The following is a 114155-nucleotide window of genomic DNA, read 5'->3' as shown; positions in this document are numbered from 1 at the left end:
TCGACGCGGAAGCCGTGCCCCTCGAACGCGGCGCGCAGCGCGGCGCGGCGGCGCGCGTAACGCTCCCGCTGCTCGTCCACGTGCGCGTCGTCGTCGAACGCCACCGCCATCGCCGCCTGCACCGGACCGGGGACGATCATCCCCGCGTGCTTGCGGACCTCCAGCAGCCGCTTGACGAGCGCGATGTCGCCCGTGACGAACCCGGCGCGGTAGCCGGCCATGTTGGACCGCTTGGACAGGGAGTTGACGGCGAGCAGTCCCTCGTGGGACCCCTCGCACACGTCCGGATGCAGGATCGAGACCGGCGGCCTGTCCTCGTCCCAGCCGAACTCCAGGTAGCACTCGTCGCTGACGACGACCGCGCCGCGGCCGCGCGCCCACGCGACGACCTTGCGCAGGTGCTCGGCGGGCAGCACCTTGCCGGTCGGGTTGGACGGCGAGTTCACCCACACGATCTTGGGCGTGACGGGGCCGAGGGCGAGCAGCCCGTCCGTCGCGACGGGCGTCGCCCCGGCCAGCCGGGCGCCCACGTCATAGGTCGGGTAGGCCAGCTCCGGGAAGACGACCCGGTCGCCGGGACCGGCACCGAGCAGCGTCGGCAGCCAGGCCACCAGTTCCTTGGTGCCGATGACCGGGAGCACCGCGTCCGGGTCGGCGCCCGACACGCCGGCGCGGCGCCGCAGCCACCCCGCGACCGACTCGCGCAGCCGCGGCGTCCCGTAGGTCTGCGGATATCCGGGCGCGTCCGCCGCGCCGGCCAGCGCCGCCCGGATCGGCTCGGGGGTGGGGTCCACCGGCGTCCCGACCGACAGGTCGGCGATGCCGCCCGGGTGCGCCAGCGCCCGTTCCTTGTACGGCGCCAGCCGGTCCCACGGAAAGTCCGGCAGCGTGAACACGTCCCACCCCTCAACTAGAGACCCACGGGTCACTCGGAAACCCGCGAGGCCGCGGCCCTCCACAGAATGTGGCAGGCCACGGCCCCGAAATCGGCGCAGGCCGCCCCTGGGTCCGCGCCCCCACCGGGGGGCGTCCGAGGCTCCGCGCGCCGTCCGTCAGTCGTCGTGGCTCTGCGGAGGCAGCGCGGCGACGATCGGGTGATCCTTGTCGATCTTCCCGACCTTGGACGCCCCGCCCGGCGATCCGAGGTCGTCGAAGAACTCCACGTTGGCCTTGTAGAAGTCCTTCCACTGCTCAGGCGTGTCGTCCTCGTAGTAGATCGCCTCAACCGGGCAAACCGGCTCGCACGCACCGCAGTCGACGCACTCATCCGGGTGGATGTAGAGCATGCGCTTGCCCTCGTAGATGCAGTCGACCGGGCACTCCTCGATGCATGCCTTGTCGAGCAGATCCACGCAGGGCTGCGCGATGACGTAGGTCACGTCAGTGACTCCTCTCGGGTTTCCGGTCCCGCCGCACGTCACGGCTCACCGCAAGCTCGCTGTGAATAGTATGGCCACCACGGCGCCGTCGATTCGACACGGGGGTCCCTACATGTCAGGCCGCTTCGCCGCGCGCCTGGTGGTCTCCATCAGTCGCGCGGACGTGGGGCAGCGGATCTCGCTGCGCCGCCGTCTGCCAACGGGAGAGTACAGCGACGTGGTCGGCGTACTCGAATCCTGGTCCGGCAACACGCTCTCGGTGCGCCGCCGCGACGGTGAACTCGTCGAAGTCCCCGAGGAGATCATGGTCGCGGCCAAGGTCGTCCCGCCGCAGCCTCCCCCGCGCCGCAGGCCCCGCACCTGACCGCCACTCCACCCGACCGGCCCCGCACCTGACCGGTACGCGCCGCGTGACCCGTCCCGCGTCTCCGGCGGCGGGCGGGAACCGGCTACCGTGGCGGGCCGGCGGGTGTCCCGGGCGGCGGCGGGCTCGCCGCGACCAGCTCGGCCTCCGGGGTGCCCTCGGTGTAGACCTCACCGGGTTCGAGTCGCTCGCCCCGGAACAGCTCCGACACGGTGACGAACGTGAACCCGCGCTTCCTCAGCCCGTCCACGACCTTCGGAATGCAGTCGACGCTCGGCTTGTGGGTGTCGTGATACAGGATGATGTCGCCGCGATCAGGCTGGTTGATACCGACCCTGGCGCCGCGGCTGACGCTCCGGTAGAGCCAGTCCTTGGTGTCCACGCTCCACAGGATCTGCGGCATGCCGGCGGCGCGTCCCACCCGCTCGTCCGTCGCCCCGTACGGCGGCCGCACCAGCGTGGGCTCGACCCCCGACGCGTCCTCGATGGCCTTCTGCGTCCGCCGGATCTGCGACCGCACACTCGCGGCCGGCAGCTCGGTGAGGTCCGGGTGCGACCAGGTGTGGTTGGCGACCTCGTGCCCGTCCAGCGCCATCCGCCGCACCACGTCCCGATGACCGTGGACGTTCTCGCCCAGCAGGAAGAACGTGGCGCGCACACCGCCCGCCTTCAGCGTGTCCAGCAGCCGCTCGGTGTAGGGCCCCGGGCCGTCGTCGAACGTCAGCGAGACGCACTTCTCCCGGCCACAGTCGATCTTCCTGGGCGGAGGCGGCTCGGCGGGCCGCCGGGGCTCCTCCGCCGTCCCGCCGGGCACGGCGGCCGCGGGCTCTCTCACGGTCCGCGCCGGTTTCTTCGCGCCCTGCCCGCATCCGGCGACGAGCAGCAATAAGCCACCAACAATGATGAGATTCCAGATCCGCACCACGTACCCCCGAACGTGTTGCCTCAGGCGGCTTCATACCCTCCGCCACACTGGCAACACACGTCACAAAGGTCCGTAACGTCAAGATCGTCCTTGACCGCGGGAACACCTCACCATCATGCAGAACCTCTCGTCCCCGACGACGACCGGGGTGCCGTCCCAAGGGAGCGTGAACCCTCCGCGGGGGTTCGGGTGAAGACGGGGTGCCGTGCGGCGCCTCGCACGGGGAACCGCAGCCGGACGGAGCCGTATGACCGCCAGTCCACGGGACGCGCCGACGGTGGCCGCGCCGGAGGACGATGCCTCCCTGATCGAACGGTCGCGGGACGAACCCGAGGTCTTCGCGGTTCTCTACGACCGGCATGCGCCGTCCATCCACCGGTACGTCGCCAGGCGGCTCGGCGACCAGGCGGCGGACGACCTGGTCGCGGAGACGTTCCTGGCGGCCTTCCGGCAGCGGCGGCGCTACGACCCCGGCCGGTCGGACGCCCGTCCCTGGCTGTACGGGATCGCGGCGAACCTGATCGGCAAGCAGCGGAGGTCGGAGACGCGGATGCTGCGGGCGCTGGCCCGGACGGGCGTCGATCCGGTGGCCGACTCCATGGACCGGGTGGACGCGCGGTTGAGCGCGGCGGCCTCCGCACGGGACCTCGCGGGCGCCCTGGCGCGCCTGTCCCCGGGCGACCGGGACGTCCTGCTGCTCATCGCCTGGGCGGACCTGTCGTACGAGCAGGTCGCCGAGGCGCTGTCCATTCCGGTCGGGACGGTGCGGTCCCGGCTGAACCGGGCCCGCCGGAAGGTACGCGAGGCGCTGGGCGGAATCGACCCGACCCAAGTCCAGGAGGGGACCGAATGAACGACCTGGAAGAGCTCCGCGCGTTCCGCGACGAGGTCCGGGCGCCCGGCCGTGATCGTCTGGCACCGGGCCGCGAGCGGCTCCTGCGGTCCGCCGCGGGACGGCGGCGGACGCCGGTGCGGCGGATGCCGGTCCGGAGGCTCGCGGTGGCGGGCACCGCCGTCGCGGCACTGGGCGCCGGGGTGGTGATCGTCGTCCCGGACGGCGGCGGACCGCCGCCGGTCGCCGCGCGCCCGGTGAGCGCCACCGTGTTCCTGGAACGCGCCGCCCAGATCGTCGAGACGCGGCCCGATCACCGTCCCGGGGACCACCAGTGGGTCTACACCAAGGTCTTTCACGGCCGGGCCGACCCGAGGGCCCCCGAACACGAGGTGCACCAGGAGAGCTGGACGCGGTTCGACGGCCTGAAGACCGCCCGCTACTCGAACGGCAAGGAACTCAAGGTCGAGGACGAGGACTGGGTCAAGACGAACGAGGACAGCGAGGAGCGGACGCCCGCGCAGTGGTACGACCATCTGCGCGCACTGCCCGGCGATCCGTCCGCCCTGGTCACGCGAATGCGGGCCCGGGCGCGCGAGTACGACGCGGAGATGCGCGGCGAGGGCTACGGCCAGGGCCTGGACCAATGGGTGTTCAGGAGGCTCGCGGGCTTCCTGGCCAACGAGCCGTCCATCCCCCGGTCCGGGCGCGCCGCCGTGTACCGCGCCATCGGCCGGCTCCCCGGCGTCCAGGTTCGGCAGGGCGCGAAGGACGCGCTGGGACGGCGCGGGGTGGCCGTGACCCGGACGGCCGACGACGGTATACGCGACGAGGTCGTGCTCACGGCCGGGTCCTACCGCTACCTGGGCATGCGTGTCATCGCCGCCAGGGAGCTGACGTCCCCCGCCGTACGGCGTCCGGTCATCGATCAGACCCGGGAGGCGTCGGGTGTCATCACCGCCGGGGAGCTGCCGTTCCCCCGGCGTCCGGTCCCCGCCGGAACCGTGATGATCGATCAGGCACTGGAGGCGTCGGGTGTCGTCGGCCGCCCCGGTCAGCGGCCATGAACGGCCGGGCCCGCCGGGGGCGGGCCCGGCGTGTTTCAGCGCGTGGGCCAGTCGGGGACGCCGGCCGGGAGGTCCTTGCTGACGCGCATCGGGAAGGCGGCGTCGCGCTTCTCCAGGAATGAGGAGACGCCCTCAATGGCGTCGGCGGCGCCGCCGAGGGAGGCCATGAGGCGGGAGTCGGCGACGTGGGCGTCCCACGGGGACGGGGCGGACAGGCCCGACCACATGAGCCGGCGGATGGTCGCGACGGAGACCGCGGAGGTGTTGTCGGCGATCTCCCGGGCGAGGGCGTAGGCGGCGGGGAGGAGCTCGTCCGGGGCGTGGACGCGGGAGACGAGACGGCCGTCGAGGGCCTCCTGGGCGCCGAAGACGCGGCCGGTCGCGGCCCACTCCATGGCCTGGGAGATGCCGACGAGGCGGGGCAGGAACCAGCTGGACGCGGCTTCGGTGACGATGCCGCGGCGGGCGAACACGAATCCGAACCTGGCCTTCTCGCTGGCGAGCCGGACGTCCATCGGGAGGGTCATGGTGACGCCGACGCCGACGGCGGCGCCGTTGAACGCGCCGATGACGGGCTTGAGGCAGCGGGCGATGCGGAGCGCGACCGTGCCGCCGCCGTCGCGCGGGGTGCCGTCCTCCAAGACGTCGTCCTCGCCGGCGAACATGTCCTTGGTCTTGTCCTTGTCGAAGGTGTCGCCGCCGCCGCTCAGGTCGGCGCCCGCGCAGAACGCGCGTCCCGCGCCGGTCACCACCACCGCGCGCACGTCGTCGGCGGCGTCGATCCTGTCGAAGACGTCCAGCATCTCGTTTCGCATGGTGAACGTGTAGGCGTTCATCTTCTGCGGACGGTTCAGCGTGACGGTGGCGATCCCGTCCCGAACCTCGTACTCGATCTCTGTGTACGGCACCTGCGAACCCTTCTCCGACCCGGCTGGACAGAATCAGATTCTAGGAACATGCGGCCGGCGGGCCTCGGGTCAGGTGCGGGCCTCGGGGAACAGCCGGAGCAGGACGTCCCGGCGCCAGTCACCGGGATCGTGGCCGGGCGGCGGAACGGCGACCAGCGCACCGTCGTCGGCGGGTGTGAGACTGATCTCTACCCCGGGGCCGAGGGCGATGCTCGCGGGGATCTCCGCGGACGCCGCGAGACGCTGCGCCAGAGCGGCGAGGACGCGCGCCCAGCCCTGCCCGAGATAGGGCGGAAGACCCTCCACCCGGAGCTCCGGCAGGCCCCCGGCGGACAGGCCCGACGTGCGCAGGGTCAGGCCGTCGGGCCCCTCGGAACCCGCGATCCGCACCTCGAACGTGACGTCCACCATCACGAACGCCGCCTCCCCGCTCGCCTTTGTCCGATAAATTATGACAGTGAATTGGGCCGTGACGACGTACGACTCCGCCTTCGGGTACGTCTCCGCGCACGGTGCGCCCCTGGTCGACCTGCTCGACCCGCAACCCGGCGAGCGGGTCATCGACCTCGGGTGCGGCACCGGGACGTTCAGCGCGGAGATCGCAGAGCGGGGCGCCGAGGTGCTGGGCATCGACGGCAGCCCCGACATGGTCGCGCAGGCGACCGCCTTGCACCCCGGGTTGTCGTTCATCGTCGGAGACGCCCACGACTTCACCGTCGGCGAGTCGTTCGACGCGGTCGCGTCGAACGCCGCCCTGCACTGGATGAACCGCGACCCCGACGCCGTCATCGGGCGCGTCCACGCCGCGCTGCGTCCCGGCGGGCGGTTCGTCGCCGAGCTGGGCGGCGCCGGGAACTGCGCGGAGCTGGTCGCCGCGATGCAGACCGCCTGGCGCGTGTTCGGCCTCGGCGAACCCGAGCTGCCCTGGTACTTCCCGACCCCCGCCGAGTACGCGGCCAAGCTGGAGGAGGCCGGGTTCACGCTGCGGCTGCTGGAGCACGCCGACCGGCCGACCCGGATGACCGAGGGCCCGAACGGCGCCGCCGACTGGATCCGCGCGTACGCGGCGGGCGCGCTCGCGGACGTCCCGCCGGAGCTGGTCGACCCCCTGCTCGACCGGGTGAACGACCTGGCCGCGCCGGCGCTGCGCCGCGAGTCGGGGTGGGTCGCCGACTATGTGCGGCTGCGGTTCGCGGCCGTCCGCAAGGCCGACAGCGCCACGCCGCTGCCGCTCGGGCCGTTCCCCTCCGACCCGCAGCTCTGACCGCCCCTCCGGCCCTCGGCTCAGACCCGCCGCGCCGCCCCGGAGCTCCACCCCCGCCGCCGTGGCGCGGGCCGGCCCGGCCTAGGGTTGAGGCATGCTCCGGCTGTACGACCATCGCACCGGGCGGGCGGAACCGCTGCCCGCCGGACGCGGACTGCGCGTCCAGGTGCTGGGCGGCGCCGGCCGCCGCGTCCTGGTGGTCACCGACCTGCTGCGCCGCGTCGCGGAACGGGCGGGGCGGCATGTCCAGGTCGTGAGCACCTCGCCCTCCCCGCAGGACGACTGGTCCGACTACAACGTCGCGCCGTTCGAGGTGCTCGACACTCCGATCTCGGACGCCGACGTCCAAGTGTCCGGTGACGGCGGCACCGGCGGGGACGCGCTCACCCTGTCCGTGCCGCGTGAGACCGGGGAGTGGGCGGCGGCGGACGCGCTGTCCGTGCGCCTCGCGATGCTGGAGGTCCCTTACCGGGAGCCTCTGGAGCTGTCCGACCCGAGGGTGACGCAGGCCGCGGAGCGGCTGAGCCGCTGGCGCGGCGCGGTCGCGGAATGGGCGACGGCCCCCGGCCGTCCGATGAACCGCGAGTACGCGACGGAGGCGGAGGCCGCGCTCGCGGACGACCTGGACAGCCCCGCCGCGCTCGCCGTCCTCGACCGCCTCGCCGCCGACCCGGACGTGGCGCCGGGCGCGAAGCTGGAGACGTTCATCCATCTGGACCTCGTCCTGGCGCTCGGACTGGTCTCCGCGATCGGGACCGCCTGATCAGGCGTCCCGCACCTCGGTGAGGGCCCCGTCGTCGAGCAGATCGGCGATCGAAAGCCGGAACACGTGCGCCGTCCCGCCGCCCGGCTGCCCGAACCACGCGACGGCCGTGCCCGTCAGCGTCTCCATCGGCCGCGGCAGCCGGTAGACGTGATACGGGCGGTCCTGCCATTCGGGCGGCAGCGACCGATGCGGGTACGGGGTCCGCGCCGCGTAGGTCACGTTGCCGTCAGAGCCGCCGTACCTGTCCACCTCCGTACCTGCGGCCAGCTCCACCACGCGGCGGTCGCGCAGAAGGGACAGCGGAGGTTCGCCCTTGAGCGGCTCGAACGGCCCGTCAGCAGTCGTGTGGCGCGGGTTGAGCGGTGACCCGGCCCTCGATCTCCGCGATGCGCTCGTCCCGCCCCGTCACGCCGCGCGCCCTCCATGCCTCCGGTCGCCCCCGATGACACCTTTCCGGCAGATTAACCGCACGGATCGACGTATTGCGGAGGGACCCGGGCGTTCGCGACTCTCAAGGGGGGCTAACTTCTTATGTCGTGCCGACTTCCGCACCTGAGTCCGAACCGCCGGCCCCGGCCGTCCCCGAACCGCCGATCCTCCCCCGGCGCCGTCGCCGTGTGCGCGCGCTGATGGCGGCGGCCGTCGCGATCGCCGTGCTGCTGTGCACGGTCGTCGGCGGAATCGGCTGGTACTTCGCGGGCGTCGCCATCGAGGTCGACCACACGGCCGAGTACCCGCTCACCGTCGTGGACGCGGGCAACGGCACGGTCACCCTGCCCCGGGACACGACGACGGAACGTCCGGGCACGTGGGCGCTCGTCTGGAAGGGCGGGCGCGCGCTGCTGGGGCCGGTCGTCAGCCGGGACGGTGAGCGGGTCGTGCGGAAGGTCTCGTCCGTGGTCGAGGGCTCTCTCACGAAGGGCGTCCCCGCGACCATCGACCACTGGGTGTACGACGGCGACCCGAAGAAGGCGCTCGGAATCCCGTTTCAGGACGTCACCTATCCGTCCAAGGTCGGCCCGATGCCCGCGTGGCTGCTGCCGGGGACGTCGCCCAAGAGCACATGGGTCATCGGCGTCCACGGACGGAACGCGGACAAGGCCGAGACGTTCCGCGCAATGCGCGCCGTCCACGCGGCGGGGATGCCGATGATGTCCATCGCGTACCGGAACGACGTGGGGGCGCCTTCGTCCAACGACCGCAAGAACCATCTCGGCGACACCGAATGGCAGGACGTCGTCTCCGCCATGGGCTACGCACGCGCGCACGGCGCAACGGGCGTCGTCCTGTACGGGTGGTCCATGGGCGGCGCGATGGTCATGGCGACCCTGCGCAAGGATCACTCGTTCGTCCGCGGGGTCGTGCTCGACTCCCCCGTGCTGGACTGGAACGCCACCCTCGACAAGCAAGGCGCCGCCCGCAACCTGCCCGGCTTCATCACCAGCGTGGCCAAACACGTCCTGGAATGGCGCATCGGCATCGACCTGACCGACTTCGACCACCGCCGGTACGCGCCGAAACTGCGGACACCCGTCCTGCTCTTCACCGCCGCCGACGACGCCACGGTCGCCAACGGCCCCGCCCACACCTTCGCCGCGACGGCCCCGCCCGGCGTGGTCACCCACATCACCACACCGGGCGACCACACCGAATCCTGGAACGTCGACCCCGCCGCTTACGAACGCGCACTCGGCACGTTCCTCAAGAAGGTGCGCTAGCGGACCTCCAGGAGCGTCTTGCCGACGGTCGACCGTGACTGGATCGCGGCGTGCGCGTCGGCCGCGCCGCCGAGCGGGTACCGCTGCCCGATCACCGGCCGCAGCCTCCCCGCGGCCGCCTCCGCGAGCGCGCTGCGCGTGAACTCCCGCATCTCCTCCTGAGTGGCCTCCGCACGGACGAGCGTCACATCGCGTCCGGCCGCCTCATCCTCCGGGACGCCGGCCCACTCGCCGCTCGCAAGACCGAAGCTGACCATCCTGCCACCGGGCCTGAGCAGCGTGAACGCCTCGCGCGCCACCTCCCCGCCGACCCCGTCGAACACGACGTCGACGTCCCCGACCTTCTCTGCCCATCCGGGCTCGCGGTAGTCGGCGGCCTCGTCCGCGCCCAACCGCATCGGTACCTCGGCCTTGTGAGGACCACCGGCCGCCGCGACGACCGTCGCGCCGCCGGCCTTCGCCAGCTGGACGAGCAGCGTCCCGACCCCGCCGGCCGCCGCCTCCACCAGCACGCGCTCCCCCGGACGGGGCCGCGCCGCCCGCAGCATCATCGTCGCGGTGCGCCCGTCCGCGAGCAGCGCCACCGCGTCGTCAAGCGCCAGGCCGTCCGGCACCTCGAACAGGCCCCCCGCGTCCACGGCGGCCAGCTCCGCGTACCCGCCCGTGCCCCCGGTGCCGCTCACGACCCGGCGTCCGATGAGCCCCTCATCGACGCCCGGACCGACCGCCGTCACGACACCACCGACCCCGTTGCCCGGGATGACCGGCAACTCCCACTTGACCGGAGACGGTCCCGCACCCGCCCGCATCTGCGTCTCGACGAACGTGATGTTGACGAACTCGACCGCGACCAACGCCCGCCCATCGCCCGGCACCGGATCGGGCGCCTCCCCCGGCACCAGCCTCTCCGGGCCCCCGAACTCCTTCAACCACACGGCACGCATACGAAACCCCTCCGCTCACATCGTTCACCCGCAGCCTGCTACCTCAACCTTGGTCAAGGTCAAGCCGTTCGCAACGAATCGCTTTTCTCGCCCCACACACCTCTGTAAGCTTTCGCGCGTATTCCGCCCCGTTGTCGGCTGCCGCTCAGGGATGGCGATGCGCGCCCGGTTGGTACGTACCTCCCCACTGGTGTCCCACCGCGCCGCCACCGTGCCGGCCATCCTGCTGGTCCTGTGCGCCGCCACCGGATGCGGCACGTCCGGCTCGTCCAACGGCGAACTGGCCCCCAACGGCACCATCGACGGCGGCGCCGCCGCCCCCGCGCCCACGGCCGCCGCACCCTCCGCCATCCCGACGGCGCAACTGTCCAAGTCGGTCCTCCAGCGCTACCGCGCCTACCAGGCCGCCTACAAGAAGGCCTACGAGACCAACGACCCGTCCCAACTCCCCACCGTCGCCATGGACCCCCTGCTCACCGAGATCACCGAACAGATAGAGGCCACCAGGGCCAAGGGTGAGATCTGGCGCTACACCAGCACGTTCAACCCCCGCGTGTACGCCCGGTCCAAGGACAGCACGAAGGTCTACATCGTCGACTGCATCCGGACACTCGTCGGCTACCGCTACTCCGCCGAGACCGGTGAACGTCTCGGCGGCGGCCCGGGCGGGACCCACCTCTTCCGGACGACGCTTCAGTACGACTCCGGCGTCTGGAAGGCCGCCGAGAGCGTCCGGGAAAAGAAATGCTGACCGCCGGCAGGGAAGGACACACGATGCGTCCCCATTCCCGTATCCACCACCGTCGTGCCTGCGCCGCGATCTTCGCGGCGGCGCTGATGGCCCCAGCGTTCATCGCCGCCCCCGCCCGAGCCGACGATTGCAAGGGCGGCGACCCGTTCAGCTGCAAGCAATATGAGAGAGGCAACGGATCCGGCGGGCAGGGCGGATCGTCCGGCGGCGGGAACTCAGGCCCCGTGGAACCACCGGACCCCGTGGACCTGACTGAGAACGAGGCCGTGGGATTCGTCCCCATCGAAGGGGATCCGGCGCCAGCCGCAGCGACCACGCTCGACTGGGTAGCGGCGGCCGAGAGTTCCGCCAGACTCCCAGCGCCCGTCGTGCACACTGCGCCGGACGGCAAGACCTACGTCAGGATGCGGACGTCCCTCTGGGTCGACGGCTTCGAGGTGGTGAGGACGGAACCGATCGGCGACGACGGGCAGTCGATCCAGGCCACGGCGAATCCCGTTTCCGTCACCTGGAACATGGGCGAGGCACAGAAGAAGTGCGAGGACGCGGGAAGCAAGGAAGGCAAGAGCTGCAACTACACCTACCAGCGGTCGTCGGCCGGGCAACCCGCGGGTGCTTACCAGATCACCGCGACCATCACGTGGCATCTCACCTGGACTTGCGAAGGACCGGCCTGCGACCCTCAGGGCGGCGACCTGGGACCTGAAAGCGTGACGTCCCAGCCCGCGCCGCTCGTCGTGAGCGAGATCCAGACCAACACGGGCCAGTGACGCCGCGCGAACACCGGCTGCCGGGCTTCGTTGAGCGACAACGGGCAGAGCAAGCTCATCGACTTCGGGGTTGCCGTCCTCACCGGGCAGAGCGGTCACATAGGCGGTACCCCCGCCTACATGGCACCGGAGCAGTGGCCGGTGAGGCCGCCACTCCCGCAACCGACCTTTACGCGGCCACCTGCGTCTTCGTGGAGTGCGTCAGTGGTGAGAAGCCCTTCCACGGGACGACCCTGGAAGCGCTGAAAGCCGAGCACACCAACGCCCCGCCACCGCTTGCACGAGTCCCCGAACCGCTGCGCCGGCTCGTCGAGCGCGGGATGGCCAAAGCCCGGCCGACCGCATCTGGAACGCCCACGAGTTCGTCAACGAACTGGAGACCATCGCCGTCCAGACGTACGGACCCGACTGGGAACGGCGCGGGCTCATCGCACTCGGAGCCGTCGCCGCAGCGGTGGCGACCACGATCCCGCTGACGATACTCGGAGGTGCACTGCTCGCCTGAGGCGCGCCACATGCCCCCGTCCACCGACACGGCCAGGCGGGGTACTGCTCCTGGAGCCTGGCCAGCTCGTCGGCCTCGTTCACGGCGCGCCGTTGGGCAGGAGGGCCCAGACTGCCTTTCCGCCGCCGCCAAGTGGCTGGGCTCCCCACTCCTTGACCAGCGCGCCCATCATCGCCAGGCCGCGTCCGCCCTCGCTCAGCAGGTCCGCCGACGCCGCGACCGGCAGCACGTCGCAGGAGTCGAAGACCTCCACGACCGTCCCCTTGTCGGCCTGAACGACCCGCACGGTCGCCGTCGCGCTCCCGGTGTGCCGCAGGACGTTCGTCAGCAGCTCCGACACCACGACCTTCGCCGGGTAGGCGTCCTGCCCCAGCCGTGCGAGCACCCCTTCCACCCAGTCCCGTGCCACCTTGATCGACTCGGCCTGCACCGGGACGACGATCTCCGCGGGGACCTGCATGAACGATCACCTCCGATTTCTCGTGACTCCCCGCACAGAATCCACTCCAAGGCGTAATGTGACCACGAAAGAACGACAACTCACGCACACCGGTTCCAGGTTGTGTGAGTCGGTTTCAAGGAGGTGTTCCAGTTGGCTGCGCGCAAGCCGACGCCTCAGACCATCGCCTTCGGCCAGGACGTGGCCAGGCTTCGCGACGAGGCCGCTCTGTCGCGCCTCGAACTCGCCGATCGCGCCGCCGTGAGCCGCAGCTACATCGCTCAGGTGGAGAACGGAACGACCCGCTGCAGGAGGGACTTCGCGATAAGGCTGGACGAGGCCCTCGACACCGGCACCGCGCTCACCGACGTCTGGGACGACATCCTCAAGTCCTCGGCCCACCCGAAGTTCTTCACCGACTACTCGATGGCCGAGTCGTCGGCGGAGCTGCTGCGAATGTACGCCGAGACATTCGTCGTCGGACTACTGCAAACGGAGGAGTACGCCCGGGTCCTACTGCCCACGCGGCAGGCGCTCGAAGGCCGTCTCGAGCGGCAGAAGATCCTGGAGCGCGAGGCACCGCCGAGAATCGTGGTGGTCCTGGCGGAAGTCGCCCTGACTCGGCAGGTCGGTACCGCTGAAGTGATGTATCGCCAATGCGAGCACCTACTTGAGGCATCCCAGTGGGACCACGTGACCCTCCAGATCGCTCCGACGGCGTACTACCGGGGCGTCTCAGGAACCTTCAGCATCGCCACCCAGCCGACCGGCGAGGAACTGCTCTATCAGGAGATGTCGACCGGGGGCGTCACATCTCAGGAAACGAGCGATATCTTGCACTGCGTCGGCGCGTTCGCAGAGATGCAGGCGCGATGTCTGAGCGTCAGCGACTCCCGCGACTTCATTCGAAAGGCGATGAACCAGTGGACGATGTGACATGGCGCAAGTCACGGCGGAGCAACGACCAGGGCGGCGAGTGCGTGGAGGTTGCCACCCTGGCTGAGGTTGTGGGCCTGCGGGACTCCAAGGACCCGGACGGGCCGAGACTCCTGCTCGACCCCAGCGCATTCCGCACACTCCTGACCAACCTCAAGCAGCAATAGCCTTCCAGCAACCCCCGCAGAGTTCCGGCCGGTCCGGCGGGACTCTGCCAGGTTGGAGGACGACCTCTTTCGGAACCACCTCCCAGCGGGCCCCGTCCAATGTCCGTGTTCTCGCCAATGGCCGGTCGAGTGTTGATCGCGTTGGCGCTCGTCGCCCTTGTCGGCGTGGTGACACCCGGACGGGCCTGCGCGTGCAGTTGTGCGGCGATGACCGACCAAGAGGCGTATGCCAAGGCCGATGCGGTGTTCACCGGGCGAGTCGTTCAGCGTCAGGTGCGGTCTCGGGGCTGGGGGCCGTGGAAGACACAGAGCAGCGGTGATCCCGCGACGCTGGTCTTCCAGGTGAGCGTGGTCAACAAGGGCGAGGTCACACGTCGGCAGGATCTGGTCACGGCTTCCGAGGGCGCCAGCCCTACCGGCGCGTCCACCCATACCGGGTGATGCCGCAGGCGGCCTGGCGCCATCTCCTGGGGCGGCCTGAGTCAGATCTTGATGAGGTCTGGGGCGTCTGCCACGTCCTGGCTCTTGGTCTCCGCCGAACGGCCCGGGATCAGCACGAGGGCCAGGAGGCCCGCCACGAGAGCGACCCCCGCGGCGGTCAGCATGCCGGCCCGGTAGCCCTCGGTGAGCGCGGCGGCCATGACATGCTCACCGCCGTCGATGACGTGGGTCGTCCGTGCGGTGGCGATCGCGACGACGACCGCCAGGCCGAGCGAGCCGCCGAACTGCTGGGCGGTGTTGAACAGGCCGGACGCGAGGCCGGACTGCTCCGGAAGGGTACCGGAGGTCGCCCCGACGGTGGTGGTGACGAACGCGAGGCCGCTTCCGACACCGATCACGATGGCCGGGCCGAGGACGTCCACCAGGAAGCTCCCGTCGGCCGACATGCGGGAGAACCAGGCCAGCCCGGCGGAGGTCACCACCAGCCCGGCCGCCATCGCGGCCCTGACACCGACGCGGGCGATGAGCGCGGACGCCGCCCCCGCGGTCACCGCGAGCACCAGCGCGAGCGGCAGCGCGGCCAGCCCGGCCTTGACCGGGCCGTAGTCCAGCACCTGCTGCATGTAGAAGGTCATGTAGAAGAACATCGGGACCATCGCCATGGTGCTCAGCAGGGTGACGATGTTGGCGCCGCGCAGCCCCCGCAGGCGGAAGATCTGCAGTGGGACGAGCGGGTGCGCGGCGCGGGCCTCGACGACGAAGAAGAGCGCGATCAGCAGCAGCGACAGCGCTCCCAGGCCGAGGGTCTGGGCGGAGTACCAGCCGGCGTTGCCGGCGTCGACGAGCGTGTAGACGAGCAGCGCCAGCCCGCCGGTCGCCGTCACCGCACCGGCCAGGTCGAAGCCGCGGGCGCCCGGGTCCTTCGCCTCGGGCAGCAGCCAGGGCGACAACGCGATCGCGAGGATGCCGAGCGGCACGTTGACGTACAGGGTGGACTCCCAGCCGAGCCATTCGGTCAGCCCTCCGCCGAGGATCGACCCGGCCGCGCCGCCCGCACCGGCCACCGCGCCGACGACGCCCATGGCCTTGTAGCGCTCGGGCCCCGCCGGGAAGAGGGTCATGATCAGCGACAGTGCCGCCGGGGCGACGAGCGCGGCGCCGATGCCCTGGACGGCGCGGGCCCCGACCAGCATCTCCGCGTTCACCGACAGCGCCCCGACGAGGGACGTCACGGCGAACAGGGCCATGCCGGCCATGAACATGAGGCGCCGGCCGGTCAGGTCGGCGGCCCGCCCGCCGAGGAGCAGCAGACCGCCGAACGTCAGCGTGTAGGCGTTGGCGACCCAGGAGAGGTCCTCGGGGGCGAAGTCCAGGTCCGTCCCGATGGAGGGCATGGCGACGCCGACGATGGACGCGTCGAGCACGAGCACGAACTGGGTGGCGGCGAGGAGCGCGAGGGCGAGCCCTCGACGCCGGGATGCCTGTGTCATCTTCTGCCTAACTGAGGTCCGGGAGTCGCCGCCATGACGAACAGCGGCGAACAGAAGCGACGCTAAGGGACAACTCGAACTCGTCAGCTTCCCGTCAAACGCGCACGTCAGGACCGGAATCCGGCGCAGGCCGGGTGTGCCGGTGCGCTCGGCCTCAACGGCCCGAACCCGTCCGTGTCGAAGATCACCTATGCACGGCGCGGACGTACGCGCCGACCTGCGCGATCGCGGCGGCGGCTTCGGGCAGGAACGACCAGTAGAGCTGGAAGCTCTCCGCGTCCACCGGGTAGATCTCCAGCCGGACGTCGACCTTGCAGGACCGCGCGTGCTCGGTGAGCCGCTCGGCGTCCGGCAGCCCTTCGTGAGCCGCGGCCGCCTGGACGAGCATCGAAGGCAGCCCGCCGAGGTCGGCGTGGAGCGGACTGACGAGGGGGTCGTCCACGGGACGGCCGTCGAGGTAGCGGGCGATGCCCAGCGCCATGCCCCGCCTGGTGCCGCTCGGCGCGGGCGTGGCCGGTAGCGCCTCGGGGGCGGCGGCGCCGAGGTCGATGAAAGGTGTGAACAGGACGCAGCGGGCGGGCAGCGGCCCGCCGCGCTCCTTGAGCCGCAGCAGCAGGGAGAGGAGAAGCCCCGCGCCCGAGCCGTCGCCGACCGGCACGATTCCGTCGGGCGACGCGCCCTGGTCGATCAGCCAGGTGTAGGCGGCGCAGGCGTCGTCCACGGCGGCGGGGAACGGATGCTCCGGCGCGAGCCGGTAGTCGGGAGTCAGCACTCGGCACCCGGTCGCGTCGGCGAGGCTGCTCGCCAGGGACCGGAACCCGAACGCCGACCCGTTGGTGTAGTTGCCACCGTGCAGCAACAACGTCCAGGCGCCACCGGGATCGGGCGGCTCGGCCACCAGCCCCGGCACGCCGCCGGCGACGACCGGGGTGAACGCCACTTCGGGGACGACGGGGAGGAGCGCGTAGTGGCGTTCGGACGCCGCCCGCAGCGCGTCCACGTCGTCGAAGGTCAGCTCGGCGAACGGTTCGCCGAGCCGCCGGATGCGCGCGGCCAACTCCCCGCCGACCGAACGGACGGTCTCCACGACGTCGTCGATGTCGTCGAGCACGGCGGGCAGCCGGTCGAGCAGCGTCCGCCCCGCGAGGGTGAGCGCCACGTGCTGGGTGGAGCGCCGCAGCAGCACGCAGCCGAGCGTCCGTTCCAGGGCGGCGACCTGGCGGCTGAGCGTGGACGGGGACACGTACAGCCGCGCGGCGGCACGGCCGAAGTTGAGTTCCTCGGCCACGGCGAGGAAGGCGCGAAGGTGTCGCAGCTCCAGGCCGTCCGGAGCCTGCGCACGCGGTCGTTCGTCGCTCACCCGACCATGATCGGGCACGTCGGCCGGTGACGGTGCGGAACCCGCACCACGCCGTTGCGGAATCCGGCATTCCGTTCCGCGGGGGCGTCCGCCACCATGGATCGCACCATGTCATCGCACCCTTTACGGAGGATCTCATGCGCACGTTGCTCTCCTTCATGGCGATCAGCGCGGACGGCCACCACGCCGACACCGACCGCGGCCTCGCCTGGCAGACCTTCGGACAGGAGTTCGCCGACTACTCCGTCGAGCAGCTCGACGAGGTCGACACGCTCGTGTTCGGCCGCACCACCTACACCGAACTCGCCGCCTACTGGACGGGCGACCTCGGCGCGGACTTCGACCCGCGCATCGCCGACCGCATGAACGCCCTCGCCAAGCTCGTCGTGTCACGGACGCTCGACACGGTCTCCTGGGGGACGTCCCCGGCCAAGCTGGTCACGATCGACGAACTCGCGGAGTTCAAGCACACCCCGGGCAAGAACATGGCGGTCCTCGGCAGCTCCACCCTCACCGCCGCCCTGCTGCGCGCCGGCCTGGTGGACGAGCTGCGGCTGATGGTCAACCCGATCATCCTCGGGAACGGCCTCAAGCTCTTCGCCGAGTCCGGAACCGTCCCGCTGGAACTGATCCGGGTCCGCCCCTTCGAATCCGGCAACGTCCTCCTCTACTACCGCCCGACCCCCTGACGCTCACGACCGGTGCCAGGCCGAGACGGCCCGGCCCGCCCGTTCGGAAGCGGATGGTGACCCAAGCGGTGGCGGCGTCCTGAGACGTTGGTCGTGGTGCTGGACGGCTGAGGGGTCTGGGCGGGCCGCTGGTAGGATCTCGGGCGGTGCGTGGGCGGTAGGAGTGATGGAACCGGGATCCCCGCCCCCGGCGTGACGCGGCCGACCTCCATGCCGATCGCTCCCGCAGGTCCACAGTTAGGTTCACGTGTTGCTCTCCCCGCTTGCCGACCGCCTTTCGAGGGGCGGCGCCGCCGTGGCGGTGATCAAGGGCAACTGGCTGTTCTCGGTGGTGCTGCTCGCGGGCGTCGTGCTCCGGGTGATCGTGATGCTGGGGTTCCGGGGGACGCTGTGGTTCAACGACAGCTATGACTTCCTGGCGGTCGCGAACGACCCGTTCCCGCATCCGCTGCGCCCGTCCGGTTACGGGGTCTTCCTGTGGACGTTGAAGCCGTTCCACAGCCTGGCGCTGGTCACGGCGTTGCATCATGCGGCGATCGTCGGGGTGGCGGTGGTCGGCTACCGGATGCTCGTCCGTGACTTCGAGGTGCGGCGGACGTGGGCGGCGCTGGCGGTCACGCCGGTCCTGCTGGACTCGTTCCAGATCGAGCTGGAGCATCTGCTGCTGTCGGACACCCTGTTCACCGTCCTGGTGTTCGCGGCGATGCTGGCGCTGGCGAAGCCCGGCGCGACGGGGTGGCGGCGGGCGGCGCTGGTGGGGGCGCTGCTGGGGTTCGCGGCCGTCACGCGGACGGTGGGGGCGCCGCTGTTCCTGATCGTGGTGCTGTATCTGCTGGTGCGGCGGACGAGATGGCCGGCGTACGTGGCGCTCGCCGCGACGTTCGCGCTGCCGGTCGGCGCGTACGCGACGTGGTTCCAGCAGGAGCACGGCCGGTTCGGGATGACCGGCACGGACGGCGTCTTCCTGTGGGGGCGCACGGCGGCGTTCGCGGACTGCGACACGTTCACGCCGCCCCCGGATCTGGCGCGGCTGTGCCCGTACGGGGAGAAGGGCGACCGGCCCGCGTCGTCCCACCAGATCTGGAAGGAGAACTCGCCGGTCGGGTGGTCGAACGGCGAGTCGTTCGACGAGAAGACCAACGAGGATGCGCAGCGGTTCGCCCTGTGGGCGATCCGGAACCAGCCGGGCGACTATGTGAAGGTCGTGTCGTACGACTTCTTCGTCCGGACGTTCTCGTGGAACCGGAGCCGGTATCCGACGGTCGGCACCGAGGCCAGGTATCACTTCCCGACACGTCCCACGGCGCGGAAGCCCGAGCTGCCCGTGCTCGGCGGCGGTGACCGGCGGTCGGTCGTGGACGAGTACTCGCACGGCACGGGACGCCTGCACATCGTTGAGCCGTACGCCGGGGTGATGCGCGGCTACCAGGAGCGTGTGCGCGTGCCCGGTACGGTGCTCGGGGTCGTCCTGCTCGTTGGTGCGGCGGGGATCGTGTGGCGGCGTGCGCGTGCGCGGACCGCGCTGTTCTGGGTGTCCGGGGTGACGTTGCTGGCCGTCCCGCCGGTCACGGTGGACTTCGACTACCGCTACATGCTGCCCGCCATGCCGTTCGCGTGTTTCGCCGCGGCGATGGCGTGGGGGCGCCGCCGCGTCCCGGCCGTCCCGCCCCGCGGCCCTGACGAGGGGGCGCCGGACGAGAAGGAGCCCGAGGCGCAGCCCACCCGGGCATGAGTCCGTGCTCTGACCAAGCTGAGTACGAACGCGGATGTCGCCGTGCGCTGTTCGCCTCGAACATGGCCGTATGCGCCGACTCTTGATCGTTCTGGTCATCGCCCTCCTGGTCGCCGGCTGCGGGCGGGTGCTGAACGACGGGACGGCTGAGGGCCGGGCCGCCGACGAGTTCACCACCGAGGGCGACGTCGTCGGGGTGGTGTTGTCGGTCAAGCCGTACCTGTCCGAGGCGCTCGACTGCGTCCTGGCCCGTGTCGCGCCCGGCCGCACGAGCGTGTGGTCGCCGCCCCTGATCCAGCGGATGCCCGGCGAGGGCGGTTGCGGCGCCGGCGACGCCGTCCATCCGTTGCCGCCGCCGCACTGACCTGCCGCGCGGTGGCCGTGGACGACTGGCGCGCCTGCGCCGGCCATCCGGTGAGCGGCGAGCTTGAGCCGGCTCCGGTCGAGGTCCCGTCCCGTCACGGCGTGCCCAGGCGTGCGGCGGCGACCTTCTTCGGGACGACCATGCGCCAGGCTTCCATCACCAGCTCGCGCATCTCGGGCTCGTCGAGCGCCGCCGTCCAGGCGTGGACCCAGTTGAAGCGCATGTCGGATTCGCGCGGGAGGTGGAACTTCGCGGGCTCCGACTCGATCAGTGCGGCGCGTTCCTCCCTGGGGAACGCGAAGCCCATCACGGTCTCGTCCTGCGAGAAGGCGACGTAGACGATGGAGCCGACGCGGAACTTCACCTGGTCTCTGATGAGGTGCTCGGACGTGCGCGGGAGCGTCCGCGTGAGCGCCCGCACCTGCTCGACCGTGATCATGATGTCCTCCTGTGGCCGCGTGGTCTCCAGCAAAGCACCCCGGATCGCATGATCTTGATAGATTTTCGTGGCGAAGGGGGCGGTCTTGAACGAACTGGTGCGCTGGCAGACCGAGAACGGGACCGTGGTCGTAGAGACCGACGACCGGGAACCGGGATTCCAGTCGGTGTCCCGCGCGGGCGACATGATCCATGACGCGGCGAGCCGGTTCGAGGACGCGTTCCAGAGCGTCCGGGACGCGGCGGAGTCGGCGCTCGCGGGGCTGCGCGGCGGCGACCTCGATCCGGACGCGGTCGAGCTGGAGTTCGGCGTCAAGCTGAACGCGGCGGCCGGGGCGGTCATCGCGAAGACCTCCGTCGAGGGGCATCTCAAGGTCAAGATGACCTGGGGCCGGCCGATGGCCGGGCCGCCGGAGGAACCGGAGGGAGCGTAGCCGCATCGTGGACGACTGGCAGTGGCGCGCCTGGGTCGGCCATCCGGCGGGCGGAAAGCTCGGCGCGGCCTTCCTCGTCTCGGAGTCGCGGCTGCTGACGTGCGCGCACACCGTCCACGGGCTGGACGAGGCGCGGGTCGGGTTCCCCGGGCTGCTGGAGGATCTGCCCGCCACGGTGGTGCGGTGCGGTGACTGGCGGCGGACGGGTGACATCGGCGATGTCGCGGTGCTCGAACTGCGTGAGCCCGTCCCGTTCCGGGCCGCTCCGCTGGCCGGGCCGGAGGGCCTGCACGAGCGCACCCTCGAAGGCAGGACGTTCGGCGTCTGCGGTTTCCCACGGCGTCCCGACCAGAACGAGCGGCACGCGACCGTGACGACGTCCCCGCATCGCGGGATGCGGCGCGAATGGTGGGAGCTGAAGACGGCGCCGGGCGACTGGCTGGAGGAGGGCTACAGCGGGTCGGCCGTGTACGACGCGGCCACGGGCGAGGTCATCGGCATGGTGACGAACGCCGAGCTCCGGCATGGCGACCGCGCGGACCTCGGCTGGATGCTCCCCATCTCCCACATCCGGACGTACTGGGAGGAGCTGGACGACCTGCTGCCGCTGCGGTGGACGACCGCGGCGGCACGGCGCGACCTGCGCGAACTCCTGGACGGGGTGCGTTTCACCGACCCGCTCGCCGCCGACCTCGAACGCGTCGTCGGGCGGCCGGCGCTCGGCGGGTTCCGTTCCGCGTGGGGTTCGGTGCGGTACGTCGCGGAGGGCTGGCAGGAGGAGCGGCTCGCCGGGTACCTCGCGGCGCTCGGACGGCACCTGCCCGAACCACGGCGGCGGCGGCTCGCGGCCTGGTCCGTGCGGCACCTGCCGGGCGCCGCCCCCGACGCGCCGCGTTCCGGGCCCGCGTCGGTGATCGTCCGGCTGGAGCGGGTGACGTTCGACAACGCCTTCGACGTCACCGTGCACACGTGGATCGACGGCGCCGAGGGGCCGTCCCAGAAGACCGAGCGGGTCACCGAGCGGCAGATCAGGCCGGTGGTGGAGGCGGGCGTGGCCGGGCTGGCGCCCGCGCTGTTCGGACGCGACTGGATGATCGAGTTCGCGGTGCCGGAGAGCTGGCTCGGCAAGCCGTTCGAGCAGTGGTACGTCGACCCCCGCAACAGGATCCCGATGCGCCGGTACCCGGTGGTCGTGCGGGACGTGGAGCGGCTCCGCCCCGACTCGATCCGGCGCGACCAGGCCCACCACCGGTGGCGGCTGCTGAACGAGCGCGGGCGCAGCGACCCCCGCCCGATCGCCTGCGACGCGCCGCGCAGGGGCAGCGACTTCCAGGACTGGCTGGAGGCCCACGTCGACTTCTGCGTCCTCGTCTACGGGTCGCGTCCGGTGAAGAGCTGGCTGACGGCCGCGCTCAACAACGGCATCCCCGTCATGCTGTGGACGCGCACCCCCTGCGACGCCCCCGCCCACGGCGACTGCCGCGGGCACCGCGTCCTCGACGAGCTGACCGCCGCCGTCGGCGACAAGCATCCGGGTGAGCTTCCGCAGGTCGCGCTCGCCCTCCGCAAGGAGGCGCTCGTCGCCCCCAAGAACACGTCCCACTGCGGACGTGACCTGACGCTGCTGTGGGACGATCCGTCCCGGCTGCCCGACCCCCCGCTCGCCATGGAGGTATAGGTGCCCGACTGGCTGCTCTACACAGGGAGCCGACTCCCGCACGGCGGCGTCGACCGGCTGCCTCCGCCGCCGCCCTGGCGCGCTTTCGACGGTGAGCCGGTGCTGCCGTCCCCGGCGGGTGGTTCGGGGAACGAGCACCAGGCCACCACGTACCGGCCGTCGGACGATGCCGTGCGACAGGTCAACGCCGCCTTGTATCTGCGTCGTCCGTTGCTGGTGACGGGGCCGCCCGGCACTGGAAAATCGACCTTGGCCTATGCGGTGGCCCATGAACTGGGGCTCGGGCCGGTCCTGCACTGGCCCATCACCAGCCGGACGACCCTGCGCGACGGCCTCTACCAGTACGACCCGCTGACCCGCCTGTACGCGGCTGGACGGGACGACGCGCCAAGCGAAGAGGACATCGGCCGCTACATCCGGCTCGGGCCGCTGGGGACCGCGCTGCTCCCCTATGGCCGTCCCCGCGTCCTCCTCGTCGACGAGATCGACAAGAGCGACATCGATCTGCCCAACGACCTCCTCACCATCTTCGAGAAGGGCGAGTACGAGATCCCGGAACTGACCCGCCGCGCCGACCCGTCCGCCGAGGTCATGACCGCGGACGGGCCGGGCGCCCGCGTCACCGTCGCCGCCGGGACCGTCCGCTGCCGCGCGTTCCCGATGGTGGTGATGACCAGCAACGGCGAACGCGAGTTCCCGCCCGCTTTCCTGCGGCGCTGCGTCACCGTCGAGCTGCGGCAGCCTTCGGGGGACGCCGAGCTGTCGGCGATCGTCCGCGAGCACCTGGGGCCGCTCGCCGACCAGAGCGACGACCTCGTCCGCCGCTTCCTCGAACGCTCCACGGCAGGCACGCTGGCGACCGACCAGCTCCTCAACGCCGTCTACCTGTGCCGCCACGCCGACACCGAGGACCGCCGGGCCCTCGCCGACCGCATCATGCCGTACCTGACCGGGCCCATCGATGACGATTGACCGGTTCCGGGAGGTCCTGGAGGCGGCCGGGCCGCCGCCGGACGCCCGGGAACTGAGCGAGATGCTGTGGCTCGCCTGCCACATCTCTCCTCCCGGTCAGGACGCGCCTCCCGACCCGCCGGTTCCGCCTCCGAAGGTCTCCGAAGACCCCGCGAACAGCCCCGGTCTGGCATCTCCCCCGGCCCGCACGCCGTCGCCTCGGCCCGGTCCGCTCAGGGCGCTCCACCCCCGTCCCGCCATTGAGTCCGAACCCGCCGGCGAAGCCGAACAGGTCCTCGTCCCCACCGCGCCGATGCTGGCCGATCCTCTCGGCGTTCAGCGGGCGCTGCGGCCGCTGAAGCGGCGCGTCCCGTCCAGGCACCGCGTTGAGCTGGACGAAGACGCGACCGCCGCGCGCATCGCGGACACCCGCCTGTGGACGCCCGTCCTCGTGCCGTCACCCGAACGCTGGCTCGGCCTCAGCCTGGTCGTCGACACCGGCCCGACCATGCGGCTCTGGCGTCCCCTCGCCCGCGAACTGACGGAGGCGCTCCTCCGGCAGGGCGCTTTCCAGGACGTCCACCTCAGCTACCTCCACGCCACGGGCCGCATCACCTCGACCCCGGACGCCCCACCCCAGGACCCCGGAACGCTCCTGGACGGTTCCGGCCGCCAAGCCGTGCTCGTCCTCAGCGACTGCTCCGGCCCCCACTGGTGGGACGGGCGCGCCGGCCAGGCCGTCCGCCGCTGGGCGCGGTCCGGGCCGACCGCGATCCTCCAGCCCCTCGCCGAACGCCTCTGGCGGCGCACCGCCGCGCCGGCCTCACCGGGCTCCGCCGTCCTGCCCCGGCCCGGCGCCCCGAACACCGACCTGCGTTTCACCCCGTTCGACGGCGCCCCGGCACCCGGCCTGCCCGTCCCCGTCCTGGAACTGGCGCCCCGCTGGTTCGGCGCCTGGGCCCGGCTGGTCTCCGGCTCGGGCCCGCAGCCCGCCGCCGTCACGACACTGCCGCCCCGCCCGTCCGGGACGGCCCCGCTGCGCCGCGAACGCGAACTGACGATCGCCGAACGCGTCCGCCGTTTCCTCGCCACGGCCTCCCCGGACGCCGCCGAACTCGCCGCCCACGTCGCCGTGTCCGTCCCGTCCCTCCCGGTCATGCGCCTCATCCAGCACCGGATCCTCGGCGGCTCAGGGCCGGGGCAGCTCGCCGAGGTCCTGCTGAGCGGCCTCCTGCGTCCCGCCGGCGGCGCGCGCTACGAGTTCGTTCCCGGCGCCCGCGAGGCCCTCCTCGACACCCTCCCGCGTCCCGAGGCGCTGCACACCCGCCACGTCCTCGAAGCCGTCTCCGCCGAGATCGAACGCCGCGCCGGCACGTCCGCCGAAACCTTCCGCGCCCTCCTCCCCGCCGAGGGCGGCCCGGTCACGCTCACCGCCGACACCGACCACTTCGCCCTCCTCACCCCCGAGACCCGCTCCCACCTCGCCCCGGCGCCGCAGGCGTCCACGGCGGTCCCGGACCTGCTGGACATCCTGGGTGTGCCTGTCGGCGAACTGATCGGCGAGAACTGGGACCGTCCACCTCACCCCACCGCCATCGGCGTGGACGAGAACGCGGACACCGTATGGCTCGACATCCTGCGCGGCGGCCGCTTCGGGCCGCACGGCATGATCACCGGCCCGCGGCGCGATCGTGACGCGCTTCTACGGACGATCGTGTTCAGCCTCGCCCTCAACCACTCCCCGAACGTCGTCACCTTCGCGTTCGCCGACTTCTCCGGAGGCGCCTCCTTCGTCGGCCTGGGGAACCTCCCCCACGTCGCGACCGCCGTCCACACCACGTCGGCGGATTCACCGGTGATCAGCCGGCTTCCGGCCGTGCTCGAAACCGAACGGAGGCGCCGGGAAGCCGTCCTCCGAGATGCCGGGATCCCGAGGTGGGACGACTACCAGGCGGCCATCGCCGAGGGACGGCCGCTCGACCCACTGCCCGCCCTGATCGTGATCGTCGACAACGCGGGCCCGCTGTTGGAGGCCCGCCCCGACCTGATCGAGCCCATGATGGCCCTCTGCGGAGAGCGCCCGGCCCAGGGGATCCGGTTCGTCTTCTGTTCACCGGACGAAGTGGCCCTCCTCACCGACCTCGTGGCATGGCAGATAGAAGTCCCCGGTGGAACGAGTTCCGCGTCCCTCCAGATCTATGGGGAACCCAGTCATCCGAGCTTCCGCCCCGCGCACATGTCTCTCGATGTCAGCGACCCGATCGTCGAGCGGATGCGCGAGAGCACACCACGGACGCGCAGGCTCCCGTGGCCGGACGAGGCGGCATCACCCCCGGCGCCCGCCCCGCCGCCTCCCCCCGACGCCTCGGCACCGCCTCCGGCCGTCCCCCAGTTCGACATTCTCAGGCTGAACGGCGGGGGACGCAGCGGGATGTTCGAGGAGACGTGGGCGCTCCCCCCGCTCACCCCGCGTGACCCGGCGATCGGGTACGACCCGGACGGAAACGTCGTCACCCTCTACCCGCTCGACATATCGGCGGGAATCCCGCACGGCCTGATCGTGGGCGAAACCGAAGCGCGGCAGCACGCCGTCCGCAACATCGTCACCGCCCTCGCGGCGAGCTACTCCCCCAGGGACCTCAACTTCGTCTTCGCAGGCCTGGGCGAGCATCCCCTCGGCCTCAGCGGGCCCGTCGACCTGCCGCACGTCCGCTTCTCCGACGACGAACTTCTCGGACGACCACAGCGGCTCCAGTGGTTCATCGAGTATCTGTCGGACGAGCTTGACACCCGGGCCGCATCGACATCCGCCGACGCTCCGGGCCTGGTCGTCTTCGCGGACGTGTCGCTGACGTTCCCGGCCGGCAGGCCCGAGGTGGCCGAGACGCTGCTCTCGCTGGCACAGCGCGGCAGAGCCCTCGGCGTCCAGCTCCTGGTCACCTCGTCCACCGTCGAGACCACCACGATCTGGGATCGCTTCCTGCCCCTCCTCGGCTGGCGCATCGCGGCGAGCCGCCTGCCGCCCGCCGTGCTTCAGCGCGTCCTCGGGCAGGCGAACCTCCCGTTCCCCGACGAGCGCACCGCCTACCTTCTCGCCGGCGGCGGCACCCCCCGCCGGTTCACCCCGGCACCGGCACCGCCGAGGTCCGCGCTCAGCGACTTCGTCGACCGGATCACCCACCGCCACGCGGACGAGATGCTCCCCGATCTCCTCATGACCGACCATTACGTCGAGGACGAGGCCGTCATGAACGTGCTCCGGAAGCTCTACATTTCGGAGATCAAGGCTCGCCCGCGAGTCGAGACACTGATCCGCCACCTCGTCTTCGAAGGGCCGGACCAGCCGCGGCTGGCCAGGACGGCGGACCTGTACGGGCGGATGCTCAGCGGTATGGGGATCCTGTCGCATGGCAGAGTGCGCGAGGCGGTCATCGGCCGGCCGGGCGGGCAGGTGGCCGAGCCGGACACGACGATCGCCGATCTCTTCAGGATCAGCCGCGGAGGCGTGCTGCTCATCCGGCTGAGCGTCGCCCACCAAGCCACCGGCGATCCCGGATCGGGTTTCGCCGAAGCGCTCCGGTCGGCGATGGACGAGCACGGCGAGGACCCGGTCGTCGTCCTCTGCGCGGACGCCGAGCAGGTGCCGGCACTCCGCCGCGCCGACCCCTTCTTCACGGACCGGTTCCGCAGGATCGGGGATTTCGAACAGACCCGGCCGCCCGCTGATCGAAGCGGTCCGGAGACGGCTTCCGGCAGCCGGGTCCCGCTCGGCGTCGACCCCGGGACACGCGAGCCCGTCCTCCTGGACTTCGCGGCCGATCGGCACCTGCTGATCTCCGGCCCGTCCGGCACCGGGAAGACGACGCTGATGGGCGGGCTCATCGATGAGCTCGTCGCACACCATGAGCCCGGTGTCAGGTCCCTCGTCTATGTCCTCGATGGAGGCGGCCACCTGCGGGCTCCGTCACGCGCGGACCTCTGGGACCGGCCGGGCGTCCGCTACACCTCCTCACCCGAGGACTTCGGGGGGCTGCTGACCGAGGCCCTCTGGGGAACCAGAGCACGTCTGCTCAGTGGCAAAGGGCCCGAGGTCTACGTCTTCATCGCGGGCCGGAGCCGTCTCCTCGGGGACGACCCCCTGACACCGGTCCTCCCCCAGCTGAAGGCGGTCCGCGAGCACGGCCTCCACCTCGTCCTGCTACGGCACCGGCTGACCCTGGGAGAGCCGCTCGACCCGATGGCGGCCACGCTGCGCGAGTTCGGCGCCCCGGTCCTGCTGACCGGTCACGCGGGCGGCCACGAAGCGGATCTCTGGGATGTGCCCGATTCCCTGCGCGGACCACTCCCACAACGGCAGGCCGTCCTGGCGCATCCTGACCGGCAACGGCTCGTCCGGCTGCCGGAGCCGCCCTGACCAGTATTTGATCGGGTACGAGTCCATGGATCGAGCATTAGTGCACACAGTGATACCGGTGCACACTGTGCACAAAGGGACCGATCAGCGGCAGGGGTCGGCGGGGAAGCCCCATAGGGCGCGTTTGCGGGCGTATTCGGCCACCGTCCAGATTCGGTGCTGGCCCCGGTAGCAGGACAGGTCTTCGGGGCCGTGCGAGATGGTGCGGTAGGTGACGCGGTCCCAGTCCCACCAGTCGCGCCGGGTCATGAGGAGCCTGCCGCGCTTCTTGCCGCGGCCTTGGGTGAACCACCAGTTGCCGTTCGTCCTGACCCCGCCCTGGATCCGGTCGCCGGGAAGGGGGGCGGCCCAGTTGGCGTGGACGGTGCGGGTGCCGGAGAGCGCCCTCAGAGGCCAGGTGACCACGCGTCCTTGGGCGCCTTTGGGGCGGCACCACTCACCGGCGATGAGGACGTGGCGCCAGGTGGTGCGGTCAACGGCGAGCCAGGACATGCGCAGCGGGCCGGAGCCGCGGCACCGAGACCCCACCTTTCCGTGCGCGAAATGCCAGCTTCCCGTCTGCGGCATCACGTAGCGGTAACCGTGGCCGTAGTACTTCTTGCCGTGCAGGCCGACCCTGCCCGACCTGCCCATGGAGCCGGCCTTGCTCTTGCCGAGGTCGTAGATCTGGCGCATGTCGAACTCGCGTACGCCGTGGCGGGTGTCGGCCACGTACAGCTTGTTGCCGTACCAGGCGATGCCGCCCGCGTGGATGCCGATGTCGGTGTAGGTCGGCCGCTTGCCCCTCATCGTCGGGTAGACGAGCAGGACGTGCCGGTAGGTGCGCTTGCCGGGTTCGACGAACGTGAGCCTGATGCGGCCGCTGTCGTGCCAGGACACGAGGATGGGCCTGCCGCCGCCCGCCCATCGTTCGCCGTCCACGGCGTCCGAGACGGTCGTGACGCCCTGCGGGACCCACTTCCTGGTGGTGGAGTCCGTCCTGTTGAAGCAGTACACGAGCGAGTGGGCGGGCACACCGGCGGCCTTGCCGCAGCCGCGGCGGAGCCCTTTCTGCCCGGACGAGTTGAGCAGCGCGTCGACGCCGCTTCTGCGGAGCCTCTTGTCGAGCGCCCGGATCGGCGCGGTGCGGTCGGATCCCCGGCGCAGGTCGAAGTCGCGGAGGTCCGGGGCCGCCGCCCGTGCGGGCGCCGCGTGGACGGCGTCCGGCACCGCCGCCACCGGCGCGGCCAGCGGGACGCCCGCCGCGAGAAGCGCGATCTTCCGACGGCGGGCACCGGTGAATGAATGCTCTTCATCAAAAGCATTCACTGTACGCTGCAAGATCATCACGTTCCGCAACGTATCCCAGGCCGGACGGACGAAACGGCGCCGACAGACCTCGGGAGGTGCAACTTAGTTTTCGTCCGCCATTACGCCGCCCGGGTGAACCGCCGGCGATGCCCGGGCGTCATGGGACAGGCGTCATGGACGGTCCCCGGCGGGCCGGGGGCCGTCCATGGACGGCCGGGGTCAGCGCAGGCGGCACGTCCCGGTGTCGGACTTCGACGGGTCGCTCTCCGAGGTGCCCGTCAGCCGCAGGCGCGCGCGGCGGTCCGCGCCGGGCCCGGCCTTCGCCCACACCTCGACTTCCGTGCGGCCCCTGGCCTCGGCGGTGGCCAGCTCGTTCGGCAGCCAGGCCGTCCAGCCGTCGCCGGACACGCCGGCCTTGAGCCGGAACACGTCGGAGCCGTGGTGGCCGGCGCCGCCCGTGCCCCTGTTGTGGAGCGTCATCGTGCACTTCGTCCAGCCCGCGCCGGTCGGCCTGGCGCGGCCGTTGCCGACCCGGACGCCGCGCCGCTGCGGCCCGGCCCCGTCCAGCGACCGGACCGCGACCGTGTACGACAGGACGCCCTTCCGGTCGCGATGCAGGTCGAGCACGTAGAAGTGCAGGCGGTTGGCCTCGTCGACGTACTCGAACTCGCTGCCGGAGCCGGCGCCCGCGTGGTACAGGGCGTCGGAGAGCTGCCGGTAGTCGCCGATCGTCATCTTCCTCGGCGTCCCGTCCGGCATGACGAAGTCGACCTTGTCGATGTCCTGCGGGTTGGCGTCCTTCACCCAGATGAACGGTGCCCGGTCCTGGTCCTTGGTCTTCGCCAGCAGGACGCCGGAGTCGGGGGTGAACGAGTCGGTGCCCATCCGGTCGACGACCTCGATGGTGTAGTTGTCGTAGCCGCCGCCGTCGCAGAGCGGGTCGGTGTCGGTGTCGCAGGCGGGGCTCTTGTCGCCGCCCTCGCCGAGCTTCAGGTTGATTCCCGCGAGGCCGTTCCGGCCCGGTTCGGTGGCGCGGGCCGTCACCCTGGCGACGACCGTGCCGGACGAGGCGAGCGCCTCGCGGTCGAGCTGGAGCACCTTGTCCGGGTCGACGATGCCGAGCTTCATCTTGTTGCGGAGCATGTGCTGCGCGCCCATGGACGCGCCGCCCGTCGCCGGGATCGTCCACCGGCTGTGCGGGCCGCCGGGGCCGTTGAAGGTGCCGCGGCTGAGCATCTCCCACGGGCCGCTGTAGGAGCGGCGCGGCGGGTCGCTGTACGGGTTGTTGTAGTTGTCACCGATGCCCAGGATGTGACTGAACTCGTGGGCGAAGACCGACATGCCGGAACTTTCCGCCTGGGTGGAGCTGCCGGACGTGGCGTTCGGCCAGATGGTCGAGCCGGCCTGCCAGGACGTCCAGTCGATGTAGCGTGTGTCCACCCAGTTCGGCAGGTTCGGGTCACCGGGACCCCACTCCGGCGGCACGTTCTCCTTCGTGCCGAACTTCATCTCCCCGAACTCCTGCCATGTGGACGACTCGTCCTGCCCGGCGCTGAGGAAGAACACGAAGTCGTACTTGCCCGCCTCCTCCTCGCCGACGTCGGCGATCCACGCGGCCCGCGCGTCCTCGCGCAGGTCACGGTCGCAGGTATCGCCCTTGGGGCAGCCCATCCCGCCCTGCATGCGGCTGTCCACGCCGTACTCGTGGTCCTTGGCGGGCATCTGGTAGGCGCCGAACCCGGTGAGGTCGACCCCGTACCGGCCGCCGGAGTCCTCCATCCAGTACTCGTGGAGGGTGTGGCCGTGGTTGAGCTTCTGCGGCTTGTTGAGGAAGTCCTCGTAGAACTTGGCGACCTCGCCGCGCGGGACGTCGCTGACGCCGACGGGGTTGCCGAAGATGCTGGAGTTGTGCGGCTGCGTGACCTCGAACGGCTGGTTGGGGTAGTCGACGAGGACGATCGCGCCGTTGAAGTTCTTCACCGACCCCTTCTGGGACGGGTCGGCCCATGACGCGCCCGGCACCGGGGTGTAGTCGTCCCACGTCATCGTGTCGGGAAGCTCGTAGTTCTGCGGGTCGATGGGACGCGGGGCGCCCGCCGCGAAGGTGCGGGGCGACGGCTGGGCGCGCTGCCACGGCTGCGTCTGCGGCCAGTGCCGCATCTGCCACGGGTTGGCGGTCGGTTTCGGGATCGGAGGTTTCGCCTGCGCGGCGGCCGGGACGGCCGCGAGTCCCACGACCAGCCCCATCGCCGTCGCGGGCACCAGCAGCATGTTCTTGGCGCGCATGTCTCCCCTGCCTCTGGTGGGTTGCGCAGAACGTAAGGCAGGGGATTCCGCCCGGCTACGGCCGACTTAGCCGATCTCGCGATGTATGCCCTGGCATGTCGGACAGCGTGCCCAGGTCATACCGGCGGACGGCGTCACGGCACGGCGGATCACGGCGTCACGCGAGCAGGTCCCGCTCGGCGACGACGATGCCGTCCTCGTCGCTGTAGAGCCAGTCGCCCGGGCGGAACTCCACGCCGCCGAACGTCACCGGGACGTCCACCTCACCGGCGCCGTCCTTGGCGCTCTTGCGCGGGTTCGAGCCGAGGGCCTTCGCGCCGAGGTCCAGTTCGCGCAGCGCCGCCACGTCGCGGACGGCGCCGTTGATGACGGCCCCGGCCCAGCCGTTCGCCACCGCCGCCTCCGCGATCATGTCGCCCATCAGCGCGGACGCCAGCGAACCGCCGCCGTCCACCACCAGCACCCGGCCCTCGCCGGGCGTGTTGAGCAGCTTCTTCACCAGCCCGTTGTCGCGGTGGCAGCGCACGGTCGAGACCGGCCCCGCGAACGACGCGCGCCCGCCGTACCGCCGGAACTGCGTCTCGCAGCTGCGCAGCTCGTCCCCGAAGTCGTCGATGAGGTCAGCGGTCGCGAAGTCCATCCCGGCAGCCTACTGGGCGGTAATCCGTCAGTGGGAGGGCGCGTCGGTGGGGCGGCCGATCAGGCGGGACAGCACGATCGACGTCTTCGTCGCGGTGATGTTGTCCTCCCGGCGCAGCCGTTCGAGGGCCTGCTCCAGATGCTGGATGTCGCGGGCCCGCACATGCACGAGGGCGCTGGCGTCGCCGCTGATCGTGTACGCCGCGACGACCTCCGGGTGGCCGCGCACGCTTGAGTAGATCTCGTCCGGGGATGTCGCACCCGTGCAGAAGATCTCGATGAACGCCTCGGTCGTCCAGCCGAGCGCGGCCGGGTCGACGACGGCCGCGAAGCCGTTGATGACGCCGTCCGAGCGGAGCCGGTCGACGCGCCTCTTCACCGCCGGGGCCGACAGCCCGACCCTGTCACCGATCTGCGCGTACGACGCGCGGCCGTCCTCCAGGAGCCGCGCAACGATTCGACGGTCAAGCTCATCAAGACGCAACAAATAACACCCCCTAAGTCAGTTTTCGTCATTGGTCGACGGTCGATCCCGAACATACGCTGGGAAGCGGACCGGCGGCCACCTGACCCGCCCGGCCCTCCCCCTCGGCACCGGGCACCTGTCCGGTGCCCCAGCTATGCCCGGCCCCACCCCGGCCGGGCCGAGCCGCGAAGGAGCGTCGTGAGGCCGACCGATCAGCTGAGGGCGATGTCCGACGAGCACAGCGCGCACAACTATCACCCCCTCCCGATCGTCGTCGCCGAAGCCGAGGGCGTCTGGCTGACCGACGTCGAGGGACGCCGCTACCTGGACATGCTGGCCGCCTACTCAGCGGTCAACTTCGGGCACCGCAACCCGCGCCTCACCGCGGCCGCCAAGCGGCAGATGGACCGCGTCACGCTGGTGAGCCGGGCCTTCGACCACGACAACTTCGGGCCGTTCGTCACCGAACTCGCCGAGCTGTGCGGCAAGGACATGGTCCTGCCGATGAACAGCGGCGCCGAGGGCGTCGAGACCGCGCTGAAGACCGCCCGCAAGTGGGGCTACGAGGTCAAGGGCGTCCCCGCCGAGCAGGCGAACATCATCACCTTCGAGGGCAACTTCCACGGCCGCACCACCACGATCGTCAGCTTCTCCACCGACCCGGACGCCAAGGACTCCTACGGCCCCTACACGCCGGGCTTCCGCACGGTCCCGTACGGGGACGTCGACGCGCTGAAGTCCGCGATCGACGGCTCCACGGTCGGCGTGCTGATCGAGCCGATCCAGGGCGAGGCGGGCGTCAACGTCCCGCCGAGCGGGTTCCTGCGCGCGGTGCGCGACCTGTGCTCGGCCAACGGCACCCTCATGATCGCGGACGAGATCCAGTCGGGCCTCGGCCGCACCGGCACCACCTTCGCGTGCGACCACGACGACGTCGTCCCCGACGTCTACGTCCTCGGAAAGGCCCTCGGCGGCGGCATCATGCCCGTCTCCGCGGTCGTCGCCGACGCGGACGTCCTCGGCGTGTTCAAGCCCGGCCAGCACGGCTCGACGTTCGGCGGCAACCCGCTGGCCTGCGCGATCGGCCGCGAGGTCGTCGCGATGCTGAAGACCGGCGAGTACCAGGAGCGCTCCAGGACGCTCGGCGCGCACATGCACGAGCGGCTCGGCGGGCTGCCGGGCGACCTCGTCCGCGAGGTCCGCGGGCGCGGCCTGTGGGCGGGCGTCGAACTGCACGGCAAGGCGCGCCCGGTCAGCGAGCGCCTCATGGACCTCGGCGTCCTCGCCAAGGAGACCCACGAGACCACCCTCCGCCTCGCCCCGCCCCTGACCATCGAGCGCGACGACCTCGACTGGGCCCTCGACCAACTGGAAGCCGCCCTGCATTGATTGCAGTGCCCTTGGCGTCGGGCACTGGAGGGCCCTCCTTCGGCGGGCACTGTGTGCGATCGCTGCATCGCTCCGGCTCGCCTTGCGGCTCGCTGCGCGATCAGGTTTCTCGCTCCGCTTGAAACCTGCCTTCGGACGCGATCGCGACTGTTCGGGTCGGCGCGGGGTTAACCCCAAACCCCGGGGTCCTCAAAGACTTGGCCGGGTGACCGCATGGCGCGGCCGGGCGGTGCGCCCTCACGGGCAGGGTCGGGCCCATGCTGCGGAAATGGGGTAGGCGCCGGCTGGCCATCGGCTGCGGCGGGCTGGCGCTCGGCATCGCGATGCTGCTCGGAGGCGGCCTCTACCTGCTGCAACGCGCCTACGACGGCGAGGTCAAGCGGATCTCCGGGGCGCTGCCCACCGCGGCGGGCCGCCCGTCTTCCACCGGACGCGGCGAGAACTGGCTGCTGATCGGCTCGGACCGGCGCGCGGACATGCCGTCGATGGGCGCCCGGGCCGACACGATCATGCTGGTGCACATGTCCGGGAGCGGCGAGCGGGTCTCGGTGATCGCGATCCCCCGGGACGGCTGGGTGCCCGTCCCCGGCCACGGCACGACGAAGATCAACGCCGCGTTCGCGTACGGGGGGCCGGCGCTGCTGATCCGCACGGTGGAGCAGCTCACGCGCGTCCGCGTCGACCACTACGCCGCCCTCGACTTCCGTGGCTTCGTGGAGATGACCGACGCGCTCGGCGGCGTGGACGTCACCATCACCAAGCGCACCCACGACCCGATGCACGACCGCACCTGGGAGGCGGGACGCCAGCATCTGAACGGCACCGAGGCCCTGGACTTCGTCCGGCAGCGCTGGAACCTCCCGGGCGGCGACCTCGACCGGATCAAGCGGCAGCAGGCGTTCCTGCACGCGCTCGCCGACAAGGCGCTGGACACCCGCAACCCCATCAAGATCGACCGGTTCATCAGGGCGGCGACCCGCTCGGTGACCGTGGACGGGTCGGTGACGGCCGGAACGCTGCGCGGGCTGGCCCGGAGGCTGCTGGAGACGTCGCTGCTGGAGTACCTGACCGCCCCGGTCGAGAAGACGGACGAGCGGGGCGACCAGAGTGTCGTGCTGCTGGACGAGAACGGCGTCCGCGCCCTGTTCACCGCCGTCCGGGAGGACCGCGTCGGCGACTACGTGGCGCGCAACGGCGCGGCGAACACGGTCGACGCCGTCCGGTAGGCCAGGCGGCGTCCGTCCGGAGCGGCACCGGTGGACTAATCTGAGCCGCCTGATGAGCAGATGGCGCGGAAACCCCTGGGCGATCCTGCTGACGCTCTCCCTGGGCTTCTTCATGACGCTGCTCGACCTGACGATCGTGAACATCGCGATCCCGAGCATGATCGACCAGCTGGACGCCTCACTCGACCAGGTGCTGTGGGTCGTCAACGCCCACATCCTGGTGCTCGCCGTCCTGCTGATCACCGCCGGCAGGCTCGGCGACCTGTGGGGCAAGAAGAACCTGTTCATCGCCGGCGTCGCGCTGTTCACGCTGTCCAGCCCGCCCAGGTGTACTCGCACGGCTTCGTGGACGCCCTGAAGCCGACGCTGGCGCTGCCGATCGCGGTCGTCCTGCTCAGCGCCGCCGCCTGCCTCACTCTCCGGGGCCACCGCGGCGGAAACCTCACCAAGGTCGAACAGGAGAAGACCCCCATGGCCTCCTGACGGCCGCTACCCGCGGGTGCGGGCCGCCTTCCCGAGCAGCCAGTCGCCCGGCGGGCGGGCCGCGGGCACCAGCATGACCCCGGCCACGGCGGCCACCATGCCACCGATGATGTAGACGTATCCGGCGGTCGTCCCGGGGACGACCAGGTCGCCCTCGGCCCGGCGCATCGACATGACGAACGCCATGAGGGCCCACATGACCGCCGGGATCGTCGCGCCGAGCCGCCCGCCCATGCCCAGCCCGGCCAGCCGCACCATGCAGAAGACCAGCGCCACCAGGATGATCGCCGCGACCGGGACCGGGCCGGTGGTCCAGTTCTGCATGAACGAGCCGAGCAGCCCGAACAGGGCGCCGAGCAGCCCGAGCGCCGTGTACGCGGCACCGGACACGAACGCGTCGAGGGGCGCCTCGCCGTCCGGGCGTTCCAGGCCGGGCGCGGCGGATGCGCCGTCCACCGTGCCCTGGTGGGGGGACGCCGGCCCACTCTCCCCGGTGGGAACGCGTGAGAGGCCGTTCTTCGCCAGGCTCACCCGCGACTCCTCGTCGTCCTTGTCCACGGACGCCAGGCTACCGGCCCGCCTCCCCCCGCGGCGCCGGGCGTCCGGCCGTTCAGGCGCGCGGGTCGGCCAGGCCGGCGAACAGGTCCCGCTCCCGGCGGCCGGGGCCGACCGGGCCCAGCTCACCGGCCTGGAGGATGAAGTACTCGGTGCCGAACACCTGCTGCCCGAGGTTGTTAGACAGCGCGAAGAACGGGCCGACCTGCTCGGGCGCCACGACGATCTGGGTGCGGTGGGCGCGCAGCGCGGAGAGCTTGGCGGGCAGGTGTGCGCGGGCGTCCACGACCGAGGTGACCTGACCGTCGGGGACACCGGAGCCCAGTTCGTCCAGCCCGGCGACGCGGGCGAACGGCAGCTTCGCCTCCCGCATCACCGCGATCGCGCGGGCCAGCACGGTGCGCGGGGTGGCGTAGGCGTAGAACTTGGCGGCCCGCCACGGCTCCGCGCCGTCCTCGTGGGACGGGTCGGCCGCCAGTTCGTAGGCCCGCCACGCGACGCGGTGCGCCTGGATGTGGTCGGGATGCCCGTAGTTGCCGCGCTCGTCATAGGTGACGATCACCTGCGGCCGGACCTCCCGGATGACCGGGACGAGGTCCAGCGCGGCCGTGTCGGCGTCGGCCCGCCAGAAGCAGCGGGGATGGTCGTTCGTGGGCGCGCCCATCATGCCGGAGTCGCGCCAGCGTCCCGGCCCGCCCAGAAAGCGGTGGTCGCGCACGCCGAGCGCCGCGCACGCCTCCGCGAGCTCCCCGATGCGGTACTCGCCGAGGCGGTCCTCCTTGTCGGACGCCAGGTGACGCAGGTCCTCGGGGATGACCTCGCCCTCCTCACCCAGCGTGCAGGTGACGAGACAGACGTGGGCGCCCTCGGCGGCGTATTTGGCCATGGTCGCCCCGGTCCCGATGGACTCGTCGTCCGGATGGGCGTGGACGAACAGGATCCGCGGCTCCTTCATAGTCACCGAGCCTACTCAGGGCGCGACACCCGGGTCATGACCGCCCTGCACCGAGCATCCCGGAAGGGCCGTCACCGTCCCGGCTCAGCCGCCCCCGCCGGTCCCGGGGCCACCGCCGCCACCGGCGTCACCGCCACCGCCGGTCCCGCCGCCGCCACCGTCGTCACCGTCACCGCCGCCGGTTCCCCCGCCGCCACCGCCGCCGCCGGTGGGCGTATCCGTCGGGGTGGAGGTGGTCGGCGGGTCCGTCGGAGTGTCGGTGGTCGGCGGGTCCTGCGTCGGGAAGGACGTCTGCGGCGGCGGCGTGTTCTCGCGCGTCTGGGTGGGGGTCGGGGTCGGCTCCTCGGTCTCGTCATCGGTCGGGGTCTCCTCGACCGTCGCGGAGTCGGTGACGGACGGCGTGACGGGCGCGTTCGGGGAGTTGTCGCCGCGGTTCGCCATGAACAGGCCCACGACCAGCGCCAGCGCGGCGATGGCCGCGGCGGCGGCGAACATCGGCCACTTGGACTTGCGCTCGGGCTCCCAGTCGTCGTGGCGGCCGCGCCCGCCGCCGCCGTAGGGGGGCGGGGCGGGCGGCAGGTTCCCGGTGTAGTCGGCGGGCGACACACGGTGTGCCCCGCCGCCCGGCTGGGTCGAGCCCGCCATCATCCCGCCGGCGGCCAGACCCCCGGCGGCGAGCCCGCCCGCGGCGAGCGTCGAGCCCTCCGCGAGCATCGTCGTGGCCTGCGCGGGGTCGTCCATGCGGGTCTGCCCGGCGCCGCCCGGGCCGCTGCCGATCAGCGCCATCATGATCTGCTGCGCGGTCGGCCGCCGCTCCGGCTCCTTGGCCAGGCACGCCCCGATCAGCCGGTGCAGGTCTTCCGGGACGCCCTCCAGCGACGGCGGCTCGTGCATCACCCGGTTGATCACCGCGACGACGGTGTCGTCACCGAACGGCGGGTGGCCGGTCGCGGCGAACACCATCGTCGTCGCCCACGCCCACACGTCCACGGCCTCGGTGAGCGTCGCGCCCGCCACCTGCTCGGGCGCCATGTAGGACGGGGTGCCGATGGCCTTGGTCGCGGCGGTCTGCCCGGTGTCCAGGGCCCGCGCGATACCGAAGTCGATCACCCGGGGCCCGTCCGGCGCCATGATCACGTTGTGCGGTTTGAAGTCGCGGTGCACGATCCCGGCCTGGTGGATCGCGACGAGCGCGGTCGCGGTGCCGATCGCGAGCCGGTCCAGCGCCGCGCCGGTGATCGGGCCGCCGTCGGTGATCTGCTTGTACAGCGACGACCCCGGCACGTACTCGCTGGCGATGTAGGGCTGGTCGCCCGCGACGTCGGCCTCCAGGACCTGCGCGGTGCAGAACCGCGCCACCTGCTTGGCCGCCTGCGCCTCCCGGACGAACCGGTTGCGCGCCATCGTGTCGCCGGCCAGGTCGGCGCGCAGCAGTTTGACGGCGGCCCTGTTCCCGGAGGCGTCGACACCCGCGTAGACGACCCCCTGGCCGCCTTCGCCGAGTCGTTCGACGATCTCGTACGAGCCAAGCCGCCGGGGATCTCCCGGCTGCAGCTCCGGCATTGACCACTCCTCAAGCCCGCGACGATGAAAGTGTTTGGGGAAGCTTTGAGCTTACGCGAGCGCGGACCCGGGCACGGGTCATTCCCCGTCCATCAAGCGACGACCCGTGATCATACGGCCCGGGAGGTCACCGTGCCCGGTACTTCGGCACCGTCCCCGTACCGGCGGACGCCGGACTGGCAGACTCGGATGCCATGAGCATCAGCTATCCGCGGCAGAGCGCCCGCACGCGAAGGTTCAGCCTCGGCGTCCCGCGCGCCTTCCAGATCGCGCCCGACGACTCGCGCGTCGCGTTCCTGCGCACCAGGGCGGGCGACGACCCGGTCACCTGCCTGTGGACGCTGGACACCGCCACCGGCGAGGAGCGCTGCGTCGCCGACCCGGCGGCGCTCGACGTCCCGGGCGAGGAGAACCTGCCGGCCGAGGAGCGGGCCCGGCGCGAGCGCGCCCGCGAGCAGGCGGGCGGCATCGTCGGGTACGCCACCGACCGGGCGATGCGGCAGGCCGTCTTCACCCTGGGCGGGCGCCTTCATGTCGCCGACCTCGACACCGGGCTCGTCCGCGAGCTGCCCGCGCAGTCGCCGGTCTTCGACCCGCGTCCCGACCCGGCCGGGCGCCGGATCGCGTACGTGTCGGGCCGGACGCTGCGGCTGATCGAGATGGACGGCACGGGCGACCGGGCGCTCGTGCAGCCGGAGTCCGAGCAGATCTCCTACGGTCTCGCCGAGTTCGTCGCGGCGGAGGAGATGGACCGGATGCGCGGCCACTGGTGGTCACCGGACGGGGGGACGCTGCTGGCCGCGCGGGTCGACGAGACGCCGGTGCAGCGCTGGCACATCGCCGACCCCGCCAACCCGGAGTCGCCGCCCGCCGAGATCGCCTACCCGGCCGCGGGCACGCCGAACGCGCTGGTGTCGCTGGTGCTGCTCAAGGTCGACGGCGGCCGGGTCGGCGTCGCCTGGGACCGCGGCGAGTTCCCCTACGTCGTGACGGCCTCCTGGGACCGGCACGGCCTGCTCATCGTCGTGCAGCCGCGCGACCAGCGGTCCCAGCGGGTGCTGCGGGTCGACCCGTCCAACGGGGCCACGACCCTCCTGCACAACGAGCACGACGCGGTCTGGACGGAGATCGTCCCCGGGCTGCCCGTCCGGACGGGCGGCGGCGACCTCGTCTGGGTCACCGAGGACCGCGAGACCGACACGCGCCGGCTCACCGTCGCCGGCGCGCCCGTCACGCCCGCCGGCCTGCAGGTCCGGTCGGTCATCGGGGTGGAGGGCGACTCGATCCTGTTCACCGCCTCGGAGGAGCCCACCGAGATCCACCTCTACTCCTGCGACCGGGGCGAGGTGATGCGGCACACCGAGGGGCGGGGCGTCTTCGGCGGCACCCGCTCCGGCGAGATCACCGTGGTGACGGGGGCGCGGCCGGACCGTCCCGGCGTGGAGATCGAGGTGCGCGGGCCGTCCGGTACCCACCCGATCGTCTCGCTCGCCGAGACCCCGGTGATCACGCCGCGGGTGGAACTGCTGCGGTCGGGCGACCGTGAGATCCGCACGGCCGTGCTGCTGCCGGCCGGGTGGCGGCCCGGTGACGGCCGCCTGCCCGTCCTCATGGACCCCTACGGCGGCCCGCACGCCCAGCGGGTCCTCGCCGTCCAGCGGGCGTACTGCGAGCCGCAGTGGCTCGCCGACCAGGGCTTCGCCGTCGTGATCGCCGACGGCCGCGGCACCCCGGGACGCGGCCCCGCGTGGGAACGCGCCGTCCGCGGCGACTTCGTGGAGCCGATCCTGGAGGACCAGGTCACCGCGCTGATCGAGGCGGCGCGGCGGCATCGGGACGCGTTCGACCTCGACCGCGTCGGCATCCGCGGCTGGTCGTTCGGCGGCTGGCTCGCGGCCCTGGCCGTGCTGCGCCGCCCGGACGTGTTCCACGCCGGCATCGCCGGTGCCCCGGTCACCGACTGGCGCCTGTACGACACCCACTACACCGAGCGTTACCTGGGCCACCCCGATGAGGAGCCGGAGAACTACGCCGCCAACTCCCTCATCGAGATGGCCGGGGAACTGAAACGCCCCCTCATGATCATCCATGGTCTCGCGGACGACAATGTGGTGGCCGCCCACACGCTCCGCCTGTCGTCCGCACTCCTGGCCGCGGGACGTCCCCACGCGGTCCTGCCCCTGTCGGGCGTGACCCACATGACCCCGCAGGAGGTGGTCGCGGAGAACCTCCTCCACCTCCAGGTCGACTACCTCAAGCAGTCCCTGGCCCGCTGACCGGCCCAGTGCCGTGCCAGCTTCTCCACAGGGCCGCGTAGGGGCCGTCCGCGGCGATCAGTTCGTCGTGGGTGCCCAGTTCGGTGATGCGGCCGTCCTCCACCACGGCGACACGGTCGGCGTCGTGGGCGGTGTGGAGGCGGTGCGCGATCGCCACGACGGTCCGGCCGTCCAGCACGGCGGCGAGCGAGCGCTCCAGGCGGCGGGCGGCGCGCGGGTCGAGGAGCGAGGTCGCCTCGTCCAGGACGAGGGTGTGCGGGTCGGCCAGGACGAGCCGGGCCAGCGCGAGCTGCTGCGCCTGCGCGGGCGTCAGCGTCTCGCCGCCGGAGCCGACGACGCTGTCGAGGCCGGGGCCGTCCCAGTCGACCGCCGCGAGGACCTCGGCCATGCCGGCGTCGGACGCGTCCGGGCGGGCCATCGCGAGGTTCTCGCGGAGGGTGCCGCGGAACACGTGGTGCTCCTGGGTGACCAGGGCGACGTGGCCGCGCAGGTCGTCCAGCGCCAGCTCCACGAGCGGGACGCCGCTTTCCGCGCCGATGCCGTCCGAGGGGGGCCGACCTCCCACACCTCCCGGAGCGCCGTCGGCGCCCAGAGTCACCGTGCCCGAGCGAGGCCCGTCCACCCCGGCGAGGAGGCGGCCCAGCGTGGACTTGCCCGCGCCGCTGGGCCCGACCATCGCGAGACGTTCACCGGGTCTCAGGTCGAGGTCGATGCCGTGAAGGACGTCCTGCCCGGGACGGTAGGCGTAGCGGACGTCGCGTGCCGTGAGCCGCTCGCCGTCGGGGCGGCGGCCGTTCGGCGCGCGGTCGGGCGGGACGTTCCCGACGCCGAGCAGGCGGGCCAGGGACGCGCCGCCGAGCTGCAGCTCGTCCAGCCATGACAGCACCGTGTCGACCGGCTCGATGAGCTGCTGCGCGTACAGGGTCGCGGCGGTCACCTGCGCGAGGGACGCCATGTCGTGGATGTAGAGGAGGCCGCCGCACAGGAGTGTCGCCACGACCGGCAGCACGAAGCCCATCTCGGCGACCGGGAACAGCACCGTGCGCAGCCGCAGCGTGTAGCGCTCGGCCTTGTACGAGGCCGCGATGTCGGCGTCGCCGCGCGCGTGCCGGAGGCCGGCGAGGCCGAGCGCCTCGACCGTCCGGGCGCCCTGGACGGTCTCGGTCAGCCCGTCGGCGATCTGTGACCACGCCTCGTTCTCCCGCAGGTAGCCGCGGTGGGCGCGGGGCAGGTACCAGCGCATCACCGCCCACAGCATCGGGACGCCGACCAGCGCGGGCAGCGCGACGAGCGGGCCGTTCAGCATCAGCGCGCCGACCGTGAACCCGCCGACGACGATGGCGACGAGCGTCTCCGGCATGGCGTAGCGGACGGAGGTGCTCAGCGTGTCCACGTCCCGGGACGCGCGGGTGACCAGGTCGCCGGTGCCGGCGCGCTCGACCCGCGACAGGGGCAGCGCCAGGACGCGGTCGACGAACTCCTCCCGCAGCCCGGCCAGCACCCGCTCGCCGAGTCTCGCGGACGCGAGGTAGGCGTACCGGGTCAGGATTCCCTGGACGACGACGAACGCGGCGATGGCCAGGCCGGTCGTGTCGATGTCGGCCCGGCCGTCGCGGACGTCCTCGACCAGGGCGCCGAGCAGGCGCGGGGTCACGAGGCCCGTCACGGCGGCCAGCGCGTGCAGGGAGAGGACCACGGCGAGGTCCCGGGGATGCCGCAGGACGAGGCGCCGCGCATACGCGCGCACCTGCGCGGGTGCGGCGACCGGCAGTGTCTCGGCGCTCACGTTCCCGCCCTTTCCGCGGTCTCCCGTTTGGTCGTGGCCTCGCCCCTGGTCACGGTCGCCGTGTAGCGCGGCTCCGTGTCCAGGAGGTCGCGGTGGGTTCCTTCCGCGACGACCTGGCCGTCCTGGACGAAGGCCACGTGGTCGGCCCGGTCCAGCAGCAGCGGGCTCGTCGTAAACACCACGGTGGTGCGTCCCGCGCGCGCTGGGCCCAACCTGTCGGCGATGCGCGCCTCCGTGTGTGCGTCGACGGCGCTGGTCGGTTCCACCAGGACGAGGACGTCAGGGTCGGCGACGAGTGCCCGTGCGAGGCGGAGTCGCTGCTGCTGGCCGCCGGAGAACTCCCGCCCCGCCTCGACCACGTGCGCGTCCAGCCCGACGGAGTCGACGACGTCCTCGGCGCAGGCGGCGCGGACGGCCGCTCGCAGCGCGGCCTCGTCGCCTTTCCGGTACCCCTCCGGCGCGAGGCTCTCGGCGAGGGGCCCGGCGAAGAGGCGGTCCTCGTTCACCGCGACGAGGATCCGTTTCCGCACGGCGGCGACGTTGTGCAGGGGGACGCCGCCGAAGTCGACCGCACCCGGCGCGTACCGGCCGAGCCGGTCGGCGACGGCCTGCGCGTCGCGCGGGCCCGCCGCCGCGACCCCGGTGACCCGGCCGGGACGCACGACCAGCCCCGAGGCGATGTCGACCAGTTCGGCGGACGCCGCCGGGCGGGCGGTCCCGGCGTACGGCAGCTCCGGGTCGATCTCCAGGAGGGCGGTGACGCGGCCCGCCGCGACCAGCGCCTTGGTGATCTTGCCCGCGGCCTCCCCGAGCGTCTTCAGCGGAATGATGAGGAACACCGCGTAGCCGTAGAACGCGACGAGTTCCCCCACGCCGATCGTCCCCCGCACGGCGAACCGGGCACCGGCCCAGGTCACCAGCGCGATCAGCAGGCCGGGCAGCAGCACCTCGGCGCCGTTCAGCCGGGTCTCGGCCCGCGCGACCGCCACCCCCGCCGCCCGCACCCGCTGCGACTCGGCGCGGTAGCGGCCGGAGAACAGCGGCTCGCCGCCGATGCCGCGCAGCACCCGCAGGCCCGCGACCAGGTCGGTGGCGTGCGAGGACAGCTCGCCGACCAGCTCGCGGTGCGCCAGCTCCCGGTCCCGGAAGGGACGCAGCAGCGGCGCGGCGATCGCCAGGATCAGCGGGACGCCCACCAGCACGATCAGGCCGAGCGGCGGGGAGGTGGACAGCATGATGCCCGCGACGGCGACGATGGCGACCACGGCGCCCGACCCCCGCGAGACGATGTCCAGGGCGCTCCCGATGTGGATGACGTCGGACATGCCGATGCTCACCACCTCGCCCGCGCTCAGCCGCTTCGGCAGCGTCCCGCCGAGCCGGGTGGCCTGCCGGGTGACGAGCTGGACCGTCCGGTACGAGGCCGCCAGCCAGTTGAACACCGCGAACCGGTGCCGGACGGCGCCGGTCGCGGCCTGCACGGCGCCGAGGCCGAGCAGCACGGCGCACCACGTCACGAGGGCGCGCTCGTCCCGCGCCGCGACGCCGTCGCCGAGGGCGCGGCCGATCGCGGCGGGCATGAGCGCCTGGGCGAGCATCCAGACCACGCCGAGGACCGCGCCGGCGGTGCAGCTGCGCCACTGGACGCGCAGCAGCCACAGCAGATAGCGCGCGGGGGATCTGTGATCGGGGCTGCCCGGATCTTTCTCCGGCAACGGCTTCACGGGACGAAGGTTATGCAGCGGAACGTCCGAAGTTCGACTGGTTTTTCGGCAGCGCCGATCGGTTCCGGACTGTCCTTAACCGCCAACTCGGACGCGCCCCGGGGGTGCGTCGGGCGGTTTGGACACGCTAAGGTCTGGGTCTACGGAGCGATGCGTCCTCCGCTCCTTGAGCCGGGACCCCGGCGGCTAGGCAAATGCCGCTTCCCCGGCGCGGCCCCGTCCCGCTCCCTGCAGCCGCAGGAATAAAGCGGAACGCCGTGACCGTTGCCATGTGAATAATTTTCGTCCTCGGGAGGTTCCCGCGGCCAGGTCCCAGGTCCAGGCCGGACGAAGACTATTCAGCCAGTCGCCAGCCCGACTTCTTCCGGAAGCCCAGTGAGCACCATCAGTCATCAGACGTATCCCTTCACGCCGGGGGCCGAGGACAGGACCGACCTGCTCCTCATCGACGACGACCCCTCCGACGTCCTCATGGTCGAGAAGATGCTCGCCGAGAGCGGCATGGACGCAGAGATCACGGTCGCCGGCGACCTGGCCACCGCGAGGCGCGTGCTGACCCGGCGCACCCAGTGCATCATCGTGGACCTGTCCGCCCCCGGGCTCGACCGGCTCGACGGGCTGCGGCAGGTGCTCGCCCTCTCCGGCCCGGCCGCCGTCGTCGTCCTCACCGGCCTGGACGACGCCCACCTCGGTGTGCAGGCCGTCGCCGCCGGCGCCGAGGACTACCTCGTCAAGCAGGAGGTGGACCCGCCGCTGCTGGCCCGCGCCATCCGCTACGCCATCGAGCGCAAGCGCTCGGAGGAGACCGAGCGGCGGCTCGTCGAGGCCCGCATCCTCGGCCGCGAGAACGCCCGGCTGGAGCGCGGCCTGCTGCCCGTCCCGCTGATCGACGACCCGTCGCTGCGGCACCACACCCGCTACCGGCCCGGCCGGCGCCGGGCGCTGCTCGGCGGCGACTTCTACGACACCGTGCAGACCGAGGGCGGCGCGGTCCACCTGGTGATCGGGGACGTCGCCGGGCACGGTCCCGACGAGGCGGCCCTCGGCGTCCAGCTGCGGATGGCGTGGCGGACGCTCGTGCTGGCCGGGCACACCGGCGACCAGCTCCTCGGCACCCTCGACACGGTCCTCGGCCACGAGCGCCGCAGCGAGGAGATCTTCACCACCCTCTGCATGATCACGATCGCGCCGTCGCGGCGGACCGCCCGGATGCACCTGGCCGGCCACCCCGCGCCGCTGCTGTTCCGCGAGTCCCCGGGGGAAGGCGGCTCCGGCGACGCCGCCGGCCGCGAGGTGACGGCGCTCCCCGAGTACGCGCACGGCCCGGCGCTCGGCCTGGTGCCCGGCGCCGAGTGGCCCACCACCGAGATCGATCTCGGCGAGTCCTGGTCGCTGATGCTCTACACCGACGGCCTGATCGAGGGGAAGGTCGGCGCGGGCTCGGACCGGCTCGGCACCGACGGCCTCGTCGACCTGGCTCGCGCCGCCCGCGGCGGCGGCGCCACGGGACGGTCCCTCATCGACGAGCTGGTCACCGAGGTCGAGCGCCTCAACGGCGACGCCCTGACCGACGACCTCGCGGTGCTGCTGCTGTCGCGGCAGGACGATCCGGTCGGCGCGGGCCGCCCGTCGCACTTCTGACGCGCCCGCCCTGACCCGTCAATGTCGTCTGGATCACGCAGGGAGCGGGTTCCGGAACGTCCTGTGAAGTCACTCACCGCACCGTCCATCACGAAACGGGCTCAACGCCCGTTCTGCTTGCGTCCATAGCCTGCGGCTATCGAAACGAGCGCGCTGATGACTTGGAACTCTCGGCCCAGGTCGACATAGCTTTCAGAGGTGGCTATAGCGATACCTGCGATCTACCGATCGACCGTCGGCAAGAAGGCCGTCATGGCGGTGACCGGCGGCATCCTCGTGCTGTACCTGGTCGCGCACATGGTCGGGAACCTGAAGATCTTCTACGGCGCGGAGGACTTCAACCACTACGCGCACTGGCTGCGCACGATGGGCGAGCCCGCCGTGCCGTACCGGACCGTCCTGACCCTCATCGAGGTCGTGCTGGTGGTCGCCATCGTCCTGCACATGTGGTCGGCGGTGTCGCTCGCGCGCCGCGCCTCGGCCGCCCGTCCCGTCAAGTACCGGTCGAAGAGGAAGTCGCACGCGCAGGGCTATGCCACACGCACGATGCGGTACGGCGGCGTCATCATCGCGTTCTACGTCGTCTGGCACCTGCTGGACCTGACGTTCTTCGTCGTGAACCCGCTGGGCGCCGACGACACCCCCTACCAGCGGATGGTCGCCGACTTCGACCCGTCCCGCTGGTACATCACCGTCTGGTACGTCGTCGCGCTCCTGCTCGTCGGCCTGCACCTCCACCACGGCATCTGGAGCGCGTTCCAGACCCTCGGGCTGCGCGGCCCGCGCAGCGACCGCCTCCTGCGCGGCCTCGCCGGAACCGTCGCCGCACTGGTGACGCTCGGCTTCATCGCCGTCCCCGTCTCCATCACGTTCGGATGGGTGAGCTGACCATGACCGACAGCTTCTACAAGTCCGGCGAGCCGATCGCCGACACCAAGGCGCCGGCGGGCGCCATCGAGGACCGCTGGACGACCCGCAGGTTCGAGGCCAAGCAGGTCAACCCCGCCAACAAGCGCAAGAAGAAGATCATCATCATCGGGACGGGCCTGGCGGGCGGCTCGGCCGGCGCCACCCTCGGCGAGGCGGGCTACCACGTCCAGCAGTTCTGTTTCCAGGACTCCCCGCGCCGCGCCCACTCGATCGCCGCGCAGGGCGGCATCAACGCCGCCAAGAACTACCGCAACGACGGCGACAGCGTGTACCGGCTGTTCTACGAGACGGTGAAGGGCGGCGACTTCCGGTCCCGCGAGTCGAACGTGTACCGGCTCGCCGACATCTCCCGCACCATCATCGACCAGTGCGTCGCGCAGGGCGTCCCGTTCGCCCGCGAGTACGGCGGGCTGCTCGACAACCGCTCGTTCGGCGGGACGCAGGTCTCCCGCACCTTCTACGCCCGCGGGCAGACGGGCCAGCAGCTGCTCCTCGGCGCCTACCAGGCGCTGATGAGGCAGGTCGACGCCGGCAACGTCGAGCTGTACCCGCGGCACGAGATGCTCGACCTGATCATGGAGGACGGGCGGGCCCGCGGCGTCGTCGTCCGCGACCTGATCAACGGCGAGATCAAGAACTACACCGCCGACGCGGTCGTGCTCGCGTCCGGCGGCTACGGCAACGTGTACTTCCTGTCCACGAACGCGATGGGCTCGAACGTCACCGCGTCCTGGCGCGCCCACCGGCACGGCGCGCTGTTCGCCAACCCGTGCTACACGCAGATCCACCCGACGTGCATCCCCGTCAGCGGCGACCACCAGTCCAAGCTGACGCTGATGTCGGAGTCCCTGCGCAACGACGGACGCGTGTGGGTGCCGAAGGAGCGCGGCGACACGCGCAGGCCGTCCGACATCCCCGAAGACGAGCGCGACTACTACCTGGAGCGCATCTACCCGTCCTTCGGCAACCTCGTCCCGCGCGACATCGCGTCCCGCGCCGCCAAGAACGTCTGCGACGAGGGACGCGGCGTCGGCCCCGGCGGCCTCGGCGTCTACCTCGACTTCGCGGACGCCATCGAGCGGCTCGGCCGCGACAAGGTCGAGGCCAAGTACGGCAACCTCTTCGACATGTACGAGCGCATCACCGGCGAGAACCCGTACGACACGCCGATGCGCATCTACCCCGCCGTCCACTACACGATGGGCGGGCTGTGGGTGGACTACGACCTGGAGTCCAGCATCCCCGGGCTGTTCGTCATCGGAGAGGCGAACTTCTCCGACCACGGCGCGAACCGTCTCGGCGCGTCCGCGCTGATGCAGGGCCTCGCCGACGGCTACTTCGTCCTGCCGAACACCATCGGCGACTACATCGCCCGCACCGGCCTCGGCCCCGTCGCGGGAACCGCGGTCGTGGAGGCCGAGGAGCGGGTGAAGTCGCAGATCGACAGGCTGCTGTCGGTCGACGGGGACCGTTCCGTCGACTCCTTCCACCGCGAGCTCGGCCACCTCATGTGGGAGTACTGCGGGATGGAGCGCACCGAGGAGGGGCTGCGCAAGGCCCTCGACCTCATCCCGGCGCTGCGCGCGGAGTTCTGGGAGCGCGTCAAGGTCACCGGCAAGGGCGAGGAGCTCAACCAGCAACTGGAGAAGGCGGGCCGCGTCGCCGACTTCTTCGAGCTGGCCGAGCTGATGGTCATCGACGCGCTGCACCGCACCGAGTCCTGCGGCGGCCACTTCCGGGCCGAGAGCCAGGACGAGGACGGCGAGGCCAAGCGCGACGACGTCAACTTCGGCTACGTCGCCGCCTGGGAGTGGGCCGGGGAGGGCGAGCAGCCCGTCCTCCACAAGGAGGCCCTGAACTTCGAATACGTCAAGCCGAGCCAGAGGTCGTACAAGTAATCATGAAGCTCACACTGCGCGTCTGGCGCCAGAGCGGTCCCCGGGACAAGGGGAGGATGGTCGAGTACGAGCTCGACGACATCTCCCCCGACGCCTCGTTCCTGGAGATGCTGGACGTCCTCAACGAGAAGCTCATCGCGTCCGGGGAGGAGCCCGTCGCGTTCGACCACGACTGCCGCGAGGGCATCTGCGGCATGTGCTCCCTCGTCATCAACGGGACCCCGCACGGCCCGGAGCGCGCCACCACGACCTGCCAGCTCCACATGCGCAAGTTCGAGGACGGCGAGGTCATCGACGTCGAGCCGTGGCGGGCCAAGGCGTTCCCGGTCGTGAAAGACCTGGTCGTCGACCGCTCGGCCTTCGACCGGATGATCCAGGCGGGCGGCTACATCACCGCGCCGACCGGCACCGCCCCCGAGGCGCACGCGACGCCCGTCCCGAAGCCGGACGCCGACCGCGCGTTCGAGGCCGCCGAGTGCATCGGCTGCGGCGCGTGCGTCGCGGCCTGCCCGAACGGCTCGGCCGCGCTGTTCCTCGGCGCCAAGATCACCCACCTCGGGCTGATGCCGCAGGGGCAGCCGGAACGCTGGGACCGGGTCGTGTCGATGCTGGAGACCCACGACGAGGAGGGCTTCGGCGGCTGCACCAACACCGGCGAGTGCACCGTCGCCTGTCCGAAGGGCATCCCGCTGGACGTCATCGGACAGCTCAATCACGACTACCTGAAGGCGGCCGCGGGCGGCAAGAAGCGCTGACCCGGCGCCTTCGCAGGCCCCTCGACCAGGCCCCGCCCGGAAAACCGGGCGGGGTCTTTCGCGCCGGCCTTCTACTGTGGACGCATGACGATCACGCTGGTCCCTTACCACCAGGACGAACGGCTGCCCGCCTCGTCCTTTCCTCTGCCCGGTCCGGAGTTCATCCCGGTGACGCGGGAGCTGCCGGAGGGCGACATCTGGGAGCGCCTCGCCGCGCTCTTCGAACTGGTCTCCGCCGAGGTCGCCGACCAGGTCACCGGTGGGACGAGGCCGTCGGTGGTGTCCGGTGACTGCCTGGTCGCCGAGGCCGTCCTCGCCGGCGTCCAGCGGGCGGGCGTGGACGCCTCCATCGTCTGGTTCGACGCGCACGGCGACATCCATTCGCCGGAGAGCTCCACGTCCGGCTATCTCGGCGGGATGCCGCTGCGGCAGATCATCGGCGACCACCCCGAGCTGCTCGCGGACCGGCTGGGGCTGCGCCCGCTGGCCGAGGAGCGCGCCGTCCTGGTGGACGCCCGCGACCTCGACCCGGCCGAGGCGGAGTTCCTGGCCACGTCGAAGGTCCGGCGCTGCCCGGTGGACGACGTCGTCCTGCCCGGCGGGCCGCTCGTCCTGCACGTCGACGTCGACGTGATCGACGAGAGCGAGCTGCCCGGCCTGAAGTACCCGGTCGGGGGCGGGCCGTCGTATGACGCCGTGCTCGCGTCGGTGCGGCGCGTCATCGCGACCGGCCGTGTGGCGGCGCTGGACATCGCGTGCCCCTGGCATCCGCCGGAGGGCGACGACGACACGGTCCGGGCCCGCCTTCTGAGGGACCTCCTGACCGCCTGATCCGGCCACGCGGACGTGCGCGCGATCGCCCGATCAGGATGCGATCTTGCAGTACGGTGTGCACGTGCATAAGCCAGTGCATCAGCATGGGCCGATGCACGGTATCGCTGAGGCGTCGCTCGCGGTGCACCGGTCGATTCTGTGCGTGGACGTCCAGGGCTACGGGGGCCGGACGAACTGGGACCAGCTCGCCGTGCGCAGCGGCCTGTTCAAGGCCCTGCCCGAGGCCCTGGTCGATTCCGGCGTGCCCGAAATGTCCTTTGAGTGGGAGGACCGCGGTGACGGCGCGCTCGTCCTCATCGACCCCGACGTGCCGAAGGAACGGCTGGCCGGGCCGTTCCCGCTGAAACTGGCGGGCCTGATCGAACGGCACAACAGCAGCGCACCGCCGGGGGCGCGCATCAAGATCCGCGTCGCCGTGCACGCCGGGGAGGTCCACTACGACGACCACGGCGTCACCGGCACCGCGATCACCAAGGCATGCCGGATGCTGGACGCCGGGCCGCTCAAGGACGCCCTCGCCGGCTCCCCCGGCGTCATCGCGCTGATCGCGTCCGATTGGTTCTACCAGGAGGTCGTCCGGCAGTGCCCGACATGCGACGCCCCCGCATACCGTCCCGTGGACGTCTCTGTCAAGGAGACCCGCGCCCGCGGATGGGTACGGCTCCCGGACACCCGCGCCGGCGCCACCCGCACCCTGCGCCTCCTGTCCCTGCACCCCGGCACGGAGATCTCCGTCCCGGCCGCCGCCGCCCTCCTCGACGTCCCCGCGGACGAGACCCGCGCCCTGCTCGGCGACCTCTCCCTGGACGAGCGCGCCGAGGGCCGCTACCGCGTTCCCGCGCTCCACCCGGGGCTCACCGAGGACGAACGCGCGGACGCCGTCCGGCGCGTCCTCGCCTGGTACCTCGGCACCGCCGACAACGCCCGCCGCGTTCTCTCCCCCGACCGCATCACCGCGACGCTCACGCTGCCGGACACCCCATGCCGCCCCCTCGAATTCACGTCGGCGGACGAGGCCCGCGAATGGTGCGAGGCCGAGCGGCTCAACCTGATCGCCGCCGCCCGCGTCGCCGCCGACGAGGGCCACCACGACATCGCGTGGCGGCTCCCCCTCGCCCTGTGGACGTTCTTCTTCCTCCGCAGCCCGTGGACCGACTGGATCGAGGCGCTCCGCACCGGCCTCGCGTCCGCCGAGCACGTCGGCGACGACCGCGGCATCGCCTACGCCCTCGCCGGGCTCGGCCACGCCAGCCAGCACCGCTGGCGCTACGAGGAGTCGGTCGGCTTCTTCACCGCGTCCCGCGACGTCTTCCACCGGCTCGGCGACCGGCGTGGCGAGGCCTGGGCGCTGCACGGCCTCGGCTACGCCTGCCGCCGCCTCCAGCGGTTCCGCGAGGCGGTCGACCACCACCGGAGATCCGCCCAGTTGGCCCGCGAAGCCGGGGAACACCACAGCGCCGGCCTGGCCCTGACCGCCCTCGGGTACGCGTACGCGGGCCTCAGCGAGTTCACCACAGCGCTCGGCTGCTTCGAACAGGCCCACGCCATCGCCGCCGAACCCCGCGCCAGAGGCTGGGCCCGGCACGGTCTCGGCTACTGCCGCCACGGACAGCGCGACTTCGACGCCGCCATCGCGCACTACGAAAAGGCCCTCGACGCCTTCCGCGAGGCCGGCGACCGTCCGGGCCAGGGCGAAACCCTCTACAACCTCGGCCGGGCCCACCTGCACATGGGACGCCGTGACGCCGCCCGCGACTGCTGGATCAGGGCCCTCGCCATCTTCGAAGACCTTCAGACACCCCAGACGGCAGGCGTCCTCGCCCGCCTCCGCTCCCTCGCCGACGACGGAGCACGTGACCCTGCGTTCTAGTCGTTGACGAGGGTTTCGACGCCGGCCGGGAGGCTGCCGGCCAGACCGGCTTCCACCAGGAACGTTTCCAGGGTGTTCTGGAAGGCGCGGGCGGCGTGGGTCAGCTCTACGTCCTTGCGGTGGGCGAGCGCGATCGTGCGGAGCAGGCCGGGGCCGTGGCGGCCGCGGCGCGCCTCGTCGTCGGCCAGGACGAGCGGGGTACCGCGCAGGCCGGGCCGTCCCGCGAGGACCATGCTCGGGACGACCGCGATGCCCAGACCCACCTCGACGAAGCGCAGGACGGCGTCCATTTCGCCGCCCTCCACCGCGAACCTGGGCTCGAACCCGGCGGCCCGGCAGGCGCTGATGGTCGCCTCACGCAGGTCGTAGCCGGGACGGAACATCACCAGCGGACGGTTCCGCAGATCCTCGATGCGCAGGTACGAACGGCGCGGCAGCTGCGCCGCCTTCAGGGAACCCGCCGGGATGCCCGTGCCGGCACCCGTCGGGGAGGCCACCACCAGGAACTCGCGCAGTATGGGGGTGGTGTCCAGTGGCGGGTCACCCTGCAGCGGGAGGATGACCAGGGCCATGTCCAGGGAGCCGCGGGTCAGCTCCCGGACCAGATCACGCGAGCCGCCCTCCTCGACGAGGAGCTGAATCCCCGGGTACGCGTCGTGGAAACGGCGCAGGACGTCCGCCAGTAGGCCCGCGCAGAGGGACGGTGTGGCGCCGAGCCGTACCCGGCCGCGTCTGAGGCCGGCGAGCTCCTGCACTTCCAGGCGGGCGGTGTCGACATCGGCCAGGATGCGTTTGGCCAGCGGCAGCAGAGCCTCACCGGCGGGCGTCAGGGTGATGTTGCCCCGGGCACGGCTGAACAGGGAGACGCTCAGCTCGGCTTCCAGCGCGCGGATCTGCTTCGACAGCGAAGGCTGCGCCACCCGCAGGATCTCGGCGGCCTGCGTGAAGTGGCGTACCTCCGCGACCGCGACGAAGTAGGCGAGCTGCTGCAACTGCATCCTGCACAGAGTACGGGTCGCCGGTCCGCGCGCTCGCACGCGGGCGCCGGCTCAGCGGGCATGGCGGCGGAGGGCCTGCAGGTCATGGACGATCAGGCGCCGCCGTCCCGTCTCGATCCACCCGTGCGCGCGTAACGTCCGGAGCGCCTTGCTGACCGCCTCACGGGACGCGCCGACCCAGCCGGCCAGCTCCTCCTGCGACAGGTTCAGCGTGATGCGGACGCTCTCGCCGCCCTCCCCCGGACCCGTCCGGCGGTCGTACGGCACACCGAACCGCTCGGCCAGCTCGACGAGGCGCTGCGCGACACGGCCGGTGGCGTCGAACATGCCGAACTCGGCGCGTTTGCGGTCGGCGTCACGCCACCGCTGGCACAGCATCCGCATGATGATGATGGAGACGCGGCCGTGGGCCTGCAGGAACGCCATGAACTCGTCCGCCGTGACCGCGATCGCCCGCACCGGTTCGAGGGCGGCGACCGACGCCGAACGCGGCAGCCCGTCGATCGCTGCGACCTCGCCCAGGAGCGCCCCCGGGCCGCGCACCGCGAGCAGCGCCTCGCCGCCCTGCTCACGGTAGGAGAACGCCTTGACCCGGCCCTTCAGCAGGACGGCGACCCAGCCGGGCTGCTCCCCCTCGACGAACAGCGTGTCCCCCCGTTCGAAGTCGCGGACGCGGCCGCGGGACTCCAGGTCCGCACGTTCCGCCGAGGTGAGATCGGCAAGGAACGAACCCGGTTCGAGGGCGCTCATGCCCACCACGCTAAAGGGCCCCGGGCTTTCCGTGGCCCCGGAGGACAATCACGAATCCATCACGCGTTGTGTGCACTATTCCCTGTTCGAATTTCCGGAGGTGCACGAGTGTTGGCCGCGGCGTGTGCGGTCGGCAGGCCGTCCAGCGTCCACGGCGTTCAAGGGAACGGCGGAACGGCGGGCGGCGGTCCGGGGGCACGCCGCCCGCCGTGCTCCGGGAGCGCCGCTTGCCAGAGCGCCGTTCCCACGGCGGAACGTGAACGTCCCCCGCCGCGCGGGGCGGTGGGGGACGTTCACGAAAAGGCACCGGGGACGGCCGGGGGCCGTCAGGCGGACGGGGTGTCCTGGCCCTTCCTGACGATGCCGAGCTTGCTGCCGAGCCACACCACCGGGTCGTACTTGCGGCCCACGACCCGCTCCTTCATCGGGATCAGGGCGTTATCGGTGATCTTGATGTGCTCGGGGCAGACCTCGGTGCAGCACTTGGTGATGTTGCAGAAGCCGAGGCCGTGGTCGTCCTGCGCGATGTTGCGCCGGTCGGCCACGTCCGCCGGGTGCATCTCCAGCTCACCGATCCGCATCAGGAAACGCGGGCCGGCGTAGTTCTCCTTGTTGTCGTCGTGGTCGCGGATGACGTGGCAGACGTCCTGGCACAGGAAGCACTCGATGCACTTGCGGAACTCCTGCGAACGCTCCACGTCCTCCTGCTGCATGCGCAGCTCGCCGGGCTTGGCGTCGCCCGGGTCGAACGACGGGATCTCCCGCGCCTTCCGGTAGTTGTACGACACGTCCGTGACCAGGTCGCGGATGACCGGGAACGTCAGGATCGGCGTGACCGTCACCGTCTCTTCCGGGTCGAACGTCGACATCCGGGTCATGCACAGCAGCCGCGGCATGCCGTTGATCTCCGCGGAGCACGAGCCGCACTTGCCCGCCTTGCAGTTCCACCGGACGGCGAGGTCGGGGGCCTGCGTCGCCTGCAGCCGGTGGATGATGTCGAGGACGACCTCGCCCTCGTTCACCTCGACGGTGTAGTCGACGAGCTCACCGTCGCCGTCGTCACCGCGCCAGACCTTGAACTTGGCCTCGTAGCTCATCGGTCGCCCTCCTCGTCCTTCTCCTCGGCGGCGTCCGCGGCGGTCGCGCCGGACCCGGCCGCCGCCTCCGCCTCCTCGGCCTTGGCTTCCTCGGCCAGTTCCGCCGGCAGCTCCTCGGCGGTCAGGTACTTCTTCAGCTCGTCGTTCTCGAACAGTTCGAGCAGGTCGTCGCGCATCGGCGTCATCTCCTGCCGCTTCAGCCCGACGTGCGGGGAGGACGGGTCGCCGGCCAGCGAGCAGACCAGGTTGATCTTCCGCCAGTCCGCCGACATCTCCGGGTAGTCGTCGCGGGTGTGGCCGCCGCGGCTCTCCTGCCGCTCCAGCGCCGCCTTGGCGACCGCCTCCGACACCAGCAGCATGTTGCGCAGGTCCAGCGCGAGGTGCCAGCCCGGGTGGTAGCCGCGGCCGTCGCCCACCGCGACGGGGTCGACGCTGACGTTCGCGATCCGCTCACGGAGCTTCCCGAGCGCCTCCAGGGCCTGCTTCAGCTCCTCTTCCTTGCGGATGATGCCGACCAGCTCGTTCATCGTCTGCTGGAGCTCGGCGTGAACGGCGTAGGGGTTCTCGCCGCCCTCCCGCTCGAACGGCGCGAGCGCCTCCGCCGTGGCCGCCTCGATCTCGGCGGCGGAGGCGGCGGGACGCTCCGGCAGCCCGTCCACGTACTCGGCCGCGCCGAGCCCGGCCCGCCGGCCGAAGACCAGCAGGTCCGACAGCGAGTTGCCGCCGAGCCGGTTCGAGCCGTGCATGCCGCCGGAGACCTCGCCCGCGGCGAACAGCCCCGGCACCAGCGCCGCCCCCGTGTCGGGGTCGACCTCCACGCCGCCCATCACGTAGTGGCAGGTCGGGCCGACCTCCATCGCCTCCTTGGTGATGTCGACGTCCGCCAGCTCCTTGAACTGGTGGTACATCGACGGGAGCCGCCTGACGATCTCGGCGGCGCCGCCGGGCATCCGGTCGACGACGGTGAGGAACACCCCGCCGTGCGGCGATCCCCGCCCGGCCTTCACCTCCGAGTTGATCGCGCGGGCCACCTCGTCACGCGGCAGCAGCTCGGGGGGACGCTTGTTGTTCGCGGGGTCGTCGTACCAGCGGTCGCCCTCCTCCTCGGTGGTGGCGTACTGGTCCTTGAACACCTCGGGGATGTAGTCGAACATGAACCGCTTGCCCTCGGAGTTCCGCAGGACGCCGCGGTCGCCGCGCACCGACTCGGTCACCAGGATGCCCTTGACGGACGGCGGCCAGACCATGCCGGTCGGGTGGAACTGCACGAACTCCATGTTCAGCAGCGTCCCGCCCGCCAGCAGCGCCAGCGCGTGGCCGTCCCCGGTGTACTCCCAGGAGTTGGACGTGACCTTGAACGCCTTGCCGATCCCGCCGGTCGCCAGCACCACGGCGGGCGCCTCGAACACGACGAACTTGCCGGTCTCGCGGACGTAGCCGAACGCGCCGCAGATCTTGCCGTCGTCGTCCTTCAGAAGCCGGGTGACCGTCGTCTCGGACCACACCTTGAGGTTGGCCTCGTAGTCGCCGTGCTCGGCGTGGTCCTCCTGCTGGAGGGCGACGATCTTCTGCTGGGCGGTGCGGATCAGCTCCAGGCCCGTCCGGTCGCCGACGTGCGCCAGCCGCGGGTACTCATGCCCGCCGAAGTTGCGCTGGCTGATCTTGCCGTCCTTGGTGCGGTCGAACAGCGCGCCCCACAGCTCCAGCTCCCAGACCCGGTCCGGGGACTCCTTGGCGTGCAGCTCGGCCATCCGCCAGCTGTTCATGAACTTGCCGCCGCGCATCGTGTCGCGGAAGTGGACCATCCAGTTGTCGCTGTCGTTGACGTTGCCCATCGCGGCCGCGGCCCCGCCCTCGGCCATCACCGTGTGGGCCTTGCCGAACAGCGACTTGGAGATGATCGCGGTCTTCTTGCCCTGGAGGCGCGCCTCGATCGCCGCGCGCAGCCCGGCACCGCCGGCGCCGATCACCACGACGTCGTACGAGTGCCTCTCGATCTCAGTCATGATTCCTTGGCCTCAGTTGAAGATACGCAGGTCGGAGATGGTCTCGCTGGCGACCAGCATCACGTAGAGGTCGGCCACCACCAGCGAGCCCAGCGTGATCAGCGCGTATGTGCCGTGCCGCTCGTTGATCTTGGACACCCAGCCCCACATCCGGTACCGGAACGGGTGCTTGGAGAAGTTCTTCAGCCGCCCGCCGACGATGTGCCGGCACGAGTGGCACGACAGGGTGTACAGCCAGAGCAGGATCACGTTCCCGACCAGGATGAGCGTGCCGAGCCCGATGCCGAACCCGCCGTCCTTGCCATGGAAGGCGAGGATCGCGTCGTAGGTGTTGATCAGGGAGATCAGGACGGCCGCCATGAAGAAGTAGCGGTGCAGGTTCTGCCCGATCAGCGGGAAGCGCCGCTCCCCGGTGTACTTGGCGTGCGGCTCCCGCACGGCGCACGCGGCCGGCGACGCCCAGAACGAGCGGTAGTACGCCTTGCGGTAGTAGTAGCAGGTCAGCCGGAACAGCAGCAGGAAGGGCAGCGAGATCGCCGCGAACGGGATCCAGCCGCGGGTGCCCGCAGGGAGGAACGTCCCGAACTCCGCCGCGCTGCCGGTATGGCCGTTCACCGTCACGTTGTTGCAGATGTCGTTCAGGCACGGCGAGTAGAACGGCGTCAGATAGTGGAACTCCGGCACGTAGAACGCGGCGCCCCAGAAGGCCCGGATGGTCGCGTACACCACCCAGGCCGTGAAGATCACGAAGATCGACACCGGATACAGGCGCCAGTTGTCCTTGCGGAGCGTACGTTCCTTGAACTGGGCGCGCGATTTCGCCGGCGCCTCCACAGTGCTCATCGATCGCTCTCCTGAGCTCGGGTCGTCGTGGCCCCGTACCACGGTCTGAGCGCACTCGTTCGGCCGTCGCGCCCCCGGCCGCCGGCCTCGTGCGCGTGAGCCGCCGGCCCATGCGCCAGAGCCGATGGCCATGCGTCCCGGCCCGGGCCGCCTGACGGCGACCGGAAGCCGTGCCGCATGCGGGCGGTGACGCCTCGTGTGCGCTTCTAGCGAAGCGACCCTACGCCACCTTCCGGGAGCTGTGACATACACAACAGGCAGACCCGCATGTGAGCCTGACCACAGACTTTAGTCCTCTGACGGCCCATCGGCACCGGCCGCCATCCATAACCAGTTGTTATGGCCCAGGGGAATCGAGACGAGCGCACAACGGCATGACCCGTCCGGTCGTCTCCGGGCCCGCCCGCGAACGACCCGGACCCGCTCACGGAGCGTAAGGGTGGGGTGCCCCGGACTACGCCTGGCCGAGGATCGTCCGGACGAAGTGGGCCTCCGCCTCGCTCGCACGGCCGTTGCCGTACACGCGCAGGACCTCCGCGAGATCCGGATAGCGCTCGGCGATCAGCTCGGCGGCGGCCTCGATCTCGGCCGCGGAGGCGACCTCCCGCAGAACGGTCTGGACGAGGCGGGCCGACTCGGCGGGACGCCGGGCGCCCGCGGCCGCGTCGCCCGCCGCCCGCTCGCCGGAGGCGCGGGGATGCTCGCCGGAGGCACGGCCGGACGGGACGCGCTCGGGGGTGGTGAGGCGCAACCCCGTGGTGGTGGCCGCCGACTCGGCCCGGATCTCCTCCAGGCGTTCCTTGATCTCGGCGGCGGTCATCGCGTCGAACGCGGGCCCGGAGACGAGTTCCTCGACCGCCATCAGCCGGTGCAGCACGGCCGGGTTGCTGATCTTCGCCCGCTGGCCGGACATCAGCTGGGAGAGCATCGGCGCGGACAGGCCGAGCACGCCGGCCAGGCCGGACTGCGAGAGCGCGAGCCGGTCGAGGAGCGGGCGGACGCGGTCGCCGAGCGGCTCGCCGTACCACTCGGTCTGCAGCGCGCGGTTCCGGACCACCGTGTCCTCGGCGACGGTCAATCCCATCAACCCCTTGACGATTCGCAAGTGCAAACGTTAGATTCGCGGACGCATACACGGCGCACCGCTCATGACCATGGTGCCATGGAAAATAACGTTTGCATATGCGACGAACCTGGAAGGACCGACCATGCGGCTCACACATCGCCTGGCGACCGCCACGGCCGTGGCACTGCTCCTCACCGGGCTGACCGGCTGCTCCGTGCTGGAGGGCGGCTCCGACTCCGCGTCCGGCGGAGGCCGGGCCGAGGGGGCGGCGGGCGAGACCGTCCAGGGCGGCGAACCCGGCTTCGACGCCGCCGGGGAGCCGGTGACCAAGGGCACCTTCGACTCCCCGATCGCGTCCGGAGCCAAGATCGACATCGCGATCATGGGCATCAAGGTCAGGGGCAAGCTGGCGATCCTCACCACGCAGTTCACCCCGCACATCCCGCCGGGCGGCGAGACCAACCCCAACCCCTACGAACTGAACGGCAAGAACGGCCTCGGCACCTCCCTGATCGACCCCGTGAACCTCAAGCGGTACGTGGTCGTGAAGGACTCCAGCGGCGACGAGATGGAGACCGACGACATCTTCACGCACATCGCCAACAACCAGACCGGCAACTTCTCCTACACCTTCGCCGCCCCGCCAGAGAACGTGAAGGCCGTGGACGTGCAGATCGGTTCATGGCCCACCTTCCGCAACATCCCGGTCGAGCGGTGACCGGCATGCGCCGCACGATCCTCGTCACCAGCGTCCTCGGCCTGGTGATGGCCGTACCGGTGATGGCGGTACCGGCGGTGGCCGGAGCGGCACCGGACGTCCCAGACTCCAACATCGCCAAGTCCGTGCGCACCATCGACGCGGCCAGGTACGTGAACGACATCGAACTGTCCGAGGCGGTCATCCCCCTGGAGACCGAGGAGGACAACGGCGAGCAGGTCACCGTGCGCATCTCGGCGGACGTCCTGTTCGACTTCGGCAAGGCGACCCTCACCGACGCCGCCGAACGGCGCGTCACCGGACTCGCGGAACGGCTGCGCGACGTCAACGGCGCCGTCCAGGTGTCCGGCCACACCGACTCGGTCGGTCCCGACGACTACAACATGACCCTGTCGAAGCAGCGCGCCGAAGCGGTCAAGGCCGAACTGCAGCGCGCTCTGAAGGGGGCGGGCCCGCGCATCGAGGCCGAGGGCCACGGCGAGACCAGACCCGTCGCCCCCAACGAGAACGGCGGCAAGGACGACCCCGCGGGCCGCGCCAAGAACCGCCGCGTCGACATCACCTACGAGAAGGGCTGACCACCGTGAAGCGCGCCTCAAGGATCCTCGTCACGGCGGTCGCCGCCGGCCTGCTCATCTCCGCGTGCGGCCTCGGGGACGGTGGACGCCCGAAGGACGAGGCGGGCGGAGCGTCCACGGGCCCAGCGCCGGTCTCCCCCTCGCCGTCGTCCCCCGGGCCCGAGCCGACGAGCTGCCCGAACGGCGGCCGGCTGATCGAGGCCGTCGACATTCCCGCCGTCCACGCCGACCCGGTGCACATCCCGGCGGCGACGATCGGCGGCCAGAAGATCCCGGCCGTGACGATCCCGGGCGTCGACATCCCGGCCGAGCACATCCCGGCACAGTGCGTCGAGCACAGCCCGGCCCCCGGCGGCTGCCTCGGCGGGGTCTCCATCCCCGGCGTCACGATTCCCGGCGTGGCCATCCCGGCCGTGCGGATCCCCGGAGTCAAGGCCCCTGGGATCGACATCAAGCCGGTGGAGCGCACGGCGGTCTCACGCTCGGCCGTCAGCCGCTCCGCCGTCGCCCGCAACGAGGTCTGCCAGACGGAACCGACCAGGGAGGGCGAGATCGTGGGCGCCGTGGTGCGCGGAGCGCTGGTCCGGGGGGCGCTCGTCCGGGGAGCGCTGGTCCGGGGCGCGGTGGTCCGCGGGTCCGCCTGCAACGACGAGCACGAATGCGTCCCCGCCGTCAGCGTCCCCGCCGTCAGCATCCCCGCCGTCAGCATCCCGGCGGTCAGCGTCGAGGCGGCGGTCCTCAAGTCGTACGTCGCCGGCCCCGGCCAGGTCCTCAAGGGAGACGACAAGATCGCCTACAACATCGAGGCGGACGTCCTGTTCGACTTCGGCAGGGCCGACATCAAGCCCGACGCCGCGGACGGGCTCGCCGAGGTGGCCAGGTCGATCCGGAAGGAGGTCCCGTCCGGCGCCCCCATCCAGGTGGACGGCCACACCGACTCCAAGGGCGACCCCGCGTCCAACAAGACGCTCTCCGAACGCCGCGCGCAGGCCATCGTCGACTGGCTGGCCACCGAGGGCGGCATCGACCGCTCCCGCCTGAAGGCCACCGGCTACGGCGAGACGAAACCGGCCGCGCCCAACACCAAGCCCGACGGCTCCGACGACCCGGGAGGCCGCGCGAAGAACCGCCGCGTCATCATCTCGGCCACCCACTCCTGACGCGTCCCCGTCAACGGGGCGGCGGGCCCAGATGGTCGAAGATCTGCAGGCGCTCCCCGTCCAGCGTGCGGATGGGGAACTGCAACTGGAAACCGCATGCGGCCAGTGCCCGGCGAGCGGCGTCGGCGTCGCCGGGCCGCTGGGCCGGGTCCGCGGCGCACAGGTGCGCGACCACCGCCCACAGCCTGGGCGGGACCCCGGCGGGCGGCGCCCCCACCCGCTGCCGGGGTTCGGGGTCGCCCGCACCGGTCAGCATCCGCCAGCAGACCATGCCGGCCGCGTACAGATCCTGGCGCGGCCCCGGACGGTTCCAGTCGAGCACCTCGGGCGCCAGGTATCCCGGCGTCCCCACGGTGAAGCCCGTCGTGGTGAACCGCATCCCGTCGTCCCCCAGCGCGATCCCGAAATCCGCCAGCCGTACGTGCGGTGCCCCCACCGGACTCGGCTCCAGCAGCAGGTTCGCGGGCTTCACATCCCGGTGCACGACCCCGGCGCCGTGGATGTGACTCAACGCGGCCAGCAGCTGGTCCAGAACCTCCGCCGCGTACGCCGGGGGAAGCCGACCGTAGTCCCCGAGGAGCGTCTCCAGCGAACCACCGCTCACCAGGTCCATCGCCAGGAGCACATCGTCGGCCGCCATGCACGACGCGTACGGGGTCAGAACATGCGGATGCGCCAGCCGCAGCGCCCGCTCGCGCACGACCCGCAGCATCGACGTGGGACCCCGCTGCCGGACGAGCTTGGCCGCGCAGTAACGCCCCTCCCCGTGGTCGTACGCCCGCCACACACGGCTCGTTCCCCCCGTCCCGATCCGGTCGAGCATGGTGAACCGACCGCCGATCACCCACCCCGCGTTCACGGCAACGATCGTACGGAAATGTCCCAGCCGGCACCGCCCCGCGGTGTCCGGTTTCCGGCCCAATGTCAACAAATCGGGGGCGTTGGGTGTCCAACAAGTGAAGGTGCACGCCGCAGTGGATCCCGCCGCCTTCATAGACTGAAAAACCACGCAAACCACGCGCCCTGGACAGGGCCCGCGCCGAGACGGGACCGATGAGCGACAAAGACCCCGGCCGCGACGATCTCGCGGGGGACAAGGCCGCCCACACCACTCCTGCCGGCTCCCCGGCGGACACCGGAGAAACCCCCGCCTCGGATTCCCCGACGGCCGACGCGACCGGCGACGACACGAGCCCCGAGTCCGCCCCGGACAAGGCGAACCCGGAAGAGACCCCCGCCCCGCGCCCCCCGTCCGACCAGGGCACCCCAGCCCCCGACACCGAGAGCACACAGCAGACCGACGACCCGCCGCCCACTCCGCATAATGGCGTCTCGGGGGACTTGGGCGTGAGCAGTGGGGGGTCGGTCAACGCGGCGCGGGCCGGTGGCTCCGACGGCGTCGTGGCCGACGGTGACGGCGGTGACGGCGGTGGTGGGAAAGGGAAGCGGAGGACGCGGCGGCGGAAGGTGGTGCGGCGGACCGCGCTCGGCCTGGTCGTCGTCATGCTTCTCGGAGGGGCGGGGGCCGCGTGGCTCTACCGCGATCTCATGGGGGGCATCGAGCAGAAGGACGTCGGCGACCAGCTCGGCGATGACCGGCCCGAGAAGCTGAACAAGTCGCTCAACATCCTGCTGCTCGGGTCCGACAGCCGGGAGGGCGACAACGCGGAGTACGCGACGGCCGGAATGGCGGGGGCGCGGTCGGACACGGCGATCCTGCTGCATCTGTCGCCGAACCGGGACCAGGCGGTCGGGATCAGCTTCCCGCGCGACTCGATGGTGAAGATCCCCGAGTGCAGGAAGGAGAAGGACGGGACCGTCCCGGGGCGGTTCGGGATGCTGAACACCGCGTTCGCGTTCGCCGGGCCGACCTGCACGTGGAAGACGCTGGAGTCGCTCACCGGCATCCACATCGACCACTTCGTGCAGGTCGACTTCTCCGGGTTCAAGCGGATGGTGGACGCCCTGGGGGGCGTCGAGATCTGCGTCGACAAGCCGGTGAACGACCCGAGGGCGGAGCTGTATCTGAAGGCGGGCAAGCAGACCGTCAAGGGCGACAAGGCACTCGGCTATGTGCGGGCCCGCTACTCGCTGGGGAACGGGTCCGACCTCGAGCGGATCGAGCGCCAGCAGAAGTTCATGGCCGCCGTCGTCGAGAAGGCGACCGATTCCGTTCTCAGTGATCCTGCGAAGACGTACAAGTTCCTCAAGGCCGCGACCAAGTCGATCACGACCGATGACGAACTCGACCTGTCGGCGATGCGGAAACTGGCCGACGGGCTCCGGGGGATGAGCGCGGGCCAGGTGCGGTTCGTGACCGTCCCGGTCGAGCGGTACGCGCCGGATCCGAACCGCGTCCAGTGGAACGAGGAGAAGGCCAAGCCGCTGTTCGAGGCGATCCGGCACGACAACGACCTGCCCGCGGAGCCGGTCAAGCCCGTCCAGGCGGGGCAGGCGCCGCCCTCCCCGGAGAAGGTGAACGTCACCGTCGTCGCCGCCGGAGGTAAGGACGCCTTGGTCGAGCGGGTCGTGAAGCAGCTCGGGCGGCGCGGCTACAAGGTGGCGAAGAAGGTCGAGAAGGGGGCGGCGGTGCCCGAAAGCCGCATCGTGTACGCGTCGTCGGCGGAGGCGCAGGCGTCCGCGCTCGCGCGGGACGTCCCCGACGCGCTGCTCACGGCCGACGCCAAGGCCCCGGCGGGCGGCGTGCGGCTCGTCATCGGCGAGAAGGGGCTGCGTCTCTCCCCACCGCCCATCAACGAGATCGGCGGAGGCGTCAAGGGCGGCGAGAACCTCTGCGACTGAACGCGCGCGGGCGGTCTCAGCCGGCGGAGAACGACAGAACGGCGATGAGCGCGCCGGCGAGCATGTAGGGGCCGAACGGGAACTCGCCCTTGCGGGTACGGCGGACGATCATGATGCCGACGCCGACGAGGCCGCCGAAGAAGTAGGTGGCCAGCAGGCCCACCACCCATGCGTCCTGGCCGAACCAGCCGAGGTAGAGGCCGAGGACGCCGGAGAGCTTCACGTCCCCCATCCCGATGCCGGAGGGGGCTATGAACGCCTGGACGAAGTAGAGGACGAACAGCACCGCCATCCCGATGAGCGCGTGCTGGAAGTGCCGCAGGCCGTCGTCGGTGAAGGGGACGGCCGCGGCCAGCAGCGCCGCGGCGATGCCGTACGAGGGCAGCGTGAAACGGTCGGGCAGCCGCTTGACCTCGACGTCGATGAAGCCGAGGAGGGTGCCGACCGCGGCGAGGTAGAGCAGCGCCACCAGGACGGGCTCCGCCCCGACACGCCACCCGAGGATGCCGTAGACGGCGGCCGTGACCAGGCCCATCAGGATCCGGCGGCGGCGCGGGACGTCGCCGACGAACGGTGCCGCCATCGGCGCCAGGAGCAGGCCGACGGCGAGTCCCACGGGGACCAACACCAACCCGATCATCGCACCTCGCCCCGATCCGGCACTGACCTCGCCCCCGGTACCTTACGGCGGGACGCCCTTCCTCCGTGCGGCCCGCGTCCGTGCGCCCGCCTCCGTCCGACGGCCGTCACCACGGGCGTCGGAGATCGGCCATGCCGCACGACCTCCGTTGCGGACGGTAACGATCATCCTGGGACGCGGCCAGGGTCCCAGGGCCCAATCAGGCGAACCGTCGATGCGGGCGCACACGCGGGCGAGGTTTCCCGTCGTGACGCCGCCGGAGGAACAACGCATGGTTCGGTACCGACCACCGGCCGCGTTGGGTCCAAACCGGGTCTCCAGGCCCACGGAGAAACCTGACTTCCCGAATTCCACGAGGATTTCGAGTCCGAATAACTGGGCCTTTGATATAGGTCTCCGTGCCCTGTCCCTTCCACCGGCCGGCATCGTATCTTCGCACCTTCTCGACTGAATTCTCGGTGAAGGGGTGGCCGCGGTGGAACTCCCGCGCGAGCGACGTTCTGACGCCGGTGCGAGTGCCAAGGAGTACGCCGCACTCATCGCCGTCGGTGCGGTGATGCTGGGCCTGCTGTTCAGTGTCGTCTCACCCGGCACGTTCGGGGCCGATGTCGAGTACGCGCTCTGCAGGCTGTTCGCGACGGACGACAGCCGGTGCGAGTCGCGGCACGACAAGGCGCTCAAGCCGAACTGCCTGGCCGGCCTGTCCAGTGACAGCTACGGCGGCTCCATCGATGTGGCGATCTTCTCGGTCGGCCGGGACTACGCGTTCTTGAAGTACACAACGATCGGCCCCGACGGCAAGAAGAAGATCAAGATCATCGCCGTCAAGGGCGTCAGCGGCGGCGTGGGCACCGGGGTCGGCGTCGGCATCAACGCGGGGAAGGTCTTCAACGTCGGGGCGGACGCCAGCGTGGACGCCACACTCCGGGTCGGCGCGGGCGACGGATGGGTGTTCGAGGGGCCCGACGCCGAGGACGACGCCAACGCGTTCATGAGCGACATCAAGGAGCAGTACTCCATCGACGCCGTGAAGGAGAACGGCGGCCTTCTCGGCACGATCGGCGGCAACATCTACGACACGTTCGCCGGGCCCGACATCCCCGACTCGCACATCGAGCGCTACGAGGGCCAGCTCGACGTCAGCGGCTCGCTCACCGCCGGCCTCGGCATCGGCCCCAAGGACAAGCCGGAGTACGAGGGCAGGCACCGCAGGGAGACCTGGAAGGACAAGATCCCCGACTCCCGCGGCAGCAACGGGGTCACCCCCAACCTGAACGCCTACGTCGGCATCAGCGGCACCGAGAAGGTCATCTACGAGGACAACAAGAAGACCGGCGACACCTCCATGACCTTCATGCTGACGGGCGAGGTCAACTACGGCGAGAACCACCTGGTGCCCGGCGCGCAGGGCAGGGCGAACGCCACGGGCGCGATGACCATCACCAAGGACAAGAACGGCAACATCAAGAGCGCCTCGTTCACCCAGGTCCACATCGTGAACGGCGAGGCCACCTCGGTCACCACCACCCTGCCGATCACCACCGACGCCGAGCGCGCGACCCTGGCCGAGTACCTGCTCAACCCGCTCAACACCGGCGGCCCGGGCGGTCAGCTGCTCAGCCTCACCTGGGACGACATGGCCCCGACGGAGCCGCCCGGGGAAGGCGCCCACCCGCTGCAGCAGCTGCTGTACGACAAGGGCAAGACCTCGAAGGTGACCTACAACTACGACCAGTCCGACGCCTCGTACGGGGCGAGCGTCAAGCTGGGCCTCAAGCTGGGCGCCAACTACGCCGTCTCCAACTCCAACCGGGACGTCACCGACGCCGAGTATCTGGGCGCCGAGGGCCCGGGAGGGACGAGAGAGTGGAAGGATTTCGAGGAGTGCCACTGACGCGCGCGGCCACCCGCCGAACCTCCCGGGAGGGAAAGAGCGATGGGCAATCTGATCGGCGTCCTCCTCGGGGCCGCGATCTTCTGCGGCGGCGTCTACGAAGTGGTGAGGCGGCTGCGCCTCCAGAGCCGGATGCTCCGCGCCACCGGCGTCTTCGTCGGGCGGGACGAGGTGATGGGCCCCGGTGGCCCCGGCACCGCGAGCCGCGTGGGACGGTTCCGGTTCACCACCCTGCAGGGGCGGCCCGTGGAAGCCAGCAGCTCGCTGTACTCCTTCCCCGGCCCCAAGCCGGGGAGGTCCGTGACGGTGATCTACGATCCCGCCCGTCCCGAGGACACCGCCGAGCGCCTCGGCGTGCACTATCTGCAACTGGTCGCGATCGGGCCGCTGCTCATGGCGGTCGGCGTCGCCGTGGCGGCGGCGAACGCGGCCGCCCTGTGACGATCGCGGGCTTCGGAGACGGGGGCTCCGGTCGCCGGGAAACGACCACGAAGAGGCGGAGACAGGTGGTGGACTCGCGTCCGGGAGCGGGCCGGCGACGGTGGCCGGCCACCGTGCTGTCGGTCCTCCTCGCGGCGACCACCGCGGCCGGGTGCTCGGGCGGCGAACCGGAGGACGCCGGGAAGCCCCCGGCCTCCTCCTCGACGGCCGCGCAGGCGCGAGTTCCCCCCGGATTCACCACGGCCGCCTCGGGCGCGGTCAGGCTCGCCCACCCGCCCGCCTGGAAGCCCGCCAAGCCGCCGGAGGGCTGGTCCTTTCTGGCCGAGCTCACCGCCGAGGGCGAGGTCGAGGCCCGGATCGGCGTGATCACCGACGTGCCGCAGATCCCGAACGCCAAGCTGGTCGCCGAGTCCGCGATCACCGTCGTCCAGATCAACGTGAGCGGGGTGCGGCGCGGCCCGAATCAGGCGATCGACGTCCCGGGCGCCGACGAGGCGGTCCGCGTCGACTACTCCTACCCCAACCCCCAGGCCACCGCCGGGACCGCCGCCGACGCGCCGCTCAAGGCCGTCGACATCGGTCTGGTCATCGGCGACCGCCAGGCGGCCGTGGTGCGGCTCACCGGGCTGCAGAGCAGGCTTCCCCCGGCGCTGGTGGACCAGATCGTGCGCAGCGTCGCGGTCAAGGCCTGAACCCGAACGGCGGAGACGGAAATGGATCTTGTAAAAGCGTGGACCGCGGCCATCCTGGTCCTCGGCGTCGGCAGCATCGTCACCGCCGGTCTCGCCGTCAGCGCGGTCGTCTCCGAGGACGATCTGGAGTCGGCCACCGGCACGCTCCTGTGGACGGCGCTCCCGACCTTCGTCGTGTTCGCGCTGACGGCCCTCGTCAGCTCCATCCTGCACCCCGCCCCGCAGCGGGAGAACGCCGGCCGGCATGCCCTCGCCGTGCTGCTCGTCCCGGGCCTGGCGACGCTCCTCGGGATCGTCGTGGGCGTCGTCCAGGGCTCCCCCGCCCAGACCACCGCGGCCAGTTCGGTCGCCGGCCTCCTCGGCGCGATCCCGACCTGGTGGCTTCTCGCCCGCCGGCGCGCACGCCGCCCCTCCGCAGGCGGCTACACCGGCTACTGATCACGCCCCACAGTCCACCCCGGCCGCGGTCACGGTCACGGTCACGGTCACGGTCACGGTCACGGTCACCGAGCATCGTCCGGAAGCTCAGCCGCTCCGGCCGCAGTGGCCGTGTCGCCGTCGCCGCTGACCGGCGCCGCCATCCCGAGGACGGCCGCGAACACCGGAACCACGCACCGGGCGCCTCCGGTCGAGCTGGACGGGCCCCGGCCACGTGACCATGCTGATGCCGCGCACCCTGCCCAGCAGCCGCGCCACCGCCGCCTTAGCGCCGAGGTGGCCGTTCGCATCCCTGGAGACCTTCGGAATCCGGCCGGTCGGGGCCCAGGGCCCGCAGACCCAGGCCGGATGACGGCCCCCTCAGCCTCAACCTCAGCCGAATCGTCGGGCGTCGTCCACCGGACGCAGTGGATTGACCCTCACGACGTCGCCGGTCTGCGGGGCCTCGACCATCTTGTCGTCGCCGTAGTAGATGGCGACGTGGTGGGGTGGCCTACCGAAGAAGAGAAGGTCACCCGGTCGGAGCTGGTTCGTCGGAACCGCTGTGCCGCGCGGGTCGGCGACCTGGTTGCCGGTGTAGTGCCCGAGCGCGATCCGTCCCCTGGACGCCTGGTAGACGGCGTACAGCGTCAGGCCACTGCAGTCGAAGCCGAAGTAGTTGCGTCCGTCGTATCCGCCGGGCGAACAGCAGATTCCCCGGGTCGGCCCGCTGAAGTTGCCCCCGCCCCAGGCGTACTCCGTGCCGAGCCAGCACAGGGCCCAGGCCACCACGGCGGCGCCGAAGCTCAGATCCTCCGCCGGCTTGTCACCGGTCTTCGCGCATTGGTTGACGACCGAGCCACTGCCCCCGGACCCGAGCCCGTTCGGCATCCCGTTGTAGGCGACCGGGTCCTCGTCGTCGACCAGCCGGATCTTGAACAGCCGGGTGACCCGGTCACGGTCGCCGTTCGGGAAGACCTGTACGCCGTCACAGATCACCCGGCGTACGGGGCCGAGGCCCGTCGCCTGCTCATCGGGGTCCCAGTAGTCGAACGTGCACTGCGGCGTGAACATCTTCGCCACCGCGCTCGCCGTCCCCGAACGGCCGATCCCCTCTTCGCCGGTGCTGTCCGTGCACAGGTTCCGCCTGTTGCGAAGGTCGTCCTTCTCCTTCGCGGTCAGCTCGTCCTCGTTCTTGAGCTGGCACCATTTCGTGGCGGCCTTCACCATCGCCGTGTCGCCGGTCATGCCGCTCAGCCGGACTTCGGACACGCGCACGTTGTTCTCGTCCGCGAACTTCTCCGCGGCCGCCTCGGGGGACGCGCCCACCGACCAGTAGCCCGCCGCCGACGGGTCGAGGCCGGTCAGCGCCAGGTTGACGGCCTGGTCGCGCAGCGGCGCGAGGGTGCCGAGCGCCGCCGCGTCCGCGCCGATCTGGGCCTGGTTGCGCATGTCGCCGGCCTGGGCGATCCGGCCGAACGCCAGAAAGCCCGCGGCGAGCACCACGGCCATGCCCATGACCAGGACGGACGTGGCGACTCCCGCGTCGCCCCCGTACCTGCCAGCGGATCTGATCCGTCGCAGCATCTACGCCCCATCGTCACGAGATCGCGAATTATCCCCGGATAAGGATCGTATGGATCACGTGAATCGCGCGACAGGGCCCTGAGACCCAATTGGGAAATGGCGCCATCAACCGTAGGCCCACGCGGAGGTCTGCGCCTGGGACGTAATGCGCTTTCGATGCAGCACCACCGCGAGACCCCCGCCGAGCGCGCCCTGAGCCGCCCAGACGGGGAGCCCGAGAACGTCACCCGCACTGAATCCAGGGTTGCCGCCGAGCGCGGCGAGCATGACCATCAACGTCAGGAACAGCGCGTATCCCACGGCACCGGCGATCGCCCCGGCACCGGCCACCCGGCCTCTGCTGCCCGTCCGGACGCTCATCCGTGCGGCGACATAGCCGCCCGCACGATCGTTCCGAGTGCCCACGAGAACACGGCCGCGGCCGCACCGGGTTCGGTTTCCGGGTCCTGGACGAATCCCAGGACGACGATCACCAGGAACGTTCCCAGAAAGGCGACCGCGACCCCTGCGACAATCGCCTTTCGCGGAATCATGAACCGCCCCCGGAAATCCTTGCGGACGAAATGATCCGCTCCGCACCGGCCTGGTCATAGGCGGACTGCAGACCGCCGTAGCGAATGTCGTACTGGGGCCCGGCGGCCGTCCCGATGACGACGTCGAGCTGCTTGGCGGAGACCCCCGGGTAGATCGTCTCCATCACCGCGGCCTCGGCCGCCCCCTGGATCTCGACCCTGCGCGTGGTCACCTGCGCGTCGGGTGAGCCGGCCTTGATCCGGCCTTCGATGAGCCCGACCCGGACGCTCACGTTGGCGAGATCGCGTCCGCCCTGGAACACCTGGACTCCGGGCGGCGGGACGGTCTGCCCCGGGTTCTCCGTCGCCCCTCCGGCGGACATCTCCAGGACCACGCCGGCCTGCGTCGGCTCGATACGTGCCATACCGTCGGGCGGCACGAACGACAGGGTCTCGACGGTCACCGCCCCCGCATGCCGCGGGCTCTGCGAGCCGGGCGGACTCACCCGACTTCAAGATCAGCCCCGTCGACCAGATACCGGCGGCGTCGCGGATCCGGCGGCCGTCGTGCGTCGTGAATTCAACGACCGGAGAATAGACCGTGTAACGTCGGCCGGCGTCGTAGCGGGCCTTCTCCCTGATCTCCACGGCCGTGCATGTCGTCTCCGTCCAGCCGCGCGTGGGCCACATCCGGACGAGACCGACCAGGCTGCCGACCCAGGCGACCATGAACGCCGCCGCGATGAGGAACGCCAGCGCCTCGAGCACAGCTGCCCCTTCCCCAGAGCATCGTGACGTCCACTGTGTACACCGTCGGGGGTCAGAGCGTGTAGGGGACGGGAAGGTCGGGAACCAGCGTTTTCACGTCGTCTTCGATGGTTCCCTTGGCGGAGACCTTGATGTCGTGCCGCTGGAGGGCCTCGTCCTTCACGACGTAGACGGTCGCGGTGAAGCCCTTCTCGTCCGCGACGGCGGCCGGGGCCTTGATGCGCGGACGGTACTTGGCCAGGATCTCGTCGCGGTGCCGGGCGTCGTCACCGGTGATGCCGGGCCGGAACTTGATGTCCTCCACCCGGCCGATCACGTAGGTGAGGATGCCGCCGGGCCGGGTCGTCTCGATGTAGGCGCGCGCCAGTGCGGCCGCGGCGGCGGCGTCCTCGACGGTGCCCCCGTCGGCCGCGGTCACCTTTCCGAACGCCTTCGGGGTCCCGGTCAGCAGCTCGACCTGGCCGTGACCCGTGGCGACGTGCAGCAGGACCGGGTGCGGACTCTGCCGGTACTCCACGCGGTAGATCTTCCAGGTCCGCAGGAAGGGCGTCTGGACCTGGGTCAGCCTGCTGCCGCCCAGCTTGACGATCCGCGCCTCCTCGCGCTTGCCGCTCTTCAGCAGACCCTCACTGATCGTCTGGCGGATCCCCTCGTCCGGCCGCGTGTTGCGCTCGGACCCGCCCGTTCCGGAGGCCGACGCGCACCCGGTGAGGAGCAGCGCCACCAGCGCCAGCGCCACGCCCACGGCGAGACGGCGGGAACGACACCGGTCAGCAGAAGATCCACAGGAAGCAGTCGTTCGCGTCATCCCATGCCTCCCCATAGTTGTCGCCGTAGGTGTCACCGTCGACGGACGAAACCACCTCACCATTCTCGAACGCCTGCTCGACCCTCTCACGTCCCGCCCGCTCGCCGACCTCGCGCGCGGCGTCGGCGTCGAGCGCCGGAAGTCCGGCGGCGGAACGGGCGCGGTTCGCGTCTGCGATGGCACTGTCATAGGCATCTTCATACTCCTGCTGCAGCAGGGTATCGGGGCTGTTCCCGCCCCTGTTCCGCTGCAGTTGCTGATTGTTCTGAATCGCCTCGACCGTGCCCTCGACCTCTTCATCGATGGACTGCTCGATGAAGTCCTCACGGCTGAGGTCGCCGGGGTCGGGCTCACCGCGGTGTTCGGCGTGGTTGACCTCGTGGACGAAAGTGTTCGCGCGCTCTTCCGGCGATTGGTTCGTGTCAATGTAGAAGACATTGGCGTCGCCGTCGTAGTAGGACCCGCCGCCGGCCCGGTAGACGACCCGGACGCCGTTGTCCTCCACCCATTCCAGCGCATCCCGGCCGAGCTGCGTCTCATTGAGGACGGCCTCGGTCTCGACTTCCTCCTGGGACGGCTGCGGCTGCGGGACGGGCGGCCCCGGGCTGGGGCTCGGCTCCCTCGGCTGCGCCTCCTGGTCGCCGTCGCCGGCCGTGTTCCGGGACTCGTCCCCGCACTCCGAGCCGAACAGGCCGCATATCGCGCTCTGAATGTGCCCCTCGGCGGTCGTGGAGATGAGCGACCCGAGCACGCCCACGGCAAGGGCGGCCACCACGATGAGGGCAGCGTATTCCAGGCTGCCCGCGCCTCGGTCCCGGCGTCCGCGGGCTTTCGGCGCGTGTCGTGAACGGTCGATCAGCATTCCTTGAAATTAAGGTTGCCCCTACCGCCGTGCCCAGAGTCCCAGGTCCCGCACCAGGCCTAATCTGCGGCCAATCCCCGATTGGGCCCCCGCCGGACAGGACGGCGATTATTAGGCCCCCGGACCGGGACAAGAGGGCCCACGGACTCAAAGGAGACCCGGGTCCGCCGCTAATGCGCATTTTCATCGGCGATTCCTCCGCCATTCGCCGCGTTCCCTGGTGTTCGCGCCGCCCGCGTCCCATCGCGGGGAGAGGGCCTTGGAAAGGGCCAGTCCGAGGATGACGCCGAGCACGGCCTCGATCAGGTGGAGGATCAGGCCCACCGCCGTGCCGGACGACGGGACGCCGATGAAGGCCGCTGCGAGGCTGCCGAGTACGGGGGCGGGGAACGTGGCGAGGGCGCGCCCGAATCCCGTGGCCCAGTCCCGGACGTAGCTGCCCGCGGCGAGGGCCATGAGGAAGCAGAACATCAGCCAGGGCAGATGGACGCGCAGGACTTGTGCATACTCGTCGACCGGCCCGCCCTGCCCTTCCGCCGGCGCGAGCGCCTTCAGGGCGAGGAGGGCCATGACGGCGAGGACGCCCGATGTCAGCCAAGCCGAGAACACAGCACGCATGGCCTAGCACGGTAGGTTTCGTGTCCGGAATTACCCAGGGTCCCCGGACCCGGCCGAACTACATTCTCATCTCGCACGATGGGTCCCGTCCTGGGCCTTAAGACCCATATCGGACGGCACTTGCCGCACCCTGTGGGCCTGGCTAACGTCGACTGCATGACTTCGGCGGATACGGACGATGCCGCACTCCCCGGCCGCCAGGTCGGCCCCTACCGGCTGGCGCGCGAGCTGGGCAGAGGCGGAATGGGGACGGTCCATCTCGCCGAGGCGCCGGACGGCCGCCGCGTGGCCATCAAGATCATTAACCGGGAGATGACGGGCACCGCGGATTTCCGGGAGCGTTTTCGCCGGGAAGTGACCGCGGCACGCCGTGTCCGCCCGTTCTGTACGGCACCCGTCCTGGACGCGAACATGGACGGCGAGCCGTTCTACGTGGTCACGGAGTACATCCAGGGCCCCACCCTGGAACGCGTGGTCTCCTCCCACGGCCCGCTCAGCGGATCGGATCTGGACGGGCTCGCCGTCGGCGTGGCGACCGCCCTGGCCGCCATCCATAGCGCGGGCGTCGTCCACCGCGACCTCAAGCCGGAGAACATCCTGCTGTCACCGTTCGGGCCGCGCGTCATCGACTTCGGGATCGCGCGGAGGCTCGGCACCGACCACCGCATCACCCGCGCCGGCCAGAGCATGGGAACGCCCGCGTTCATGGCACCGGAAGGGCTCGTCGACGAACCGATCACGGCCGCGGCGGACGTGTTCTCCTGGGGCAGCGTCATGGCCTATGCGGGAACCGGACGCCTTCCGTTCAACGGCGAGAACGTGGGCGAGGTCCTTTACAAGACCGTCTACGGCGAACCGCGCCTCGACGGGCTGGAGCCGCCCCTGCGCGACCTCGTCGTCCGGGCTCTGGCGAAGGACCCGGCCATGCGTCCCACCTCGGCGCGGTTGTTGCAGGAACTGACCGGCCAGAGCGACACCGAGCGAGCCGCCCAGTCCGTGGGAATGGTCGGGCCGACGCTCCCGGAGTTCCCCAGGAGTGGGCCGACCCCGCCGTCGGACGGCCTCACCCGCCGTCTGAGACGCATGCGGGGGACCACCCGTTACCGGCTGGCCCTTGCGGGCGCCGTGGCGGCGCTGGCCGTCGCCGGAGGCCTGACAGCCGTCCTCTGGCCCGGTTCCAGCGGCGACGGCGGCAACGGAGACGGGCTGTTGAGGGACGACTTCACCGACCCGGAGTCCGGCTGGAAAACAGGCCGCGCGAACAAGGAGTACGAGGAGTACAGAAACGGCGCTTTCGCAATATCCCAATACGGCACTGGTTTTTATCAGTTGCAGCAGGCGCCCATAGCAGATCCGCCCGATGACGTGAGAGTCACGGTTACGGCGCGCATTCAGTCGGCTTACCCTGAGGACGAGGCCGGCGTCTACTGCCGAAGATCCGGTGAAGCGCAGTATGCCGTGCTCGTGCAGCGCAACGGTCTGGCCAGGATCAGGAAGGGCGGACCCATCTCCGGCAGCGAACTGGCCAGGTCCGCGTTGCCGTCCACTGGCAATGCCCTGGCGGGCGTGCAGGTCAGCGCGATCTGCACGGCCACTGAGGGAGGCGTCACGATCAAGGCGCTGGTCGACGGAAGAGAGGTCGCACGAGCCACGGATACGATCAGTCCCTTGCCCGGTGGAACGGCCGGAATCATCGCGGGCCGTGAAGGACGTCTGGCCACGGACCCGGGCACCCTGGCGATATTCGATGATTTCAGCCTTGACCGGGCCTGACCTCTTCGTCTTCGTCGCCGATTCTTCTGCCCGCCCATAGTCTGCGGACCATGATGGCCGCCGCGGCGAGCAGCAGAAGGTTTCGCGCCGCGACGATGCCCGTCGCGAATGGATCACCGTCACGGACCGCGTACCACGCAACCGGGAACTCCAGATGGGTCACCCCGGCCGCGACCAGTATCAGCAGCGCCACGGGGCCCCGCCGGGCACCTTGATGCGAGAGGCAGACCGCGGCCACGCCGATGACCCAGATCATGTACTGGGGGGACAGAACGCGGCTGGTGATCATCACGATCAACGTCGCGGTGAGCGCCACCTCGGCGCCGAAGGCCGGATCCCACGTGTCAGGACGGCGACGCCACGCGATACCGCCGACCAGCGCGAGCCCGGCCAGCGTCAGTCCCATGCTCAGTCTTCCGGCCACCTCGATGCCCGGGCCCAGCAGTTCCCAGGACCCGTACCTGTACTCGATCGATCCCGTCCAGCCGAAGAGCTTCGCGACATGAAACGGCACGGCCGCGACGGCCTCGATCTCGATCCCCCGGCCGCCCTGTCCGCCCACGAAAGCCCACGGGTCGTCCAGGAACAGGGACACCAGGCCCACGACCCCGGCGGCCGTCAGGACGAACGCGGTCACCGCACGGACGCATGCCCTGTTGCGCGGAAGTGACAGGAGCAGGACGGCGGGCCACGCCTTGATCAGCATTCCGACGGCGACCAGGGCGCCGAAGGCCCGTGACCTCGCCATCACGAGCAGGGCGCACACTGCGATCGCCGTCACCAGGAGATCGAGGCGGAAGTAGCAGACCGGCCCCAGCAGGAAGAGCCCGGCGATCCAGCACCACGCGCCCATGGCCTGCCGGGGGACCCGGAGCAGGAGCCGGAGCACCAGCAGGTCGAGCAGCAGCGCAGCGAGCATGAACCAGAGCCCGTAAACGGTCCCCGGCAGATGCGGCGGGACGATCATCAGCGCCGCCAGCGGCGGATACTGCCACCGCTCGTCGGCGACCGGGAAATGCCCCGTGACGATCTGACCTGCCCACTCCCGGTACAACCCGGTGTCACCGGTGACCGGATCGGTGGGGTAACCGGGGAGCAGCAGGATCACGAACATCAACACGCGCGTGATCAGCCAAACGGCCGTGAGCTCGCGCCGGTTCGCCCGGCCGATATGGGTCAGCGCCTGACGAACACGGTCGCTTGACGATCGCGGTAGATCTGACGCCACGCCGGGTCCAGGGACACCAGCTGGGTGAGCGGTGTGCCCGTCTCCCACATCACGACGTTCACCCGGTGCCGGTCGAGCATTCCCCGCCACTCTGGACCTCCGTTGCGGACCTTCATGTACTCCCTGGTGAACGCCACCGGATACATGTCGTAGCGATCGTCCATGAATACCTTCTGGCGTGGCCAGTAGGCGTGGATCACGTAAGCGTTCCACGTGTGCGTCGTGAGAAGTCGCTGTCCCACGAGGCCGCTCTGCTCGATCACCCGCATCGCCCGGACGGGATAGTCGCCGAAGTCGAAGGCCGGTCTGGACAAGATCGTGCCCGAGACCAGCGCCACGGCCGTCAGCACCGCCACAACGACGCCCAGATCAGCCGCCGAACGCCGTTCCTGGCGTTTCTTCGGAGTCGCGAGCAGGCGCGCCGCGATCGGTAGCCCGACGAGAGAGACGATGGCGAGGTTGCGCAGTGCCCAAAAGCCCAGCAGGAGGAAGGAAACGGACACGATCAGGTCACGCCGGGAGGCCCTGCGGGGAGCCAGCGCCAGCACGGCGACGAACACCGCGATCCAGACTGCGAAGCTGACACCGAGCGTGGATCTGAAGTCCGGGGACTGCCATTCCTGGACGTTCCTGAGGACGTCGCCTCTCGACAGCAGGTTCAGCGGGAAAAGCAGCAGGCGGTACCCGTAGGGGTTGATGAGACACGCCGCGAGCCCCAGTGCCGCGGCCCAGATCAACCGGCGTTCCCTCCCCTGCCACAGCGCCGCTCCGTCGAGTCGCCGACCTATCAGATGCAACGCGATGTAGGCGAAACCGAGCGCGAAGGACCCGTGCACGTTCACCCAGAGGCACATCAACACCGGCACGGTCACCAGCGGACGGCGGCCTGCCAGGGAATCCGGAACCTCGATGGTCCACAGCAGGACGAGTAACGCCAGGATGCCGAAGAGCAGCGGACGCTCGACCCAGAAATGCAACGACATCGCGAGCGCCGGCAACACGATGTGAACGGTACGCCCGCCGTTCCGCAGCCGATCGGCCAGTCTGAACGCCAGGAAGGCGATGGCCGCGGTGACGATGCCGTTCATCACCAGGATGCCATTCGGCCCTGTGAGGTCGTCCAGGAACGCATAGAGCGCCTCGACCAGCCACGACTGGACGATCCACGGGGTGCCGGGAGCGGTGTAAGAGTAGATGTCCTCCTTGGGGATCCCTTCATCGAGGATCCAGTGCCCTGTCCGCAAATGGGTGAGAAAAGAGTTGTCGTCGAGCGGGTCCAGCCCGCTGAGGAAACCGAGCGCCGCCCAGATCATCGACGAGCGGGTTCTCGCGGACGGCATCCACCCGCGGCGACCGCGTGAGACCCGATCAGCGTCGCCCAAGCCGGGCTTCTCATCCTCCACGGCAGTCACGTTCACCCCACGCGCCTCTCACCCGGCCCGACAAGGAGCAGCTCGATGATCCCGGCCATGTTCCCAAGCTGGCGGCTATCTGATCGTGAGTCCCTTCACGACGGCGTCGGCACCCCGTTTCCACGGCACCTGCATTTCGAGGTTCGCCGCATTCGCCTGCGGGCTGTAGGCATCCCACAGAACGATGCTCTCTCCCGGCCCGATCGTCTTCTTCGCGTCCGCGGAACCCACCTGGCTGCACACGCACGGGCCGCTTTCAAGACTCATCGGGTTGTACCGGACCTGATTGGCGGAATCGAAGAGCATCACGCCGCCGGTGGTGCCGAGCCTCATCGGCTGCGGGTCGGCTCCGTGAATGTATGCGGACTTCTCGAGTTTCTGTCCGACATCCGGCTTGCCCTGCCCGGTGTTGCGCAGTGTCCAGACCAGGACCGTCAGCCCGGAGGAATCACGATGCAGGCTGTTGATCTCGACCTTGAGCCCCCGCGCCTCGGCCGCCCCGAACGTCGCGGAGCCCAGCACCGTCGAGGAGCCACGCTTGTAGGGTTCGCCGCTCACGGGCGGCGGAGCCGGCGCGGGCGGGCGGGCGAACGTCACGGCGACCCGCCGGTTCTTGCGGCGGCCCTCTTCGGTGTCGTTGGTCGCGACCGGCTCCTTCGAGCCGTGCCCCTCCGCCTTGTACGTCACGCCCTGCCGGGTGACCAGACTCTTCAGCCGGTCGGCGACGGCCTTCGCGCGCCGTTCCGACAACGGCTGGTTGATCGCGTCGTTTCCGGTCTTGTCCGCATGGCCGTCGATCTGGACCTCGGTGCCCTTCGACGCGTCGATCTGCTTGGCGACCTGCTCCAGAAGGCGTTCGGAGCGCGGGGTCAGATCGGCCTTGTTAATGGCGAACAGTACGTCCGCGGACAGTCTCACCGACCGATTATTCGGGTCATCGTCCACCGTCTGCTCGGTCCCCTCGGTGAGGCTGCGGACACCGGCGATCCTCGGTTTTTCGAACTGGACCTTGGCGGGATCGATCTGTGTCTTGAGAGGCTCCACCGGGTCATCGGTGATCGGGATGTCCTGGAACGGGACGGCGAGCGGAAAGACGATCGTGACCCGCTGGACGTCGGTGGGCGGCGAAGAGAAGGTCGCGTAGACGTTGATGTACTCGCCGGGCTTCACCGGATTGTTGAAGAGCCTGGTGCATACGCAGCTGTTCAGGTCTTCGGTCTTCTTCCGCAGCGGGTAGTACAGATTATCGTTCTTGGCGTCGAGAAGGCCGATCCCGCTTGCGGCGAGGGGATCGCCCACGCCGGGATCGGTCGCGTTACCGGGCTCACCAAGACTCTCGGCGAGGTCGATCTGGTTCTTGCCATCGTTGTAGATCTTGAAGCGGGCGGTGACCGTGTTGGCCGCGGTCCGGCTCAGTGCGAGCAGATCGACGTGCGCCGGGGCGGACTTGTGATTCAGCGGCACCGACGCGATCGGCCGGAGCTCGCCACCCTGCGCGGGCTTCGCCGATTTCGATGGCGTTTCCCCGGATTTCGGTTTATCGTCACCGGCGCATCCGGAGAGGGCGAGTATGAGCGTGAGAGGCACCGCCGCATAACGCAAGGCGCGCCTTCCCGCAGTCATGCGGTAGACCATGATTCCCCTCCAAGGACGTGGACAGCCGTCAGCGCCCGATGGGGGAACCGCATCGGATGCGGTTCCCCCATCGGGCGCTGACGGATCACTTCACACCGGTCCGGCCCGGCGGACTCGGCCGGAATCAGCTGGAGCCGCCTCCACCGGGGTTGAAGAGCTTGGTGATCGCGTTGGAGACCGAGGTCCGGACCGAGCCGTTGATCAGGCTGTAGAGGATGCCGACGACCAGCGCGGCGACCACGATCAGAGCGCCGTACTCCAGCGCGCTGACACCCCGGTCCTTCCTTTCCCTGAGCTGCTCGGCGCGGTCCTGGACGAAAGTCTGGAGAGTGACGTAGAGGGGGATCAACGAGTTCATCTGGCGCCTCCCGGCTGTTTCTGTCTCGCCCTGACACAGACAACAGTAGGGAAACCAGAACACCTTCCCCAGGGTCCAGCGGCCCAATTAATGCCGCCCATCGGACCCAACATCGATGGGGTCCCCGGACCCAAGGGGCCGGGTCCATTCCGACCGGCCGGGAGGTCCGCATCATCCGTCTCCCTCGTCCGACGTTCCTATCCATTGTGCGATCGCCGCGGCCCGTGAGGTGACACCGAGCTTGGCATAAATACGGTTCACATGGTTCTTCACGGTCTTCTCGGCAAGGAACAAATGCTGGGCGATCTGGCCGTTGGAACGTCCCCGCGCGATGAGCCGCATGACATCGGCCTCACGGGTGGACAATCCGAAGTCACCGGCCTTTCTCGCCGCCGGAACGTACTGGTCGCGCACGGGACCGGCCGGTGTGTCCCGGACGCTCTGGGCTTCGCCCGTATCGCGGGATTCCGGGCCGCCCTGGGAATCGCGGGAACTCTGCGAATCGCTGCGGACCGCGCCGACCAGCGCCGACACCGCGGCGGGGGAAAGCGGGTTCGAGCCGTCCACCACGCCGTGGACCGCGGCCGTCAACTCCTCGGGCGTGAACGAACCGTGGACAAGATAACCGACGGCGCCGTTCCCGATGGCCGCCCTGACCACCTTCGGGTCTTCGGTGTAGGTGAGCATGATCACCCGTGTCTTGGCGCTGAGCACCTGCGCCGCGGCCACTCCGTCCATCAGCGGCATCTGCACGTCCAGCAGCACCAGGTCCGGCTTCAGCCGGTCGACGAGTTCGATGGCCGTGCGCCCGTCGCCCGCCTCGCCGACGACCTCGACGCCGGACGCCTCCACAAGCGAGACCAGGCCCGACCGGACGACCACGTTGTCGTCGACCACCACCACGCGCGGGACTCCCATGTCAGCTCACCTCCACCGAAGGAACATCTTCGGACACGTCCGCGGGAAGGCGGACGGAGACGGTGGTGCCGTCCCCCGGCTCGGACGAGATCGTCACCGTACCCCCCACGCGCTGAGCGCGTTCGTGCAGGCCGATCAGACCGTAGTGGCCCTCCCGCGCCAGGTCCGGCAGCTGCCGGAGCTGGAAACCCGCGCCATCGTCGGCAATGGTCAGTACCAGGTCATCCTGTTCCTTCACGAGCCTCACCTTCACCGAATCCGCCTTCGCGTGCCGCTCGACATTGGTCAGGACCTCACGGAGAATCGCCACCGCCTCGTGCCTCATGCGCAGCTCCGGCTCGATCCGGGCATCGAGATCGCAGGTCACGGCGATCCCCGTCTGTTCGGCCCAGCGGTCCGCGACATCTCGGAGGGCCTCGTGCAAAGAGCGCGTAATGGCGTCGTCCCGCAGCTCCGTGAGCAGGTCGCGGGCCTCGCGGGAGGCGACCGCCGCGGCGGTCGCGATCTGCTCCGCCTCCAGCGCGGCGCGCGTCTGGTCCCTGGACGCCCACAGCGGCAGCGCGGACGCCGCGAGCGCGATGCCGCGGAGCGTCTTGGCCAGTGAATCGTGCATCTCGCGGGCGAGCCTGGCCCTTTCCTGGGACGCCGCCGCGAGTACTTGCGCCTGGCGCAGCGCCGTCTCCTTGGCCGCGTAATCGTCCAGCAGCCGGCGCAACGCGACCCCCACGAATCCCGCGAGCGGGTAGTACAGGGGCTGTCCCAGCAGCGCCTGGAAGGTCAGGTCACCCGCCCGGGACGCGGTCAGCGCGTAAGTGAGGTAGTAGACGAGAATCTGGAGGCTCGCCACGAACAGCATTCCCTGCCACCGGTAAAGGAGCCCGGCCACGGTGGCGGTCGCGACGGTGGACAAGAAGTACGGGCCCGCTATCCCGCCCACGCCCAGGACCGCGAAGGAGAGGAACATGTCGAGCGTGTAGAGGGACGGGTGGGCGGCGACGCGCGGCGCCACGAACCGCCATTGCCGTGCCGTCCCCCAGGACAGCAGGACCATCGAGAACATGAGGACGAATACGCCGACCGTCAGTTGCTCACGCGGCAGCAGCAGCATGCTGAGCGCCGTGATCAGCATCCGGATCTCCATGAGCATCCGGAAGGCCGATCCGACGCGCTCCGGGAACGCCCCGCGCTCAGCCGCCGAGGATTCCACCCGCACCACCCATTTCCGACCCGATGAAGAGGGCCCCGAGCACGACCATCATCAGTGCCGGGAGTGTCATCGACATCGTGATCGCGGTGATCTTCGGTGTGGTTCGCTGGGCTTTGCGCTTGGCCCACTGGGCGGCCTCGCGCCGCATGTCGCCGCCGATGTCGACCAGCGCCGTCCCGAGCGGCGCGCCGAGTTCCTCCGCCTGCAGGATCGCCGTGACGAACAGGTTCACCGCCTCGGAGTTGTTGCGGGTGCGCAGGTCCTCGAACGCCTCCCGCCGGGGCGTGCCGAGTTCCATCTGCCGCAGCGCCACCATGAACTCCTCCGACAGCGGGCCCGGCATGCTCTCGGCGACGCGCGCCAGCGCCAGGCGGAAGCTCAGCCCCGCGCTGACCGTGACCGCCAGCACATCCAGGAAGTCCGGCATCGACCGCTGGATGCTGTCCTGCCGGGCCACGCGCTTGCTGTACAGGATCAGCTCGGTCTGCAGGGAGCCGAGGAAGGCGAGAATCCCGAACATGGTCTGCCCGTTGGCGATGAGCCCCAGGCCGAGCAGGCCGAACAGAACCGCGTAGCCCGCGTTGCGGCGGGCGTAGGTCTCCACGGTCATCCCGCCGGGACGGCCCGCCGCGTCGATCCGCTTGCGGATCTTCAGTCGCCACGGCCCCAGCAGCTCCATCGCCATCCGGGCGAACGGGGCGCCCAGGAAGTCGGCGATGACGTCCAGGACGAACTTCTCGTCCTTGTCGGGCTTCTTGGCCAGCGGCACCGCGGACGTGGCGACCCGGTCCCCGGCGGTCAGCTGAGCCAGCCCGATGACGCCCATGAGCACGCACAGTGCTCCACCGGCCGCCATTGCGTAGATGACCACGTTCACCTCACACGTCGATCCGGGTCATCCTGCGGATGATCAGCAGGCTGGTGATGAACAGTCCGGCGGCGACGCCCAGGATCAACTGGCCCGCGGGTTTGCCGCTCATCACCCGCAGCGCGTCCGGCATGATCACGTTGACCATGGCCAGCCCGGCGATCCCGAGCAGCCCGATCGCCCAGTTGGTGACGACCGCCTCGCCCATGATCGTCTTGACCTCGCGACGGATCTCCTTGCGCTCCTCCAGCGTGGCCGCGATCGTGCGCAGCGCGGTGACCAGCGAGCCGCCCGCCCGCGCGGACACCAGCAGGGTGCTGATCAGCACCCCGAGCTCCCGGGACGGGAGGCGCTCACCGAGGTCGCGGAGAGCGTCGTCCACGGGCTGGCCGAGCCGCAACGCGTCCGCGGTCCGGCGCAGCTCCTCCCCTGCGGGGTCCGAGAGCTCGTCCGCCGCGATCTCGATGGCGGTGCGCATGACGAGGCCGGCGTGGGTGGCGTTGGACAGCACCCGGGCGAGCTCCGGCAGCTGGGCGATGAACTCCTCTCGGCGCCGTTCCTCCCGGCGCCGGACGTAGGACAGGAACGCGAAGCCGACGCCGATCGCGGCGGCGATCCCGAAGATCGGGGCCATCCACCGGCCGATCAGCAAGATCGCGACGACGCCGGTCACGGTCATCAGCGTGAGGAACGTCGACACCCGGATCCGCATCCCGGAGGCGGTCAGACGCCGCGCGAGCGTCTTGCCCAGGGACGTCCGGCGGATCGCGACGTCCAGCCGCCACATCAGGCCGCTCATGCTGTCGTCGGAGACCAGCGCGGAACGGGCGACCAGGCGGCTGCGCTGCGCCCACCCGATCATCAGGTCGCCGACGCCCCAGACGGCCAGCGCCAGGGTCGCCACCAGCATCAGCAGAATCACCGGCAGTGGCAGGCTCACAGCGGACACCTCCTCGTCTCCTCGTCGATGCGGTTCATTGGCCCATCCGCGGTCCGTGGCCGTTCATCCCGCCACCCGCCGGAGGGCGGCCGCCGTGTCCCTGGCCGCCGTGTCCCTGGCCGCCGTGTCCCCCGCCGGCCTGCCCCACACCGGCCTGTCCGCCGCCGCCGATGCCGTGGGCGAAGCCCGGCGGGACGCTTTCGCCCGCGTGGAACAACCGGGTGAGCAGGGCGTCCGGCAGCGGCAGCGCCCGGAACGCGCCGTGGACCTCGCGGTCCGGGCCGATCGGCTCGGACTCGAACCGCACGACGGGCCGCAGCGTGGACGCGTCGCGCCGGGCCGGGTCCACCACCGCCACCTCGGTGATCCGGCGGGACCCGTCCGGCCCGCGGCTCAGCTGGACGACCACGTCGACGGCGCTGGCGATCTGGTCGCGGATCGCCTCGAACGGCAGCTTGACGTCGCTCATGCTCGCCAGCGTCTGGAGGCGGTGCACGGTGTCCTCCGTCGAGTTGGCGTGCACCGTCACCAGCGAACCGTCATGGCCGGTGTTCATCGCCTGGAGCATGTCGAGCGTCTCGCCGCCGCGGACCTCACCGACGATGATGCGGTCCGGCCTCATCCGCAGCGCGTTGCGGACCAGGTCGCGGATCGTGATCGCGCCCTTGCCCTCGATGTTGGCCGGACGCGACTCCAGCGGGATGATGTGCTCCTGCTTCAGCTGGAGCTCGGCGGAGTCCTCGATCGTGATGATGCGCTCGTGTTCCGGGACGAACGCCGACAGCGCGTTCAGCATCGTCGTCTTCCCCGTACCGGTACCGCCCGAGATGACCAGATTCAGCCGTGCCCGGACGAACGCGGCCAGCAGCATGCCGGTGGACTGGTCCATCGACCCCATGCCGATCAGTTCCTCCACCGAGTACGCGCGGGGGAAGCGCCGGATCGTCAGGATCGGGCCGACCAGCGACAACGGGGGCACGATGACGTTGACCCGCTCGCCGGTCGGCAGGCGCGCGTCCACCATCGGGCTCGACTCGTCCACGCGCCGGTTGACCTGCGCCACGATCCGGTCGATGGTCTGGTAGAGCTGCTCCTCGCTGGCGAACCCGGTGTCCAGCCGGTGCACCCGGCCGGCCCGCTCCACGAAGATCGAGTCGGGGCCGTTCACCATGATCTCGGTGACGTTCGGGTCGGCGAGCAGCGGTTCCAGCACGCCGAGGCCGAGCGCCTCGTCCACCACCCGGCGGATCAGGTTGGCCCGCTCCCCGGCGGCGAGGACGGGACCCTCCCGCGTCACCAGCAGCCCGACGACCTTCTCCAGCCGGGCCCGCCGCTGCGCCATCGTCAGCCGCGCCAGCTCGTCGAGGTTGATCTCCTCCAGCAGGCGCTGCCGCCAGTGCTGGACGGTGTTCGAACTCGTCCGGTCGTTGGCCGACCGGTCGTCTTCCAGGCGATCCTTGAGTGCCATCGCTCACCCCAGCGGCATCGTGACGGTGCGCTTCACGGTGTAGTCCAAGGGCACGCCCTTGAAGAGGAGCGGGAGCTTCGCCTCCACGTGGCAGTAGACGGCGTCGGTGCCGTCCACCGTGGTGGTTCCGCCCTCGATCTTGTAGTCGTTCAGCCACGCGGGCCGGACGTTCCTGGCGTACTCGACGCACAGGTTCGGCTCGTAGCGCTGGCTGGCCTCGCGTGCCCCGGTGCGGGCGATGTTCTCCACGCGCGACACCGTGGTGAACGAGATGTAGGCCTGGAAGGACAGGAAGATGATGAAGAACGCGATGGGCACCGAGCCCGCGAACTCCAGCGCCACCGCGCCCGCGTCGCCCCGGCGCCGGGACCCGTGCGCCGCCACGCCGCTCACCCCTCACCCTCGTCGACGATCTTGGTTCTGGTCTGGATCCCCCACGAGCTGCGCAGCCCGGGGATGAGGATCGGGGTGTCGATGGTGACCACGGCGTAGCCGTCCACGACGTTGATCGTCAGGTGCTCGCGGTCCTTCCAGTCGCCCTTGATGCGGCTGATCGCGCGGCGCCGGACCTCCTCCCGGTTGGCCTTGGCCTCCGCGGTGTCGCGCTTGTCGTATCCGATCACGGCCACCGCTCGGGCCGCCTCGTTCGCCGCGTGGCTGGAGTAGGTGGAGGTCAGCCCGACCAGGACGACCTGCCACACGAGCAGGAAGATCAGCGCGATGAGCGGGAGGATCCCGGCGAACTCCACCGCGACCGCGCCCGCGTCGCCCTGCTTCTGCGGGACCGCCGGCGGGACGGGCTCCGGCTGCGGCGCGGTGCCGAGCAGGCCCAGGTCGGCGGCGGCCCTGCCGACCGCCTTGCGGAAGTCGGAGTTCTTCACCGCCGCCGGCGAGCCGGTGTTCGCGGCCTCCTCCAGCGCCCGGAACGCCGCCGGCACGGCGACGCCGCGCAGCGGGGAGCCGACCATCTTGCGCGCCAGGTCGGGCTGGATCTCGTTGCGCTTGTCCTGCCGCGTGAGCAGGACGCTCAGATCCTCCTCCTTGCGGATCGCGAGCCGCGCGAACATCCGCGCCAGCCGCCGCGCGGACCGCAGCGCCGGCACGTCCGGGGTGGCGACGATGACCGCCTCGTCCGCCAGCTCCACCGCCATCGCGTTGGCGTCGGCGACGTGCGTGCCGCCGTCCACGATCACCACGTCGTAGCGGGACCGGACGACGGTGAGGATCTGCCTGACGGCCCGCGCGGAGATCTCCTCGGCGTCCTCGCCCTGACCGGGCGCCAGCAGCAGGTGCGGCCCCGACGGGTGGACGAACAGCGCCTCGGCGACCACCGCCCCGTCCAGGTCGCCGGCCGCCGCGGCGAGGTCGGCGATGCTGTGCCGGTGCTGGACGTCCAGGTAGCCCGGGATGTCGCCGTTCTGCAGGTCCATGTCGACCAGGCAGACCGTCTGCCCCGCACTGGACGCGGCGATCGCGAGATGGATCGCCAGGGTGGTCGTGCCGACGCCGCCCTTGGCCCCGCACAGGGTCACGAGCCGGGCCAGCCGGCCGCCCTGCCCCGGCACCTCCGTGGCGGTGAAATGCCGCCGCATGGTGCGCGACCACTCCGACGCCTGGTGGACGCGGTTCTGCAGCTCCGACAGGGTCGGCTCGTTCGAGATGACCCCGCGGGCCCCGGCCGCCATCGCCCCCGACAGCGTCTCCGCCGTCGCGTCGTCGGCGATCAGGATGACGGCGAGCTGCGGCTGGCGGACCACCATGTCGCGGATCAGGTCGAGCGCCGGCAGCGGCCCGAGGCCCTGATGCACCAGCACCACGTCAAGCTGCGGGACGGTCGCGACCGTGCTCGCCAGATGGCTCGACGTCGTCTCGACCGCGATGACCTTGATGTCGGGCAGCTCGCGGAACTGGCCGCTCAGCGAGGAGGCGAGGTCGCGGTCCTCGATGCCGAGGAGGACTTGGATGGTCATCGCGGGCTCACCTCGCCGGGACCGTCTCGCAGACCGGGGGGAGCTTGACGCCGTCCACGCCCGTCCCCGATCCGCCGATGAGCGCGAGCCTGATCTTGTTCGCGAAGCTCTCCTCGCGGGTCAGCTTCAGGCTGTCCGCGGCGCTGAGCGCGAACGTCATCGGCACCTGCGACTCGGTCACCGAGGAGTTCTCCTGGTCCTTGACCTTGGTCTCCTGGCCGATCTGGATGACCCGGGCCGCCTTGACGATCCGCGCCGCGCAGGACTGCTGCTTGTTGCCCTCCTGCCTCTGGTAGGTGGCGTAGATGTCGACGGGCATGCCCTCGTGGACCTTGCCCGCCACCCCCGTCTCGGCGTCGATCATGATGGCGATCTCGCGCTGGCCGGGCTGCAGCGTGGGGCCGGGGACGAGCATGCCGGTCTGCAGGTGCGACCCGGCCGGGATGTCGGCCGCGGCGACCTTGCCTTCGAGCTGCGCGACGTCGGTCACCATCGTGTCCGGCGACCACTTCTTCGGCACCCGGATGCGTTCGAGGTCGTCCCCGCTGATCGGGGAGAACGCCTTGATCGGCCGTTTGAGCTTGAGCACGTCGGTCTTCACGCCGACCTCGGCCCGAACAGAGCCGACGTAACCGATGATGCTGACGAATACGGCAACGGCGCCGAGCGCAGCCAGGATCATCAGCAGAACTCCACGACGCTGGCGCGGGTTCATGGGACTCCGTTTCTCTTTCCGGGGGTCGGGAGGCTTCAGCGGGGGCGCGGCGGACGGAACGTGACGGTGCCGGCACGCGGCCAGTCGTCGTCGTCCGGCGCCGTCCGGGACGCCCGCTCGGGGTCGGTCGGCTCCGCCTGCCGGGACGCGGCACCGTTGAGGAGCCGCCCGATGGACGACGCGCCCCCGGGCGGGGGCATCTCCTCGGCGTCGGCCTCGGCGTCGGCGGGTTCGGGAGGTTCGGCGGGTTCGGGAGTGTCTGTGAGGTCTTCGGGTTCGGGGGTGTCGGCGGGTTCGGGGATGTCTGCGGGCGGGACCGCGTCGCCGGTCCCGCGGGAATCCGGTGAGGCGGCGTGGCCGGACGGCGCGGCGTGATCGGGCGGCGCGGCGTGGCCGGGCGGGGCGGCGTGATCGGGTGAGGCGGTGTTGCCCCATGAGTTCGGCGGCGTCTGTGCGCGCGTCCGGACCGGCGCCGCCAGGACGGGTTCCCTGCGCGTCGGCGCGGGCGATTCCTCGGCCTCCGAGACGGGCGTGATTTTGTGCGAGTCGTGCGGGTGCAGGGAACGCGGCCACTGGGGCCGCTGGGGGCCGCCGCCCTCCTGAGGCTGCGGAATCTGCGGCCGCGTCGGCGGGGCCTCCGGGTACTCCGGCCGGGTCTCGTCCGGCGGGGGGACCTGCGGCGCGGGCGGCTGCGGGTTCGCGGCCGGCGGCCGGACAGGCTGGGGCTGAACAGGCTGGGGCTGAACGGGCTGGGCTTGAACGGGCTGGGCTTGAACGGGCTGCGGCTGAGCCGGCTGCGGCTGAACAGGCTGGGGCTGAGCGGGCTGCGGCTGGACGGGCTGCGGCTGCGGGCTCGGCGGCTGCGTCCGTCCCTGGAGAGACTGTGAGGCGGTCCCGGAATCACCGCCCGGCTGGACCATGAAGCAGAACGGGCACTCGGGGAGGGCGGTCGGTTCCCCGCACCATCCGCAGGGCCGGTAGTCGGAACCGGCGAGCAGGCCCTGCAGCGCCTGCGGATGCCCGCTGAAGGCCACGAACTCGGCGTACTTCTTGGCGCCCCAGTATTCGGCGCTCATCGGCTGCGCGGCGACGGCCGTCATCGAGACCGCCGCGATCGCCGGACGCAGCTTGTGCTGAAGCCAGTCGACGTCGCCGTTCTCGTGGCTGAACAGCATCAGGACGGGATCGGCCGGGCGCGAGGCCGGCTCGGGGACGGGCTTGGCCGAGGTGATGCGGTGCACCGCGGGGCGAGGCCCCGCCGACACCGAGAACCCGTTGCCCGGCAGATAGGACGACATGTGCGCCGCGAGTCCGGTCTTGATGTGCTCCAGGCGGGCGACACTGTTCACCCAGGCCCCGGCGTGGACGCTCTCGCACAGCCGCAGGGCGAGGCTCGCGAGAACGCCGGGCCGGGCGTAGGAGGACGCGAACGTCAACTGGTCGGCGATCAGCGAGAGCGCGAGCGGGGGGACGTCGAGCGGCAGACCGGCGATGCGGTCGGTGAGCAGCGCGGAGCGGGCCAGCCGGACCAGCCGGTGTGCCTCCGCGCCCTTCCACGACGGGTAGATCACCAGCACGGCTTCCCGCCGGCCGAGGGCGTACGCCATGTGATCGATGAAGGCGGGCGGCACCTCACCGCCGCCGCCCAGCCCGATCCGCTGGGCCTCGGTGGCCTGCAAGATGCCCGTGCTGGGGAAATCACCGGCGAGTACGACCGCTGTCACGGGCGCCTCGGCTCATTCTCGGGCCTCACCGGGCCGCCCCCTCCTGTTCTCCGCAGCGGACGAGCTCCCGCGACGCTTTTCGTCCGGTTGCGGGTACGCTGACGTTAGTCACCGCGGTTGTCACGACTCAAGCGATTAGCCCTTCCTGTGGGCGAATCGCAATTGAACCGTGGCACCGCATTCTTCGATGGCGTCCGCATTCCCCCGGTTCCACTCGCGGGACAACAAGTTCGAGGATTCTGGCCATAGCCGCCTGACCTGGGAAGCAGTGAGCGCGGAGCTTCCGGCGCGACCGGTGACGGTGTCCGCGGGCACTCTCGGCCACCCACGGCAGGTACATAACGCCCACGTCGCCTCCCGGGGGTGGCATGGCCCCGCACCATTCTCCCGGAGCGGGTGAAGTGATCAACGACCGACCAAAAGTCCACAGTCGGCCAAAAATTAGGTCCCAGGGCCCTGGACATGACTACACAGCGACGTCAAGGCGTCGACTAATTGAATAGTGGACCATTAATGTGGCAGGTGAGGCGGTTGCGCTGCGCCGGACGGTGGTTACAGAGAGTGCCAAGGTGTCCGCTTGAGACTCTTGATGCGATGCCCTGTGCAGCCGGGTCCCCTTGGCACCGTCGCCGCTCGGCGCCTTCCGGCGCGGGGCCGGTCGCAGGCTCTAGAGTCTCCCTGTAGGCGGCCCCAGACTGGAGCGACGGAGATGACGAACCCACCGGACCCCGGTTATCCACCGCGAAGGCCGGCGCCCGACCAGCCGGGCGGTCCGTACGGCCCGCCGCCCCCGCCGCAGCAGCCGGGCGGGGTCCCGGGTCCCCGGCCGCCCGGCCCGGCGTCCGGGCCGCAAACCGGGCCGCAAACCGGGCCGCAGGACCAGCGACAGGTCTGGACGCCTCCCCCGCGCGATCCGGCGGACAAGGGCGTGTTCGCGGCGTTGTTCGACATGAACTTCGACCACATGATCACCACCAGGCTCGTCAAGATCATCTACGTGATCGCGCTGGTTCTGATCACCCTGGGGGCGCTCTTCGTGGCGGGGTACGGCCTGGCGTGGCTCGCACAGGGCGCGACGTTCTTCGCGCTCCTGCTGCTCGTCGCGGCTCCGTTCCTGTGGGTGTTCCAGCTGCTGGCGGTCCGGATCCTCATGGAGTTCGTGATCAACCAGTTCAAGATCAGCGAGTACCTGCGGGCCATCAAGGACAAGAACTAGACGGAGCTGCCGGTGGGCGAGTTCGACGGGACGGGGCCCGGTGGCGGGCCCCCACCACGGGACACGCGGCGCGACGCCGGAGCGACGCGGCGCGACGCGCGGGTGCCCGGGCCGCGTCCGGCGCCCGCGACGTGGCGAGACGGGGCGGCTGCCGGCGATCCGCTGATGCGGCTCCCGGCGGTGCTCGCCGAGCGGTACGAGGCCGTCGCGGAACTGCCGGTGCAGGGCGCCGAGTCGGACCTGCTGCTGGTGCGCGACGCCCGCGACGACGAGTACGTGGTGAAGATCTTCCGCCGCGGGTACAGCGCCGACCGGGAGGTGTGGGCGAAGCTGCCCGCGCTGGATTCGCCGCACGTGCTGCGGATCCTGGAGACCGGGCACGCGGACGGGCGCGACTACGAGGTCGCCGCGTACGCGCCGGACGGCAATCTGCGGGCGCTGATGCGGGAGGGTCCGCTGCCGGCCGGGACGGCGGGCGAGATCGCGGCGCAGCTCGCGGAGGGGCTGACGGCACTGCACCTGGCGGGCGTCGTCCATCGTGACCTCAAGCCGGAGAACGTCCTGGTGCTGGGCACCGAACCGGTGCGGCTGGCGATCGCCGACTTCGGGCTGAGCAAGGTGCTCGACCAGAGCGTGGTGTTCGCGTCGTCGTCGCGGACGCTGGCCTACGCGGCACCGGAGTCGCTGTCGGGCCAGGTGTCGCCCGCCCGTGACTGGTGGTCGCTCGGCATGATCGTCCGGGAGCTGGCCACGGGCCGGGCACCGTTCGAGGGGCTGAGCGAGACCGTCGTGGTCGACCATCTGGCGACGCGTCCGGTGAGCGCGGACGACGTCGCCGACCCGAGGCTGCGGCTGCTGTGCCGGGGCCTGCTGGCCCGCGACCCGCGCAGGAGGTGGACGGGCGAGCAGGTCGGCGAGTGGCTGGACGGCGGTTCGCCGCCCGTCGCCGAGGAGAGCGTCCAAGCCGAGGCGGGCAGCGGTCTCCCGTTCAGGGGGCACCGCTACACCCGCCGGGACGAGCTGGCGCGCGCGCTCGTCGAGAACTGGGATCACGCCGCACGGTACTTCTTCGGGCGCGGAGAGTCGGGCGAGGCGTGGCGGAGCCTGCGCGAGTGGCTCGCGGAGATTCCGGACGACGGCCGCATCGGGCTCGTCGACGGCTACCTGATGACGGCTCTGCCGCCGGACGTGAAGCTGCTGCACCTGGTGCGGTGGCTGGATCCGGCGCTGCCCCCGCATTTCCTCGGGCGGCGGCTGACCGCCGACGACCTTTCCGGCCTCGCCGCCCTCGCCGGCGATCACCGCCATGCCGACCATCGCACCGCCTGCCTCATCGGGCGGGCGCTCTGGGAGCACCACCTGCTGCAGGTCCTGGCCGGGTTCGAGACCGGCGAGGACCTGGCCCGGGTCGACGACCAGTGGCGTGCGCACGTGTCGGCCTGGAACGACCTGGCGCGCTGGCTGCGCGGCCAGGACGGGATGCCGCCGGGGCTCGCGCGGCGGCTGCCCGACGCCGGGGCCGAGGAGCCGCCCGCCGTCCTGCTCACACTGCTCGCCCTGGCGGCGCGTCCGGCCGAGACGCACGAGCCGATCGCCGAGGGCGCGGCGCGGGCGCGCGAGTCGATCGCCGAGCCGGTGCCGTGGTTCACGTGGCTGGCGGACGGCGCGGGCGACGATCCGCTGCGGCTGCTCGCTGTGACGCTCGCCGCGGCCGAGGCCGTCGTGGAGACCGAGGCGCGGGTACGCGACCGGGACGCCGCGCGGCAGCGGGACGAGGCGCTCCGCGCGCACTGGGAGGAGCGGGAACGGCAGCGGCTCGCCGGGCGGGGTTCGGCGATGACTCGGGCCGTGCTCTGGACGCTGCCGCTCCTGTTCCTCTGGCTTCTCGGAAGCTGGGTCGTGGGCTCGCTGTTCGGCGGCGGCGACGAGGAGGGGACGGCCTCGGTCGGGCTGCAGAGGTCGTCCTCGGGCCTCTCGTTCGGCGTCCTGGCCGTTTTCTCTGTGCTCGCCTGGGCGGTGCACTGCGGCAGCGAAGTCTTCTTGGCGCGCGCGCAGGGCAAGGACTATCTGCCCCACGGGCCGTGGTCGATGCTCTCCGGTTTCCTTGGCGCGAGCGGCCGCGGCCTGTCGAAGGCGTCCCAGACGATGACGGGCGCGGCGCAGAGCACCGGGCGGCGCGGCTGCGGGTTCCTGCTGCTCGCCGGAACGATCCCGCTTCTGCTCATCCTGCTCCTGGTCGGGGCGCTGACGTCCGTCGCGAGCATGCTGTGGCTTCTCCTCCTCATCGTGGGGCCCGCCGCACACGCCGTGGGGGCGGGCGTCCGGCTGCACCAGTGGCGCCAGACGCGGACGACCGGAGGAACCTTGTGAGCAGCGGGATCGAGGCGGACGTCGTCCTGGACGCCGCGGTGGTGCTCAGCCTGGGCATGAACCGGGTTCTCGGACGCGGCGCGGGCCTGGCGGGCCGGGGTGCGGAGGCGCTCGCCGCGCTCGCCGAGGGACGCGCCGAGGCGCGGGCGGCGGCCCTGGCCGAGGTCGAGACCCAGGAGCGGGCCCTGCGGGAGGTCGTGGAGCGCAACGCGCGCATCGCGGCGCTCGCCGAGACCGGCGCGAAGATCGGCGCGGAGGTGGCGCTCCCCGAACGGCTCCAGCCCGCCGAGCGGTCCGCCGAGGAGCTGACCGCCTGGTGCGCCGCGACCGACCCCGTCCTGGACGAGGCCGAACGGCACCTGTCGGAGCATCTGGCCGCCCAGGTCACCACGCAGATCTTCACGGCCCCCGCCGAAGGTCTGCGGGCCGACGCGCGGCGGAGCGCCCCGCCGCCGCCCCCGGAGGACGACGTCCGGGCGAACCTCGAAAGGATCATGACGCGGCTGCTGCCCGACGTGGCCGAGTCGGAGCGGCGGGCGGTCGCGGAGGCGGCGGGGCTGCTCGCCGGGATCGGCACGGCGGAGGAGGCCGAGGGCGTCCTGCAGGAGGTGCGGCTGCGGATCCAGGCCGCCAACCGCCGCACCGAGGAGCGCCGGGAGGAGGAGCGGCGGCGGGCGGCCGAGCGCGACGCCGCCGAGCAGGCCGAGGCCGAGCGCCGCTACGTCCTCGACTCGATCACCACGGCGTTCGAGGACATGGGGTACGAGGTCCAGGCCGGGTTCGAGACGTTGACGGCCGAGGACGGCACCGTGACGCTGACGAAGGGCGGCTGGCCCGACCACAGCGTGCGGATGCGGGTCGACGACGCCGCGCACGTGCGGGCGTCGATGGTGCGCGAGCGGCCCGCGGAGAGCGAGGACGACCGGCGGGTGGACGTGGAGCGGGAGCGGGAGTGGTGCGAGGCGTTCGAGGCCGCCAGGGGGCGGCTGGCGGACGCCGGGATCCGCTCGGACGTGGCGTGGCGGCTGGAGCCCGGCGTCCGCGAACTGCCCGTTTCGGCCGGGCCGGGGCAGACTAGGGGCCGTGCGGGCCAACGCGAACGCCACCGGGAGCGTCACAAGTGAAGTGCCGAAATCGCCCGCGGGCGTGATCGGAGTGGAGCGGAGTACTCGGATGAGCGGTGTGAAACGGGGGGTGCGGGGGTTCGTCCCCCCACGAGGGAGCGCGCATGAGCATTGAATCGCCGACGCTCGGGGGGCGGCTGCAGGGCTGGCCGCCGTTCATCCGGGAGCTGGACGCGACCCTTTCGGTGCACTCCCAGTACGTCCTGTCGGGCAACCTGCACGACAGCTTCCTCGCGCCGCCGCTGGAGGGCGGGGCGGCGCGGCTGCTGCCGCTGCGCGGGCTGCTGTGGGAGACGCTGCGGTCCAGCGGCGCGTCCTGCATGGTCGTGTACGACCCGGTGGACGGCCTGCAGGTCTACCCGGGCGGCGGCGACGTGGGCGCGGACGAGGCGGCGCAGTCGGCCGAGCAGCTGCTCGGCAAGATCAAGTCGGACGACAAGCCGTCGCTGGAGGGGCTGACCCGGCATCTCGCCTCGGTGGCCAGGCCGAAGGAGAACATCCGCGCCGCGTTCGTGATCGACTCGGCGTCGCGGATCGCCCGGAGCCCGACGGATCTGGAGCCGGCCGAACGCGACTTCTTCCGGGTCTGCGCGAAGCTGTCGCGCAGCGCCCGGCCGGTCCGTGTGACGGGGCCGCGGCCGAAGCCGCTCTACAACCCGATCGTGTGGCTGGTGGAGCGGCCCGGTGACCTGCCGCCGTGGCTGACGACCGACAACGAGTCCATCCGCGAGATCACGATCCCGCGCCCGCATCTGGGTGACCGGCAGGAGACCGCGCGGCTGCTGGCCCGCGCGTTCGGGGTGACCGACGTCGGGGCGGACGAGGTGGCCGCGGCGGCGTGCGACGCGTTCGCCGAGCAGGCCGACGGGCTCACCCTCCAGTCGATGATCGAGGTGACCCGGCTGGCCAAGGAGCGCAACGTCGACCTGGCCGATCTGCCGGACGCGGTCCGCACCTACAAGCTCGGCGTGCTCGACAACCCGTGGAGCCGCGGCCATCTGCGGCGCCGCGTGCTGGAGGGGGAGAAGCGCGTCCCGGACCGGGTGATCGGGCAGCCGCAGGCCGTCACCAAGACCCTCGACATCCTCAAGCGGGCGGTGCTCGGCCTGTCGGGCGCGCAGGCGACCCGGTCCGGCAGCCGTCCCCGCGGGGTGCTGTTCTTCGCGGGCCCGACCGGCACCGGCAAGACGGAGCTGGCCAAGGCGATCACCGAGCTGGTCTTCGGGGACGAGTCGGCCTATCTGCGCTTCGACATGAGCGAGTTCTCCGGCGAGGGCTCCGGCGACCGGCTGATCGGGTCCCCGCCCGGCTACGTGGGCCACGAGGCGGGCGGGGAGCTGACCAACGCCGTTCGCGAGGACCCGTTCCGGGTGATCCTCTTCGACGAGATCGAGAAGGCGCACCCGCGGATCCTGGACAAGTTCCTGCAGATCCTGGAGGACGGCCGGCTCACCGACGGGCGCGGCAACACCGTGCACTTCTCCGAGTCGATCCTGATCTTCACCTCGAACCTCGGGATGTTCGTGCCGGGGCGGGACCTGACGACCCGCGGGGGGTCCCCGCACGGTGCGGCGGACGGGTTCCCGGTGGATCGGGTGCAGAACATCACACCGGGGATGTCGTACGAGGAGGTCGAGCAGCGCATCAAGGGCGCCGTCGCCGACCACTTCACCGAGGTGCTCAACCGGCCGGAGCTGCTCAACCGGTTCGGCGACAACATCGTGGTGTTCGACTTCATCTCCGGCGAGGCGGCGCACAAGATCTTCGATCTGCAGTTCGCGAACATCTGCAGGCGGGTCACCGACGAGCACCGGCTCGTCCTCGCCGTGAAGGGCGAGGCGCTGGAGACGCTCCGCGGGTGGTGCACGGAGGAGCTGGCCAAGGGCGGCCGCGGCATCGGCATGGCGCTGGAGTCGTTCTTCGTCAACCCGCTGGCGCGCGCGCTGTTCGACCGCGAGCTGGTGCCCGACGAGAAGGTCACCGTGACGGGCATCCGGCGCGAGGGCAGCATCGTCCATCTGGAACTCCAGTGACCTCCGAGCCGCCGGCGGCGGGAGGCGGACCGAAGGGGACGCTGCTTCTCGCCAAGGCGCACTATCCGGTGACCACACTCGGCCCCGGCACCCGCGCGGGCATCTGGACGCAGGGCTGCACGCTGCACTGCCACGGCTGCCTGTCGCGGGACACGTGGGACGCCGACCCGGGCAAGGCCGTCCCCGTCGAGGCGGTTCTCGGCTGGCTGGACTCCCTGCCGGGGCCGGTCGACGGGGTCACCGTTTCCGGTGGTGAGCCGTTCCAGCAGCCGGCCGCGCTGGCGTCTCTGCTGAAGGGGGTCCGCGCGTGGCGAGACGACCGCGACCGTGAGACGATTGCGGTGGACATATTGGTCTACAGCGGATATGTCTACTCTCGGCTCACACGCAGCGGAGAGACGCGCGAGATCCTGGACATGTGTGATGCCGTGATCACGGGCCCGTACGTCGACCGGCTCAACCCTGGGGGGCGACACCCCGAGGGCGGCTCTCTACTCTGGAGGGGGTCGGCGAACCAGCGCGTCGTGCCGCTGTCCCCGCTGGGGCGCGAACGGTACGGGGCACTGGCCGACATCGGAGAGACTGGAGATGAAACAGGGCCCCGAGTACAGGTGTCCGTGGACGAAGGGCCGGAGGGAAGGCGGGTGTACTACATCGGGATCCCGCGAAGGGGTGACATGGAGCACCTCACGTCGAGGCTCGACCGCGCCGGGGTGCGCTCGGGGGATGTGTCATGGCGACCTTGAACTGTCCTGTCTGTGACGAGCCGTTCCAGCAGGGCGACCTGCTGTGCATGAGCTGCGGGGCGAACCTGGCCCGCGCCGGCGGCGGCGCCCACCGGCAGGCACCGGGCGGGTACGACGACCAGCAGCGGCAGGGCTACCCGCCGCAGGGACCGCAGCAGGGCGGCCAGCAGTACGGCGCCCCGCCGCAGCACGGCCAGCCGTACCAGCAGGCGCCACAGCAGCACGACCCCTACCAGCAGCAGGCCCCGCACCAGCCGCCGGGCCCGCCCGGCCAGTCGCAGGATCCGTGGGGCCAGCCGCAGCAACAGCAGCCGCAGCAGGACCCGTGGGCCTCGCCGCCCATGCCACAGGCTCCCGAGCAGCCCGGACAGCCCCAGCACGGACAGTCCCAGCACGGGCAGCCTCAACACGGGCAGCCCCAGTACGGCCAGCCCCAGAATCAGCAGCACGGGGGGCAGCCGCAGCACGGTGGCGGCCAGCCGCCGATGCCGCAGCAGCAGCCTCCTGGGGACCCGTGGGGAATGCCCCAGCAACAGCAGCCGCAGCAGGACCCGTGGGGGGCGCCCCAGCAGCAGCCTCCGCTACCGGACCAGTACCAGCAGCCGGAGCAGCAGTACCCCCCTCAGGACCAGCAGTTCCCGCCGCAGGACCAGCAGTTCCCGCCGCCGCAGGACCAGTACCAGCAGCGCGAGCCGCAGTACCCGCCGCAGGATCAGTACCAGCAGCAACAGCCGGACCAGTACGGCATGCCACAGCCCGGCCCCGCCGACCACCAGTTCGGCCAGCCGCCTCAGCAGCACGGTGGCGGCCAGCCGCCGATGCAGCCGCAGCACGGGCGTGAGGCGACGCTGCTGCCGCCCGACCACAACCAGGGTCAGCGCCCACCGGCCCCGGACAGCACGGCGTTCATGTGCCCGTACTGCGAGGCGGTGCTCACCAACCCCGCCGCCGCGCAGTGCGACTCGTGCCTGCGCCCGCTGCCGCAGAAGGGGACGCCCATCCTGCGCGTGATGTTCCCAACGGGCGAGCTGAAGGTGTCCGTCGGGCAGCACCTGGTGCTGGGCCGGGACGCGGGCCAGTCGCCCGTGGCGGCCACGTTCACGCAGTACGACAATGTGTCGCGCCGCCACTCCACGGTGTGGCTCGACCCGTCCGGGACGGCGTGGGTGCGTGACGAGGGCTCCACCAACGGGACGTTCGTCAACGGCGAACGGCTCCCGCGCGGCGTGGAGGCGCCCCTCCGCAACGGCGACCAGCTCCGCCTGGCCGCCGACGTGACCGGGACCGTCCAGCTGAACTGAGCAGCACGGCGAAAGGGCGGCCCCGCGGTCGAGAACCGCGGGGCCGCCCTTCGTCGTTCTGCGGGACGGTGAGGAGCTAGCCGGCGCGCTTGGTGCGGGCGCGCGTGCGCTCGCGCTCCTTGGCGGCCAGCACGACCTTGCGGATGCGGACGGCGCCCGGGGTGACCTCGACGCACTCGTCCTCGCGGCAGAACTCCAGGGCCTCCTCCAGCGACAGCAGCCGCGGCGGGGTGAGCCGCTCCAGCTCGTCACCGGTGGACGACCGCATGTTCGTGAGCTTCTTCTCCTTGGTGATGTTGACGTCCATGTCGTCGGCGCGGGAGTTCTCCCCGACGATCATGCCCTCGTACACCTCGGTCGTCGGCCCGACGAAGAACGTGCCGCGGTCCTGCAGGTTCGTGATCGCGTACGCGGTGGCCGCGCCGGAGCGATCGGCGACGAGGGAACCGGACGGACGGGTGCGCAGCTCACCGAACCAGGGCTCGTAGGCCTCGAACACGTGATGCGCCATGCCGGTGCCGCGGGTCTCGGTCATGAACTCGGTGCGGAACCCGATCAGGGCGCGCGCCGGGACGAGGAACTCCATCCGGATCCAGCCGGTGCCGTGGTTGGTCATCTGCTCCATGCGGCCTTTGCGGACCGCCAGCAGCTGCGTGACGGCGCCGAGATGCTCCTCGGGGATGTCGATGGTGAGCCGCTCGACCGGCTCGTGCTTCTTGCCGTCGATGACCTTGACGACCACCTGCGGCTTGCCGACGGTCAGCTCGTAGCCCTCGCGGCGCATGTTCTCGACCAGGATCGCCAGGGCCAGCTCGCCGCGGCCCTGCACCTCCCACGCGTCCGGACGCTCGGTCGGCAGCACCCTGATGGACACGTTGCCGACCAGCTCGCGCTCCAGCCGGTCCTTGACCATCCGGGCGGTGACCTTGGTGCCCTTCTCCCGTCCCGCCATCGGCCCGGTGTTGGTGCCGACCGTCATGGAGATCGCGGGCTCGTCCACGGTGATCAGCGGCAGCGGGCGGGGGTCGTCCGGGTCGGCGATCGTGTCGCCGATCATGATGTCGGGGATGCCGGCGATCGCGATGATGTCGCCCGGCCCCGCCTCCTGCGCGGGCTTGCGGACGAGCGCGTCCGTCATCAGCAGCTCGGTGATCTTCACCCGCTCGACGCTGCCGTCATGCCGGCACCAGGCGACCTGCTGGCCCTTCTTGATCGTTCCGGCGTGCAGCCGGCACAGCGCGATCCGGCCGAGGTAGCTGGAGGCGTCCAGGTTGGTGACGTGCGCCCGCAGCGGGACGTCCGGGTCGTAGGACGGCGCCGGGATCGTCTCGGTGATGACCTTGAACAGCGGCTCCAGGTCGTCGCTGCCGGGCATGTCGCCGTCGGCGGGCTTGTCCAGCGACGCCCGCCCGGCGCGTCCCGACGCGTACACGATCGGGAAGTCGATCTGGTCCTCGTCGGCGTCGAGGTCCATGAACAGCTCGTACGTCTCGTCCACGACCTCGTCGATGCGGGCGTCGGGACGGTCGGTCTTGTTCACGACGAGGATCACCGGCAGCCGCGCCGCGAGCGCCTTGCGCAGCACGAACCGGGTCTGCGGGAGCGGGCCCTCGCTGGCGTCCACCAGCAGGACGACGCCGTCCACCATGGACAGCCCGCGCTCCACCTCGCCACCGAAGTCGGCGTGCCCGGGGGTGTCGATGATGTTGATCGTCAGCCCGTTGTGCCGGACGGCGGTGTTCTTCGCGAGGATGGTGATCCCCTTCTCGCGCTCCAGGTCGTCGGAGTCCATCACCCGGTCGTCGACGTTCTGGTTCTCACGGAAGGCCCCGGACTGCCAGAGCATGGCGTCGACCAGCGTCGTCTTTCCGTGGTCGACGTGGGCGACGATCGCGACGTTCCGGAGGTCGTCGCGCGTGGAGATGGGCATGCGGGGCTCGCCTTGGGGTGAGAGTTCGGGATCCGCCGCAGAACACGGCATCGACCATTCTACTTGCCCGTGCCCGCACCCCGTTCCGTGACGGCCGTCCCATTGGTCCCAGGGGCCCCGATTCGCCAACTTTGCCCGTTCTTTGTAATCTGCCCGAGATCCGGTCGTCCGGAGCCCCGTCCCCCGGGGCTGCGGCCGGAGCGCCGAATCTCCCGCGTACGGGAGAGCCGGGGACCCACGTCCCTGGGGTGAATCGACGTACGTCGTAGGGCGACTCCTGGCCCGAACCCGTCAGCTAACCCGGTAGGCGCGCGAGGAGAGGAGAACACCGGTTTGGCACCGGCTCCACAACGGTGGCGGCGCGTCACGCCCGCCGCCACGGCCACGATGCTCCTGATCGGCCTCGGCGCCACCGCGCCCGTCGCCGCCCATGCCGCGCCGCCGTTCCAGCTCGCCGCCGCGGCCTCCCCGACGCCCACTCCGACGACGGAGGAAGGGCTGCGCAAGAGCCTGGACGCGCTCAACGAAGAGGCCGAGATCCTCACCGAGCAGTACAACAAGACCCGCGTGGACCTGGACAAGGCCAAGAAGGCCGGGCAGGCCGCCGCCAAGCAGGCCGCGACGCTGCGCGCCCAGGCGGCACCGGCCCGCGAACAGCTCGGACGGATGGCCGCGGCGAACTACATGACCGGCGCCCCTGACGTGATCTTCGGCGCCGACGGCTCCTCCGAAGGGCTGTCCGAACGCGCCTACCTGACGCAGAGCCAGGTCACCACCGTCCAGGCGCTGCAGAAGCAGATCGAGCGGGCCGAGACGGCGCAGCGCACGGCGGAGGCGAAGACGGCCCAGGTCGAAAAGGCCGCAGCGGACGCCGAGAAGGCCCGCGAAGCGGCCAGGACCAAGGTCGCCGAGGTGACGAAGCGGCTGGACAAGCTGACCACCACGCACATCGACGACCCCCGCAGCGGCCTGCGCGCGACCGTGAAGGGCTCGGGCGCACCGGCCGACATGGCCCGCAAGGCGCTCACCAAGCTCGGCTCGCCCTACGTGTGGGCCGCCGCCGGTCCGAACAGCTTCGACTGCTCAGGACTCGTCGTCTGGGCCTACGCCCAGATCGGGAAGCGCGGGCTGCCGCACTACACCGGCGCCCTCTACGGCCTCGGCACCAAGGTCTCCAAGAGCCGGCTCCGTTCGGGCGACCTGGTCTACTTCGGCGGCAACCTCCACCACATGGGCATCTACCTCAGCGACGGCAAGTACCTGCACGCCCCGCAGACCGGCGATGTGGTGAAGATCTCAAAGATGTCGGACCGCTCGGACTACGCGGGCGCCAACCGCGTTTCCTGATTGCAGTGCCCTTGGCGTCGGGCCCTGGAGGGCCCTCCTTCGGCGGGCACTGCGTGCGATCGCTGCATCGCTCCGGCTCGCCTTGGCGGCTCGCTGCGCGATCAGGTTCTCGCAAGCTTGAACCTGCCTTCGGACGCGATCGCGACGGTTTGGGTTGGTGCGTGGCTGGTGTGGTGGCTGGTGTCGTCCGGGGACGAGTTACTGCAGCGTCCTGCTTCGTTGTTCAGGTGAGGCCCTGGTGGGCCAGGGCGTCGATGACGGGGAGGTCGCCGGGGAGCCAGTCGACTTCGTACAGCTCGTCCGGGGACAGCCAGCGCAGCGCCAGGTGTTCCAGGGCCTGCGGCTCGCCTTCGAGGATCTGCGCGGTCCACACCCGCAGCACGCTCCGTTCGCTCAGCCGCCAGTCCCCGCCGATCCGGCCGATCAGCCGGATCTTGATGGCGAGTTCCTCGTGACACTCGCGCACCAGCGCGTCCTCGTCCGTCTCGCCCGGGTCGACCTTCCCGCCGGGCAGCTCCCAGCCGCCCGCCATGTGCGGCGGCTCGGCCCGCTGGGCGCTCAGCAGCCGCCCGTCCGAAATGATCGCCGCGCCGACCACCACGAGATCGTTCGCCACCGGCTCCTCTTCCCTGTCGTCCGGTATCGGTGTCAGACGGCGCTCCCGGCCCGTCCGGTCTCCCGGATGGACTCGACCAGGCGTACCGCGTCCCGGACGATCTCCTCCAGGCGGCCGCCGTGCGCGCCGCGCCAGTAGAGCTGGCCGCAGTCGGCGCAGCGGCCGTACACGTCGTAGCTGCGGCGGGTGCCCGCCTCCAGGTCGCCTTCGATCTCCTCCTTGTCGACCGGGACGAGTTCGCCGTTGCAGGCGGTGCAGCGCGTCCACGGGCGGAGCACGGGCGCGAAGCGGTCCAGCACGTCGCGGAGCTGGTCGTCCGGGCGGGAGCCGCGGACGTACGCGCCGAACCACAGCGCGCGGCGGCGGAGCAGCCCGCGGTCCTGGGTGAGCAGGACGCGGCGTTCCTCGTTCGCCTGGACGACCAGCGCCGGGTCGTCCATGTCGTTGTGGTAGGCGGTGTCGAGGCCGAGGAGACGCAGCCGCCGGGCCAGCGTGCCCAGGTGCACGTCGAGGACGAAGCGGGGGGCGGCCTGGCCCGGTTCGAGCGGGACGGGCTGCGGGCGCGGCACCGCCTCCACCCGCACCTCGTCGCCGGGATCCGGGCGGGTGGCGGGACCGGCCGGCTCGCCGCCGACGGTCATCGGGCCGGCCTCGGGCAGCGGGACGCCGAGCGACTCCACGAGATGTCCCAGCGTCGAGGTCCCGTCGTAGGCGAGGCGGCTCACGGTCTCCCGCCGTGCGGCGGGCAGGAACATCAGCAGCTCGCCGGCGACTCGGATGGTTATCTCGGGCTCCACGCCGATCAGCATGCCACGCGTCCCGGCGGTTCCCCTCCGGATTACTCGCGTCAGGCCGCGGCGAGGCGCCCGGCCGAGTCCGCGAGGGACGCCAGCAGCGACGGGATGTCGTGGCCCCGCAGGGCTCCCCCGCGCTTGAGCACCCGGCCGCCGACGAGGACGGTGTCGACGTTGCGGGTGTCGGCCGCGAGGACCACGGCCGCGATGGGGTCGTGGGCCGCCGCGACGCCCAGTGTGTCGGTGCGCAGGACGAGGACGTCCGCCTGCTTGCCCGGCGTCAGGGAACCGGTGACGTCCGCGAGGCCGGCGACCTCCGCGCCCTCGATGGTGGCCATCCGCAGCGCGTCGGCGGCCGTGAAGCCGAGGCCGGCGCCGTCCGGGCGTCCGCGCTCCAGGAAGTAGGCGGCCCGCATCACGGAGAACATGTCGCCGGGGCCGCTGGCGACGGTGTCGGCGCCGAGCCCGGTCGGGACGCCGGCCTCGCGGGCCCGTCCGGTGGGCGGCGGGCCGATGTCCAGGGCGTCCTCGATGCCGGGGGCGACGGACACCGTCCCGCCGTGGGCGGCGATCCGCTTGAGCGCCTCACCGGTGTAGTGGTTGGCGTGCACGTACATCGTCGGGTGACTCATCAGCCCGTTGGCGTCGAGGAACGCCAGGCCGCGCGCGGCGCTCTCGGCGCCGTGGCCGCCCATGTGCGCGGTGACCGGCATCGCCAGGTCGCGGGCCAGTCTCCATTCGATGAGTGCGCGTTCCTCGCCGGCGATCTCCGGACCGGCCGCGGCCATGCTCATCGTGACCGTCACGCCGGGCGTGTCGAAGTACTCGCGGCGGACGCGGGCCGTCTCGGCGGCGAGGGCGACGAGGTCGTCATCGGTGCCGTAGCAGTAGGCGAACACCGCCCGGATGCCGGACGCGCGCAACGCGGCGATGCCGGCGTCCGTGTGGCCGGGGCCGAGCTGGATGTGCGACCAGTCGATCAGCGTGGTGATGCCGGAGTCGAGGCACTCCAGGGAACCGGCGAGGGTTCCGGTGTACACGTCGTCGGGGCGGTACCGGGGCGCGAGTTCGCGGAGGACGCGTCCCACGTAGGCGGGGAGCGTGCTGTCGGGGAGGATCGCGCGGATGCCCGCCTGCCAGGTGTGGCGGTGGGTGTCGACGAACCCGGGGATGACGATGCGGCCCGTCGCGTCGATCACGTCGGTGCCGGGGGGAGCCGGCAGTCCGGGGCCCACCGCGGCGATCCGGTCGTCCTCGATGAGCACGTCGGCGCGTCCGAGCACGGTCGGTGCGGGCACGGTGTCGATGACCAGGCCGTTTCGAAGGAGCAAGGAAGTCATACGTAAAGGTTAGGGAGAAGCTTTTCAAAAAGCAATGTGCGGAGCGAGTATTCTCGGGTCGTGCAGGGAGACGACGGCGGGCCGAGCGACGACATCGACGGGGTGGCGGAAACGTGGCGGCGGGACGGCCTGCCCGAACCGCTGATCGCGATGCTGGAGGTCAGCAAGCGCGCCGGGCGGATCGCCATGCTGGTCCAGCAGGCCATGCGCGCCGAACTCACCGGACTCGGGCTCACCTACGCCGAGTTCGAGGTCCTCACCGTCCTGCGCCGCGAGGGCGAGCCGTACCGGCTGCGGCCGAGCGAGCTCACCCGGTCGGCGTTCCTCACCTCGGGCGGGACGAGCAACGTCCTGCAGCGGCTGCAGAGGGCCGGGTACGTCGAGCGGGAGGCCAACACGGGGGACGCCCGCAGCCGCTTCGTCCAGCTCACCGGGGACGGGCTGCGCGTCACCGAACGCGCGATGGAGGCGTCGCGCGTGGCGCACGAAGAGGTCATGGCGGGCGTGCCGCCGGAAGAGGTCCGGGAGGCCGCCGACGCGCTCCGGGACGTCCTGCTGGTCATCGGCAGGCGCCGGTTCCGGTGACGGCCCCCCGGGTCCGGGAATCCGGCGGTTCAGCCGCCCGGCTGATCAGCGGCCAGCTCGCTGATCTTCTTCTTGAAGTCGGGCCGCGCGAGAGGCCGGGTCACCCCCACCCAGTCGGAACGCTCGTAGGGCTTCACCCCGATCGCGGGGACGCACGTCGAACAGCTCGCCACGATCATCTTGTTGTCGTCGATCACCATCCCGACATGGCCGGGATTGTTCGACGACGTCCCCGGACCGGAGTTGAAGAACACCAGGTCGCCCGGCTGCTCGTCGCCCTTGTCGACCTTCACGCCGAACGGCCACTGCTGGAAGGTCGTGCGCGGGATGTCGAGGCCGACCGTCCGGTAGGCGGCCTGGATGAGGCTGGAGCAGTCCCACGCGTCCGGACCGTTGGCGCCGAACACGTAAGGCTTGCCGCGCTGCGCCATCGCGAACGAGATGATCCGCTTGACGAGGTCGCCGCCGTTCGCGGGCAGCTCGTTGTCGTCGCAGTCGATGCCGGTCGCCTGGACGACCTCGAAGTCGCCGCCGACGTACCGCTCGGCCCACTCCAGGACGAGGTCCACGTAGTCCCACGAATGGTTGTACGCGAAGAGCGCGGTCCGCATCCGCTCGGGGGCGCCGGAGTGCTTGAGGTAGTTGGCGGCGGACGGGATCGCGTCCGCCGGGTCGTAGCGGTCCTTACGGCCGTCCCTGTTCCCGTCGACCGCGAACGACTTGAACGTCGCGGCGAGGAACTGCATGGGCCCGCCGGCGCCCGCGTAGTTCTCGCCGCTGCTCACGCCGGGGAGCGTCGACCTGCCATGGTCGGTCTCGACCTTGCCGACGGCGGCCAGCACGTTCCACGGGATGCCGTACTTCTCGCCCGCGTCCCGGTAGAGGCCCAGGTAGTTCGCGGGGACGGCCTGCGCGTCGCCGGCCGCGGCGGGCTGCGCCCCGGCCTCCGAGACGTCCACGCATCCGCCGCTCCCGCCACCGAACATGAACCGGTTCGCGCCGAACAGGATCGGAACGAAGACCAGCCCGGCGAAGAGCGTCGCGGCGACGCCGAGCGCCCCGGCGAGCATCATGCGGCGGACGGTCATCCCGTGTCACCCGCCTGACCCACGTCCGCCGGCTGGAAGGCGTACACCTTCAGCGAGCCGCCCTCCCTCGCCACGGTCACCGCATACCGCTTGCTGTCGCTGCCTTCGATGTCGCCCTCGGTGATCCGCTGCCGGCCCGTCACCACGAAGACGATCGAGTTCTCCTCGATGTTGCGCACCCGGTCGAGGACCGCCGACCCCTCCGCGACGATCTGGTCCCGGCGCCGTTCCTCCAGCAGCCCCGGCGTCGCCGCGTCCCGTTCGAGCTGTCCCCGAAGCTCGCCGGTGACCATGCCCGACAGCCGTCCCGTGTAGGTCTCGGGCGTCTCGTCGAAGCGGTACGTCCCGTACGCGGCGACGAAGCGGCGCGCCAGGTCCGCCGCGGTGGCGAACTCCGTCTGGGAGAACGGCAGCAGCCGGTAGATGTCGAAGTCACCCGGGTTGACGGCGCCCTCGATCCCCGGCGGCGGTGACGTCGGGGCGGCCGGGGCACCCGTGGCGGCCTGCCCCGGGCCCGGATCGTCTGCCTCGCCCCCGGGCCCGGCGACCGTCAGGTAGACGCCGACGGCGGCGAGCACGACCACGAGCCCCGCGAAGAGAAGCCTGCGCCGGCGGTCGTTCAGGTTCATCGCTGAGTCTTCTTCATCCTTGGGAGGCCTGGTGGGTGAGACTCACTCGTCGTCCCGCGCACCGGACGGGCGGTCCGGTGGACGCAGCCAGAACGGCAGCGGCGGACCCTCCTGCGAGCCGCGCCTGCCCCACAGCGGCGGAGCCTGCGGCCGTTCGCCCTGCGGCCGGGATCCCGAGGGGGCACCGCCCGCGCCGCCCCGCGGCCTGGGGACGTTCGATCCGCGCTCGCCGGAACCACCGCCGGAACCACCCGAGCCGCCGGAACCACCGGAGCCGCCGCCCGAGCCGCCGCCCGTACGGCCACGGCCGCGGTCGGCGGGACCGGACGAACGCCCGCTGCCGCCGAACCAGCCGCCGCCTCCGCCGGCACCGTTCCCGGAGCCGTTGCCGCCGGACCCGCCGCCGGACCCGCTGCCGGAACCGCCCGAGCCGCCCGAGCCGCCCGACGGGCCGTTGCCGCCCGACCCGCCACCGCCTCCGCCGGTGATGCCGCCGCCACCGGTTCCGCCGCGTCCCGTCCAGGAGGCCGGGCGGGCGGTCCCCGTGCCGGAGCCCGCACCGGGGGACTTCCTCCCGCCGCCGCCCGCTCTGGCGCCGGCGACACCGCCCGCGGCACCGCCCGGACGTGCAGCCGCCGCGGCGGCTCCTCCCGCCGCGCCGCCGTCGGAGGACTGGTCGCCGAGCGCACCCGCGCGGGACGGCAGGTTCAGCGGAGGAGCACCCCGCCGGGAACGTCCCGCCTGCGCCGCCGCGGCACCCGCGCCGCGCGGCTTGGCGGCGAGCACCGGCGCGTCCTCCGGCGACGGGCCCTCGCCCTCGCCGGCGGCCCGCCGGTCGGCCGCCACCGCCGTCCCGGGCGGCACGTCGCCCTGCGTGGCCGGGGCCACCGCCTCGGAAGCCGCCTCACGCCTGACCCAGCGGGCGAGACCGGATCCGGCTCCGCCCGGTGCCGCGGAGGCGACCGCCATCGTGCTCCTGCGCGCCTCGGAGACGGACCTGTTGAGCTGTGCCTCGCTCTTCTCCCGCGCCCCCACCGCGCCGTAGCCCACCGCAGAGAACAGGTGCTGGAACGGCCTGCGGTAGACGAACGCCGCGAACGTCACCAGCGCGATGAGCAGAATCTGCAGCCCCCACGGCAGCGCCTCACCGAGGATCAGCCCGTACGCCCACAGCAGCAGCGACAGCACGCCGATCAGCGCCGCCTGCTTGAGCAGCATGGACAGCAGCAGCTCCAGCCAGCGGATGGCGATCACCCGTCCGATGCCCGGATGGATCCCGATCCCGAGGAAGATGGGCCCCGCCACCAGCAGCAGCAGGAACGCGATCTTCACCACGATCAGCGCGATGGCGATGACCATGATGAGGATGCCCGCGATGAGCGCCGCGAACAGTGCGCCGAACGCGACCGCCAGCCGGTTCTCCCAGTTCTTGCCCTGGAAGAGCGCGTACGTATCGGGATGCTCCTCCTTGATGTTCGTGGCCACGTCCTTATAGGCGTCGGCCTTCTTCCCGAGGTCGGCCTCGTTGTTCGGGCCGTACGTCTCCGGCAGGTCGACCGCCTGTGACCAGAGCAGCTTGTCGGCGTTCTCCTTGACGATCTTTGCGTTGGGATCGGTGGTGCCGAACTCACCCTGCAGCCATGGCTTGCAGACCAGGGCGACCCACAGCCTGTTCGCGTTACGGGATGTCTCGTCCAGGTTCTCCGACGCGGCCGGATCCGGTTTGCCGTCGGGTCTCGGGATGCATATTCCGCCCTGGGTGTTGCTCTGCGGCAACGCGGCGTCGAACGCGGCGCTCGTCGCCTCCGACGTCTGCGTTCCGAGCGTGGTGAAGTCCGAAGGCCGCGCGATCAGCCAGACCAGCGCCACCATCGCGACGACCATCCAGATCACGCCCTCGGTGACCTTGCTCGCCCGCTTGCGGACGAGGCCCCACCAGGCCAGCCACATCGCACCGAGGATGACCACCCATGACCAGTAGCGCGCGTTGAACGTCTCGCCCATGTCGCTGATGACGCCGTCGACGGTGTCCTTCAGCCAGTCGAGCAGGGACGGCGACGCGGCCGCCTGGTAAACGCTGATCGTGGTCCGGTCGACCGCCCGGACGAGCGTGAACACGGTGTTGGCGATGGCGTTGCCCGTCATCGCCATCGCGTCCGAGCAGCCCATGTCGACCGCGTACCAGGACTGCCCGGCCATGCCGTACCGGTCGTAGTAGGTCAGATTCTCGACCGGAGTGTTCTTCAGCTTCTCGCTCGGGTAGTCCGGCGGCTTGATCATGCCGTCCGTCCCCGAGGCGTACCGCTCCGGCGCCGGGTTGTCCGCCGGGCTGCACAGGTCGTTCGGAGTCCACGGGTCCGGAATCGACGCCGACGCGGGCGACAGCGGACCCAGCATGAACAGCGCCATGAAGAGCAGCAGCAGCACCGAGCGGCGGGTGCGCGGGCGCCCGCGCCGGGGCCGGCCCCGGGACCCGCGGTCGAGGACCGCGCGGTCGAGCCCTTCACCGGGTGAGCGCTGCAGGCGCGCCATCCGGTCGCGGGGACCCCTCATCGACTGACCTCCTCGACCTCGGCCCCCGCGGCGGTGAGTTCGGACGAACCCGGATGGGACCGGGTCGGGTTGGTGTCCAGCCAACGCTGCAGTTCCTCGGAGATCAGATCGACGCCGATGCGACCCGCCCGGCCGTCGAGGTCACGGAAAACGCACTCGCCGTTGCCGAGGTTGCGCAGCACGGCCTTGTGCTCGTCGGACGCCTCCACGCCCAGGAGCGACATGACGTCGCCGACCTCGACGCGTTCGGTGGAACGGAAGGAGAACACCGACGACAGGCAGTTGGTGACCTGCTCGTTCAGCAGGTCCCCCGCGTTCTGGGAGACCAGGATCAACGCGGTGTTGCGGGACCGTCCCATCCGCGACACCTCGGGCACCAGCTTCGCGCCCTCGGGCGTCGAGGTGATGGCCCACGCCTCGTCCAGGAAGATCGCCTTGGGCAGCCGCCGGTCGAGGCCGTGCATGAGCCGCCGCGCGAACTGCGACACCAGGTACATCAGCGCCACCGACAGCCGCTGCTCGTAGGAGTAGTCCTCCCGCGAGATCGCGACGTCCGGGAGGGTCAGGCCGCCGAGCGTGAACACCGTCGTCCACCCGGCGGTGTCGATGCGCTCGCCGCCGGACGGGTCGAAGCACAGCCGCGCGAGATGCATCTCCGACATCGAGCGCAGCACCGCGCCGAGGTTCTTGGACGCCGGATCGTCGTTGGCTTCGAGATGGTCGACGACGCGTCCCAGCGAGGGCCGTTCCGCGTTCGCGACGGCGCTGACCGCCTGGATCATCGCGGACTCGCGCTCCTCCGACATCCTCGGCAGCAGCAGCCGCAGCGTCTCGGTCGCCATCATCTTCTTGGTGGCGAGGTCGTCGCCGAACGAGAACGGGTCGAGCAGTCCGGGCGCCGCGGAACCGAGCGGCAGGATCCGCGCCTGGCGGCCCCGCGACTTCAGCAGCTGCACCAGCGACTCGGCGTCGCCCTTCGGGTCGATCGCCGCGATCGTGACGCCCCGCAGCGCCATCTGGTAGATCAGCAGCAGCGCGAGGGTGGTCTTGCCGCCGCCGGGCTCACCGGTGATCGCCACGGCGGTCGGGCGGTTCCGGGCCGCGGCGACGAGCGGGTCGAAGTGCACGATGGCCCGGGCCCGGCCGAGCGTCTCACCGATGTACGGGCCGATCCAGCCCTCGTCGTTCTCGTCCGGACGGTCGCCCAGGTCGACCGTCGCGATCGGCATGCCGCCCGCGATCGTCCGCAGCGGCTGGCGCTGCGCGTAGGCGTTCAGCCTGATCTGGTCGCCGGGCATCGACTCCAGGAACAGCGAGAACTGGTCACCGGTCGAGTTGACCACGTCGATGCCGATGTCGCGGTAGTGCTCCACGACCGCGTCCACCCGCTGCGCGAGCAGGTCCTCGGTCGGCGCGGACACGATCAGCCGGTGCCACCCGTACACGAACGGCAGCCGCTCCTTGGTGATGCCGTGCTCCAGCATCCGCGCCGCGTCGATCTGCTCCGCGAGCGCGATCGGCGCCTCCGCGCCCGCCTCCCGGATGTGCTGGTCCATGTCCCGGGCGTGCGCCAGCTTCCGCGAGACGTCCTTGGACGCCTTCGCCGGCGGGATCAGCTTCATCCGCGCACTGATCTCCACGGGGAACGGGAGGGCGTCGGCGTAGTGGAGCCACGGCTCGCCGTCCGGGAACGGCATCATGTCCGGGAACCGCGCGAACGACAGGTACGCGACGTACGACGCGGCCGTGGCGCCGCCGCCCGCACCCGTGAAGTTCGGCTGCTCGACCCTCAGGTAGGAGCGCCCGTTGTGGATGGCCCCCTCGACGAGCGACTCGATCTCGCCTTTGCCCCACGTCCTGCGCGGCACGGCCGACGGCGGCGGATCGGCCAGCGACCCCGACACCGCGTGCTGGAACAGCCACGCCACCTCGGTGGAGGTGGTGTGCCTGGCGTACAGCGCCGACCCGCCGAGTGCGCGCCCGACCCGCTCCGCCTGCTCCGTCCAGCGCGCGATCTCCTTCTTGTCGATCGCGTCGTCGTGGACGCCGAGGACGTTCTCGCTGCGCTTGTAGAAGCCGAGGAACTGCGACAGCACACCGCCGGACAGCTGCGCGCCCATGCCGCGCGGCCCGAGCCGGACCCCGAGGTAGACCTCCTTGGTCCAGAAGTCCTTGGCCCACACGTGCGCGTAGGTCTCCTCCAGGTACTCCCGCCACCCCGGCCCGGCGTCGGACGTGCGGTCCAGCGCCAGCGCCCAGTCCGCCGCCGGATACGTCCGGTGCGCGATCCGCAGATGCACCTCGGCGTCCTGCATCCGGATACCGGCGAGCGCGATGGTGATGTTGGTGGCGAGCGCCTCGCGCTCCTCCCCGGTGGTGAACTCGTACGACACCGTGGGCAGCCGGAAGTACGCCCAGGCGGCGGTGTCGGTGAACAGCACGCGGTCGTCGAAGTACCGCACGGCCAGCCTGCTGGACTTGCTCACGCCCTCACCCCCACCGCGGTCCATTGTCCCGGTGCGCCGGCGACCGCGCAGGGTTGCCGGAGAGAGTCTTTCCCGTCCGGGCGGTCATCCAGGTCGGGCGCGCCCGCCAGCCGCGCCCGACCCGTCCCGGTCTCCGCTCGATGCCCGCGAGGGGCGCTCATCGGGTGGCCTCCTGCTCCTGCTGAAGCTCCTGGTAACGCTCGGGCATGACGGTGAAACCGCCGGCGACCACGCCGGCGAGGGCAAGATAGGCACGCCGCGTCGGCGTCCGCAACGACTTCAGCTCGTTGCGCGGCGCGCGGTCCATGCTCAGATGATCGTCCCATGGAATGCGCACCAGCGCCCGGCAACGCCCCCGCGCCACGGCCTCGGCCTGCTCGACGTCGTCCATGCTGCGGCGGCTCACCCCGTTGATGACCGTCACCGCCCGGGACCGCAGTTCCCCGTACCCGTGCCCGTCGAGCCACTCGAACGTCATCGCGACGGCCCGCGGCGCGTCGGCGCTGGCCGGTGCGACGAGCACGATCTGGTCGGCGTACGGCAGGACACGCGCGACCACCGCGGCCGCCGCGTCGAGCAGCGTCACCGAGTAGAACTTGTCGATGGTGCGGATGGCCAGCGCGTAGTCACGGTCGTCGAGCGCCTGCAGCGGGTTCTTGCCCGCCGCGATCACATCGAGGCCCGACTTGGCCTGCGAGGTGTACCGGCGCATCGCGGTCAGGCTGCCGACCTGGTCGGCGCGCGTGATCAGACCGGTCAGCGTCTCGTTGGTGTCGCTGCGCGTCCGCCGCGCCAGCGCGCCGGGCCCGGGGTTCACGTCGATGGCGACGACCGGTTCCCCGTTGTGCTGCGCGAACGTGTGCCCGAGCATCAGCGCGGTCACCGTCTGCCCCGCGCCGCCGGTGCACCCGAGCACGACGACGTGGCGCGTCCCGTGGAACGGCTGCTGCAGCCGCTGCTGGTATTCGGCGTCGACGTCGCCGTGCCCGCCGCCGACCGCGTGGAACAGCCGCCGCAGCCCGCCGGCGCTGACCTCGTGCTCGGGATCGGGCGGCGTGATCGCCGGACCGGACGGCGGCGGCGCCGGCGGCGGCGGCAACGGCCGCGGCCGCACGGGCGACGCCGGCTGCGACCGCACCTCACGCGGCGGCGCCTGCTCCTCCCCCGGCGGGGCCTGCTCGACCGGGACGGGCCTGGTCTCCGGCGCGGCCTCGGTCTCTGGGACCGGCCCGGCCTCCTGGGTGTGCCCCGCCTCGGGCGCGGGAGGCCACGCGGGGCCGTCCGCGGGCGCGGAGCGCGGTTTGGACAGCCCCTCCGACCACGGCCTCGGCGCCTCCATCCGCGGTGTGCCGGCCGTCGGCGGCGGACCGGCGGGCGGCGGACCGGCCGCCTCGCTCGGCCGCGCCCCGAAGGCCCCCGGCACCATCGGGATGTCCGGCCGCGTCGGCCCCGGAACCTCCGGCCGCCCCGGCCGCCGCTGCGGCGGCGCCCAGGGCTGCGGCAGGTCCCGCCGCGTCTCCCGCACACCACGGTCGTCGGACGGCGCCTGAGCGGCCGCGGGCGGAACGGCCCGCTCCGGTTCCCGCGGAGCGGACTTCTTCTCCCCGGCGACCTTCTTGTCACCGGCCTCCCCACCGGACCGCCGCGGCGCGGCCTCGGCCGCCGGCGACTCCTGCCGGACGTCCCGCCGCGTCTCCCCCTCGGACCACACCGGCTCACGGCGCTCATCACCCGCCGCACCGTCCGCGGCCTCCTGCGGAATGTCCCGCTCACCCGGCCGCACAGCCGACCCCTGCGGGACCGGCCGCCCAGTGCCACGCACCGGCGCATCTCCACCAGAAGCAGGGCCCGGGGTCTCTGGCGCCAGCCCGGCGCCACTCACCTGCGCCTCCTCACCGGACGCACGGCCGGCCACCCGAACACCCGACTCCTCACCGGACACGAGCGGCGGAGTCTGACGCGACGGCTCAGTTGCGCTCGCCGGCGGTCCACCACCAGATGCACGCCCAGCGACACGAACACCCGACTCCTCACCGGAAGCCGGCGGCGGAGCCTGACGCGACTGCCCGGCGCCGCTCACCGGCGGTTCACCACCGGACGCACGGCCGGCCACCCGGACACCCGGTTCCTGGCCGGACTCGGGGGGCGGGGCTTGGCGGGGCTGCTCGGTGCCGGGGGTGCGCCCGGTCGGGCGGGTGCCGGGCTGGCCGGGGGGCGGGGTCTGGCGGGGGG

Annotated in this window: 104 protein-coding genes and 1 riboswitch (1 of these 105 running past the window's edge); of the genes, 46 read left to right on the top strand and 58 right to left on the bottom strand. The window is 71.2% G+C overall.

Annotation, left to right across the window (positions count from 1 at the left end; all coding sequences use genetic code 11):
• Positions 1-896: the 5' portion of a succinyldiaminopimelate transaminase gene (dapC, locus tag ACTWPP_RS11185; RefSeq protein ID WP_443104113.1), read on the bottom strand. Its footprint begins 190 nt before the window's first position; 896 of the gene's 1086 nt are visible here — the first part of the coding sequence; its start codon is at positions 894-896; its stop codon lies beyond the left edge, outside the window.
• A 156-nt stretch (positions 897-1052) separates the two neighbouring features.
• Positions 1053-1379, bottom strand: coding sequence for a ferredoxin (fdxA, locus tag ACTWPP_RS11180; RefSeq protein ID WP_141966697.1), 327 nt, complete (start codon positions 1377-1379; stop codon positions 1053-1055).
• A gap of 112 nt (positions 1380-1491) precedes the next feature.
• Here fdxA and ACTWPP_RS11175 point away from each other — a divergent pair, with 112 nt between their 5' ends.
• Complete coding sequence (locus ACTWPP_RS11175; protein WP_443104112.1) at positions 1492-1743, top strand: putative acetyltransferase; 252 nt, start codon at positions 1492-1494, stop codon at positions 1741-1743.
• An 85-nt stretch (positions 1744-1828) separates the two neighbouring features.
• Here the strand turns inward: ACTWPP_RS11175 and ACTWPP_RS11170 are convergent, their stop codons facing one another.
• A complete protein-coding gene (locus ACTWPP_RS11170) occupies positions 1829-2578 on the bottom strand; it encodes a polysaccharide deacetylase family protein (RefSeq protein WP_443104111.1) in 750 nt (249 codons plus the stop codon).
• 337 nt (positions 2579-2915) lie between these two features.
• Here ACTWPP_RS11170 and ACTWPP_RS11165 point away from each other — a divergent pair, with 337 nt between their 5' ends.
• The gene (locus tag ACTWPP_RS11165; protein ID WP_443104110.1) at positions 2916-3521 is read left to right on the top strand and encodes an RNA polymerase sigma factor; all 606 of its coding nucleotides are present in this window, start codon (positions 2916-2918) and stop codon (positions 3519-3521) included.
• Positions 3518-4567 (top strand): CU044_5270 family protein, encoded by a 1050-nt coding sequence (locus ACTWPP_RS11160; protein ID WP_443104109.1) that lies wholly within the window; start codon positions 3518-3520, stop codon positions 4565-4567. The genes ACTWPP_RS11165 and ACTWPP_RS11160 overlap by 4 nt, the downstream gene beginning before the upstream one ends.
• Positions 4568-4602: 35 nt before the next feature.
• On the opposite strand, the gene ACTWPP_RS11155 is transcribed toward ACTWPP_RS11160, so the two are convergent.
• Both ACTWPP_RS11155 and ACTWPP_RS11150 read right to left on the bottom strand, forming a co-directional pair.
• Positions 4603-5475, bottom strand: a complete 873-nt coding sequence (locus ACTWPP_RS11155; protein ID WP_443104108.1) for a crotonase/enoyl-CoA hydratase family protein — start codon at positions 5473-5475, stop codon at positions 4603-4605.
• A 69-nt stretch (positions 5476-5544) separates the two neighbouring features.
• Positions 5545-5886, bottom strand: a complete 342-nt coding sequence (locus ACTWPP_RS11150) for a hypothetical protein (RefSeq protein WP_443104565.1) — start codon at positions 5884-5886, stop codon at positions 5545-5547.
• A gap of 58 nt (positions 5887-5944) precedes the next feature.
• Between ACTWPP_RS11150 and ACTWPP_RS11145 the strand changes: the two genes are divergently transcribed.
• The gene (locus ACTWPP_RS11145) at positions 5945-6739 is read left to right on the top strand and encodes a class I SAM-dependent methyltransferase (protein WP_443104107.1); all 795 of its coding nucleotides are present in this window, start codon (positions 5945-5947) and stop codon (positions 6737-6739) included.
• A gap of 94 nt (positions 6740-6833) precedes the next feature.
• Positions 6834-7502 carry a hypothetical protein gene (locus ACTWPP_RS11140; RefSeq protein ID WP_443104106.1) on the top strand — a complete coding sequence of 223 codons (669 nt, stop codon included), beginning with the start codon at positions 6834-6836 and terminating at the stop codon, positions 7500-7502.
• On the opposite strand, the gene ACTWPP_RS11135 is transcribed toward ACTWPP_RS11140, so the two are convergent.
• Positions 7503-7778, bottom strand: a complete 276-nt coding sequence (locus ACTWPP_RS11135) for a TNT domain-containing protein (RefSeq protein WP_443104105.1) — start codon at positions 7776-7778, stop codon at positions 7503-7505.
• A gap of 263 nt (positions 7779-8041) precedes the next feature.
• Between ACTWPP_RS11135 and ACTWPP_RS11130 the strand changes: the two genes are divergently transcribed.
• Positions 8042-9223: an alpha/beta hydrolase family protein gene (locus ACTWPP_RS11130; protein WP_443104104.1), complete on the top strand. Its 1182-nt coding sequence runs from the start codon at positions 8042-8044 to the stop codon at positions 9221-9223.
• On the opposite strand, the gene ACTWPP_RS11125 is transcribed toward ACTWPP_RS11130, so the two are convergent.
• Positions 9220-10167, bottom strand: a complete 948-nt coding sequence (locus ACTWPP_RS11125) for a zinc-binding dehydrogenase (RefSeq protein ID WP_443104103.1) — start codon at positions 10165-10167, stop codon at positions 9220-9222. The genes ACTWPP_RS11130 and ACTWPP_RS11125 overlap by 4 nt on opposite strands.
• Positions 10168-10324: 157 nt before the next feature.
• Between ACTWPP_RS11125 and ACTWPP_RS11120 the strand changes: the two genes are divergently transcribed.
• Both ACTWPP_RS11120 and ACTWPP_RS11115 read left to right on the top strand, forming a co-directional pair.
• On the top strand, positions 10325-10918 hold the full coding sequence (locus tag ACTWPP_RS11120; protein WP_443104102.1) for a hypothetical protein: 594 nt from the start codon (positions 10325-10327) through the stop codon (positions 10916-10918).
• A gap of 23 nt (positions 10919-10941) precedes the next feature.
• Positions 10942-11688, top strand: coding sequence for a hypothetical protein (locus ACTWPP_RS11115; RefSeq protein ID WP_443104101.1), 747 nt, complete (start codon positions 10942-10944; stop codon positions 11686-11688).
• Between the two features lie 584 nt (positions 11689-12272).
• Here ACTWPP_RS11115 and ACTWPP_RS11110 read toward each other — a convergent pair.
• Positions 12273-12653, bottom strand: a complete 381-nt coding sequence (locus ACTWPP_RS11110) for an ATP-binding protein (protein WP_443104100.1) — start codon at positions 12651-12653, stop codon at positions 12273-12275.
• Positions 12654-12776: 123 nt separating this feature from the next.
• Between ACTWPP_RS11110 and ACTWPP_RS11105 the strand changes: the two genes are divergently transcribed.
• From ACTWPP_RS11105 to ACTWPP_RS11095, 3 genes are all read left to right on the top strand, one after another.
• Positions 12777-13568, top strand: a complete 792-nt coding sequence (locus ACTWPP_RS11105) for a helix-turn-helix domain-containing protein (protein WP_443104099.1) — start codon at positions 12777-12779, stop codon at positions 13566-13568.
• Positions 13505-13735, top strand: coding sequence for a DUF397 domain-containing protein (locus ACTWPP_RS11100; RefSeq protein WP_443104098.1), 231 nt, complete (start codon positions 13505-13507; stop codon positions 13733-13735). Before ACTWPP_RS11105 ends, ACTWPP_RS11100 begins: the two co-directional genes overlap by 64 nt.
• A gap of 129 nt (positions 13736-13864) precedes the next feature.
• Positions 13865-14176 carry a hypothetical protein gene (locus ACTWPP_RS11095; RefSeq protein WP_443104097.1) on the top strand — a complete coding sequence of 104 codons (312 nt, stop codon included), beginning with the start codon at positions 13865-13867 and terminating at the stop codon, positions 14174-14176.
• Between the two features lie 41 nt (positions 14177-14217).
• Here the strand turns inward: ACTWPP_RS11095 and ACTWPP_RS11090 are convergent, their stop codons facing one another.
• Together ACTWPP_RS11090 and ACTWPP_RS11085 are read right to left on the bottom strand one after the other, a co-directional pair.
• A complete protein-coding gene (locus tag ACTWPP_RS11090) occupies positions 14218-15666 on the bottom strand; it encodes an MFS transporter (protein ID WP_443104096.1) in 1449 nt (482 codons plus the stop codon).
• Positions 15667-15850: 184 nt separating this feature from the next.
• Positions 15851-17026, bottom strand: a complete 1176-nt coding sequence (locus ACTWPP_RS11085) for an alpha/beta hydrolase fold domain-containing protein (RefSeq protein WP_443104095.1) — start codon at positions 17024-17026, stop codon at positions 15851-15853.
• A gap of 137 nt (positions 17027-17163) precedes the next feature.
• Between ACTWPP_RS11085 and ACTWPP_RS11080 the strand changes: the two genes are divergently transcribed.
• The 3 genes from ACTWPP_RS11080 to ACTWPP_RS11070 all read left to right on the top strand — a co-directional run bounded on the left by ACTWPP_RS11080 (position 17164) and on the right by ACTWPP_RS11070 (position 19811).
• Entirely contained in the window at positions 17164-17715 is a 552-nt protein-coding gene (locus ACTWPP_RS11080; protein WP_443104094.1) for a dihydrofolate reductase family protein, read from the top strand.
• Positions 17716-17965: 250 nt separating this feature from the next.
• Positions 17966-19447, top strand: a complete 1482-nt coding sequence (locus ACTWPP_RS11075; protein WP_443104093.1) for a hypothetical protein — start codon at positions 17966-17968, stop codon at positions 19445-19447.
• 70 nt (positions 19448-19517) lie between these two features.
• Positions 19518-19811 carry a hypothetical protein gene (locus tag ACTWPP_RS11070; RefSeq protein ID WP_443104092.1) on the top strand — a complete coding sequence of 98 codons (294 nt, stop codon included), beginning with the start codon at positions 19518-19520 and terminating at the stop codon, positions 19809-19811.
• Positions 19812-19905: 94 nt separating this feature from the next.
• On the opposite strand, the gene ACTWPP_RS11065 is transcribed toward ACTWPP_RS11070, so the two are convergent.
• On the bottom strand, positions 19906-20250 hold the full coding sequence (locus ACTWPP_RS11065) for an MmcQ/YjbR family DNA-binding protein (RefSeq protein ID WP_443104091.1): 345 nt from the start codon (positions 20248-20250) through the stop codon (positions 19906-19908).
• 85 nt (positions 20251-20335) lie between these two features.
• Between ACTWPP_RS11065 and ACTWPP_RS11060 the strand changes: the two genes are divergently transcribed.
• The 4 genes from ACTWPP_RS11060 to ACTWPP_RS11045 are packed head-to-tail and all read left to right on the top strand — an operon-like array spanning position 20336 to position 27726.
• The gene (locus ACTWPP_RS11060; protein ID WP_443104090.1) at positions 20336-20683 is read left to right on the top strand and encodes a CU044_2847 family protein; all 348 of its coding nucleotides are present in this window, start codon (positions 20336-20338) and stop codon (positions 20681-20683) included.
• Positions 20684-20690: 7 nt separating this feature from the next.
• Positions 20691-22361, top strand: coding sequence for a VMAP-C domain-containing protein (locus tag ACTWPP_RS11055; protein ID WP_443104089.1), 1671 nt, complete (start codon positions 20691-20693; stop codon positions 22359-22361).
• Positions 22362-23333 (top strand): AAA family ATPase, encoded by a 972-nt coding sequence (locus ACTWPP_RS11050; RefSeq protein ID WP_443104088.1) that lies wholly within the window; start codon positions 22362-22364, stop codon positions 23331-23333.
• Positions 23323-27726, top strand: coding sequence for an SAV_2336 N-terminal domain-related protein (locus tag ACTWPP_RS11045; RefSeq protein ID WP_443104087.1), 4404 nt, complete (start codon positions 23323-23325; stop codon positions 27724-27726). The genes ACTWPP_RS11050 and ACTWPP_RS11045 overlap by 11 nt, the downstream gene beginning before the upstream one ends.
• A gap of 84 nt (positions 27727-27810) precedes the next feature.
• Here the strand turns inward: ACTWPP_RS11045 and ACTWPP_RS11040 are convergent, their stop codons facing one another.
• The 4 genes from ACTWPP_RS11040 to ACTWPP_RS11025 form a co-directional block, all read right to left on the bottom strand.
• The gene (locus tag ACTWPP_RS11040; RefSeq protein ID WP_443104086.1) at positions 27811-29034 is read right to left on the bottom strand and encodes a hypothetical protein; all 1224 of its coding nucleotides are present in this window, start codon (positions 29032-29034) and stop codon (positions 27811-27813) included.
• A gap of 201 nt (positions 29035-29235) precedes the next feature.
• Positions 29236-31302 (bottom strand): M6 family metalloprotease domain-containing protein, encoded by a 2067-nt coding sequence (locus ACTWPP_RS11035; protein WP_443104085.1) that lies wholly within the window; start codon positions 31300-31302, stop codon positions 29236-29238.
• Positions 31303-31459: 157 nt separating this feature from the next.
• Positions 31460-31942 (bottom strand): ribonuclease E activity regulator RraA, encoded by a 483-nt coding sequence (gene rraA / locus ACTWPP_RS11030; protein WP_443104084.1) that lies wholly within the window; start codon positions 31940-31942, stop codon positions 31460-31462.
• Positions 31943-31969: 27 nt separating this feature from the next.
• Complete coding sequence (locus tag ACTWPP_RS11025) at positions 31970-32425, bottom strand: Lrp/AsnC family transcriptional regulator (protein WP_443104083.1); 456 nt, start codon at positions 32423-32425, stop codon at positions 31970-31972.
• Between the two features lie 207 nt (positions 32426-32632).
• On the opposite strand from ACTWPP_RS11025, the gene rocD reads away from it, so the two are divergent.
• From rocD to ACTWPP_RS11005, 4 genes are all read left to right on the top strand, one after another.
• On the top strand, positions 32633-33796 hold the full coding sequence (gene rocD / locus ACTWPP_RS11020) for an ornithine--oxo-acid transaminase (RefSeq protein ID WP_443104564.1): 1164 nt from the start codon (positions 32633-32635) through the stop codon (positions 33794-33796).
• Positions 33797-34053: 257 nt separating this feature from the next.
• Positions 34054-35022, top strand: a complete 969-nt coding sequence (locus ACTWPP_RS11015) for an LCP family protein (protein WP_443104082.1) — start codon at positions 34054-34056, stop codon at positions 35020-35022.
• Between the two features lie 52 nt (positions 35023-35074).
• Positions 35075-35380, top strand: coding sequence for an MFS transporter (locus ACTWPP_RS11010; protein WP_443104081.1), 306 nt, complete (start codon positions 35075-35077; stop codon positions 35378-35380).
• A complete protein-coding gene (locus ACTWPP_RS11005) occupies positions 35368-35505 on the top strand; it encodes a hypothetical protein (protein ID WP_443104080.1) in 138 nt (45 codons plus the stop codon). Before ACTWPP_RS11010 ends, ACTWPP_RS11005 begins: the two co-directional genes overlap by 13 nt.
• A 6-nt stretch (positions 35506-35511) precedes the next feature.
• Here ACTWPP_RS11005 and ACTWPP_RS11000 read toward each other — a convergent pair whose 3' ends face one another.
• The 3 genes from ACTWPP_RS11000 to ACTWPP_RS10990 form a co-directional block, all read right to left on the bottom strand.
• On the bottom strand, positions 35512-36063 hold the full coding sequence (locus tag ACTWPP_RS11000) for a DUF6113 family protein (RefSeq protein WP_443104079.1): 552 nt from the start codon (positions 36061-36063) through the stop codon (positions 35512-35514).
• Positions 36064-36115: 52 nt separating this feature from the next.
• On the bottom strand, positions 36116-37015 hold the full coding sequence (mshB, locus tag ACTWPP_RS10995; RefSeq protein ID WP_443104078.1) for an N-acetyl-1-D-myo-inositol-2-amino-2-deoxy-alpha-D-glucopyranoside deacetylase: 900 nt from the start codon (positions 37013-37015) through the stop codon (positions 36116-36118).
• An 84-nt stretch (positions 37016-37099) separates the two neighbouring features.
• The gene (locus ACTWPP_RS10990; RefSeq protein ID WP_443104077.1) at positions 37100-38578 is read right to left on the bottom strand and encodes a serine/threonine-protein kinase; all 1479 of its coding nucleotides are present in this window, start codon (positions 38576-38578) and stop codon (positions 37100-37102) included.
• Between the two features lie 194 nt (positions 38579-38772).
• Between ACTWPP_RS10990 and ACTWPP_RS10985 the strand changes: the two genes are divergently transcribed.
• Positions 38773-40854 carry a prolyl oligopeptidase family serine peptidase gene (locus ACTWPP_RS10985; RefSeq protein ID WP_443104076.1) on the top strand — a complete coding sequence of 694 codons (2082 nt, stop codon included), beginning with the start codon at positions 38773-38775 and terminating at the stop codon, positions 40852-40854.
• On the opposite strand, the gene ACTWPP_RS10980 is transcribed toward ACTWPP_RS10985, so the two are convergent.
• Together ACTWPP_RS10980 and ACTWPP_RS10975 are read right to left on the bottom strand one after the other, a co-directional pair.
• On the bottom strand, positions 40832-42640 hold the full coding sequence (locus tag ACTWPP_RS10980) for an ABC transporter ATP-binding protein (protein WP_443104075.1): 1809 nt from the start codon (positions 42638-42640) through the stop codon (positions 40832-40834). The genes ACTWPP_RS10985 and ACTWPP_RS10980 overlap by 23 nt on opposite strands.
• Positions 42637-44364, bottom strand: a complete 1728-nt coding sequence (locus ACTWPP_RS10975; RefSeq protein WP_443104074.1) for an ABC transporter transmembrane domain-containing protein — start codon at positions 44362-44364, stop codon at positions 42637-42639. The genes ACTWPP_RS10980 and ACTWPP_RS10975 overlap by 4 nt, the downstream gene beginning before the upstream one ends.
• A 375-nt stretch (positions 44365-44739) precedes the next feature.
• On the opposite strand from ACTWPP_RS10975, the gene ACTWPP_RS10970 reads away from it, so the two are divergent.
• The 6 genes from ACTWPP_RS10970 to ACTWPP_RS10945 all read left to right on the top strand — a co-directional run bounded on the left by ACTWPP_RS10970 (position 44740) and on the right by ACTWPP_RS10945 (position 52292).
• A complete protein-coding gene (locus tag ACTWPP_RS10970; protein ID WP_443104073.1) occupies positions 44740-46005 on the top strand; it encodes a PP2C family protein-serine/threonine phosphatase in 1266 nt (421 codons plus the stop codon).
• Between the two features lie 198 nt (positions 46006-46203).
• Positions 46204-46893 (top strand): succinate dehydrogenase cytochrome b subunit, encoded by a 690-nt coding sequence (locus tag ACTWPP_RS10965; RefSeq protein ID WP_443104072.1) that lies wholly within the window; start codon positions 46204-46206, stop codon positions 46891-46893.
• A 2-nt stretch (positions 46894-46895) separates the two neighbouring features.
• Positions 46896-48833 carry a fumarate reductase/succinate dehydrogenase flavoprotein subunit gene (locus tag ACTWPP_RS10960; RefSeq protein WP_443104563.1) on the top strand — a complete coding sequence of 646 codons (1938 nt, stop codon included), beginning with the start codon at positions 46896-46898 and terminating at the stop codon, positions 48831-48833.
• 2 nt (positions 48834-48835) lie between these two features.
• Positions 48836-49588: a succinate dehydrogenase/fumarate reductase iron-sulfur subunit gene (locus ACTWPP_RS10955; RefSeq protein WP_443104071.1), complete on the top strand. Its 753-nt coding sequence runs from the start codon at positions 48836-48838 to the stop codon at positions 49586-49588.
• 84 nt (positions 49589-49672) lie between these two features.
• Entirely contained in the window at positions 49673-50419 is a 747-nt protein-coding gene (locus tag ACTWPP_RS10950; RefSeq protein WP_443104070.1) for an arginase family protein, read from the top strand.
• A gap of 94 nt (positions 50420-50513) precedes the next feature.
• Positions 50514-52292 carry a tetratricopeptide repeat protein gene (locus tag ACTWPP_RS10945; protein WP_443104069.1) on the top strand — a complete coding sequence of 593 codons (1779 nt, stop codon included), beginning with the start codon at positions 50514-50516 and terminating at the stop codon, positions 52290-52292.
• Here ACTWPP_RS10945 and ACTWPP_RS10940 read toward each other — a convergent pair.
• The 6 genes from ACTWPP_RS10940 to ACTWPP_RS10915 all read right to left on the bottom strand — a co-directional run bounded on the left by ACTWPP_RS10940 (position 52289) and on the right by ACTWPP_RS10915 (position 59091).
• A complete protein-coding gene (locus tag ACTWPP_RS10940) occupies positions 52289-53290 on the bottom strand; it encodes a LysR family transcriptional regulator (RefSeq protein WP_443104068.1) in 1002 nt (333 codons plus the stop codon). The genes ACTWPP_RS10945 and ACTWPP_RS10940 overlap by 4 nt on opposite strands.
• A gap of 51 nt (positions 53291-53341) precedes the next feature.
• A complete protein-coding gene (locus ACTWPP_RS10935; protein WP_443104067.1) occupies positions 53342-54040 on the bottom strand; it encodes a Crp/Fnr family transcriptional regulator in 699 nt (232 codons plus the stop codon).
• Positions 54041-54366: 326 nt separating this feature from the next.
• Complete coding sequence (locus ACTWPP_RS10930; RefSeq protein WP_443104066.1) at positions 54367-55137, bottom strand: succinate dehydrogenase/fumarate reductase iron-sulfur subunit; 771 nt, start codon at positions 55135-55137, stop codon at positions 54367-54369.
• Complete coding sequence (locus ACTWPP_RS10925; protein ID WP_443104065.1) at positions 55134-57143, bottom strand: fumarate reductase/succinate dehydrogenase flavoprotein subunit; 2010 nt, start codon at positions 57141-57143, stop codon at positions 55134-55136. The genes ACTWPP_RS10930 and ACTWPP_RS10925 overlap by 4 nt, the downstream gene beginning before the upstream one ends.
• 12 nt (positions 57144-57155) lie before the next feature.
• A complete protein-coding gene (locus tag ACTWPP_RS10920; protein ID WP_443104064.1) occupies positions 57156-57986 on the bottom strand; it encodes a hypothetical protein in 831 nt (276 codons plus the stop codon).
• Positions 57987-58440: 454 nt separating this feature from the next.
• On the bottom strand, positions 58441-59091 hold the full coding sequence (locus ACTWPP_RS10915; protein ID WP_443104063.1) for a hypothetical protein: 651 nt from the start codon (positions 59089-59091) through the stop codon (positions 58441-58443).
• Between the two features lie 103 nt (positions 59092-59194).
• On the opposite strand from ACTWPP_RS10915, the gene ACTWPP_RS10910 reads away from it, so the two are divergent.
• From ACTWPP_RS10910 to ACTWPP_RS10900, 3 genes are read left to right on the top strand one after another with little or no spacing between them, the layout of a single operon-like run.
• On the top strand, positions 59195-59770 hold the full coding sequence (locus ACTWPP_RS10910; protein ID WP_443104062.1) for a hypothetical protein: 576 nt from the start codon (positions 59195-59197) through the stop codon (positions 59768-59770).
• Between the two features lie 5 nt (positions 59771-59775).
• Positions 59776-60348, top strand: coding sequence for an OmpA family protein (locus tag ACTWPP_RS10905; protein ID WP_443104061.1), 573 nt, complete (start codon positions 59776-59778; stop codon positions 60346-60348).
• Positions 60349-60353: 5 nt separating this feature from the next.
• Entirely contained in the window at positions 60354-61508 is a 1155-nt protein-coding gene (locus tag ACTWPP_RS10900) for an OmpA family protein (RefSeq protein WP_443104060.1), read from the top strand.
• A gap of 10 nt (positions 61509-61518) precedes the next feature.
• On the opposite strand, the gene ACTWPP_RS10895 is transcribed toward ACTWPP_RS10900, so the two are convergent.
• A complete protein-coding gene (locus ACTWPP_RS10895) occupies positions 61519-62367 on the bottom strand; it encodes a serine/threonine-protein kinase (protein ID WP_443104059.1) in 849 nt (282 codons plus the stop codon).
• Between the two features lie 194 nt (positions 62368-62561).
• On the opposite strand from ACTWPP_RS10895, the gene ACTWPP_RS10890 reads away from it, so the two are divergent.
• A complete protein-coding gene (locus ACTWPP_RS10890; protein ID WP_443104058.1) occupies positions 62562-64310 on the top strand; it encodes an LCP family glycopolymer transferase in 1749 nt (582 codons plus the stop codon).
• A gap of 16 nt (positions 64311-64326) precedes the next feature.
• Here ACTWPP_RS10890 and ACTWPP_RS10885 read toward each other — a convergent pair whose 3' ends face one another.
• A complete protein-coding gene (locus tag ACTWPP_RS10885) occupies positions 64327-64938 on the bottom strand; it encodes a prepilin peptidase (protein WP_443104057.1) in 612 nt (203 codons plus the stop codon).
• A 487-nt stretch (positions 64939-65425) separates the two neighbouring features.
• On the opposite strand from ACTWPP_RS10885, the gene ACTWPP_RS10880 reads away from it, so the two are divergent.
• The 4 genes from ACTWPP_RS10880 to ACTWPP_RS10865 all read left to right on the top strand — a co-directional run bounded on the left by ACTWPP_RS10880 (position 65426) and on the right by ACTWPP_RS10865 (position 68415).
• Entirely contained in the window at positions 65426-66844 is a 1419-nt protein-coding gene (locus ACTWPP_RS10880) for a hypothetical protein (protein ID WP_443104056.1), read from the top strand.
• 42 nt (positions 66845-66886) lie between these two features.
• Positions 66887-67285 (top strand): hypothetical protein, encoded by a 399-nt coding sequence (locus ACTWPP_RS10875; protein WP_443104055.1) that lies wholly within the window; start codon positions 66887-66889, stop codon positions 67283-67285.
• A 68-nt stretch (positions 67286-67353) separates the two neighbouring features.
• Positions 67354-67977 (top strand): hypothetical protein, encoded by a 624-nt coding sequence (locus tag ACTWPP_RS10870; protein WP_443104054.1) that lies wholly within the window; start codon positions 67354-67356, stop codon positions 67975-67977.
• 21 nt (positions 67978-67998) lie between these two features.
• Positions 67999-68415, top strand: coding sequence for a hypothetical protein (locus ACTWPP_RS10865; protein WP_443104053.1), 417 nt, complete (start codon positions 67999-68001; stop codon positions 68413-68415).
• 372 nt (positions 68416-68787) lie between these two features.
• On the opposite strand, the gene ACTWPP_RS10860 is transcribed toward ACTWPP_RS10865, so the two are convergent.
• The 6 genes from ACTWPP_RS10860 to ACTWPP_RS10835 all read right to left on the bottom strand — a co-directional run bounded on the left by ACTWPP_RS10860 (position 68788) and on the right by ACTWPP_RS10835 (position 73549).
• Entirely contained in the window at positions 68788-69981 is a 1194-nt protein-coding gene (locus tag ACTWPP_RS10860) for a C40 family peptidase (RefSeq protein WP_443104052.1), read from the bottom strand.
• A gap of 105 nt (positions 69982-70086) precedes the next feature.
• Positions 70087-70386: a hypothetical protein gene (locus ACTWPP_RS10855; protein WP_443104051.1), complete on the bottom strand. Its 300-nt coding sequence runs from the start codon at positions 70384-70386 to the stop codon at positions 70087-70089.
• 124 nt (positions 70387-70510) lie between these two features.
• Complete coding sequence (locus ACTWPP_RS10850; protein WP_443104050.1) at positions 70511-70957, bottom strand: hypothetical protein; 447 nt, start codon at positions 70955-70957, stop codon at positions 70511-70513.
• A gap of 356 nt (positions 70958-71313) precedes the next feature.
• Complete coding sequence (locus ACTWPP_RS10845; protein WP_443104049.1) at positions 71314-72006, bottom strand: hypothetical protein; 693 nt, start codon at positions 72004-72006, stop codon at positions 71314-71316.
• A gap of 25 nt (positions 72007-72031) precedes the next feature.
• A complete protein-coding gene (locus ACTWPP_RS10840) occupies positions 72032-72931 on the bottom strand; it encodes a hypothetical protein (protein WP_443104048.1) in 900 nt (299 codons plus the stop codon).
• A 183-nt stretch (positions 72932-73114) separates the two neighbouring features.
• Complete coding sequence (locus ACTWPP_RS10835; protein WP_443104047.1) at positions 73115-73549, bottom strand: hypothetical protein; 435 nt, start codon at positions 73547-73549, stop codon at positions 73115-73117.
• A 78-nt stretch (positions 73550-73627) separates the two neighbouring features.
• Between ACTWPP_RS10835 and ACTWPP_RS10830 the strand changes: the two genes are divergently transcribed.
• Positions 73628-75322, top strand: a complete 1695-nt coding sequence (locus ACTWPP_RS10830) for a serine/threonine-protein kinase (protein ID WP_443104046.1) — start codon at positions 73628-73630, stop codon at positions 75320-75322.
• Here ACTWPP_RS10830 and ACTWPP_RS10825 read toward each other — a convergent pair.
• From ACTWPP_RS10825 to ACTWPP_RS10765, 13 genes are all read right to left on the bottom strand, one after another.
• Positions 75303-76436 (bottom strand): glycosyltransferase 87 family protein, encoded by a 1134-nt coding sequence (locus tag ACTWPP_RS10825; RefSeq protein ID WP_443104562.1) that lies wholly within the window; start codon positions 76434-76436, stop codon positions 75303-75305. The two genes, ACTWPP_RS10830 and ACTWPP_RS10825, sit on opposite strands and share 20 nt — an antisense overlap.
• A gap of 62 nt (positions 76437-76498) precedes the next feature.
• Complete coding sequence (locus ACTWPP_RS10820; protein ID WP_443104045.1) at positions 76499-77953, bottom strand: hypothetical protein; 1455 nt, start codon at positions 77951-77953, stop codon at positions 76499-76501.
• A gap of 84 nt (positions 77954-78037) precedes the next feature.
• Positions 78038-79597 carry an OmpA family protein gene (locus tag ACTWPP_RS10815; RefSeq protein ID WP_443104044.1) on the bottom strand — a complete coding sequence of 520 codons (1560 nt, stop codon included), beginning with the start codon at positions 79595-79597 and terminating at the stop codon, positions 78038-78040.
• A gap of 124 nt (positions 79598-79721) precedes the next feature.
• Positions 79722-79955, bottom strand: coding sequence for a hypothetical protein (locus ACTWPP_RS10810; protein ID WP_443104043.1), 234 nt, complete (start codon positions 79953-79955; stop codon positions 79722-79724).
• Between the two features lie 171 nt (positions 79956-80126).
• Positions 80127-80807: a LuxR C-terminal-related transcriptional regulator gene (locus tag ACTWPP_RS10805; RefSeq protein WP_443104042.1), complete on the bottom strand. Its 681-nt coding sequence runs from the start codon at positions 80805-80807 to the stop codon at positions 80127-80129.
• A gap of 67 nt (positions 80808-80874) precedes the next feature.
• Complete coding sequence (locus ACTWPP_RS10800; protein ID WP_443104041.1) at positions 80875-82080, bottom strand: sensor histidine kinase; 1206 nt, start codon at positions 82078-82080, stop codon at positions 80875-80877.
• Positions 82061-82951: a type II secretion system F family protein gene (locus tag ACTWPP_RS10795; protein WP_443104040.1), complete on the bottom strand. Its 891-nt coding sequence runs from the start codon at positions 82949-82951 to the stop codon at positions 82061-82063. The genes ACTWPP_RS10800 and ACTWPP_RS10795 overlap by 20 nt, the downstream gene beginning before the upstream one ends.
• A 7-nt stretch (positions 82952-82958) precedes the next feature.
• Positions 82959-83888, bottom strand: a complete 930-nt coding sequence (locus ACTWPP_RS10790; protein ID WP_443104039.1) for a type II secretion system F family protein — start codon at positions 83886-83888, stop codon at positions 82959-82961.
• Positions 83889-83922: 34 nt separating this feature from the next.
• A complete protein-coding gene (locus ACTWPP_RS10785) occupies positions 83923-85356 on the bottom strand; it encodes a CpaF family protein (RefSeq protein WP_443104038.1) in 1434 nt (477 codons plus the stop codon).
• A gap of 3 nt (positions 85357-85359) precedes the next feature.
• Positions 85360-85749 carry a TadE/TadG family type IV pilus assembly protein gene (locus ACTWPP_RS10780; RefSeq protein ID WP_443104037.1) on the bottom strand — a complete coding sequence of 130 codons (390 nt, stop codon included), beginning with the start codon at positions 85747-85749 and terminating at the stop codon, positions 85360-85362.
• Positions 85746-87326 carry an AAA family ATPase gene (locus tag ACTWPP_RS10775; protein WP_443104036.1) on the bottom strand — a complete coding sequence of 527 codons (1581 nt, stop codon included), beginning with the start codon at positions 87324-87326 and terminating at the stop codon, positions 85746-85748. Before ACTWPP_RS10775 ends, ACTWPP_RS10780 begins: the two co-directional genes overlap by 4 nt.
• Before the next feature lie 7 nt (positions 87327-87333).
• The gene (gene cpaB, locus ACTWPP_RS10770) at positions 87334-88008 is read right to left on the bottom strand and encodes a Flp pilus assembly protein CpaB (RefSeq protein WP_443104035.1); all 675 of its coding nucleotides are present in this window, start codon (positions 88006-88008) and stop codon (positions 87334-87336) included.
• 68 nt (positions 88009-88076) lie between these two features.
• On the bottom strand, positions 88077-89765 hold the full coding sequence (locus ACTWPP_RS10765; protein ID WP_443104034.1) for a hypothetical protein: 1689 nt from the start codon (positions 89763-89765) through the stop codon (positions 88077-88079).
• Positions 89766-90474: 709 nt separating this feature from the next.
• On the opposite strand from ACTWPP_RS10765, the gene ACTWPP_RS10760 reads away from it, so the two are divergent.
• The 5 genes from ACTWPP_RS10760 to ACTWPP_RS10740 all read left to right on the top strand — a co-directional run bounded on the left by ACTWPP_RS10760 (position 90475) and on the right by ACTWPP_RS10740 (position 97254).
• Entirely contained in the window at positions 90475-90981 is a 507-nt protein-coding gene (locus ACTWPP_RS10760) for a DUF4282 domain-containing protein (RefSeq protein ID WP_443104033.1), read from the top strand.
• A 12-nt stretch (positions 90982-90993) separates the two neighbouring features.
• Positions 90994-93351: a protein kinase domain-containing protein gene (locus tag ACTWPP_RS10755; protein WP_443104032.1), complete on the top strand. Its 2358-nt coding sequence runs from the start codon at positions 90994-90996 to the stop codon at positions 93349-93351.
• Positions 93348-94475, top strand: a complete 1128-nt coding sequence (locus ACTWPP_RS10750; protein ID WP_443104031.1) for a response regulator receiver protein — start codon at positions 93348-93350, stop codon at positions 94473-94475. Before ACTWPP_RS10755 ends, ACTWPP_RS10750 begins: the two co-directional genes overlap by 4 nt.
• Before the next feature lie 104 nt (positions 94476-94579).
• Positions 94580-96508, top strand: coding sequence for an AAA family ATPase (locus ACTWPP_RS10745; protein ID WP_443104030.1), 1929 nt, complete (start codon positions 94580-94582; stop codon positions 96506-96508).
• Positions 96505-97254, top strand: a complete 750-nt coding sequence (locus ACTWPP_RS10740; protein WP_443104029.1) for a 4Fe-4S single cluster domain-containing protein — start codon at positions 96505-96507, stop codon at positions 97252-97254. The genes ACTWPP_RS10745 and ACTWPP_RS10740 overlap by 4 nt, the downstream gene beginning before the upstream one ends.
• Here the strand turns inward: ACTWPP_RS10740 and ACTWPP_RS10735 are convergent.
• Both ACTWPP_RS10735 and ACTWPP_RS10730 read right to left on the bottom strand, forming a co-directional pair.
• Positions 97158-97787 (bottom strand): hypothetical protein, encoded by a 630-nt coding sequence (locus ACTWPP_RS10735; RefSeq protein WP_443104028.1) that lies wholly within the window; start codon positions 97785-97787, stop codon positions 97158-97160. The two genes, ACTWPP_RS10740 and ACTWPP_RS10735, sit on opposite strands and share 97 nt — an antisense overlap.
• 48 nt (positions 97788-97835) lie before the next feature.
• Complete coding sequence (locus tag ACTWPP_RS10730) at positions 97836-98087, bottom strand: hypothetical protein (protein WP_443104027.1); 252 nt, start codon at positions 98085-98087, stop codon at positions 97836-97838.
• On the opposite strand from ACTWPP_RS10730, the gene ACTWPP_RS10725 reads away from it, so the two are divergent.
• Positions 98073-98555: an FHA domain-containing protein gene (locus ACTWPP_RS10725; protein WP_443104026.1), complete on the top strand. Its 483-nt coding sequence runs from the start codon at positions 98073-98075 to the stop codon at positions 98553-98555. The two genes, ACTWPP_RS10730 and ACTWPP_RS10725, sit on opposite strands and share 15 nt — an antisense overlap.
• 76 nt (positions 98556-98631) lie before the next feature.
• Here the strand turns inward: ACTWPP_RS10725 and typA are convergent, their stop codons facing one another.
• Positions 98632-100485, bottom strand: a complete 1854-nt coding sequence (gene typA / locus ACTWPP_RS10720; RefSeq protein WP_443104025.1) for a translational GTPase TypA — start codon at positions 100483-100485, stop codon at positions 98632-98634.
• 191 nt (positions 100486-100676) lie between these two features.
• Positions 100677-100811: riboswitch (cyclic di-AMP (ydaO/yuaA leader) on the top strand.
• Between the two features lie 7 nt (positions 100812-100818).
• Between typA and ACTWPP_RS10715 the strand changes: the two genes are divergently transcribed.
• On the top strand, positions 100819-101832 hold the full coding sequence (locus ACTWPP_RS10715) for an NlpC/P60 family protein (RefSeq protein ID WP_443104024.1): 1014 nt from the start codon (positions 100819-100821) through the stop codon (positions 101830-101832).
• 223 nt (positions 101833-102055) lie between these two features.
• On the opposite strand, the gene ACTWPP_RS10710 is transcribed toward ACTWPP_RS10715, so the two are convergent.
• From ACTWPP_RS10710 to ACTWPP_RS10700, 3 genes are read right to left on the bottom strand one after another with little or no spacing between them, the layout of a single operon-like run.
• The gene (locus ACTWPP_RS10710; RefSeq protein ID WP_443104023.1) at positions 102056-102448 is read right to left on the bottom strand and encodes a (deoxy)nucleoside triphosphate pyrophosphohydrolase; all 393 of its coding nucleotides are present in this window, start codon (positions 102446-102448) and stop codon (positions 102056-102058) included.
• A 32-nt stretch (positions 102449-102480) separates the two neighbouring features.
• The gene (locus ACTWPP_RS10705; protein WP_443104022.1) at positions 102481-103257 is read right to left on the bottom strand and encodes a Mut7-C RNAse domain-containing protein; all 777 of its coding nucleotides are present in this window, start codon (positions 103255-103257) and stop codon (positions 102481-102483) included.
• 38 nt (positions 103258-103295) lie between these two features.
• Positions 103296-104582 carry an amidohydrolase family protein gene (locus tag ACTWPP_RS10700; protein ID WP_443104021.1) on the bottom strand — a complete coding sequence of 429 codons (1287 nt, stop codon included), beginning with the start codon at positions 104580-104582 and terminating at the stop codon, positions 103296-103298.
• A gap of 60 nt (positions 104583-104642) precedes the next feature.
• On the opposite strand from ACTWPP_RS10700, the gene ACTWPP_RS10695 reads away from it, so the two are divergent.
• A complete protein-coding gene (locus tag ACTWPP_RS10695; RefSeq protein WP_443104020.1) occupies positions 104643-105167 on the top strand; it encodes a MarR family winged helix-turn-helix transcriptional regulator in 525 nt (174 codons plus the stop codon).
• A 29-nt stretch (positions 105168-105196) separates the two neighbouring features.
• Here the strand turns inward: ACTWPP_RS10695 and ACTWPP_RS10690 are convergent, their stop codons facing one another.
• The 5 genes from ACTWPP_RS10690 to ACTWPP_RS10670 all read right to left on the bottom strand — a co-directional run bounded on the left by ACTWPP_RS10690 (position 105197) and on the right by ACTWPP_RS10670 (position 113706).
• On the bottom strand, positions 105197-106255 hold the full coding sequence (locus ACTWPP_RS10690) for a C40 family peptidase (RefSeq protein WP_443104019.1): 1059 nt from the start codon (positions 106253-106255) through the stop codon (positions 105197-105199).
• Positions 106252-106884 carry a hypothetical protein gene (locus tag ACTWPP_RS10685; protein WP_443104018.1) on the bottom strand — a complete coding sequence of 211 codons (633 nt, stop codon included), beginning with the start codon at positions 106882-106884 and terminating at the stop codon, positions 106252-106254. Before ACTWPP_RS10685 ends, ACTWPP_RS10690 begins: the two co-directional genes overlap by 4 nt.
• 42 nt (positions 106885-106926) lie before the next feature.
• Positions 106927-109437 carry a type IV secretion system protein gene (locus ACTWPP_RS10680; RefSeq protein ID WP_443104017.1) on the bottom strand — a complete coding sequence of 837 codons (2511 nt, stop codon included), beginning with the start codon at positions 109435-109437 and terminating at the stop codon, positions 106927-106929.
• Positions 109434-111923 carry an ATP-binding protein gene (locus tag ACTWPP_RS10675; RefSeq protein WP_443104016.1) on the bottom strand — a complete coding sequence of 830 codons (2490 nt, stop codon included), beginning with the start codon at positions 111921-111923 and terminating at the stop codon, positions 109434-109436. Before ACTWPP_RS10675 ends, ACTWPP_RS10680 begins: the two co-directional genes overlap by 4 nt.
• A gap of 157 nt (positions 111924-112080) precedes the next feature.
• Positions 112081-113706, bottom strand: coding sequence for a hypothetical protein (locus ACTWPP_RS10670; RefSeq protein ID WP_443104015.1), 1626 nt, complete (start codon positions 113704-113706; stop codon positions 112081-112083).
• Positions 113707-114155 lie beyond the last annotated feature (449 nt).

It is taken from the genome of Actinomadura sp. 3N407 (genome assembly GCF_052245875.1).
Taxonomy (GTDB): Bacteria; Actinomycetota; Actinomycetes; order Streptosporangiales; family Streptosporangiaceae; genus Spirillospora.
This window is presented reverse-complemented; position numbering and strand designations above follow the sequence as displayed.

Excerpts from the sequence above, each read along its gene's own strand:
- ACTWPP_RS11175 (WP_443104112.1), top strand. The coding sequence starts at position 1,492 with ATGTCAGGCCGCTTCGCCGCGCGCCTGGTGGTCTCCATCAGTCGCGCG.
- ACTWPP_RS11165 (WP_443104110.1), top strand. The coding sequence starts at position 2,916 with ATGACCGCCAGTCCACGGGACGCGCCGACGGTGGCCGCGCCGGAGGAC.
- ACTWPP_RS11160 (WP_443104109.1), top strand. The coding sequence starts at position 3,518 with ATGAACGACCTGGAAGAGCTCCGCGCGTTCCGCGACGAGGTCCGGGCG.
- ACTWPP_RS11150 (WP_443104565.1), bottom strand. The coding sequence starts at position 5,886 with ATGGTGGACGTCACGTTCGAGGTGCGGATCGCGGGTTCCGAGGGGCCC.
- ACTWPP_RS11140 (WP_443104106.1), top strand. The coding sequence starts at position 6,834 with ATGCTCCGGCTGTACGACCATCGCACCGGGCGGGCGGAACCGCTGCCC.
- ACTWPP_RS11125 (WP_443104103.1), bottom strand. The coding sequence starts at position 10,167 with ATGCGTGCCGTGTGGTTGAAGGAGTTCGGGGGCCCGGAGAGGCTGGTG.
- ACTWPP_RS11120 (WP_443104102.1), top strand. The coding sequence starts at position 10,325 with ATGCGCGCCCGGTTGGTACGTACCTCCCCACTGGTGTCCCACCGCGCC.
- ACTWPP_RS11115 (WP_443104101.1), top strand. The coding sequence starts at position 10,942 with ATGCGTCCCCATTCCCGTATCCACCACCGTCGTGCCTGCGCCGCGATC.
- ACTWPP_RS11110 (WP_443104100.1), bottom strand. The coding sequence starts at position 12,653 with ATGCAGGTCCCCGCGGAGATCGTCGTCCCGGTGCAGGCCGAGTCGATC.
- ACTWPP_RS11100 (WP_443104098.1), top strand. The coding sequence starts at position 13,505 with ATGTCTGAGCGTCAGCGACTCCCGCGACTTCATTCGAAAGGCGATGAA.
- ACTWPP_RS11090 (WP_443104096.1), bottom strand. The coding sequence starts at position 15,666 with ATGACACAGGCATCCCGGCGTCGAGGGCTCGCCCTCGCGCTCCTCGCC.
- ACTWPP_RS11080 (WP_443104094.1), top strand. The coding sequence starts at position 17,164 with ATGCGCACGTTGCTCTCCTTCATGGCGATCAGCGCGGACGGCCACCAC.
- ACTWPP_RS11070 (WP_443104092.1), top strand. The coding sequence starts at position 19,518 with ATGCGCCGACTCTTGATCGTTCTGGTCATCGCCCTCCTGGTCGCCGGC.
- ACTWPP_RS11065 (WP_443104091.1), bottom strand. The coding sequence starts at position 20,250 with ATGATCACGGTCGAGCAGGTGCGGGCGCTCACGCGGACGCTCCCGCGC.
- ACTWPP_RS11045 (WP_443104087.1), top strand. The coding sequence starts at position 23,323 with ATGACGATTGACCGGTTCCGGGAGGTCCTGGAGGCGGCCGGGCCGCCG.
- ACTWPP_RS11035 (WP_443104085.1), bottom strand. The coding sequence starts at position 31,302 with ATGCGCGCCAAGAACATGCTGCTGGTGCCCGCGACGGCGATGGGGCTG.
- rraA (WP_443104084.1), bottom strand. The coding sequence starts at position 31,942 with ATGGACTTCGCGACCGCTGACCTCATCGACGACTTCGGGGACGAGCTG.
- rocD (WP_443104564.1), top strand. The coding sequence starts at position 32,633 with ATGTCCGACGAGCACAGCGCGCACAACTATCACCCCCTCCCGATCGTC.
- ACTWPP_RS11015 (WP_443104082.1), top strand. The coding sequence starts at position 34,054 with ATGCTGCGGAAATGGGGTAGGCGCCGGCTGGCCATCGGCTGCGGCGGG.
- ACTWPP_RS11010 (WP_443104081.1), top strand. The coding sequence starts at position 35,075 with ATGAGCAGATGGCGCGGAAACCCCTGGGCGATCCTGCTGACGCTCTCC.
- mshB (WP_443104078.1), bottom strand. The coding sequence starts at position 37,015 with ATGAAGGAGCCGCGGATCCTGTTCGTCCACGCCCATCCGGACGACGAG.
- ACTWPP_RS10990 (WP_443104077.1), bottom strand. The coding sequence starts at position 38,578 with ATGCCGGAGCTGCAGCCGGGAGATCCCCGGCGGCTTGGCTCGTACGAG.
- ACTWPP_RS10985 (WP_443104076.1), top strand. The coding sequence starts at position 38,773 with ATGAGCATCAGCTATCCGCGGCAGAGCGCCCGCACGCGAAGGTTCAGC.
- ACTWPP_RS10960 (WP_443104563.1), top strand. The coding sequence starts at position 46,896 with ATGACCGACAGCTTCTACAAGTCCGGCGAGCCGATCGCCGACACCAAG.
- ACTWPP_RS10955 (WP_443104071.1), top strand. The coding sequence starts at position 48,836 with ATGAAGCTCACACTGCGCGTCTGGCGCCAGAGCGGTCCCCGGGACAAG.
- ACTWPP_RS10950 (WP_443104070.1), top strand. The coding sequence starts at position 49,673 with ATGACGATCACGCTGGTCCCTTACCACCAGGACGAACGGCTGCCCGCC.
- ACTWPP_RS10945 (WP_443104069.1), top strand. The coding sequence starts at position 50,514 with ATGCACGGTATCGCTGAGGCGTCGCTCGCGGTGCACCGGTCGATTCTG.
- ACTWPP_RS10940 (WP_443104068.1), bottom strand. The coding sequence starts at position 53,290 with ATGCAGTTGCAGCAGCTCGCCTACTTCGTCGCGGTCGCGGAGGTACGC.
- ACTWPP_RS10935 (WP_443104067.1), bottom strand. The coding sequence starts at position 54,040 with ATGAGCGCCCTCGAACCGGGTTCGTTCCTTGCCGATCTCACCTCGGCG.
- ACTWPP_RS10930 (WP_443104066.1), bottom strand. The coding sequence starts at position 55,137 with ATGAGCTACGAGGCCAAGTTCAAGGTCTGGCGCGGTGACGACGGCGAC.
- ACTWPP_RS10925 (WP_443104065.1), bottom strand. The coding sequence starts at position 57,143 with ATGACTGAGATCGAGAGGCACTCGTACGACGTCGTGGTGATCGGCGCC.
- ACTWPP_RS10920 (WP_443104064.1), bottom strand. The coding sequence starts at position 57,986 with ATGAGCACTGTGGAGGCGCCGGCGAAATCGCGCGCCCAGTTCAAGGAA.
- ACTWPP_RS10910 (WP_443104062.1), top strand. The coding sequence starts at position 59,195 with ATGCGGCTCACACATCGCCTGGCGACCGCCACGGCCGTGGCACTGCTC.
- ACTWPP_RS10905 (WP_443104061.1), top strand. The coding sequence starts at position 59,776 with ATGCGCCGCACGATCCTCGTCACCAGCGTCCTCGGCCTGGTGATGGCC.
- ACTWPP_RS10890 (WP_443104058.1), top strand. The coding sequence starts at position 62,562 with ATGAGCGACAAAGACCCCGGCCGCGACGATCTCGCGGGGGACAAGGCC.
- ACTWPP_RS10875 (WP_443104055.1), top strand. The coding sequence starts at position 66,887 with ATGGGCAATCTGATCGGCGTCCTCCTCGGGGCCGCGATCTTCTGCGGC.
- ACTWPP_RS10865 (WP_443104053.1), top strand. The coding sequence starts at position 67,999 with ATGGATCTTGTAAAAGCGTGGACCGCGGCCATCCTGGTCCTCGGCGTC.
- ACTWPP_RS10860 (WP_443104052.1), bottom strand. The coding sequence starts at position 69,981 with ATGCTGCGACGGATCAGATCCGCTGGCAGGTACGGGGGCGACGCGGGA.
- ACTWPP_RS10840 (WP_443104048.1), bottom strand. The coding sequence starts at position 72,931 with ATGCTGATCGACCGTTCACGACACGCGCCGAAAGCCCGCGGACGCCGG.
- ACTWPP_RS10835 (WP_443104047.1), bottom strand. The coding sequence starts at position 73,549 with ATGCGTGCTGTGTTCTCGGCTTGGCTGACATCGGGCGTCCTCGCCGTC.
- ACTWPP_RS10830 (WP_443104046.1), top strand. The coding sequence starts at position 73,628 with ATGGGTCCCGTCCTGGGCCTTAAGACCCATATCGGACGGCACTTGCCG.
- ACTWPP_RS10825 (WP_443104562.1), bottom strand. The coding sequence starts at position 76,436 with ATGTTCGTGATCCTGCTGCTCCCCGGTTACCCCACCGATCCGGTCACC.
- ACTWPP_RS10815 (WP_443104044.1), bottom strand. The coding sequence starts at position 79,597 with ATGGTCTACCGCATGACTGCGGGAAGGCGCGCCTTGCGTTATGCGGCG.
- ACTWPP_RS10810 (WP_443104043.1), bottom strand. The coding sequence starts at position 79,955 with ATGAACTCGTTGATCCCCCTCTACGTCACTCTCCAGACTTTCGTCCAG.
- ACTWPP_RS10785 (WP_443104038.1), bottom strand. The coding sequence starts at position 85,356 with ATGGCACTCAAGGATCGCCTGGAAGACGACCGGTCGGCCAACGACCGG.
- ACTWPP_RS10775 (WP_443104036.1), bottom strand. The coding sequence starts at position 87,326 with ATGACCATCCAAGTCCTCCTCGGCATCGAGGACCGCGACCTCGCCTCC.
- cpaB (WP_443104035.1), bottom strand. The coding sequence starts at position 88,008 with ATGATCCTGGCTGCGCTCGGCGCCGTTGCCGTATTCGTCAGCATCATC.
- ACTWPP_RS10760 (WP_443104033.1), top strand. The coding sequence starts at position 90,475 with ATGACGAACCCACCGGACCCCGGTTATCCACCGCGAAGGCCGGCGCCC.
- ACTWPP_RS10745 (WP_443104030.1), top strand. The coding sequence starts at position 94,580 with ATGAGCATTGAATCGCCGACGCTCGGGGGGCGGCTGCAGGGCTGGCCG.
- ACTWPP_RS10725 (WP_443104026.1), top strand. The coding sequence starts at position 98,073 with ATGCAGCCGCAGCACGGGCGTGAGGCGACGCTGCTGCCGCCCGACCAC.
- typA (WP_443104025.1), bottom strand. The coding sequence starts at position 100,485 with ATGCCCATCTCCACGCGCGACGACCTCCGGAACGTCGCGATCGTCGCC.
- ACTWPP_RS10705 (WP_443104022.1), bottom strand. The coding sequence starts at position 103,257 with ATGCTGATCGGCGTGGAGCCCGAGATAACCATCCGAGTCGCCGGCGAG.
- ACTWPP_RS10700 (WP_443104021.1), bottom strand. The coding sequence starts at position 104,582 with ATGACTTCCTTGCTCCTTCGAAACGGCCTGGTCATCGACACCGTGCCC.
- ACTWPP_RS10690 (WP_443104019.1), bottom strand. The coding sequence starts at position 106,255 with ATGACCGTCCGCCGCATGATGCTCGCCGGGGCGCTCGGCGTCGCCGCG.
- ACTWPP_RS10685 (WP_443104018.1), bottom strand. The coding sequence starts at position 106,884 with ATGAACCTGAACGACCGCCGGCGCAGGCTTCTCTTCGCGGGGCTCGTG.
- ACTWPP_RS10680 (WP_443104017.1), bottom strand. The coding sequence starts at position 109,437 with ATGAGGGGTCCCCGCGACCGGATGGCGCGCCTGCAGCGCTCACCCGGT.